105 protein-coding genes and 4 pseudogenes (2 of these 109 running past the window's edge) are annotated in these 113,041 nt (G+C 62.9%); 50 read left to right on the top strand and 59 right to left on the bottom strand.

Annotated elements, in window-relative coordinates; genetic code table 11:
• Positions 1-565, top strand: the 3' portion of a protein-coding gene (locus ACVWZP_RS21900; protein WP_017845144.1) for a DedA family protein. It extends 83 nt beyond the left edge of the window; 565 of the gene's 648 nt are visible here — the last part of the coding sequence; its start codon lies beyond the left edge, outside the window; it ends in the stop codon at positions 563-565.
• Here ACVWZP_RS21900 and ACVWZP_RS21895 read toward each other — a convergent pair.
• Positions 546-1,781 (bottom strand): sterol desaturase family protein, encoded by a 1,236-nt coding sequence (locus ACVWZP_RS21895; RefSeq protein WP_046381679.1) that lies wholly within the window; start codon positions 1,779-1,781, stop codon positions 546-548. The genes ACVWZP_RS21900 and ACVWZP_RS21895 overlap by 20 nt on opposite strands.
• A 115-nt stretch (positions 1,782-1,896) precedes the next feature.
• On the opposite strand from ACVWZP_RS21895, the gene elbB reads away from it, so the two are divergent.
• On the top strand, positions 1,897-2,562 hold the full coding sequence (gene elbB, locus ACVWZP_RS21890) for an isoprenoid biosynthesis glyoxalase ElbB (RefSeq protein WP_079444912.1): 666 nt from the start codon (positions 1,897-1,899) through the stop codon (positions 2,560-2,562).
• Here elbB and ACVWZP_RS21885 read toward each other — a convergent pair.
• The 5 genes from ACVWZP_RS21885 to ACVWZP_RS21865 form a co-directional block, all read right to left on the bottom strand.
• The gene (locus ACVWZP_RS21885; protein WP_017845147.1) at positions 2,559-3,014 is read right to left on the bottom strand and encodes a YaiI/YqxD family protein; all 456 of its coding nucleotides are present in this window, start codon (positions 3,012-3,014) and stop codon (positions 2,559-2,561) included. The genes elbB and ACVWZP_RS21885 overlap by 4 nt on opposite strands.
• Before the next feature lie 2 nt (positions 3,015-3,016).
• Positions 3,017-4,912, bottom strand: coding sequence for an FTR1 family protein (locus ACVWZP_RS21880; RefSeq protein WP_457370154.1), 1,896 nt, complete (start codon positions 4,910-4,912; stop codon positions 3,017-3,019).
• A 294-nt stretch (positions 4,913-5,206) separates the two neighbouring features.
• On the bottom strand, positions 5,207-5,839 hold the full coding sequence (locus ACVWZP_RS21875) for a LysE family transporter (protein WP_026139801.1): 633 nt from the start codon (positions 5,837-5,839) through the stop codon (positions 5,207-5,209).
• 88 nt (positions 5,840-5,927) lie between these two features.
• Positions 5,928-6,500: a mechanosensitive ion channel family protein gene (locus tag ACVWZP_RS21870; RefSeq protein ID WP_046381676.1), complete on the bottom strand. Its 573-nt coding sequence runs from the start codon at positions 6,498-6,500 to the stop codon at positions 5,928-5,930.
• Positions 6,500-8,410: an ATP-binding cassette domain-containing protein gene (locus tag ACVWZP_RS21865; protein WP_017845151.1), complete on the bottom strand. Its 1,911-nt coding sequence runs from the start codon at positions 8,408-8,410 to the stop codon at positions 6,500-6,502. The genes ACVWZP_RS21870 and ACVWZP_RS21865 overlap by 1 nt, the downstream gene beginning before the upstream one ends.
• A gap of 50 nt (positions 8,411-8,460) precedes the next feature.
• On the opposite strand from ACVWZP_RS21865, the gene ACVWZP_RS21860 reads away from it, so the two are divergent.
• Positions 8,461-8,925 (top strand): TIGR02444 family protein, encoded by a 465-nt coding sequence (locus ACVWZP_RS21860; RefSeq protein WP_079444914.1) that lies wholly within the window; start codon positions 8,461-8,463, stop codon positions 8,923-8,925.
• On the opposite strand, the gene ACVWZP_RS21855 is transcribed toward ACVWZP_RS21860, so the two are convergent.
• Complete coding sequence (locus ACVWZP_RS21855) at positions 8,922-9,989, bottom strand: AlgP family protein (protein ID WP_457370153.1); 1,068 nt, start codon at positions 9,987-9,989, stop codon at positions 8,922-8,924. The genes ACVWZP_RS21860 and ACVWZP_RS21855 overlap by 4 nt on opposite strands.
• Positions 9,990-10,181: 192 nt before the next feature.
• Between ACVWZP_RS21855 and ACVWZP_RS21850 the strand changes: the two genes are divergently transcribed.
• Complete coding sequence (locus ACVWZP_RS21850) at positions 10,182-10,859, top strand: FKBP-type peptidyl-prolyl cis-trans isomerase (RefSeq protein WP_046381674.1); 678 nt, start codon at positions 10,182-10,184, stop codon at positions 10,857-10,859.
• A gap of 54 nt (positions 10,860-10,913) precedes the next feature.
• Here ACVWZP_RS21850 and ACVWZP_RS21845 read toward each other — a convergent pair whose 3' ends face one another.
• The 7 genes from ACVWZP_RS21845 to ACVWZP_RS21815 form a co-directional block, all read right to left on the bottom strand.
• The gene (locus tag ACVWZP_RS21845; protein WP_017845155.1) at positions 10,914-11,372 is read right to left on the bottom strand and encodes an Rsd/AlgQ family anti-sigma factor; all 459 of its coding nucleotides are present in this window, start codon (positions 11,370-11,372) and stop codon (positions 10,914-10,916) included.
• 209 nt (positions 11,373-11,581) lie between these two features.
• Positions 11,582-12,103 (bottom strand): disulfide bond formation protein B, encoded by a 522-nt coding sequence (locus ACVWZP_RS21840; RefSeq protein ID WP_457370152.1) that lies wholly within the window; start codon positions 12,101-12,103, stop codon positions 11,582-11,584.
• Between the two features lie 237 nt (positions 12,104-12,340).
• Positions 12,341-13,582 carry a heme biosynthesis protein HemY gene (locus ACVWZP_RS21835; RefSeq protein WP_017845157.1) on the bottom strand — a complete coding sequence of 414 codons (1,242 nt, stop codon included), beginning with the start codon at positions 13,580-13,582 and terminating at the stop codon, positions 12,341-12,343.
• A gap of 5 nt (positions 13,583-13,587) precedes the next feature.
• Entirely contained in the window at positions 13,588-14,703 is a 1,116-nt protein-coding gene (locus ACVWZP_RS21830; RefSeq protein ID WP_046381672.1) for a uroporphyrinogen-III C-methyltransferase, read from the bottom strand.
• Between the two features lie 18 nt (positions 14,704-14,721).
• Entirely contained in the window at positions 14,722-15,480 is a 759-nt protein-coding gene (locus ACVWZP_RS21825; RefSeq protein WP_457370151.1) for a uroporphyrinogen-III synthase, read from the bottom strand.
• A complete protein-coding gene (gene hemC / locus ACVWZP_RS21820) occupies positions 15,477-16,418 on the bottom strand; it encodes a hydroxymethylbilane synthase (RefSeq protein WP_017845160.1) in 942 nt (313 codons plus the stop codon). The genes ACVWZP_RS21825 and hemC overlap by 4 nt, the downstream gene beginning before the upstream one ends.
• Positions 16,419-16,556: 138 nt before the next feature.
• A complete protein-coding gene (locus ACVWZP_RS21815) occupies positions 16,557-17,303 on the bottom strand; it encodes a LytR/AlgR family response regulator transcription factor (protein ID WP_046381670.1) in 747 nt (248 codons plus the stop codon).
• A gap of 502 nt (positions 17,304-17,805) precedes the next feature.
• Here ACVWZP_RS21815 and argH point away from each other — a divergent pair.
• Positions 17,806-19,200 (top strand): argininosuccinate lyase, encoded by a 1,395-nt coding sequence (argH, locus tag ACVWZP_RS21810; RefSeq protein ID WP_046381669.1) that lies wholly within the window; start codon positions 17,806-17,808, stop codon positions 19,198-19,200.
• 40 nt (positions 19,201-19,240) lie between these two features.
• Here the strand turns inward: argH and ACVWZP_RS21805 are convergent, their stop codons facing one another.
• Complete coding sequence (locus ACVWZP_RS21805; protein ID WP_046381668.1) at positions 19,241-19,900, bottom strand: glutathione S-transferase family protein; 660 nt, start codon at positions 19,898-19,900, stop codon at positions 19,241-19,243.
• 125 nt (positions 19,901-20,025) lie between these two features.
• Between ACVWZP_RS21805 and ACVWZP_RS21800 the strand changes: the two genes are divergently transcribed.
• The 3 genes from ACVWZP_RS21800 to ACVWZP_RS21790 all read left to right on the top strand — a co-directional run bounded on the left by ACVWZP_RS21800 (position 20,026) and on the right by ACVWZP_RS21790 (position 23,726).
• A complete protein-coding gene (locus ACVWZP_RS21800) occupies positions 20,026-20,310 on the top strand; it encodes a hypothetical protein (RefSeq protein WP_108524820.1) in 285 nt (94 codons plus the stop codon).
• Positions 20,311-20,462: 152 nt separating this feature from the next.
• On the top strand, positions 20,463-20,717 hold the full coding sequence (locus ACVWZP_RS21795) for a TIGR02647 family protein (protein WP_017845165.1): 255 nt from the start codon (positions 20,463-20,465) through the stop codon (positions 20,715-20,717).
• Positions 20,718-20,885: 168 nt separating this feature from the next.
• Positions 20,886-23,726 carry a class I adenylate cyclase gene (locus ACVWZP_RS21790; protein WP_079445051.1) on the top strand — a complete coding sequence of 947 codons (2,841 nt, stop codon included), beginning with the start codon at positions 20,886-20,888 and terminating at the stop codon, positions 23,724-23,726.
• Here the strand turns inward: ACVWZP_RS21790 and rnk are convergent.
• From rnk to cyaY, 3 genes are all read right to left on the bottom strand, one after another.
• Complete coding sequence (gene rnk / locus ACVWZP_RS21785; RefSeq protein ID WP_017845167.1) at positions 23,723-24,133, bottom strand: nucleoside diphosphate kinase regulator; 411 nt, start codon at positions 24,131-24,133, stop codon at positions 23,723-23,725. The two genes, ACVWZP_RS21790 and rnk, sit on opposite strands and share 4 nt — an antisense overlap.
• 131 nt (positions 24,134-24,264) lie before the next feature.
• The gene (locus ACVWZP_RS21780) at positions 24,265-24,483 is read right to left on the bottom strand and encodes a DUF1289 domain-containing protein (RefSeq protein ID WP_026139803.1); all 219 of its coding nucleotides are present in this window, start codon (positions 24,481-24,483) and stop codon (positions 24,265-24,267) included.
• A gap of 2 nt (positions 24,484-24,485) precedes the next feature.
• Entirely contained in the window at positions 24,486-24,833 is a 348-nt protein-coding gene (cyaY, locus tag ACVWZP_RS21775) for an iron donor protein CyaY (RefSeq protein ID WP_017845168.1), read from the bottom strand.
• Positions 24,834-25,071: 238 nt separating this feature from the next.
• Between cyaY and lptM the strand changes: the two genes are divergently transcribed.
• The 6 genes from lptM to ACVWZP_RS21745 are packed head-to-tail and all read left to right on the top strand — an operon-like array spanning position 25,072 to position 29,654.
• Positions 25,072-25,239 (top strand): LPS translocon maturation chaperone LptM, encoded by a 168-nt coding sequence (gene lptM, locus ACVWZP_RS21770; RefSeq protein WP_017845169.1) that lies wholly within the window; start codon positions 25,072-25,074, stop codon positions 25,237-25,239.
• 9 nt (positions 25,240-25,248) lie between these two features.
• Positions 25,249-26,496, top strand: a complete 1,248-nt coding sequence (lysA, locus tag ACVWZP_RS21765) for a diaminopimelate decarboxylase (RefSeq protein ID WP_017845170.1) — start codon at positions 25,249-25,251, stop codon at positions 26,494-26,496.
• Positions 26,497-26,499: 3 nt separating this feature from the next.
• On the top strand, positions 26,500-27,330 hold the full coding sequence (gene dapF / locus ACVWZP_RS21760) for a diaminopimelate epimerase (RefSeq protein WP_108524818.1): 831 nt from the start codon (positions 26,500-26,502) through the stop codon (positions 27,328-27,330).
• Positions 27,331-27,343: 13 nt separating this feature from the next.
• Positions 27,344-28,060 (top strand): DUF484 family protein, encoded by a 717-nt coding sequence (locus ACVWZP_RS21755; RefSeq protein WP_017845172.1) that lies wholly within the window; start codon positions 27,344-27,346, stop codon positions 28,058-28,060.
• Positions 28,061-28,062: 2 nt separating this feature from the next.
• On the top strand, positions 28,063-28,962 hold the full coding sequence (gene xerC / locus ACVWZP_RS21750; RefSeq protein ID WP_046381665.1) for a tyrosine recombinase XerC: 900 nt from the start codon (positions 28,063-28,065) through the stop codon (positions 28,960-28,962).
• Entirely contained in the window at positions 28,959-29,654 is a 696-nt protein-coding gene (locus tag ACVWZP_RS21745) for an HAD family hydrolase (RefSeq protein WP_017845174.1), read from the top strand. Before xerC ends, ACVWZP_RS21745 begins: the two co-directional genes overlap by 4 nt.
• 114 nt (positions 29,655-29,768) lie before the next feature.
• Here the strand turns inward: ACVWZP_RS21745 and sutA are convergent, their stop codons facing one another.
• The 4 genes and pseudogenes from sutA to glnK form a co-directional block, all read right to left on the bottom strand.
• Positions 29,769-30,095: a transcriptional regulator SutA gene (sutA, locus tag ACVWZP_RS21740; RefSeq protein ID WP_017845175.1), complete on the bottom strand. Its 327-nt coding sequence runs from the start codon at positions 30,093-30,095 to the stop codon at positions 29,769-29,771.
• 103 nt (positions 30,096-30,198) lie between these two features.
• On the bottom strand, positions 30,199-30,624 hold the full coding sequence (locus tag ACVWZP_RS21735) for a secondary thiamine-phosphate synthase enzyme YjbQ (RefSeq protein ID WP_017845176.1): 426 nt from the start codon (positions 30,622-30,624) through the stop codon (positions 30,199-30,201).
• A 212-nt stretch (positions 30,625-30,836) separates the two neighbouring features.
• A pseudogene (locus tag ACVWZP_RS21730) lies at positions 30,837-32,175 on the bottom strand (ammonium transporter).
• A gap of 33 nt (positions 32,176-32,208) precedes the next feature.
• Positions 32,209-32,547 (bottom strand): P-II family nitrogen regulator, encoded by a 339-nt coding sequence (gene glnK, locus ACVWZP_RS21725; RefSeq protein WP_002555808.1) that lies wholly within the window; start codon positions 32,545-32,547, stop codon positions 32,209-32,211.
• 422 nt (positions 32,548-32,969) lie between these two features.
• On the opposite strand from glnK, the gene ACVWZP_RS21720 reads away from it, so the two are divergent.
• Both ACVWZP_RS21720 and ACVWZP_RS21715 read left to right on the top strand, forming a co-directional pair.
• Positions 32,970-33,233 (top strand): accessory factor UbiK family protein, encoded by a 264-nt coding sequence (locus ACVWZP_RS21720; protein ID WP_193039540.1) that lies wholly within the window; start codon positions 32,970-32,972, stop codon positions 33,231-33,233.
• A gap of 214 nt (positions 33,234-33,447) precedes the next feature.
• Positions 33,448-34,965: a YifB family Mg chelatase-like AAA ATPase gene (locus tag ACVWZP_RS21715; protein ID WP_079444919.1), complete on the top strand. Its 1,518-nt coding sequence runs from the start codon at positions 33,448-33,450 to the stop codon at positions 34,963-34,965.
• 10 nt (positions 34,966-34,975) lie between these two features.
• Here ACVWZP_RS21715 and glyA read toward each other — a convergent pair whose 3' ends face one another.
• The 3 genes from glyA to ACVWZP_RS21700 are packed head-to-tail and all read right to left on the bottom strand — an operon-like array spanning position 34,976 to position 38,320.
• Positions 34,976-36,241, bottom strand: a complete 1,266-nt coding sequence (gene glyA, locus ACVWZP_RS21710; protein ID WP_046381661.1) for a serine hydroxymethyltransferase — start codon at positions 36,239-36,241, stop codon at positions 34,976-34,978.
• Positions 36,242-36,266: 25 nt separating this feature from the next.
• A complete protein-coding gene (locus ACVWZP_RS21705) occupies positions 36,267-37,082 on the bottom strand; it encodes a YggS family pyridoxal phosphate-dependent enzyme (protein WP_046381660.1) in 816 nt (271 codons plus the stop codon).
• Positions 37,079-38,320, bottom strand: coding sequence for a benzoate/H(+) symporter BenE family transporter (locus ACVWZP_RS21700; RefSeq protein ID WP_046381659.1), 1,242 nt, complete (start codon positions 38,318-38,320; stop codon positions 37,079-37,081). Before ACVWZP_RS21700 ends, ACVWZP_RS21705 begins: the two co-directional genes overlap by 4 nt.
• 142 nt (positions 38,321-38,462) lie before the next feature.
• Between ACVWZP_RS21700 and pdxR the strand changes: the two genes are divergently transcribed.
• Positions 38,463-39,962: a MocR-like pyridoxine biosynthesis transcription factor PdxR gene (gene pdxR / locus ACVWZP_RS21695; protein ID WP_448126366.1), complete on the top strand. Its 1,500-nt coding sequence runs from the start codon at positions 38,463-38,465 to the stop codon at positions 39,960-39,962.
• Between the two features lie 17 nt (positions 39,963-39,979).
• Here pdxR and ACVWZP_RS21690 read toward each other — a convergent pair whose 3' ends face one another.
• Positions 39,980-41,956: a methyl-accepting chemotaxis protein gene (locus ACVWZP_RS21690; protein ID WP_046381657.1), complete on the bottom strand. Its 1,977-nt coding sequence runs from the start codon at positions 41,954-41,956 to the stop codon at positions 39,980-39,982.
• A 177-nt stretch (positions 41,957-42,133) separates the two neighbouring features.
• Positions 42,134-43,054, bottom strand: a complete 921-nt coding sequence (locus ACVWZP_RS21685; RefSeq protein ID WP_026139908.1) for a LysR substrate-binding domain-containing protein — start codon at positions 43,052-43,054, stop codon at positions 42,134-42,136.
• 152 nt (positions 43,055-43,206) lie between these two features.
• On the opposite strand from ACVWZP_RS21685, the gene ACVWZP_RS21680 reads away from it, so the two are divergent.
• The gene (locus tag ACVWZP_RS21680) at positions 43,207-44,610 is read left to right on the top strand and encodes a NorM family multidrug efflux MATE transporter (RefSeq protein WP_017846029.1); all 1,404 of its coding nucleotides are present in this window, start codon (positions 43,207-43,209) and stop codon (positions 44,608-44,610) included.
• Between the two features lie 50 nt (positions 44,611-44,660).
• Here the strand turns inward: ACVWZP_RS21680 and ACVWZP_RS21675 are convergent, their stop codons facing one another.
• Positions 44,661-46,325, bottom strand: a complete 1,665-nt coding sequence (locus ACVWZP_RS21675; RefSeq protein ID WP_017846030.1) for a putative bifunctional diguanylate cyclase/phosphodiesterase — start codon at positions 46,323-46,325, stop codon at positions 44,661-44,663.
• A gap of 255 nt (positions 46,326-46,580) precedes the next feature.
• Between ACVWZP_RS21675 and rep the strand changes: the two genes are divergently transcribed.
• On the top strand, positions 46,581-48,590 hold the full coding sequence (gene rep, locus ACVWZP_RS21670; RefSeq protein WP_457370150.1) for a DNA helicase Rep: 2,010 nt from the start codon (positions 46,581-46,583) through the stop codon (positions 48,588-48,590).
• A gap of 58 nt (positions 48,591-48,648) precedes the next feature.
• Positions 48,649-49,221 carry a xanthine phosphoribosyltransferase gene (locus tag ACVWZP_RS21665; RefSeq protein ID WP_017846032.1) on the top strand — a complete coding sequence of 191 codons (573 nt, stop codon included), beginning with the start codon at positions 48,649-48,651 and terminating at the stop codon, positions 49,219-49,221.
• 130 nt (positions 49,222-49,351) lie between these two features.
• Here ACVWZP_RS21665 and ACVWZP_RS21660 read toward each other — a convergent pair whose 3' ends face one another.
• The 6 genes from ACVWZP_RS21660 to dadA all read right to left on the bottom strand — a co-directional run bounded on the left by ACVWZP_RS21660 (position 49,352) and on the right by dadA (position 55,450).
• On the bottom strand, positions 49,352-51,274 hold the full coding sequence (locus ACVWZP_RS21660; protein WP_457370149.1) for an acetyl-CoA hydrolase/transferase C-terminal domain-containing protein: 1,923 nt from the start codon (positions 51,272-51,274) through the stop codon (positions 49,352-49,354).
• 136 nt (positions 51,275-51,410) lie between these two features.
• A complete protein-coding gene (locus ACVWZP_RS21655; protein ID WP_026139909.1) occupies positions 51,411-51,824 on the bottom strand; it encodes a c-type cytochrome in 414 nt (137 codons plus the stop codon).
• A 181-nt stretch (positions 51,825-52,005) separates the two neighbouring features.
• Complete coding sequence (locus tag ACVWZP_RS21650; protein ID WP_046381653.1) at positions 52,006-52,554, bottom strand: cupin domain-containing protein; 549 nt, start codon at positions 52,552-52,554, stop codon at positions 52,006-52,008.
• Between the two features lie 116 nt (positions 52,555-52,670).
• On the bottom strand, positions 52,671-53,744 hold the full coding sequence (gene alr, locus ACVWZP_RS21645; protein WP_126589413.1) for an alanine racemase: 1,074 nt from the start codon (positions 53,742-53,744) through the stop codon (positions 52,671-52,673).
• 79 nt (positions 53,745-53,823) lie between these two features.
• Complete coding sequence (locus ACVWZP_RS21640) at positions 53,824-54,177, bottom strand: RidA family protein (RefSeq protein WP_017846037.1); 354 nt, start codon at positions 54,175-54,177, stop codon at positions 53,824-53,826.
• Positions 54,149-55,450 (bottom strand): D-amino acid dehydrogenase, encoded by a 1,302-nt coding sequence (gene dadA, locus ACVWZP_RS21635; protein ID WP_017846038.1) that lies wholly within the window; start codon positions 55,448-55,450, stop codon positions 54,149-54,151. The genes ACVWZP_RS21640 and dadA overlap by 29 nt, the downstream gene beginning before the upstream one ends.
• A gap of 155 nt (positions 55,451-55,605) precedes the next feature.
• Here dadA and ACVWZP_RS21630 point away from each other — a divergent pair, with 155 nt between their 5' ends.
• Entirely contained in the window at positions 55,606-56,094 is a 489-nt protein-coding gene (locus ACVWZP_RS21630; protein ID WP_017846039.1) for an Lrp/AsnC ligand binding domain-containing protein, read from the top strand.
• 47 nt (positions 56,095-56,141) lie between these two features.
• Here ACVWZP_RS21630 and ACVWZP_RS21625 read toward each other — a convergent pair whose 3' ends face one another.
• Positions 56,142-56,495, bottom strand: coding sequence for a YkgJ family cysteine cluster protein (locus ACVWZP_RS21625; protein ID WP_017135860.1), 354 nt, complete (start codon positions 56,493-56,495; stop codon positions 56,142-56,144).
• 114 nt (positions 56,496-56,609) lie between these two features.
• On the opposite strand from ACVWZP_RS21625, the gene ACVWZP_RS21620 reads away from it, so the two are divergent.
• Positions 56,610-57,902: an NAD(P)/FAD-dependent oxidoreductase gene (locus ACVWZP_RS21620; RefSeq protein ID WP_457370148.1), complete on the top strand. Its 1,293-nt coding sequence runs from the start codon at positions 56,610-56,612 to the stop codon at positions 57,900-57,902.
• Between the two features lies 1 nt (position 57,903).
• Here ACVWZP_RS21620 and ACVWZP_RS21615 read toward each other — a convergent pair whose 3' ends face one another.
• Positions 57,904-58,128 (bottom strand): DUF1127 domain-containing protein, encoded by a 225-nt coding sequence (locus ACVWZP_RS21615; RefSeq protein ID WP_017846042.1) that lies wholly within the window; start codon positions 58,126-58,128, stop codon positions 57,904-57,906.
• Positions 58,129-58,293: 165 nt separating this feature from the next.
• Between ACVWZP_RS21615 and ACVWZP_RS21610 the strand changes: the two genes are divergently transcribed.
• Both ACVWZP_RS21610 and ACVWZP_RS21605 read left to right on the top strand, forming a co-directional pair.
• Positions 58,294-59,718, top strand: a complete 1,425-nt coding sequence (locus ACVWZP_RS21610; protein ID WP_046385149.1) for an aminotransferase-like domain-containing protein — start codon at positions 58,294-58,296, stop codon at positions 59,716-59,718.
• Between the two features lie 62 nt (positions 59,719-59,780).
• Complete coding sequence (locus ACVWZP_RS21605) at positions 59,781-61,349, top strand: phospholipase D family protein (RefSeq protein WP_032804275.1); 1,569 nt, start codon at positions 59,781-59,783, stop codon at positions 61,347-61,349.
• Between the two features lie 74 nt (positions 61,350-61,423).
• Here ACVWZP_RS21605 and ACVWZP_RS21600 read toward each other — a convergent pair whose 3' ends face one another.
• Entirely contained in the window at positions 61,424-62,566 is a 1,143-nt protein-coding gene (locus ACVWZP_RS21600; protein ID WP_046381650.1) for an MFS transporter, read from the bottom strand.
• Positions 62,567-62,727: 161 nt separating this feature from the next.
• Positions 62,728-64,221, bottom strand: a complete 1,494-nt coding sequence (locus ACVWZP_RS21595; RefSeq protein WP_046381649.1) for an aldehyde dehydrogenase — start codon at positions 64,219-64,221, stop codon at positions 62,728-62,730.
• Positions 64,222-64,451: 230 nt separating this feature from the next.
• On the opposite strand from ACVWZP_RS21595, the gene ACVWZP_RS21590 reads away from it, so the two are divergent.
• Entirely contained in the window at positions 64,452-64,814 is a 363-nt protein-coding gene (locus ACVWZP_RS21590) for a cupin domain-containing protein (protein WP_046381648.1), read from the top strand.
• A 71-nt stretch (positions 64,815-64,885) separates the two neighbouring features.
• On the opposite strand, the gene rpmG is transcribed toward ACVWZP_RS21590, so the two are convergent.
• Entirely contained in the window at positions 64,886-65,041 is a 156-nt protein-coding gene (gene rpmG / locus ACVWZP_RS21585) for a 50S ribosomal protein L33 (RefSeq protein WP_003176906.1), read from the bottom strand.
• A gap of 11 nt (positions 65,042-65,052) precedes the next feature.
• Entirely contained in the window at positions 65,053-65,286 is a 234-nt protein-coding gene (gene rpmB / locus ACVWZP_RS21580) for a 50S ribosomal protein L28 (protein ID WP_003176907.1), read from the bottom strand.
• Between the two features lie 458 nt (positions 65,287-65,744).
• Between rpmB and ACVWZP_RS21575 the strand changes: the two genes are divergently transcribed.
• Positions 65,745-67,337 (top strand): ABC transporter substrate-binding protein, encoded by a 1,593-nt coding sequence (locus ACVWZP_RS21575; RefSeq protein WP_017846050.1) that lies wholly within the window; start codon positions 65,745-65,747, stop codon positions 67,335-67,337.
• Between the two features lie 59 nt (positions 67,338-67,396).
• Here the strand turns inward: ACVWZP_RS21575 and radC are convergent, their stop codons facing one another.
• The gene (gene radC, locus ACVWZP_RS21570; RefSeq protein ID WP_017846051.1) at positions 67,397-68,071 is read right to left on the bottom strand and encodes a RadC family protein; all 675 of its coding nucleotides are present in this window, start codon (positions 68,069-68,071) and stop codon (positions 67,397-67,399) included.
• A 143-nt stretch (positions 68,072-68,214) separates the two neighbouring features.
• Between radC and coaBC the strand changes: the two genes are divergently transcribed.
• The 4 genes and pseudogenes from coaBC (at position 68,215) to argB (ending at position 72,479) form a co-directional block, all read left to right on the top strand.
• Entirely contained in the window at positions 68,215-69,423 is a 1,209-nt protein-coding gene (coaBC, locus tag ACVWZP_RS21565) for a bifunctional phosphopantothenoylcysteine decarboxylase/phosphopantothenate--cysteine ligase CoaBC (RefSeq protein ID WP_017846052.1), read from the top strand.
• A gap of 5 nt (positions 69,424-69,428) precedes the next feature.
• Positions 69,429-69,884: a dUTP diphosphatase gene (gene dut / locus ACVWZP_RS21560; protein ID WP_017846053.1), complete on the top strand. Its 456-nt coding sequence runs from the start codon at positions 69,429-69,431 to the stop codon at positions 69,882-69,884.
• A 242-nt stretch (positions 69,885-70,126) separates the two neighbouring features.
• A pseudogene (locus tag ACVWZP_RS21555) lies at positions 70,127-71,551 on the top strand (phosphomannomutase/phosphoglucomutase); the annotation flags it as partial.
• A 22-nt stretch (positions 71,552-71,573) separates the two neighbouring features.
• Positions 71,574-72,479 carry an acetylglutamate kinase gene (gene argB, locus ACVWZP_RS21550; RefSeq protein ID WP_017846055.1) on the top strand — a complete coding sequence of 302 codons (906 nt, stop codon included), beginning with the start codon at positions 71,574-71,576 and terminating at the stop codon, positions 72,477-72,479.
• 148 nt (positions 72,480-72,627) lie between these two features.
• On the opposite strand, the gene pyrE is transcribed toward argB, so the two are convergent.
• Positions 72,628-73,275, bottom strand: coding sequence for an orotate phosphoribosyltransferase (pyrE, locus tag ACVWZP_RS21545; protein ID WP_017846056.1), 648 nt, complete (start codon positions 73,273-73,275; stop codon positions 72,628-72,630).
• A gap of 82 nt (positions 73,276-73,357) precedes the next feature.
• On the opposite strand from pyrE, the gene ACVWZP_RS21540 reads away from it, so the two are divergent.
• A complete protein-coding gene (locus ACVWZP_RS21540; protein ID WP_003195493.1) occupies positions 73,358-74,137 on the top strand; it encodes an exodeoxyribonuclease III in 780 nt (259 codons plus the stop codon).
• Positions 74,138-74,197: 60 nt separating this feature from the next.
• Here the strand turns inward: ACVWZP_RS21540 and ACVWZP_RS21535 are convergent, their stop codons facing one another.
• Together ACVWZP_RS21535 and rph are read right to left on the bottom strand one after the other, a co-directional pair.
• A complete protein-coding gene (locus ACVWZP_RS21535; RefSeq protein WP_017846057.1) occupies positions 74,198-74,566 on the bottom strand; it encodes a DUF4870 domain-containing protein in 369 nt (122 codons plus the stop codon).
• A 22-nt stretch (positions 74,567-74,588) separates the two neighbouring features.
• Positions 74,589-75,311 (bottom strand): ribonuclease PH, encoded by a 723-nt coding sequence (gene rph, locus ACVWZP_RS21530; protein ID WP_046381645.1) that lies wholly within the window; start codon positions 75,309-75,311, stop codon positions 74,589-74,591.
• Between the two features lie 229 nt (positions 75,312-75,540).
• On the opposite strand from rph, the gene ACVWZP_RS21525 reads away from it, so the two are divergent.
• The 6 genes from ACVWZP_RS21525 to ACVWZP_RS21500 all read left to right on the top strand — a co-directional run bounded on the left by ACVWZP_RS21525 (position 75,541) and on the right by ACVWZP_RS21500 (position 80,837).
• The gene (locus ACVWZP_RS21525) at positions 75,541-76,404 is read left to right on the top strand and encodes a YicC/YloC family endoribonuclease (protein ID WP_079444930.1); all 864 of its coding nucleotides are present in this window, start codon (positions 75,541-75,543) and stop codon (positions 76,402-76,404) included.
• A 10-nt stretch (positions 76,405-76,414) separates the two neighbouring features.
• Positions 76,415-77,035, top strand: coding sequence for a guanylate kinase (gene gmk, locus ACVWZP_RS21520; RefSeq protein WP_017846059.1), 621 nt, complete (start codon positions 76,415-76,417; stop codon positions 77,033-77,035).
• A 167-nt stretch (positions 77,036-77,202) separates the two neighbouring features.
• The gene (gene rpoZ / locus ACVWZP_RS21515; protein ID WP_003176920.1) at positions 77,203-77,466 is read left to right on the top strand and encodes a DNA-directed RNA polymerase subunit omega; all 264 of its coding nucleotides are present in this window, start codon (positions 77,203-77,205) and stop codon (positions 77,464-77,466) included.
• Between the two features lie 60 nt (positions 77,467-77,526).
• The gene (gene spoT, locus ACVWZP_RS21510; protein ID WP_017846060.1) at positions 77,527-79,632 is read left to right on the top strand and encodes a bifunctional GTP diphosphokinase/guanosine-3',5'-bis pyrophosphate 3'-pyrophosphohydrolase; all 2,106 of its coding nucleotides are present in this window, start codon (positions 77,527-77,529) and stop codon (positions 79,630-79,632) included.
• A gap of 24 nt (positions 79,633-79,656) precedes the next feature.
• Entirely contained in the window at positions 79,657-80,037 is a 381-nt protein-coding gene (locus ACVWZP_RS21505; protein ID WP_003176922.1) for a RidA family protein, read from the top strand.
• Between the two features lie 56 nt (positions 80,038-80,093).
• On the top strand, positions 80,094-80,837 hold the full coding sequence (locus ACVWZP_RS21500; RefSeq protein WP_017846061.1) for a hypothetical protein: 744 nt from the start codon (positions 80,094-80,096) through the stop codon (positions 80,835-80,837).
• Between the two features lie 128 nt (positions 80,838-80,965).
• Here ACVWZP_RS21500 and ACVWZP_RS21495 read toward each other — a convergent pair whose 3' ends face one another.
• The gene (locus ACVWZP_RS21495; RefSeq protein ID WP_046381644.1) at positions 80,966-81,817 is read right to left on the bottom strand and encodes an SDR family oxidoreductase; all 852 of its coding nucleotides are present in this window, start codon (positions 81,815-81,817) and stop codon (positions 80,966-80,968) included.
• Between the two features lie 189 nt (positions 81,818-82,006).
• Here ACVWZP_RS21495 and exbB point away from each other — a divergent pair, with 189 nt between their 5' ends.
• The 6 genes from exbB to ACVWZP_RS21465 all read left to right on the top strand — a co-directional run bounded on the left by exbB (position 82,007) and on the right by ACVWZP_RS21465 (position 88,868).
• A complete protein-coding gene (exbB, locus tag ACVWZP_RS21490; protein WP_046381643.1) occupies positions 82,007-82,978 on the top strand; it encodes a tonB-system energizer ExbB in 972 nt (323 codons plus the stop codon).
• Positions 82,979-82,984: 6 nt separating this feature from the next.
• Positions 82,985-83,410 carry a TonB system transport protein ExbD gene (gene exbD, locus ACVWZP_RS21485; RefSeq protein ID WP_017846064.1) on the top strand — a complete coding sequence of 142 codons (426 nt, stop codon included), beginning with the start codon at positions 82,985-82,987 and terminating at the stop codon, positions 83,408-83,410.
• The gene (locus ACVWZP_RS21480) at positions 83,407-84,156 is read left to right on the top strand and encodes a TonB family protein (RefSeq protein WP_017846065.1); all 750 of its coding nucleotides are present in this window, start codon (positions 83,407-83,409) and stop codon (positions 84,154-84,156) included. Before exbD ends, ACVWZP_RS21480 begins: the two co-directional genes overlap by 4 nt.
• A 229-nt stretch (positions 84,157-84,385) precedes the next feature.
• The gene (locus ACVWZP_RS21475; protein WP_046381642.1) at positions 84,386-85,306 is read left to right on the top strand and encodes a hydrogen peroxide-inducible genes activator; all 921 of its coding nucleotides are present in this window, start codon (positions 84,386-84,388) and stop codon (positions 85,304-85,306) included.
• A gap of 8 nt (positions 85,307-85,314) precedes the next feature.
• Entirely contained in the window at positions 85,315-87,390 is a 2,076-nt protein-coding gene (recG, locus tag ACVWZP_RS21470; RefSeq protein ID WP_256822414.1) for an ATP-dependent DNA helicase RecG, read from the top strand.
• A gap of 77 nt (positions 87,391-87,467) precedes the next feature.
• Complete coding sequence (locus ACVWZP_RS21465) at positions 87,468-88,868, top strand: aminoacyl-tRNA deacylase and HDOD domain-containing protein (RefSeq protein WP_017846068.1); 1,401 nt, start codon at positions 87,468-87,470, stop codon at positions 88,866-88,868.
• A gap of 108 nt (positions 88,869-88,976) precedes the next feature.
• On the opposite strand, the pseudogene ACVWZP_RS21460 reads toward ACVWZP_RS21465, so the two are convergent.
• Positions 88,977-89,090 (bottom strand): annotated as a pseudogene (locus ACVWZP_RS21460) (helicase); the annotation flags it as partial.
• Between the two features lie 11 nt (positions 89,091-89,101).
• Here ACVWZP_RS21460 and ACVWZP_RS21455 point away from each other — a divergent pair.
• Positions 89,102-89,323, top strand: a pseudogene (locus tag ACVWZP_RS21455) (histidine kinase); the annotation flags it as partial.
• Positions 89,324-89,431: 108 nt separating this feature from the next.
• Here ACVWZP_RS21455 and ACVWZP_RS21450 read toward each other — a convergent pair.
• From ACVWZP_RS21450 to tagH, 13 genes are all read right to left on the bottom strand, one after another.
• On the bottom strand, positions 89,432-89,806 hold the full coding sequence (locus ACVWZP_RS21450; RefSeq protein WP_046385148.1) for a hypothetical protein: 375 nt from the start codon (positions 89,804-89,806) through the stop codon (positions 89,432-89,434).
• Positions 89,807-89,930: 124 nt separating this feature from the next.
• Positions 89,931-90,860, bottom strand: coding sequence for a type VI secretion system-associated lipoprotein TagQ (gene tagQ / locus ACVWZP_RS21445; RefSeq protein WP_046381641.1), 930 nt, complete (start codon positions 90,858-90,860; stop codon positions 89,931-89,933).
• Positions 90,861-90,944: 84 nt separating this feature from the next.
• Positions 90,945-92,657, bottom strand: a complete 1,713-nt coding sequence (locus ACVWZP_RS21440; RefSeq protein WP_046381640.1) for a formylglycine-generating enzyme family protein — start codon at positions 92,655-92,657, stop codon at positions 90,945-90,947.
• Positions 92,650-93,834, bottom strand: a complete 1,185-nt coding sequence (locus ACVWZP_RS21435) for an ABC transporter permease family protein (RefSeq protein ID WP_126585193.1) — start codon at positions 93,832-93,834, stop codon at positions 92,650-92,652. Before ACVWZP_RS21435 ends, ACVWZP_RS21440 begins: the two co-directional genes overlap by 8 nt.
• Entirely contained in the window at positions 93,834-94,538 is a 705-nt protein-coding gene (locus tag ACVWZP_RS21430; protein ID WP_046381638.1) for an ABC transporter ATP-binding protein, read from the bottom strand. The genes ACVWZP_RS21435 and ACVWZP_RS21430 overlap by 1 nt, the downstream gene beginning before the upstream one ends.
• Positions 94,538-97,519 (bottom strand): protein kinase domain-containing protein, encoded by a 2,982-nt coding sequence (locus ACVWZP_RS21425; RefSeq protein WP_457370147.1) that lies wholly within the window; start codon positions 97,517-97,519, stop codon positions 94,538-94,540. The genes ACVWZP_RS21430 and ACVWZP_RS21425 overlap by 1 nt, the downstream gene beginning before the upstream one ends.
• A complete protein-coding gene (locus tag ACVWZP_RS21420; RefSeq protein WP_046381636.1) occupies positions 97,516-98,235 on the bottom strand; it encodes a PP2C family protein-serine/threonine phosphatase in 720 nt (239 codons plus the stop codon). Before ACVWZP_RS21420 ends, ACVWZP_RS21425 begins: the two co-directional genes overlap by 4 nt.
• Positions 98,236-98,889 (bottom strand): type VI secretion system-associated protein TagF, encoded by a 654-nt coding sequence (gene tagF / locus ACVWZP_RS21415; RefSeq protein WP_017849971.1) that lies wholly within the window; start codon positions 98,887-98,889, stop codon positions 98,236-98,238.
• Positions 98,886-102,386, bottom strand: a complete 3,501-nt coding sequence (gene tssM, locus ACVWZP_RS21410) for a type VI secretion system membrane subunit TssM (protein WP_046381635.1) — start codon at positions 102,384-102,386, stop codon at positions 98,886-98,888. Before tssM ends, tagF begins: the two co-directional genes overlap by 4 nt.
• A complete protein-coding gene (locus ACVWZP_RS21405) occupies positions 102,383-103,672 on the bottom strand; it encodes a DotU family type VI secretion system protein (RefSeq protein WP_169881720.1) in 1,290 nt (429 codons plus the stop codon). The genes tssM and ACVWZP_RS21405 overlap by 4 nt, the downstream gene beginning before the upstream one ends.
• Before the next feature lie 6 nt (positions 103,673-103,678).
• The gene (tssK, locus tag ACVWZP_RS21400) at positions 103,679-105,013 is read right to left on the bottom strand and encodes a type VI secretion system baseplate subunit TssK (RefSeq protein WP_046381634.1); all 1,335 of its coding nucleotides are present in this window, start codon (positions 105,011-105,013) and stop codon (positions 103,679-103,681) included.
• Between the two features lie 18 nt (positions 105,014-105,031).
• On the bottom strand, positions 105,032-105,544 hold the full coding sequence (gene tssJ / locus ACVWZP_RS21395; RefSeq protein ID WP_079444938.1) for a type VI secretion system lipoprotein TssJ: 513 nt from the start codon (positions 105,542-105,544) through the stop codon (positions 105,032-105,034).
• Positions 105,545-105,596: 52 nt separating this feature from the next.
• A complete protein-coding gene (gene tagH, locus ACVWZP_RS21390; RefSeq protein ID WP_177032069.1) occupies positions 105,597-106,937 on the bottom strand; it encodes a type VI secretion system-associated FHA domain protein TagH in 1,341 nt (446 codons plus the stop codon).
• A gap of 394 nt (positions 106,938-107,331) precedes the next feature.
• On the opposite strand from tagH, the gene tssA reads away from it, so the two are divergent.
• The 6 genes from tssA to tssF form a co-directional block, all read left to right on the top strand.
• Complete coding sequence (gene tssA, locus ACVWZP_RS21385) at positions 107,332-108,354, top strand: type VI secretion system protein TssA (RefSeq protein ID WP_046381631.1); 1,023 nt, start codon at positions 107,332-107,334, stop codon at positions 108,352-108,354.
• Positions 108,355-108,408: 54 nt separating this feature from the next.
• Positions 108,409-108,915 (top strand): type VI secretion system contractile sheath small subunit, encoded by a 507-nt coding sequence (tssB, locus tag ACVWZP_RS21380; RefSeq protein WP_017849978.1) that lies wholly within the window; start codon positions 108,409-108,411, stop codon positions 108,913-108,915.
• A gap of 2 nt (positions 108,916-108,917) precedes the next feature.
• Positions 108,918-110,414, top strand: coding sequence for a type VI secretion system contractile sheath large subunit (gene tssC, locus ACVWZP_RS21375; RefSeq protein WP_017849979.1), 1,497 nt, complete (start codon positions 108,918-108,920; stop codon positions 110,412-110,414).
• 175 nt (positions 110,415-110,589) lie between these two features.
• A complete protein-coding gene (locus ACVWZP_RS21370; protein ID WP_003195562.1) occupies positions 110,590-111,078 on the top strand; it encodes an Hcp family type VI secretion system effector in 489 nt (162 codons plus the stop codon).
• Between the two features lie 78 nt (positions 111,079-111,156).
• The gene (gene tssE / locus ACVWZP_RS21365; protein WP_005792513.1) at positions 111,157-111,672 is read left to right on the top strand and encodes a type VI secretion system baseplate subunit TssE; all 516 of its coding nucleotides are present in this window, start codon (positions 111,157-111,159) and stop codon (positions 111,670-111,672) included.
• Positions 111,669-113,041: the 5' portion of a type VI secretion system baseplate subunit TssF gene (gene tssF, locus ACVWZP_RS21360; RefSeq protein WP_046381630.1), read on the top strand. Its footprint extends 487 nt past the window's final position; the window shows 1,373 of its 1,860 coding nt (coding positions 1-1,373); it begins with the start codon at positions 111,669-111,671; its stop codon lies off the right edge, out of view. Before tssE ends, tssF begins: the two co-directional genes overlap by 4 nt.

Raw genomic sequence — 113,041 nt, 5'->3', positions numbered from 1 at the left:
CGCAGGCTTCCTGGCGTTCCGTGGGTACATGGATATCAACCTGGTGGTGGTCGTTGCTTTTTTTGGCAGCTACGCCGGCGACCAGCTTTGGTATTACATGGGGCGCAAGCACGGCCGCAAACTGTTGGCACGTAAACCGCGCTGGCAATTGATGGGCGACAAAGCCCTGGAACATATCCGCAAGCACCCGGATATCTGGGTGTTGAGCTTCCGCTTTGTCTACGGATTGCGCACGGTGATGCCCGTGGCGATTGGCCTGTCCGGCTATCCGCCCTTGCGCTACCTGTTACTCAACGGCATTGGCGCGGCGGTCTGGGCGGCGGCACTCGGCGCGGCGGCGTACCATTTCGGCGCGGTGCTGGAAGGCATGCTGGGTAGCATCAAGAAGTACGAGCTGTGGGTGCTGGGTGCGTTGTTACTGCTGGGCCTGGTTCTCTGGCTGCGGCGGCGGTTCAAGAACGCGCGCATCGCCCGTCAAGCCTGTGCCGACGCCAAGGCCCGACTGGCGGCCGCACAATTGAGTGAGACCAGCCCGGCCGAGCCGCCTAAGACGCCAGTCGAGTAAGCCGGCCTCGGCAGCAGTAGAGGCCAATCAGGCTCAGCAAGCTGTAGCTCAACAGACCCGGCCAGCCCAGGTGGCTGGCCGGCCAAAGCCCGACCAGCGGCGCCAGCCATACCAACGGCACATTCAGGCCCAGGCGCACCAGTTCCGCCTTCAACGCCCACGGGCGGTTCTCCAGGGCGACGCCCAGGCTGAACAGGCCCAACGCCATTGCACTCCAGCCCAGCACCAACGCCGCCGTGGGCAGCCCTTCGCCGACGTTCATCAGATAACTGCCAAACCCCACATACACCGCGAATTGCAGGGCGACGTACACCTGTTGCCGCGTATCCAGCGGCACCTCGAATTTGCGGAACTGGCTCAAGTCCGGCTTGGTCAACGGGTAGTTGGCCTTCACGTCGGCCGGCCGCCAGCCGGTACGCATGAACCAGATGCGCAGCTTGTCCCAACGGCTTTGCGTGCGCCGCGCGTCACTCCACAACTGCGCATAGAACTGCAGGTTGGCCCACAGCGGGTTCCAACTGGCCAAGGGGGTGGTGACGCCAAAGATCACCGGCTCGTTTTCGTCTTCTTCCTGAAACGAGCCAAACAGCCGGTCCCAAATAATGAACACCCCGCCGTAGTTGCGATCCATGTAGAGAGCGTTCTGTGCATGGTGGGCCCGATGATTGGACGGGGTGACGAAGAACCACTCGAACCAGCCGAGCTTGGGCACATGGCGGGTGTGGACCCAGAATTGATACAGCAGGTTGAGCGAAGCTACGCTGATGAACACCACCAGCGGCACGCCGAGCACGGCCAGAGGCAGATAGAAGATCCAGCTCAGCAGAAAGCCGGTGCTGGTCTGGCGCAAGGCGGTGGTGAGGTTGTAGTCCTCGCTCTGGTGATGCACCGAATGCGCGGCCCACAGGATATTGCGCTCGTGACCGCAGCGATGCAGCCAGTAATAGCAGAAGTCGTAGAACACAAAGGCGAACACCCAGGTCCAGACGCTCTCGGCCGACAGCTCGATCAGCGCCAGGTGCTTGAGGGCGAATGCGTAGGTCAGCAATCCCACGCCCTTGGTCAGCAGCCCGGTGGTGGTGGACAGCACGCCAGTGCTGAGGCTGTTGATGGCATCCGCCACCCGATAATTGCGCGCGCCGCGCCAACGGTCTACGAGCAGTTCAACCACGATCAAGGCGATGAAAAACGGTACCGCGTAAGGCACGAAGTCCATGGGCTAGTCCGGTCTGTTTTTATTGCATCAAGATTAGGGGCTGCGGCGAGAGTTCCCATTGGCAACAGATGACAAATTAGTAGACATTTAACGCCATGAATCAGGAGAAATGCCCATGAGCAAAAAGATTGCAGTGATCCTTTCCGGCTGTGGCGTGTACGACGGTGCAGAAATCCACGAAAGCGTGATCACCCTGCTGCGCCTGGATCAGCGCGGCGCTCAGGTCCAATGCTTTGCACCCGACATCGCACAGTTGCACGTGATCAACCACCTCACGGGCGAAGAAATGCCCGAGTCGCGCAATGTGCTGGTGGAGTCCGCCCGCATTGCCCGGGGCGACGTGAAAGACATTCGTGAAGCCAACGCCGAGGATTTCGACGCGCTGATCGTGCCTGGCGGGTTTGGCGCGGCGAAGAACCTGTCGAACTTTGCCAGCGCAGGCGCCGGTTGCAGCCTCAACCCGCAGGTATTGGCGCTGGCCGAAGCCTTTGTCGAAGCGGGCAAGCCGCTGGGACTGATCTGCATCTCGCCGGCCCTGGCCGCGAAGATCTATGGCCCGGGAGTGACCTGCACCATCGGCAACGATGCCGACACCGCCGCCGCGCTGGACAAGATGGGCGCCCACCACCAGGCATGCGCGGTGGACGATATCGTGGAAGACACCGCGCGCAAGCTGGTCAGCACTCCCGCCTATATGCTCGGCAAGAACATCAGCGAAGTCGCGTCAGGCATCAACAAGCTGGTGGATCGGGTGCTGGAGCTGACCCACGAAAACGACTAACCGGCCCGCATCAAGCGTGTGAGCAGGCGGTCGAGTGCGTTGGCGAACGCTTGCTTGTCCTTTTCCCCATGGGGCGGTGGACCACCGCCCATCTGGCCTTGCTCGCGCAGATCGGTGAACAGGTTACGCACCGCCAGCCGCTCACTCATGTTCTGCGGGCTGAATTCCTTGCCGCGCGGGTCGAGAGCCGTCACGCCGTTCTTCACCAGGCGGTCAGCCAGGGGCACGTCGCTGCAGATCACCAGCTCACCGGGCACCGCGTGCTCCACCAGGTAGTCATCCGCCGCGTCCGGGCCGCTGGGCACCACGATCAGCTTAACGCAGGCAAAGGCCGGCTTGATCTGGCTCTGCCCGGCCACCAGCACCACCTCGAACTGACGCTTGAGGGCGAACTTCACCACCTGGTCCTTGGCCGCGCGCGGGCAAGCATCGGCGTCGATCCACACGCGCATGCTTATGCCGCCAGCCGGCGCTTGTCGGCGATCCGACTGCGGCCATACATCACCATAATCGCCAGGATCGCCACCACCTGCGCACTCAGCGAGTAGGCATCGGCGTGGATACCCAGCCAGTCGAAGTCAAAGAACGCCACCGGCCGCGTGCCGAAGATGCCGGCTTCCTGCAACGCCTTCACGCCGTGCCCGGCGAACACCACCGACAACGCACACAGCAGCGCCGCGTTGATCCCGAAGAACAGCGCCAATGGCAGCTTCGCCGAACCGCGCAGGATCACCCACGCCAGGCCCACCAACAGCACCAGCGCCGTGGCGCCACCCCCCAGCACGGCGTTGTGCCCGGCCGGGCCGGCTTGCAACCACAGGGTTTCATAGAACAGGATCACTTCGAACAGCTCGCGGTACACCGAGAAGAACGCCAGCAGCGCGAAGCCGAAACGGCCACCGCCGCCCACCAGGCTGCTCTTGATGTAGTCCTGCCAGGCCGCTGCGTGGCGCCGGTCATGCATCCACACGCCGAGCCACAGCACCATCACACTGGCAAACAACGCCGTGCAACCTTCGAGCAATTCGCGCTGGGCGCCGCTCACATCGATCACATAGGCGGCCAACGCCCAGGTGGCCAAGCCGGCCAACAAGGCCAGGCCCCAGCCGACATGGACGCCGCGCACCGCCGATTCCTGGCCGGTGTTACGCAGGAAGGCGAGGACCGCCGCCAGCACCAGGATCGCTTCCAGACCTTCGCGCAGCAGGATCAGCAAGCCTGAGATAAAGCTCAACGACCAGCTCAGGCCATCGCCACCCAACAAGCCGGCAGATTCGGTGAGCTTGCCCTTGGCGGCGTCCAGGCGCTGCTGCACCTGTTCGAGCGGCAAGCCGTCCTGCAACGACTGCCGATAGGCCATCAGGGCCTTCTCGGTGTCTTTGCGCACGTTGGCGTTGACGTTGTCCAGGGAGCTTTCCACCAGCTCGAACCCTTCCAGATACGCCGCTACCGACAGGTCGTAGGCTTGCTCATGGTCACCGCTGCGGAACGCCGCAAGGCTCTTGTCGAGGGTCGCGGCGGTGTAGTCGAGCAACTGCGCCGGGCCGCGCTTGACCTGCGGCGGCTGGGCACGCTGGGCGCGGAACGTCGCAGCAGCGGCCGGGCCGTTGGCGGCCAACACTTCATTGGGGGTCTGGCGGGCCAGGTCGGCGAGGTTGAACGGTTGCGCGCTCTTCGCGGCAGCCGGGTCGGCCGTGAAGCCGGCGATGTAGGTGGCCAGGTCCCAGCGCTGGCGGTCGTCCAGTTGGTCGGCGAAGGACGGCATGTCCGTGCCTTCGACACCCAGGCCCAGCGTGTTGTAGATCGCATAGAGGCTCAGGCGGTCCAGGCGCTCCGCGTTCTGCAGGTTCGCTGGCGGCGGCGTCATGTCGACGCCCGCCGGGCCATCACCGGCGCCGGCCGTGCCGTGGCAGACCGAGCAGTGCTGGGCATACAGTGGTGCGCCGCGAGTCGGGTCGGGCGTAATCGCCGGGGCCTGGCTGACTTCATACGCCGCCGCCAGCTTGGCGCCCAACTGTCGGGACTGGCGGGCCACGCTGGCACCATCCTGACGAGCGGTCACGGCCGCGACCAATTCATCGACCCCTTTGACCAATTCCGCGCGCTCGGGCTTGGACGGCAGCTCAGCCACCAGGCCCTGCAATACCCCCAGAAATTCCACCTGCTCACGGTATTCCGATTCATCGACGACCTTGCCCGCCGCTACCGTCGGCGGATAGTCCGCGCCGATGTAGTCCAGCAAATGCAGGGCTTTCGTGGCGCCCTCGGCAGGCGCGGCCAACAGATTGAAGCTGCACGACATCAACGCCGGCAATAGCAGCCAGGCGAGAAAACGGAAGGGGGCAGTCATGAACGAATCTCAAAGGGAAATACGAAGTAACACATTGTTGAGCTTTATGAGATTTGACTCAAGGTGTAAGTGATTTGTATTTTGAGTAACAGAGCAGATTGAGCTGTAGCAATGACGCCACGCCCGACGATTCTGCGCTGCCCCCAACGCGCACAGGCAACGCAAAAACAATGTGGGAGCGGGCTTGCTCGCGATAGCAGTGGGTCAGCCGACTGACTCGGTGACTGACACTCCACTATCGCGAGCAAGCCCGCTCCCACATTGTCGATCCGGTTTATTCAGCCCGGTCCGGGTTCAAGCCGTCGCACGATGCAAGCTGGCGAGGAAGCCCGCAGCCCCCACGAACAACCCGGCAAACGTGCGGTTCATGCGTTTTTGCTGCTTGGGCGTGCGCAACAGGCGCAAGACTTTCGACGCCAGGCCGGTATAGCCCGCCATCACGATCATATCGACGCTGATCATCGTCGCGCCGAGGATCAGGTATTGGATCAGCAGCGGCGCCTGCGGGTTCACGAACTGCGGCAGCACCGCGAGCATGAACACCAACGCTTTGGGGTTGCTGGCGTTGACCAGAAAGCCACGGAACATCATCGCCATCGGCTTGCCGATCGGCCGTACTGCAGCGTCATCGGTCATGTCCATGGGCAACGCGCGCCATTGCTTGACGGCCAGGTACACCAGGTACGCCACGCCAAACCATTTGATCGCATAGAACGCGGTGGACGACGCCGCCAGAATGGCTCCCAACCCGCCGGCGACCACGGCGATCTGCATCGCCAGGCCGATTTGCAGGCCGATGGCGTTCCAGTAACCGCGCAGGAAACCGTATTGCAAGCCACTGGACATCGAGGCGATGGCGCCTGCGCCAGGAGAAAGGGAAATGATCCAACTAGCGAGGAAAAAAGCCAGCCATGTGTCGAGTGCCATTGCACACCTCAGCAGCGAGTTTGCGGTTGTGCCTTAAGCTAACGCTGCCGACCGAAGGCTGGCTATAGTTTTTTGCAAGATGTGAACGCTAGCGCTGGCCCGGGAGGACAGCACTGTCGCGCCAGCGGCGCACCGAGCGTTGGAAGAACAGGCTATTGGGCACCTGCACCGTCACGCCGCCGGTCCCCGCCTCTTCCACTTCGATCAGCGTGGTGTAAAGCAGGTTGATCGCCACTACCCGGCCTTTGACGCCGGGCTTGTCGACGGTGTCCACCAGCTCGACCACATCACCGAGGCGGAACGGCCCGACGGTGAAGATCAGGATCGCGCACAACAGGTTGGACAACACCGACCACATGGCGAAAAACGCCACCGCCGCCACCGCGACAAACCCCGACAACGCGGTCCACAACACCGTGGCGGACACGCCCAGGCGCTCCAGCACGAAGATCAGCGCACTGCCCATGATCAGCCAGCGCAAGCCGCCACGCAGCGGCATCAACAGCTGCGGCGGGAAGGGGTAGTGCTCGCCGAGGCGGGTCAGGCCTTTGGCGACAAACCGCTGTGTCAGGTAGCCGGCCAGCAGGATCAGCAGGATTTGCACGCCGATCCACACGGGGGCGACCCATTGCGCCGGCAGCGGCAGTTGCAGCGCGTCCATCAGGACAGCGCCTCCAGCTCCGCTTGCAGGCTTTCGAGCAGTTCGAGGGCTTCCATCCAGCTTTCCTCCAACTGCCCTTCACGGACCTTGAGCTTGGCCTGCTCGGCCAGCAGATCGCGCAGTTCATCCTTGCGCGCGGCTTCGTACACGGCACTGTCGCCCAGGCTGGTTTCGATCTTGGCCAGGCGCTCGTGGACCTTGCCCAACTCCGCTTCCAACTTGTCGGCTTCGCGCTTGTGCGGCGCCAACTGCTGGCGCAGGGCGGCGGCGGCCTGGCGCTGGGCCTTCTTGTCGGTTTTGTCCGGGTTGACCGGGGTGTTGCTGGTCGGCGCGTTGCGCAGGCGGTATTCCGTCAGCCAGCGCGCGTAGTCGTCGAGGTCGCCGTCGAACTCTTCGACTTTGCCGTCGGCCACCAGCAGGAAGTTGTCGGTGGTGCTCTTGAGCAAGTGGCGATCGTGAGAAACCACCAGTACCGCACCGCTGAACTCCTGCAAGGCCATGGTCAGCGCCAGGCGCATTTCCAGGTCGAGGTGGTTGGTCGGTTCGTCGAGCAGCAACAGGTTCGGCCGGTCCCAGGCGATCAACGCCAGGGCCAGGCGGGCTTTTTCGCCGCCGGAGAAATTCAGCACCGGCTCATCGATGCGCGCACCACGGAAGTCGAAGCCGCCGAGGAAGTCGCGCAGGGGCTGCTCGCGTTCGGTCGGCGCCAGGCGCTGCAGGTGCAGCAACGGGCTGGCCTTGGCGTCCAGGGAGTCCAACTGATGCTGGGCGAAGTAGCCGACCACCAGGTTCTCGCCACGGGTCAGGCGCCCGGCCAGGGGTTGCAGCTCGCCCGACAGGTTCTTGATCAGCGTCGACTTGCCCGCGCCGTTCGGCCCGAGCAGGCCAATGCGCGCACCCGGCGTGAGTTGCAGCTTGACCTTCTCGAGGATGGTTTTCTCGCCATAGCCCAGGCGGGCATCGGACAGGTCGAGCAACGGGCTGGAGATCTTCACCGACTCGCGGAACACGAAATCGAAAGGCGAATCGACGTGGGCCGCCGACAGTTCTTCCATGCGCTCCAGCGCCTTGATCCGGCTCTGGGCCTGCCGGGCCTTGGTGGCCTGGGCCTTGAACCGGGCGATGTAGCTTTCCATGTGCGCGCGCTGCGCCTGCTGCTTCTCGAACGCCTGCTGTTGCTGGGCCAGGCGTTCGGCGCGGGCGCGTTCGAACGCGGTGTAGCCGCCACGGTAGAGGGTGATTTTCTTCTGTTCGACGTGAGCGATGTTGTCGACCACGGCGTCGAGGAAATCCCGGTCGTGGGAAATCAGCAGCAAGGTGCCCTGGTAGCTCTTGAGGAAATCCTCCAGCCACAGGATCGCATCGAGGTCCAAGTGGTTGGTCGGTTCGTCGAGCAGTAACAGGTCCGAGGGGCACATCAGTGCCTGGGCCAGGTTCAGGCGCATGCGCCAGCCGCCAGAGAAGTCGGCGACCGGGCGGTCCATCTGTTCGTTGGTAAAGCCAAGGCCGGCGAGCATCTTGCGCGCACGGGCGTCGGCGGTGTAGCCGTCGGCGCTGTCCAGTTCCGCGTGCAGGCGGGCTTGAGCGGCGCCGTCCTGGGCTTTCTCGGCCGCGGCCAGGTCGTGTTGCACCTGGCGCAGACGCAGGTCGCCATCGAGCACGTAGTCGATCGCGATGCGGTCCAGGGTGTCGATCTCCTGGCGCATATGGGCGATGCGCCAGTCGGCCGGCAGCAAGCAGTCCCCGGAGTCCGGGGTCAACTCACCCAGCAACAGGGCGAACAACGTGGATTTGCCGGCGCCATTGGCACCGATCAGGCCGGCTTTGTGACCGGCGTGCAGGGTCAGCTCGGCGTCTTCGAGAAGACGTTGCGGGCCACGCTGTAATGTTAGGCTTTGAAGTCGGATCATAATGGCGGCGGAGTCTACCAGCTTCGTTGGCCGCTGGCTTGGGTGTGAATATGTGCGCTGACCTATGGAGCTTTGCCCTCTCGACTTACGCCCGCCCGGGCGTCGAGGCTGCGTGCCTGCGCGTGCAGGAACAAGGCGCGGATGTGTGCCTGTTGCTCTGCGGGGCGTGGCTGGAACAGCGGGGCGTGGCGCTGACGCGTGAACGCGCGCTGGCGCTGAGGCAAATCGCCGAGCCCTGGCAATCGCAGGTGGTTGAACCGTTGCGACAGGTACGCCGGCAATGGCGGGCCGTGGCGCAGCAGGATGCGCCCTTGGCGGCGTTACGGGAGCGGGTCAAAGCCCTGGAGCTGGACGCGGAACGCGAGTTGCTGGCGCGCCTGGAAGCGCTGGCAACGACATGGCTGACAGGCGAGGCGATGGGTCAACGATGGTTGGAAGGCCTGGCGGCTGAGGGAGCCGCCAACCTTGACCACGACGCGCTGCAGCAGCTGCGCGTCGCAGTCACCGGCACTTAGGAAGCGCTGGTTGGAGTGCTGTTGCTTGGCGCGACCGACGCAGGGGTGCTGGTCGATGCGCTTGGCGCTGCTGGGGTAGCAACCGATGCTGCCGGGGTGGCTGGCTTGGCCGGTGCTGGTTTTGCAGCAGCAGCTTTAGCCACTGGCTTGGCGGCTGGTTTTGCAGCAGCGGCTTTAACCACTGGCTTGGCAGCTGGTTTGGCAGCAGCGGCTTTAACCACTGGCTTGGCAGCTGGTTTGGCAGCAGCGGCTTTAACCACTGGCTTGGCAGCTGGTTTGGCAGCAGCGGCTTTAGCCACTGGCTTGGCAGCTGGTTTTGCAGCAGCAGTTTTGGCAACTGGCTTGGCGGCCGGTTTTGCAGCAGCGGCTTTAGCCACTGGCTTGGCGGCTGGTTTGGCAGCGGCCGTTTTGGCAGCTGGCTTGGCAGCCGGTTTTACAGCAGCGGCTTTAGCGGCTGGCTTGGCGGCTGGTTTGGCAACAACGGCTTTAGCCACTGGCTTGGCGGCTGGTTTTGCAGCAGCCGTTTTGGCAGCTGGCTTGGCGGCCGGTTTTGCAGCAGCGGTCTTGGCAACTGGCTTGGCAGCTGGTTTTGCAGCAACAGTCTTGGCAGCTGGCTTGGCGGCGGCCTTAGCCGGCGCTTTGGCGGCAACGGCTTTTGCCGGTGTACGAGCGCCCAGCACTTTCGATACAGCTTCCTTCACACGACCAACGCCCTGGGCCAGTTTCAGGCTTTCTTGAGCATCTTTTTTGAGTTGGGAAATGTAGGTGCGGGTTTCGGCTTGGCGATCCTTGAGGGCGTCCAGCAGGTCCTCAAGTTCTTTGACTGCGTCTTTGGCTTTGGCTTGAGCCTTGGCTTTGCCGGCAGTGGCGGCGTCTTGCAATTTGGTGCGGGACTTATGCAGTTTTTCTTGCGCTTTACCGCGTTGCTTTTCCAACTTGGCGAGCAGTTTTTCTGCATCAGCCAAGGCTTGGGAACACGCGCTTTCCAAATGTTCGAGCAGACTGCCCGAGAGTTGTTGGAGTAAGTGCAACGGGGTATTTACAGGCTTCTGTTTGGCCGACATGGTTTACCTCCTGGCTGACGTGGGTGCGGCTCATACTAGCCCTCTGCTCTTACCGCCGCTAGGGCATGTTGACAGTATCGTTTGCCTTGCGTTGCACCGTGCGAAAAATCTTATCGATATAACGAAAAACCACGCCACTTTTTACCCTCTCACACTGGCATAATCCGTCGCACTTTCGGCTGGAGAAGACCCATGTCGCGTTACCTTTTTCTTGCGCTTGGTTTGGCGATTTCCGTGGCCAATGCAAGCGAGCCAGCGTCATCCAAAACCACTGCCCCGGACGCGCACGACCTCGCGTACAGCCTGGGCGCCAGCCTCGGTGAGCGGCTGCGCCAGGAAGTCCCCGACCTGCAGATCCAGGCGTTGATCGAGGGTCTCAAGCAAGCCTATCAAGGTAAACCGCTGGCACTGGATAACGCGCGCATCGAACAACTCCTGGCGCAGCATGAAGCGCAGGACGAAGCCGATGCTCAGGTACCGCAAAGTGAAAAAGCACTGACGGCCGAACAGCAGTTTTTGACCCAGGAAAAAGCCGCGAGCGGCGTGCGCGAATTGGCCGATGGCGTTCTGCTCACGGAACTCACGCCCGGCAGCGGCAACAAGCCGTTGGCCAGTGATGAGGTTCAGGTGAAATACGTGGGGCGATTGCCCGATGGGACGGTGTTCGATCAAAGCACCCAGGCGCAATGGTTTCGTCTGGACAGTGTGATCAGCGGCTGGAGCAGTGCGCTGCAACAGATGCCGGTGGGCGCGAAGTGGCGCCTGGTGATTCCATCGGCGCAGGCCTATGGCGCCGACGGTGCTGGCACGTTGATCCCGCCTTACACGCCTCTGGTATTCGAGATCGAATTGCTCGGCACCCGGCATTGATCCAATAAAAAACGGCGCGTCATACGCACCGTTTTTTTATCTCATCAGCAACGGTCAGGCCGGGGCGACAGCCACATCCCGGTGAGCATTGTGCAGCACTTCGATCAGGCAATCCTCCAACTCGAAACGCTCATGGAGCAGGCCGCCCAGCTCTTTGAATTTCTCGGCAACACACTTGCCGGCATCACACAGGTCATTGAACGCCAGCAGCTTCTCGGTGATCACATCGATGCGTGGGTAGAGGGTCTCGGCCAATTCAAGACCACGCTGATCGTCGAAGGCTTCCGCCTCCTTGGTCAACTGTTCGTAGACGCCGAAATGACCGGCAGACACGTAGTCCACCAAGACACCGCAAAACGCCTGCAGCGGCTTGCGATTCATCGCTAATGCTTCGGGCTTCTCGCCGAGAGCATCAAACGCCCGAACCAGTTCGTGGCGTGCCTTCAACCAGCTGTCGATCAGCTTGTGCACCCCACCCCAGCGTTCCTGAGCATTCTGACAACTTTCCAGCATGATGATCTCTCTTCCCTATAGGGGGCGCTGCCGCTGTGTGCCCGCGCAATACTTCAAAGATAAAGCGGCAGCCGGACAAAGCCGCATCTGACAACGGTTTCAATAACGCATGCGGGCCAGATTATGCCCGCATGACTATGGCTTCAAGGTACGCAGGAGAGAAAGTTCATACAAGTGTTTAATCCCGTCCTACAACTTGCGACCACTTTTCAGCGTGTCGACAGGCGCAAGCGTTGGCTGAATATCAGCCGTGAAAACTGCATGAAACCCAGGATCAACATCGCCACGAAAAACAACAGACTCCACTCCGGGAGGCTCAAATCGAACAGGGTCCAGGTGATTTCCACGCAGTCGACGGTACCGTTGAAGATCGAGCGCAGCGCCTGCGAGAACGACAGGTTTTCGAGCATGTACTGCAAACTGGGCCAACAATCGCCAGCCTGATCAGACGCAGTGTTCTGCAGCAACACCTGGCGCACCGCGGTAATTGCGCCTAGCGTGGCACAGCCCATGCTCACCAACCCGTACCCATAGATGCCGTAGCGCTTGGGGTTATGAACAGCCGCGACCAGGTTGATCAACGTAAAGGTGGCGAGGAATAGCCGCTGAACCTGGCACAGAAAGCAGGGCCGCAGCAGCGCGCCATATTCCAGGTAGAAAGACGCACCCAACGTCAGCGCACCGGCCATGAACGCCAGGAAAAACAAGGAGCGTGAGGGGGCCAAAGACATTGTTTATCCGTACCGCGAGAGATAGGCCGTTACGGTAGAGGAAAGGCCTGACCCCTTTCAATACGCGTTAGAGCAGACGATTCCGTTAAAACGTAGGGACATCCCGCCAGAGCTTGGAGGACATAACCTGACGCAACGTAGGAATGTATTACGAACCCAGTTAAATCGAGTCTTTACACAGAACCCAAGGGTTGGCTGTCGGATGCATCCGAGCCAACCCTCGTACCTGTTCCTGCTTCAACCCCGCACCGGCGCGGGCAACGGTGAGGCGAGCAGACGGTTGTCCAGCAGGCCCAGGCCTTCCTGGAACAGCTGGTTGCTGCGCTCGGTGTCACCCAACTGGGCCAGCAGGCGTGCCAGTTCGGCACACGCCTCGGGGTTACGCTGCACCTGCAGGCTGCTTTCCAGATAGTCCCGCGCCTTGCCCCACAGACTGTTTTGCAGGCACAGGCGCCCGAGGGTCAACAGCAAGCTGGCATCACCGGGATGATCCTTGAGCCAGCCTTCGGCAAACTTCAACTGACGGGCCGGGTCACTGCCGCGCAACAGGCCATACAGGCGGATCAGGTGGCTGTCATACGCACGCTTGAGCGCGCCGCGCAGCACCTCTTCGGCCTTGGCATCGGCGCCCAGCTGGCGCAGTTGCTCGGCGTAGGCCAGCACCAACGGCGGCTCCTGGCGCTGGGCGGACGTCAGTTGCTGCCAGGCGCGCTCAAGCGCCTGCAACCCCGCTTCGCCCTGCTCTTCACGCTGGGCGGCCAGGCTCAGGTTTTCACCCCAGGCGCGGCGCTCCAGTTCGGCCAATTCGCCGGCCGGCAATACTTTGTCCTTGCGCAGCTCAGGCAACAGACGAATCACCGACGACCAATCGCCCCGCTGCTGATGCAAGCGTTGCAACTGGCGCAGCACCTGGGCGTTATGCGGATGACGCTCGTGCATGGCCTGCAAGGTGGTCAGCGCGCCGTCGGTGTCGCCACGGTCCGTCTGCAATTGCGCATGGCTCAAGGCAATCGCCAGTTCGGCCTGGGGCTGTCGCTCGAGGGCGCGCTCCAGCAGGCCGTCGCACTCTTCATATCGCCCTTGCTCGTTTGCCGCCCGGGCCGCGCCAAGGTAATACAGCAGCGGCTGGCGTTCGGCTTCGGCGGCACGATGCAGGTGACGTTCGGCACTGGCCCAGCGGCCTTCGGCGAGGTCCATCTGGCCGTGCTCGATCGCGATCTGCACGCGACGGCTGCGGTTACGCCGCGACCATGGGTTGACCACGCCGCCCGAGGTGCTCAACAGGCTCAACAGCACACGAATCAGGTAGATCGCCAGGCCGATGACAAATACCGCCACCAGGGTAGCCCACAGGCTCGACTCGTAATGCAGCAGATGGGGATAGGTAATCAACACGTAGCCGGTGTGTTTCGAAATGCCCACGGCCAGCGCCAGGGCGACCGCGATCGCCAGCACCAGGATCACATAGAAACGCTTCATCGGCTCTACTCCTGGCTCGCCGGCGTGCCGGCCGAAGCTTTGGCTTCTTCGGCAGGCAAGTGACGACGTTCAAGGTATGCCTGCACGGCGGCCAGGCTGGCGGCCAGGTCCGGAGTCACGACCGAGACGGCCTTGGGCTCAAGCTCGGCGATACGCGCGAGCATCGCTTTGCTCTGCGGGTTGTCCTGGTTGAAGTTGTCCTGCAACACGCTGCGCGCTTCACCCAGCGAACGGCTGTACACCGCCGCCTCGCCATTGAGCGCAGCCCATTGCGCCTGCTCGAGGGCCAGGCTCAGGGCCAGGCGAACCTGGTTCAGGCCTTGGCCGGCGAGCAGTGGGCGAATGTTGTCATCGGGGTTGAAGTCGATGCGGAAGTAACGCGAGAGCTGCTCCCACCATTGGCTCAAGCGGTTTTCCGTATCGGTGGTCGGACGCCCATGGGATGTCGGCTCCTGAAGCTGGTACTCCGGCGCAATCGCCGCCAGTTGCACGACTTGATCGCGCAAGGCCGCCAATTGCAGGTAGAGCCCGGTACGGTCCGGTTGTTCGGTACTGCGCAACGCGGCAAGGCTCTTGGCCAATTGCTCGCGCGCGGCGTAGGAACCCGGATCGCTCTGCTCGCGAAGAATCTCGTCGGCGCCCTGGACCAGCGACTGCGCACTGTTGATGTCCTGCAGGGCAGACAAGCGCAGGCTCGCCAGACGAATCAAGTGTTCGGCTTCTGCCAGGCGCCAGTCCTTGCGGCTGGCCCCGAGCACGGTTTCCAGGCGCTGGCCCAAACGCTGCTGGTCGCCCTGCAACTGGGCCAGCAAGCGGCGGCGCTCCTCCAGCTCGTCCGCGCCCGGCAATTGCGCCAGGCGTGCAGCCAACTGTTGCTGGCTTTGCTTGAGGGTCTGGGACTGGTCGTCGAGGCTCTTTACCTGGCTCAGCTGTTGCTGGTTGCTGGCTTGCAGGGTGCGGACCTGCCAGATCCCCCACCCGCCGGCGGCAACGCCCGCAGCACCCAGCAGCAAGGCGACGATTGCCAGGCCATTGCCACGGCGCGGCGCAGTGACCGGTGTCTGGCCCGGCGCATCGAGCGCGGGCTGAGCTTCATCTTTAGGCAAGGCTGTTTCGCTCACGTATCCATCCTTTGCGTATCAGAGAGTGGGAACGGAATGGCTCCGTAACGCCACTAACAAAGCCGCGGCACTCGCGCCGCGACAATCCACAACTTTTTCTGCGCCAGCCGCCCGCGCCATCTCATAGACTCGCGGGCTGGGCACGAACAACGGCAGCCGGGCCACCTGTGGCCAATCCGAACCGGCCAGGGCCTGCAGGTGCAAAAAACCCTGCCCACTGCTGACCACCAGGCCGTTCAAGCGTTCCAACTGGATGCGCTGCATCAGTACACCCGGGTCGTAGGCCGGAAGGAAACGGCGATACAACTCCAGATAGTCGACACTAGCACCTTGCTCGCGCAAACGCTCCGCCAGCAGCTCTCGCCCGCCCTCGCCGCGCAGGATCAGCACCCGCGCATCGGTGCGCGCAATGGCCTCGCGCAAGGCGGGCAAGGCCAGCAAGGCCTCGCTGTCGTCGCCGCTGGGCGGATAATGAACGTCCAGGCCCTGATCGGCCAGTACCTGGGCGGTGGCGGCACCCACGCTGAACCACGGCAACCGCGGCCAGTGTCGCTCCAGGCGTTGCACGCCAAGGCGCGCCGCCGGTTTGCTGACCACAATTACCGCGCAATAGCGGCCCAGGTCAGCCCAGACCGCCTGCTGCTCAGGCGTGACCGGCAAGGCTTCGATCTGCAGCAACGGCAGGCTGCTGCTGAAAATCCCGACATCGGACAACGACGCCGCCAACAGCGCAGACTCCTCGGCAGGCCGCGTCAGCAGCACACGCCAATCGGTCACTGCGGGCCGGCCTCGCCGTAGACTTTTTGCAGGATGGCACCGGCGCCCTGGTCCAGCAGCTCTTCGGCGACCTGGATCCCCAGCGCCGTCGCATCACGCTGCGGCCCGCGCACTTGCGCGGTGATCAAGTTGCCGCCTTCCGGGTCGCCCACCAGGCCACGCAACCACAGGTTTTCGCCTTCGAGCACGGCGTAGCAGGCGATCGGCACCTGGCAGCCACCATTGAGGTGTTTGTTCAGGGCGCGTTCGGCGGTGACACGGACGTCGGTGTCGTGGTGGTCGAGCGGTTTGAGCAAGGCGTGGATTTCACTGTCGGCGGTGCGACATTCGATGCCCACTGCGCCCTGCCCGCCGGCAGGCAAGCTGTCTTCGACGCTGATGACCGAGGTGATGCGGTCCTCGAAGCCGAGCCGGATCAAACCGGCCGCCGCGAGGATGATCGCGTCATATTCACCGGCATCGAGCTTGGCCAGACGCGTGTTGACGTTGCCGCGCAGGAAGCGGATCTGCAGATCCGGGCGACGCGTCAGCAACTGGGCCTGACGACGCAGGCTGGAAGTGCCGACGATGCTGCCCAACGGCAGCTCATCCAGGGACGCGTAGGTATTGGACACAAAGGCATCGCGCGGGTCTTCGCGCTCGCAGATGCAAAACAGGCCCAGGCCTTCGGGGAAGTCCATGGGCACGTCTTTCATCGAATGCACGGCGATGTCGGCTTCGTTTTCCAGCAGCGCGGTTTCCAGTTCCTTGACGAACAAACCCTTGCCGCCGATCTTCGACAGCGGCGAGTCGAGCAGCTTGTCGCCGCGACTGACCATGGGCACCAGGGATACCTGGAGCCCAGGGTGGGCCTGCTCGAGACGTGCTTTGACGTATTCGGCCTGCCACAAGGCCAGGGCGCTTTTACGGGTGGCGATGCGGATTTCGCGAGAGGACATGGATCAATCCGTACTGAATAGATACGGCAGATAATAACAGCTCAGGCAAATTCGCTTTGATTTGAATCAGCAAGTGCGGGGCCTCCCTGGCCACAGCGCACCGGGATCACGACGATAAAGCGCGCTGCAGCCCTTGGACTAAAGCTGCTGCATCATCTTGCGCACGCCGGCGACATGGCGGCGGCTGACGATCAAAGCATCGCCGTTAAGCCCTTTCAGGAACAACTGAAAGTGCCCCAGGGGCGTGCGTTGCAGGCGCTCGATGCGCTCGCGGGCCACCAGCGCGTTGCGGTGGATACGCACGAAACGGTCGCCGAATTCATCCTCAAGGGCCTTGAGCGGCTCATCGAGCAGCACTTCGCCAGACTCGTGACGCAGGGTCACGTACTTGTGATCGGCGATGAAGTAGATCACCTGGCTCAGCGGGATCAGTTCGATACCCTTACGGGTGCGCGCGCTGATATGGCTGCGCGGCCCGTTACCGCTCTGGGCGGCGGGCTGGGTCAGGGCGGCGAGCTGGACGCGATTGGGGCGCTCGGCTTTTTTCAACGCCTTGAGCAACACCTCGGCAGTCACCGGCTTGGCCAGGAAGCTGACACCGCTGGCTTCCAGGGTTTCGGCAGGGAATTCTTCCTCGGCGGCACACAACACCACGGCCGGCGGCGATTCGCGCTCGCTCAGGCGGGCGGCGACTTGCAGGCCATCCAGGCCCGGCATGCGGATGTCGAGCAGCACCACATCCGGCTTGAGGCTGTCGATCAACGTCAACGCCTCCTCACCCGTGCTGGCGCTCGGTTCAAGGACTGTATAACCCTCGAGTTCGCTGAGCAGACGGCTCAGTCGCTCGCGGGCTTGGGGTTCGTCATCAACGATCAGGACATTCATATTGCGCTGGATTCCTGCGTGAGTCTCGCACAAGGATAGCGTAGACAGGTGCGGTGACTTGCGTCACAGCGATCCACGCTAAGACTAGCGCGAGCGGCAAAAAGTGCCCTGAGAGTGGCACTCATATTTATCCGGACCTGTTCAATAGCGCCCAAAACCTGCCGCCCTTGGGCATCGTCGTAGGGTTTGCTGATACACAATCCGAATACCCCCCTTGTTTAATGGTAGTCAGGGTTATGACCGCATCACCTGACTTTGGTGCATTCACACACTACTCAGTCCAACTGTAGACGCTCGCCGAGACGACATTGCTCATTCGTCAAATATCGTTTCAATAAGCACCTCTGCCCAGTCTCTTCCCGGACGCGGTCGGCGGCAAGGCACTTAGCCATGCTTGGCACAAATAAAATGCCGACCACCCGCAGCACCGCCTCCACGGGCAACCCTGTTATTATCGTCGGCACACCTCCACGCCTCTTTTAAGCAGATCACGAGCGAATCCATGAGCACCGACAAGACCAACCAGTCCTGGGGCGGCCGCTTCAGTGAACCCGTCGACGCCTTCGTCGCCCGCTTCACCGCCTCCGTCACCTTCGACCAGCGCCTGTACCGCCACGACATCATGGGCTCGATCGCCCACGCCACGATGCTGGCCAAGGTCGGCGTGCTGACCGACGCCGAGCGCGACAGCATCATCGACGGCCTGACCACCATCCGTGGCGAGATCGAAGCCGGCACGTTCGACTGGCGCGTCGACCTGGAAGACGTGCACATGAACATCGAAGCCCGCCTCACCGATCGCATCGGCGTGACCGGCAAGAAACTGCACACCGGGCGCAGCCGTAACGACCAGGTGGCCACCGATATCCGCCTGTGGCTGCGTGACGAAATCGACCTGATCCTGGCCGAAATCACCCGCCTGCAAAAAGGGTTGCTGGAACAGGCCGAGCGTGAATCGGACACCATCATGCCCGGCTTCACCCATCTGCAGACCGCACAACCGGTAACCTTCGGCCACCACCTGCTGGCCTGGTTCGAAATGCTCAGCCGCGACTACGAGCGCCTGGTGGACTGCCGCAAGCGCGCCAACCGCATGCCGTTGGGCAGCGCCGCGCTGGCGGGCACCACCTACCCGATCGACCGCGAGTACACCGCACAACTGCTGGGTTTTGACGCCGTGGGCGGCAACTCCCTGGACGGCGTGTCGGACCGCGACTTCGCCATCGAATTCTGCGCCGCCGCCAGTATCGCGATGATGCACCTGTCGCGCTTCTCCGAAGAACTGGTGCTATGGACCAGCGCGCAATTCCAGTTCATCGACCTGCCCGACCGCTTCTGCACCGGCAGCTCGATCATGCCGCAAAAGAAAAACCCCGACGTGCCGGAGCTGGTACGTGGCAAGAGCGGCCGCGTATTCGGCGCGCTGATGGGCCTGCTGACCCTGATGAAAGGCCAACCCCTGGCCTACAACAAGGACAACCAGGAAGACAAGGAACCGCTGTTCGACGCCGCCGACACCCTGCGCGATTCGCTGCGTGCCTTTGCCGACATGATCCCGGCGATCAAGCCCAAGCACGCGATCATGCGTGAAGCGGCGCTACGTGGGTTCTCCACCGCAACCGACCTGGCGGACTACCTTGTGCGCCGTGGCCTGCCGTTCCGCGACTGCCACGAAATCGTCGGCCATGCCGTGAAGTACGGCGTGGAAAGCGGCAAGGACCTGGCGGAAATGAGCCTGGAAGAACTGCGCCAGTTCAGCGACCAGATCGAGCAGGACGTGTTTGCCGTGCTGACCCTGGAAGGTTCGGTGAATGCGCGCAACCACGTGGGCGGTACCGCGCCGGCCCAGGTCAAGGCCGCCGTCGTGCGCGGTCAGGTCCTGCTCGCCAGCCGCTAGGTCGAAAATGTGGGAGGGGGCTTGCTCCCTCCCACATTGATCACTTCTTCGCCGCCACCATCGCCATGAACGCCGGCATCGCCGCTTCCCTGTCCGCCGCCACCTTCAGGGCGTTAGGCATGGCGTGCAAACGCTCCAGCAATGCCTTGGCCGTCGGCAATTCAGCCAACAGGTCCAGGCCGAACAGCTTCTCGGCCACGCCGCAGGCGAGGTTCAGGCTGTACATGAAATACAGATCGGCAATCGTAAAGCTCTCCCCCGCTACGTAAGGCGCGAACTTGCCGTGCCGACCTAACGTCCCCACCCCCAGCAGCAACTCGGCCCGGGCTTTGTCCTTGATCGCCTCCGGCACCGGCATGCCGAAATACGCTTCGGCGAAACACGCACGGGCGGGCAGCTCGATGTACAGCTCGATTTCCCGGCACAATGTCAGCACCTGAGCGCGCTGAAACGGTTCGGCCGGCAGCAGCGAGGGGCCCTCCTGGGTTTGCTCGATGTATTCGAGGATCACGCTGGTTTCGTTGATAAAGCCCTGTTTGACACCCAGCACCGGCACCTTGCCCCGCGGACTGATCGCCAGGGCGGCGGGTGTTTGCCCGGCAAAAAAAGGCACCTCTTCGAATGCCAGGCCTTTCTCCAAGAGCGCCAGCTTGACCATGTTGTAGTAATTGCTGACCGAAAATCCGTAGAGCTTGAGCATCGCAAAGCCTCCAGGCCATGTGCGGGGTTGGCTGCATGAGTTATAGATCCGCCCGACCAACCTGGCTAGCAGCATCACCTGCCTGAATGGGGGTAGACTGGCGCCCTTTTCTTGAGGAGCCTGCCATGAGCGAGCCGACCGATATCGACAACGACGAAGAAGCGTTCACCGAAAGCACGCTGACCCAGGCCATCGAAAACCAGATCGAAAGCGACAATCCGCCCGCCGCCAAGGCCACGTTCAACAAGCTGACGCTGGTGGGTTACGAGCGCGAAGTGATTTTGAACATGATGGCCCATGTGCTGGCGGTGGAAATCGACAAGATGCTCGACGAAGACCGCGCCTTCGATACCCAATGGTATGAATCCGCCTTGCGCGCACTGCCCGAGTTGCCGCCTGAAAACGCCTGAAGCGAGCGCCCGTGTGGCCGGGAAGCCTGCTTCCTCGCCACAACACTGCGCCATATCAACAGCCGCGAGTTTCCCACTGGACAGCCCGCCAAAGTACGTTCACCTTAGGGCCTGCTAGCCTCTAACAAATTCTTAGAAAGTCTGGAGTCCCTATGTCGTATACCCCTGAGTTGGTTGCCGAACTGGAAATCCTTGCACTCTTCAACCTGGACAGCTCCCAGGAAGGTCTGAAAGTCCATCAGACTGCCGCACCGACTGCTATCGCCGCCGCCAAACGCCTGTTCGAGAAAAAACTGATCGACCAACCGGACGGCGGTTACCTGACCAGCCTTGGCCGGGACGCTGCAGAACAAGCCCAAACCCTGCTGACCATCCTGACCACCGCCGCAACCAAAGAAGCTGCCTGATTCCGGATACTGCCCATGGAGTCCGCCGCGGCGGATTCCGAGGGCATTGCCGCGAACCGGATAAAATTCTGACGCCAAAAACCGTTTCCCCTCTAAACCTCCTACGCTTCTGAATGTAAACTCCTACACGGCCGCCCATGTCGGGCCTTGCGCGCCGCCGAGTTCGACATGACCCGCACCCATGAGATCCGCCCCGACCTGGACGAAGGCATCGACCGCAAGGTGCTGGCCCAACTGCGCGCGCGGTTCATGGCGCTTAACGCAGGGCGCATGGCCCGGGCCCTCGAAGGGCTGACGCCACGCCAGCAAAGCGTATTGACCCTGCTGCCGCTGTTTTTCCACGTCAATCACCCGCTGTTGCCCGGTTACGTGTCGGGCAGCACCCCGGCCGGGCTGTCGAATTTCGAACCCGACGCGCAGGCCCTGAACGAAGCCCAACGCCTGACCCGTTCGTTCTCCTACAAACCACGCCACGGCAACCCGCCGCAGCCGATCCATGGCCTGTTCCTGATGGGCAGCCTCGGCACACTGGCCCAAGCCGACCAGAGCGACATGGACGTGTGGGTATGCCACGCCCCCGACCTGAGCGACAACGAACTGGTCGAGCTGCGCAAGAAATGCCAGTTACTGGAAGCCTGGGCCCAGAGCATGGGCGCCGAGGCGCACTTCTTCCTGATCGAGCCGAGCCGGTTTGTCTTGGGCGAACGCGACACGCAACTGAGCTCCGACGACTGCGGCACCACCCAGCATTATCTGTTGCTGGATGAGTTCTATCGCACCGCTATCTGGCTCGCCGGCCGCACACCGATCTGGTGGCTGGTGCCGGTGTATGAAGAAGTGCGCTACGCCGAGTTCACCCACACGCTGATTTCCAAACGCTTTATCCGTGCCGATGAAACCCTCGACCTCGGCCACCTGGCGCGCATCCCGCCCGGCGAGTTCATTGGCGCCGGGCTGTGGCAATTGTTCAAGGGCATCGAATCGCCCTACAAGTCGCTGCTCAAGCTGCTGTTGACCGAGGTCTACGCCAGCGAGCACCCGAACGTGCAGTGCCTGAGCCTGCGCTTCAAACGGGCGGTGTTCGCCAACCGGATGGACCTGGACGAGCTGGACCCTTACGTCGTGGTCTACCGGCGCATCGAGGAATACCTCAACGCGCGCAACGAGCCGGAACGCCTGGAACTGGTACGGCGCGCGCTGTACTTGAAGGTCAACCGCAAGCTCAGCGCCGGCCAGCGCACCGTCGGCTGGCAGCGCCTGTTGCTGGAACGCCTGGCCCATGAATGGGGTTGGGACCAGCGTCAACTGGCGCTGCTCGACAGCCGCAGCCAATGGAAAGTACGCCAGGTCGCCTCCGAGCGCCGCGCCCTGGTCAATGAGCTGAACTACAGCTATCGCTTCCTGACCCAGTTCGCCCGCACCGAACAGACCGTCAGCCTGATCAACAAGCGCGACCTCAATGTGCTTGGCCGTCGCTTGTACGCGGCGTTTGAACGCAAGGCCGGCAAGGTCGAATTCATCAACCCCGGCATCGCCCCGGACCTGGCCGAAGACACCCTGACCCTGGTGCAATCGGCCAACCGCAAGGAACCGGGCCAGCATCATTGGGGCCTGTACAACGGCAACCTCACCGCCCTGGAATCGGAGCACTTCGCGCCGATCAAGCGCAGCCGCGACCTGCTGGAAATGCTCACCTGGTGCCACCGCAACGGCGTGATCGACAGCAGCACGCGCCTGGCGCTGCACCCAGGCGTCAGCGACATGACCGAATTCGAACTGTTCAACCTGCTGGGCAGCCTGCAACAGACCATCGCCCTGCCCCTGGCCAGCGTCGATGAAGAGCGCCTGCTGCGCTCGGCGGTGCCGGAAGAAGTGCTGTTGCTGATCAACGTCGGCGTCGACCCGCTCAAGCACCATCGCGACCTGAACATCCTGATGACCACCGAGCGCACCGACTCCCTGAGTTACGCTGGCGTGCGCGAAAACCTGGTGCTGACCCTCGACCAGGTCACGCTCAACAGCTGGAACGAGGTGATGGTCAGCCGCTACGACGGCCCCCATGCCCTGCTCGACTGCCTGCGCGACTACCTCAACCAGTTGCCGTCGGACCACCTGCCACGCCTGCGGGTGCGCTGCTTCTGCCACAACCGCGCACAGTTCATTGCCCAGCGCGTGGAAGAAATCTTCGACACCGCGCAGAACCTGCTGCTGGGCCAGGGCAACCATCGCTACTTGCTGCAGGTGCAGCAGCACTATCACGTGATGGAGCTGATGCCCGGCCAGGCCACCCACGTCTCACTGGCGACCCAGGACGCGCTGATCGCCTACCTCAGCGAAGAACTGGCCAGCTACAGCCCGTTGCACCTGGACGCCATGGCCCTGGAAGACCACGACCTGGCGCTGCTGCTGCCGATGGGCATGGCCGAATGCGTGCAGGTGTTTTACCGGGTCAACGAAGGCTTCGCCGAGCTGTATGTGCTGGATGAGTTCAACGCGCTCTGGCAGCAACGCTTGCCGTTCCATGATGAACAGAGCCTGCTGGCGCCGTTGCAGCGTTTTCTGCAGTCGATCATCTATCGCCGGGACGCGCTGTCGCCCCTGGACCCGCAAGAACCGCTGGGCGCGGTGCAAACCTTGTATTACCAACTGTTGCCGTCGGGCAGCAATCGCGCACGCGGTATCGAGCCTCGGCCGGCCCCGCAAAACCCGGCCAACAAGCCGTTTTATGACGTGCAGGCGATTATCGGCAAGGCGGCGCCGGGCCAGGTGGGGATCACCCTGTACTGCAATCAGCGGGAGTTTTCCGAACTGGAGTTTGGCGACCAGCTGTTTGCAGTGGTCGCCCGGGAGATCGTCGGGCAGCGCCGCGAAACCGAGCGCTACCGCTGCTATATCACTGATCTGGATCTCTCGGGCCTGCTCGGCGACGTACAAAGCCCGAGCAATCTGTACCTGCGTTACAAGGCCGAGCTGGAACAGGCGCTCAATGACGCGCTGAAACAGATTTAAAGCGAGAAGGCGCCGCCGTCTTTGGGCTGGCCTTCAACACTGAGCAGTTCGAGCTTGAGGGTCTTGCCGCCGGGTGCCGGCCAGTCGATGTGCTGGCCCACTTTCAGGCCGAGCAACGCGCTGCCCACCGGCGCCAGGATCGAAATCTTGCCCGCGTCGGCATTCGCATCCTTGGGGTAAACCAGGGTCAGGTGATAGTCCTTGCCGCTGCCTTGCTCGCGGCAATGCACGCTGGAGTTCATGGTCACGACGCTTGCAGGCACTTCATCGTGGCCAACCACTTCTTCGGCGCGGTCGAGTTCGTGCTGCAGGGCTTCTACACCTGGCGAATTCTCGCCGACACGGTCGATCAGTTGCTCAAGACGCTGCACGTCGAGACGGGTAAGAATGATGGAAGGTGCGGTCATGATTCAGGCAGACTCCTTTTTTCTGCACAAAAAAGCAAAACCCCGCCAGGAAAAGGCGGGGTTCTCACGGACCTCGATGAGTTGAGGTGTACCCGGACACTACCACAGCACCGCAAATAAACAAGACGGGCTCAAGGCCCGACTTTGCGCCGCTCGGCCTGGGCCACGATCACGCGTCGCCGCTGATCATCGGCGGAGCGCCATTCACGGATGTCTTCCACATGGCGAAAGCAGCCAAGGCAGACTTTTGCCTCGTCCAGCCGACACAAACTGATACAAGGTGATGGCACCGCCGGGCTGACATTACTGAACAACGGCTTGGGCGGACGCACGATTGCAGGCTGGCTCACCATCAATTCTCGTCGGGGTTCAGCTCATCGAAGCCGAGCTCGACGCCGGCTTGTTCCTGAACCAGCCGCGCGAGCATTTCGCTGAGCAGCTCATCGCTGGTATCGCACTGCCAATTGCGGTCTTCTTCGTTGTAATCGAAGTGAAAACCACCGGAACGTGCCGCCAGCCACAGTTGGCGCAGCGGTTCCTGGCGACTGAAGATCAGTTGAGTGCCGTTCTCGAACTTGACGGTCAGCACCCCGGCCGAGCTTTCCAGGTCCACATCCAGGCCGCTGTCGTCGAAAATATCTTCCAGCGCGTTCTGGGTCGAATCCACCAGGTCGTGAAAACGGGCTTCGGTCAAACTCATTGCGGCAACCTCAAAAGTGTCTGGTTTTGCTCAAGCGCCGCACGATACGGACGCGCTCCGCCGATTGCAAAGGATACCGAGTTCATTACCGATGGCGGTAAGAAATATCCCTGACTAGCGTAGCCAGCTTCGCAGTTATGTCGGCAAACCCCCGCCGGACGGGTATTCCGGCGCATAGGCAAGCTGGCGGGTGGTCGGTATACTCGGGCGCAATTAATGCATATTCAAGGATTTCGCCATGAAGCGCCTGATCTCTTCCCTTGCTGCGCTCGTCGCGGTCGCTTGCCTCGTTAGTGCCTGTGGTCAAAAAGGCCCGCTGTATCTGCCCGATGACAGCAAAGACCCGAATGAACAGGCGCAATCGTCGCAAAAGCCTGCCAAAGCGCATAAGCACGACACTTACTAAGGGAACTCCATGGACGCTTTTAACTACCGGAACGGCGAGCTGTTCGCGGAAGGCGTGGCGCTGTCCGCAATTGCCGAGCGCTTTGGCACCCCGACCTATGTGTACTCGCGCGCGCATATCGAAGCCCAATATCGCTCTTTCACCGACCCGTTGAACGGCGTGCCGCACCTGGTGTGCTACGCGGTCAAGGCCAACTCCAACCTGGGCGTGCTCAATGTCCTGGCGCGTCTGGGCGCCGGTTTCGACATCGTCTCCCGCGGCGAGCTGGAACGTGTCCTGGCGGCTGGCGGCCAGGCTGACAAGATCGTCTTCTCTGGCGTCGGCAAGAGCCGCGAAGACATGCGCCGTGCCCTGGAAGTCGGCGTGCATTGCTTCAACGTCGAATCCACCGACGAGCTGGAGCGCCTGCAAGTGGTCGCCGCCGAGATGGGCGTTCGCGCGCCGATTTCCCTGCGCGTCAACCCGGACGTCGACGCTGGCACCCACCCGTACATTTCCACCGGCCTGAAAGAGAACAAGTTCGGCATCGCCATTGCCGACGCCGAGGACGTGTACATCCGCGCTGCCCAATTGCCGAACCTGGAAGTGCTGGGTGTCGACTGCCATATCGGCTCGCAACTGACCACCCTGCCGCCGTTCCTGGATGCCCTCGACCGTCTGCTGGCGCTGACCGACCGCCTCGGCGAGTGCGGCATCTACCTGCAGCACATCGACCTCGGTGGCGGCGTGGGCGTGCAGTATCGCGATGAAGAGCCGCCGCTGATCGGCGACTACATCAAGGCCGTGCGCGAACGCCTGGAAGGCCGCGACCTGACGCTGATGTTCGAGCCGGGCCGCTACATCGTCGCCAATGCCGGCGTGCTGCTGACCCAGGTCGAGTACCTCAAGCACACCGAATACAAGGATTTCGCCATCGTCGATGCGGCGATGAACGACCTGATCCGCCCGGCGCTGTACCAGGCCTGGATGAATGTCACCGCCGTAACGCCTCGCGACAGCGCAGCGCGCGCCTATGACGTCGTCGGCCCGATCTGCGAAACCGGCGACTTCCTGGCCAAGGATCGTCAGTTGGCCCTGGAAGAAGGCGACCTGCTGGCCATTCATTCGGCCGGTGCCTACGGGTTTGTCATGAGTTCCAACTACAACACCCGCGGGCGTGCCGCCGAGGTGCTGGTGGACGGTGATCAAGCGTTTGAAGTGCGTCGCCGCGAGACGGTAGCCGAGTTGTATGCTGGCGAAAGCCTGCTGCCGGAGTAAGCCATGCTGCTGCGTTTTACCAAGATGCACGGGCTGGGCAATGACTTCATGGTCCTTGACCTGGTCAGCCAGCACGCGCACATCCTGCCCAAGCACGCCAAACAGTGGGGCGACCGTCATACCGGCATCGGCTTCGACCAGTTGCTGATCGTTGAGGCGCCGAGCAACCCGGAGGTGGATTTCCGTTACCGGATCTTCAACTCCGACGGTTCCGAAGTGGAACAGTGCGGCAACGGTGCGCGCTGCTTCGCCCGCTTTGTGCTGGACAAGCGCCTGACCGCCAAGCGGCAGATTCGCGTCGAGACCAAGAGCGGCGTGATCGAGCTGGATGTCCGCAGCGACGGCCAGATCAGCGTCAACATGGGCGCGCCACGCCTGGTGCCGGCGGATATTCCGTTCCAGGCTGCCGAGCAGGCCCCCAGTTATACCGTCGATGTGGACGGCCAGGCTGTCGAACTGGCGGCGGTGTCCATGGGCAACCCCCATGCGGTGCTGCGGGTCGACGACATCAATAATGCGCCGGTGCACGAGCTGGGGCCGAAGATCGAACATCACCCGCGCTTTCCGGCACGGGTCAATGTGGGCTTCCTGCAGGTGATCGACCGCTCCCGCGCGCAATTGCGCGTATGGGAACGCGGCGCCGGCGAAACCCAGGCCTGCGGCACCGGTGCTTGCGCCGCTGCCGTGGCCGCGATCAGCCAGGGGTGGATGGATTCGCCGCTGCTGATCGACCTGCCCGGCGGACGTTTGTCCATCGAATGGGCAGGCCCCGGCCACCCGGTGATGATGACCGGGCCGGCCACGCGCGTATACGAAGGACAGGTCCGTCTATGAGTGAGCCAAGCAAATGACCGATAAGCCTCAAGTACCCGCACAAGCATCCCCGAGCGAAAGTCTGGAGGCCGCTGCCGTCGCGGCGTACCTTGAGGCTAACCCGGACTTCTTCGTCGAACACGAAGAACTGCTGCCGGCCCTGCGCATTCCCCACCAGCGTGGCGACACCGTGTCGCTGGTGGAGCGGCAGATGAAGATCCTGCGCGAGCGCAACATCGAAATGCGCCATCGACTCTCGCACTTGATGGACGTCGCCCGCGATAACGACCGCCTGTTCGACAAGACCCGTCGCCTGATTCTGACGCTGATGGACGCCACCAGCCTGGAAGAAACGGTGATCGCCGTGGAAGACAGCCTGCGCCAGGACTTCCAGGTGCCCTTCGTCAGCCTGATCCTGTTCAGCGACAACCCGATGCCGGTCGGGCGCTGGGTCAGCGGCGGCGAAGCGCAAACGGCGATCGGCGGCCTGCTTTCCGAAGGCAAGACCATCAGCGGCACCTTGCGCGAGCATGAACTGGACTTTTTGTTTGGCGCCGAGCAGCGCAAGCAGATCGGTTCGACCGCCGTGGTCGCCCTCAGCCATCAAGGCCTGCATGGGGTACTGGCCATCGCCAGCCGTGATCCTGCGCACTACAAAAGTTCGGTGGGCACGTTGTTCCTGACCTACATCGCCGAAGTGCTGGGCCGCGTATTACCGCGCTTCACCACCGCCCTGCGCGCGGTGCGCTGACCATGGAACGGCAACTGGACGCTTACTGCGCACACCTGCGCAGCGAGCGCCAGGTGTCGCCCCACACCCTGGAAGCCTACCGACGGGACTTGAACAAGGTCCTGGCCTACTGCGAAAAGCAGCAGATCCCCAGTTGGAAGGCCTTGGACATCCAGGGCCTGCGCAGCCTGATCGCGCGCCTGCACCAGCAGGGCCAATCCTCGCGCAGCCTGGCGCGCCTGCTGTCGGCGGTGCGCGGCCTGTATCACTACCTCAACCGCGAAGGCCTGTGCGACCACGACCCGGCCAATGGGCTGGCCCCGCCCAAGGGCGAGCGGCGGCTGCCCAAGACCCTCGACACCGACCGCGCCCTGCAATTGCTCGATGGCGCCGTCGAGGACGACTTCCTGGCCCATCGCGACCAGGCGATCCTGGAGCTGTTCTATTCTTCGGGCCTGCGCCTGTCGGAACTGACCGGACTGAACCTCGATCAGCTCGACCTCGCCGACGGCCTGGTGCAAGTGCTCGGCAAAGGCAGCAAGACCCGCGTGCTGCCGGTGGGCAGGAAGGCCCGGGAAGCGCTGCAACTGTGGCTGCCCCTGCGCGCACTGACCAACCCGGCGGACGACGCCGTATTCGTCAGCCAGCAGGGCCGGCGCCTGGGGCCGCGGGCGATTCAACTGCGGGTCAAGGCGGCCGGCGAGCGCGAGCTGGGGCAGAACCTGCATCCGCACATGCTGCGGCACTCGTTTGCCAGCCATTTGCTGGAGTCGTCCCAAGACCTGCGCGCGGTGCAGGAACTGCTCGGCCACTCTGATATCAAGACGACACAGATCTACACCCACCTGGACTTCCAACACCTGGCAACGGTGTACGACAGCGCCCATCCACGGGCCAAACGCATCAAGGGCGGCGACTCATGAGTATCAAGCTGATCACCTTCGACCTCGACGACACCCTCTGGGACAACGTCCCCGTCATCATCAGCGCCGAAGCGTCGATGCGCGAATGGCTGGCCACCCATGCCGCCAAGGTCGGCGAACTGCCCCTGGAACATTTCGCCAGCCTTCGCCAGCAGGTGCTGGAACGCCATCCCGAACTCAAGCACCGCATCAGCATGCTGCGCCACCGCGTACTGATGCACGCGTTTGAAGAGGCCGGTTATCCACAACCTGAAGCGACGGAAATGGCCGATGTGTGCTTTGAAGCGTTCATTCATGCGCGCCACCAGCTCACCGTATTCCCCGAAGCCGAGCCGATGCTGCAAGCGCTGCGCAAACACTTCCTGCTGGGCGTGATCACCAACGGTAACGCTGACGTACAGCGCGTCGGGTTGGCGGACTACTTCCACTTCGCGTTGCGCGCCGAAGACATCGGCATCGCCAAGCCGGATGCACGGTTGTTTCAGGAAGCGCTGCAACGGGGCGGGGTGGACGCCAGCGCGGCGGTGCATATCGGCGATCATCCCGGTGACGACATCGCCGGAGCGCAACAGGCGGGGCTGCGTGCCGTGTGGTTCAACCCGACAGGCAAGGTCTGGGAAGGGGATAAACTCCCGGATGCGCAGATTCGCAGCCTGACGGAACTGCCTCCGCTGCTCAAAAGCTGGCAGTAAGTGGGAGGGGGCTTGCCTCCCCTATATTGGCAGGCGGTGAGCCGTAGGAATTTGTTTCAGGCATGAAAAAGCCCGCAGCGACGGCGGGCTTTTCCAGCAAGCCAGAAGCAGACCTCAGATAGGTCGGCTGCCGTACTTGTTATCCGGCTTCTTGGGTGGATCTGCCACCACGTTGGCCTCGACTTCCTGCACTTTGCCGCCTTTAGCGAGGAATTCCTCCATCGCACGGGCCAGCGCGTCGCGCTCTTTGTTCTTGGCTTCAACACTTGGCAGCTCATCGACCGAAACAGCGGCCTTGGCTTTGCCTTTGGCAGCCGGAACAGGAACGTCATCGCCACCGTCGTCGTCAGCAACGTCTTCCGCTGCCGCCTCAAGACCTTCTTCGGTGTCGTCTTCGTCGCCTACTTCCAGTTCGTCGTTTTCCAGATCATCGTCGCTCATGTTCTACCTCATGACTTGCGAAAAGCAGATTAGTTATAGCCCAGCTTCACCATCTGTCGAAGGTCGCCGGAAAAAAATCAACATCCACCGGATAACCAGTGGCTTATGCCCCATCACCGTGCAAAGTGGCGAGGACTTTACGAGCACCGCCATGATCACGGTGCTCGCCCAGATAAACACCTTGCCAGGTCCCCATCGCCAAGCGGCCGGCCTTGACCGGCAAACTCAGCTGGCAACCCAGGAGACTGGCCTTGAAGTGCGCCGGCAGATCGTCCGGGCCTTCGTCGTTGTGTTCGAACCCGGCTCGGCCTTGCGGCACCAGCGAGTTGAAAAAACGCTCGAAGTCACGACGAACCGCCGGATCGGCATTCTCGTTGATGGTCAACGAGGCCGAGGTATGCTGCAACCACAGATGCAACAGGCCCACGCGACACGCCTTCAATTCAGGCAAGCCGGCAAGCAACTCGTCGGTTACCAGGTGAAAGCCCCGGGGCTTGGCCCGCAGGGTAATCAGGGTCTGTTGCCACATACAGTTCTCCGCCCATCGGCGCGCATTCTAGCGCGCTCAGGGAAAAAACAAAGTGCCGAATACGCCTACATGCCTGTAAGACATTCGCACCCGGAAAAGCGCGGTGTGCGCGCCATCACACATGCGACGCAAAAAACCGGCACCCCGTGTCCTGACGGACAAATGCCAGACAAAAAAATGCCCGGCAAGCCGGGCATGTTTTTTTCGCCTACTTACAAGTTGTAGCCGCGTTCGTTGTGTTGTGCCAGGTCGAGGCCGACAGCCTCTTCTTCGTCGGTAACCCGCAGGCCCATGACCATATCCAGCACCTTGAGGATGATGAAGGTCACGATGGCGGTGTAGATCACAGTGAAGCCGACGCCTTTGCACTGAATCCATACTTGGGCCGCCACGTCAGTCACGGTGCCGAAGCCGCCCAGGGCTGGGGCTGCGAAAACGCCCGTGAGGATCGCACCGACGATGCCACCGATACCGTGTACGCCGAACGCGTCCAGGGAGTCGTCGTAGCCCAGCTTGCGCTTGAGGCTGGTGGCGCAGAAGAAGCAAATCACACCGGCAACCAGGCCGATCACCAGAGCGCCCATCGGGCCCACGGTGCCTGCCGCAGGCGTGACGGCGACCAGGCCAGCCACCACACCCGAGGCGATGCCCAGGGCACTTGGCTTACCGTGGGTGATCCACTCGGCGAACATCCAGCCCAGCGCCGCAGCAGCTGTAGCGATCTGGGTCACCAGCATCGCCATACCGGCAGTGCCGTTGGCCGCAGCAGCGGAGCCGGCGTTGAAGCCGAACCAACCGACCCACAGCATGGCCGCACCGATCAAGGTGTAACCCAGGTTGTGAGGGGCCATCGGGGTAGTCGGGTAGCCTTTACGCTTGCCAAGCACGATGCACGCCACCAGACCAGCCACACCCGCGTTGATATGCACCACGGTGCCACCAGCGAAGTCCAGCACGCCCCAGTCCCACAGCAGGCCACCATTGCCGCTCCAGACCATGTGTGCGATCGGCGCGTAAACCAGGGTGAACCAGATAGCCATGAAGATCAGCATCGCGGAGAACTTCATGCGCTCGGCGAACGCACCGACGATCAGCGCCGGGGTGATGATGGCGAAGGTCATCTGGAAGGTGACGAACACCGCTTCCGGAAACAGCGCCGCAGGCCCGGTGATGCTGGCCGGGGTTACGCCCGCCAGGAACGCCTTGCCCATGCCGCCAAAGAAGGAGTTGAAGTTTACAACGCCCTGCTCCATGCCGGTCGTGTCAAACGCGATGCTGTAACCGTAGATGACCCACAGAATGCGTGATCAGGCCAGTGATGGCAAAACACTGCATCATCACCGACAGAATGTTTTTCGAGCGAACCATACCGCCGTAGAACAGCGCCAGGCCGGGAATGGTCATGAATAGCACCAGCGCGGTGGATGTAAGCATCCACGCGGTGTCGCCGGAATTGAGGACTGGAGCAGCCACTTCGTCTGCCGCCATGGCCAGGCTTGGCATTACGATGGACAACAGGGCTCCGAGCCCTGCGAATTTACGCAGAGTCATATTGTTTTCTCCTGGGGCGTTGGGTTTGGCGGCTTAGATTGCGTCGGTATCGGTTTCGCCGGTACGGATGCGAATAGCCTGTTCCAGATTGACCACAAAGATCTTGCCGTCACCGATCTTGCCGGTGTTGGCGGCCTTGGTTATCGCCTCGATAACCCGATCAAGATCCTTGTCGTCAATGGCGACATCAATCTTCACCTTCGGCAGGAAATCAACCACGTATTCCGCGCCGCGATACAGCTCGGTGTGACCCTTCTGCCGCCCGAAGCCTTTGACCTCAGTAACGGTAATGCCCTGCACGCCGATTTCGGACAACGACTCGCGTACATCGTCCAACTTGAACGGCTTGATGATGGCAGTGACTAGCTTCATGAAAACTCTCTCCCGAATTGGTGGACTTGCCCCAGGAAAACAAACCCGTCTCAAGTCTAAGCGCAGCGCCTGGCTTTGTAACGCGTCGTCGCAAGAGCAGTTGCCATTGCGACGCCAGCGAACCACTGGTGACGAAACCTGTACCCCTGATCCGTCGGCGCACTGCATTCGTCACAGCGACTGCATCAGTGCATGGGTCATGTTCGTCTAAGCAGAAACCTTGCCAGCTCCGTAAAAACCACTGAAATCAGTCCCTTGCCCACTTATGCCCACCTGCGGGGCTTTTTGGCGGGGTGATTGCGCACGAAAACGGTGCGCTACCGCCCGACACCCTGCGCGAAAAGCGTGCGCTCGAGGTCGTGGAAATGACTATAGACGCTGCGTGATACACTGCCGGCCAACAGTTTTCCGGAATATTTCCCATGCTCGCGCCCAAAGACCTCCTCGACGCCCTGAGCGGCCATGCCTCCCGCCTGTTCAGCGGCGAGACCCCGCTGTCCCGCAATGAAATCGAAAGCCAGTTCAAGGCCTTGCTGCAAAGCGGCTTCAGCAAGCTCGACCTGGTCAGCCGGGAAGAGTTCGACAGCCAAATGGTGGTGCTGGCCCGCACCCGAGCACGCCTGGAAAGCCTGGAGGCGAAAGTGGCGGAGCTGGAAGCACGGTTGACCCCGGCAGCCTCCGAATAACCCCCGGCCAATGTAGGAGCTGGCTTGCCTGCGATGGAATCACCTCGGTCCCTCTGATACGCCTGACCGCCCCTATCGCACGCAAACCAGCGCCCCCACTTGTTCTGCGTCACTCTGCGGATACGTTCTGTAAAACCTCCCGCGTCCCGCTCCACCCCACCTCGTCTACCCTTGAAAAACCGCAGGAAGCGGCCCGCCCTTTCAAGGAATGAGCATGTCCCTCGCCATCGTCCACAGTCGCGCCCAGATCGGCGTCGAAGCCCCTGCCGTCAGCGTCGAAGTACACATGGCCAATGGTCTGCCATCGCTCACCCTGGTGGGTTTGCCGGAAACCGCCGTCAAGGAAAGCAAGGACCGCGTGCGCAGTGCCATCCTCAACTCCGCGCTGCAATACCCGTCCCGCCGCATCACCCTCAACCTCGCGCCCGCCGACCTGCCCAAGGACGGCGGGCGTTTTGACCTGGCGATAGCCCTCGGGATTCTCGCGGCGAGCGTGCAGGTGCCGACGCAGATGCTCGACGACGTGGAATGCCTGGGGGAATTGGCGCTATCGGGCGAGGTACGCGCAGTGAAAGGTGTGTTGCCGGCAGCGCTCGCGGCGCGCAAGGCCGGGCGCAGCGTGATCGTGCCCCGGGCGAATGCCGAAGAGGCCTGCCTGGCATCGGGGTTGAAGGTGATTGCGGTGGACCACCTGCTACAGGTGGTGGCGCACCTGAATGGGCATGTGCCGATCGAGCCCTTCAAGTCTGACGGTCTGCTGTACTTGAACAAACCTTACCCGGACCTCAGCGAAGTCCAGGGCCAACTCGCCGCCAAACGCGCACTGCTGATCGCTGCGGCAGGCGCGCATAACCTGTTGTTCAGCGGCCCGCCCGGCACCGGCAAGACCTTGCTCGCCAGCCGCCTGCCGGGTTTGCTGCCGCCGCTGAGTGAGCACGAAGCGCTGGAAGTGGCAGCGATTCAATCAGTGGTCAGCCTGGCGCCCCTGAGTCATTGGCCCCATCGGCCGTTTCGCCAGCCGCACCATTCGGCCTCCGGCCCGGCGCTGGTGGGTGGAGGGTCAAAGCCGCAACCGGGGGAAATCACCTTGGCCCACCATGGCGTGCTGTTCCTGGATGAGCTGCCGGAGTTTGATCGCAAGGTGCTTGAGGTTTTGCGCGAGCCACTGGAGTCGGGGCATATCGTGATCTCCCGCGCCCGCGACCGCGTGAGTTTCCCGGCGCGCTTTCAACTGGTCGCCGCAATGAACCCCTGCCCTTGCGGTTACATGGGCGACCCCAGCGCGCGCTGTCGCTGTACGCCGGAGCAGGTCCAGCGCTATCGCAACAAACTCTCCGGGCCGTTGCTGGACCGGATCGACCTGCACCTGACCGTCGCTCGCGAAATCACCGCGCTGAACCCGGCCCCGCAGCCCGGCGACAACACGTCCACCGCCTCGGCACTGGTAGCCCAGGCCCGGGACCGCCAGCAACAGCGCCAGGGCTGCGCCAATGCGTTCCTCGACCTACCGGGGTTGCGCCAGCATTGCGCGCTGTCGAGGCCGGATGAAGCCTGGCTGGAAAGCGCCTGCGAGCGCCTGACCCTGTCCCTTCGCGCAGCCCACCGCCTGCTCAAGGTCGCCCGCACGCTGGCGGATCTGGAACACACAGACAGCATCCGCCGCAGCCACATTGCCGAAGCCCTGCAATACCGCCCCTCAGCCTCCAGTCAGGTCGACAGCGCCAACGTTTAGAAGGGAAAAGTCAGCGATAAACCGGGTGTCGGCGGCACAGCGCAATCACCTGTTCACGCACCTGCAGCGCAACGCTATCGCTCTCCCCGCGTTGCAGGGCGTCCAGGACATCGCACAGCCAAGCGGCCAGTTGCTCGCACTCGAACACGCCGAAACCGCGGGTGGTGACGGCCGGCGTGCCGATGCGCAGCCCCGAGGTGACAAAGGGGGAGCGCGGATCGTTGGGCACCGAATTCTTGTTGGCGGTGATGCCGGCGTTGCTCAAGGCCGCATCGGCGTCTTTGCCGGTGTAAGGCCGGTCGGACAGGTCGATCAACATCATGTGGTTATCGGTGCCACCCGAGACAATCCTGTAACCGCGCCGCTGCAACACGGCCGCCATGGCCCGGGCATTGACCACGACCTGAGCCTGATAGGTTTTGAACTCGGGCCTCAAGGCTTCCTTGAAGGCCACCGCCTTGGCGGCAATCTGATGCATCAACGGCCCACCCTGAACACCCGGGAACACCGCCGAATCGAGTTTTTTGTAAAACGCTGCGTCCTGGCCCTTGGACAAAATCAACCCGCCTCGCGGGCCACGCAAGGTCTTGTGCGTGGTGCTGGTGACCACGTGAGCGTGCGGCAACGGGTCCGGGTACTCGCCAGCGGCGACCAAGCCGGCGACGTGAGCCATGTCGACCCAGAAAATCGCACCGACCTTGTCGGCAATCGCCCGCATGCGCGCCCAGTCTTTGTACCGCGAGTAGGCCGAAAACCCGCCGATCAGCATCTTCGGCCGCGTTTCCACAGCGATGCGCTCCATCTCGTCGTAGTCGAGCAAGCCCGTCTGCGGGTCGAGCCCGTAAGGCACGATGTGGTAATGCCGGCCCGAGAAGTTGGAGGGGTTGCCGTGGGTCAGGTGCCCACCCTGGGCCAGGTTCATGCCCATCACCGTATCGCCGGGGTTGATCAAGGCCAGGAACACCGCGGCGTTTGCCTGGGCGCCCGCATGGGGCTGCACGTTGGCGTAATCGCAGTCGAACAGGGCCTTGACCCGTTCGATGGCCAGGCGCTCGGCCACATCGACGTATTCGCAGCCGCTGTAGTAGCGCTTGCCGGGGTAGCCCTCGGCGTATTTGTTGGTCAGTACCGTGCTCTGGAGGCTCATGACCAGCGGGCTGGCGTAGTTTTCGGAAGCGATCAGCTCGACATGGTCTTCCTGACGGCGCTCCTCGTTATGAATCGCCTCACACAGCTGCGGGTCGAAGCTTTCAAGTGTCAATGTTGAGTCGTACATGATGAACAGGTCCTTGCTGAAAAAGTCAGGTCGTTGACGGTTGATCGGCGCTCGGCCAGTAGTAGTCATCCGGCATGGCGCGGGCGCCGAAGATGGCCTGGCCGACGCGGACAACGGTCGCGCCTTCCTCGATGGCAATCTCGAAATCCCCGGACATGCCCATCGACAATTCCTCCAGGCTGACGCCCGCCGGGGCGTGATCGCGCAGGCGCTCGCGCAGTTCGCGCAGCCGCACAAAGCACGGGCGCACGCGGGCCACATCGGCCGAAAACAGCGCCAGCGTCATCAGCCCGCGAACACGCAAGGCCGGGAACGCTGGCAGGGCCTGCAGAAAACCCGCGACGGCGTGCGGCTCCAGGCCGTATTTGCTGGCTTCCCCGGAGGTATTCACCTGCACGAACACATCCAGTTGGCGCCCTTCGATCTGCAGGCGACGATCCAGCGCCTCGGCCACTCGCAGGCTGTCCAGCGCCTGGAACTCACTGGCAAAGCGCGCGACCTGCTTGGCTTTGTTGGTTTGCAGGTGGCCAATCACCGACCACTGCAGATCGGCCAGATCGCTCATGGCCTGCCATTTGCGCTGGGCTTCCTGCACCTTGTTCTCACCCAGCAGCCGACAGCCCGCCGCATACGCCAGGCGCAGGTGCGCCTCGTCAAAGGTTTTGCTGACCGGCAACAAGCGCACGCTCGCCGGGTCGCGCCCGACCCGCCCACAGGCACTGGCGATACGTTGCTGTACGGCCGCCAGATTGCGCCGGAAATCCTCCACGCTGGTGGCCTGCGGGTAACGCCCATGACGCGCATGCAGGGTGGCGCTGGCTGGCGGTTCGGCGCGCATCATTGGGCCGCTCCCTTGGCCGCAGCCACTGCCTCGGAAGCCGGCGCACGGCGACGTGGCAAGCGGCCGTTGAGCAACGCATACGCAGCCAACCCGATCAACAACCCCCAAAACGCGCCGCCGATCCCGAGCAGGTTGATGTTGGCGGCGCACGCCAGAAAGGTGATCAGCGCGGCTTCACGCGACCTGACGTCCGCCATCGCGTTGGCCAGGCTGGCGCCGATGGTGCCCAGCAGGGCCAAGCCGGCCAGCGTGGTGATGAATGCCGGCGGGAACGCCATGAATACGGCGGCCAGCGTTACCCCGAACACCCCGACGAGGATGTAGAACACCCCAGCGGCAACCCCGGCGACCCAGCGCTTGGATGCGTCCTCCGAGGCTTCCTTGCCCGTGCAGATGGCCGCCGTGATGGCCGCGACGTTGAACGCGTGCGAGCCGAACGGCGCCATCAACAGCGACCCCAACCCGGTCACCGTCAGGATCGGGTTGGCGCTGGTCTTGAAACCATCGTTGCGCAACACCAGCATGCCCGGCATGTACTGGCCCGTGAGGGTGATCAGAAACAGCGGCAGCGCCACACTGAGCAACGCATTGAGCGAAAACTCGGGCCGGGTGAATACCGGCGCCGCCAGTTGCAGGGACAGGCCCGACAGGTCCACCCGCCCCTGCACCAGCAGGAATCCCAAGCCCAGCAGCAGAATGCCGACGACCGCGTAGCGCGCAGTAAAGCGCTTGAGCCCGACGTAAGCGGCGATCAACACGCCGACCAGCACCGGGTCGAGGCTCATGCCACCAAACGCGCCGATACCGAACTGCAGCAGAATCCCCGCCAGCATGGCCGCCGCGATGCCCGGCGGAATCAGCCGGATGACTTTTTCGAAACAGCCGGACAGCCCCAGCAGCACAAACGCCACGGCTGAAACCATGTACGCGCCGACTGCCTCGGCGTAAGGCGTGGCAGACAGCGCGACCACCAGAAACGCCGCAGCGGGGGTCGACCAGGCGGTGATGATCGGCTCACGGCTCACCCAACTGAGAAACAGCCCGGTCACCCCCACGCCGATCGATACCGACCAGACCCACGAAGCCGTCAGCTCGGGGCTGAGCCCGGCCACCTTGGCCGCCTGGAACACCAGAATGAACGTACCGCCATAATTGACGATGACTGAAATCAGCCCGGCCACGATGGGGTGCAACAGGTCGCGCGGGCGCAGCGGCGACGGCGATATTGACGAAGACATAGGGACTTTGCTCCTTGCCAGACGAGGGATTGAGCCTCGTGTGATGGGTCATTGGCCGGCGTGAAGGCAGTGGCACAGGTGAAAGTCTACGGATAGACTGGCCTGCTATTACCGGCCAATTCTTCAGGACGAGGCAGACCGCATGGCGAAATCCTTCGCGCTGGAAACCCTGCAGATGCGCCTCAACGACGCGCAATTCCAGCAGTTGGGCCTGCACCAGCGCATTCAACGCGCGCTGCGCGCCTTGATCCTCGACGGCGCACTCTCGCCGGGCCTGAAGCTGCCGGCGACGCGGGTGTTGGCCACGTCGTTGGGGGTCGCGCGCGACACGGTGGAGAACGCCTACGTGCAGTTGCACCGCGATGGTTTTATCGTGCGGCGCGAGGGCTCCGGCAGTTACGTGTGCGAGGCCATCGGCACCGAATTGCGCGGTGCCTCGCGTCGCCGCATCAAGGCGCAGGCCGTCAAAACCAGCCAGGCCGCACCGGGCGCCGGCTTGAGCCTGCGCGGGCGGATGATCCTCGACAGCGGCGGCGTGAACGATCAACAGGTGATCAAGGCATTCGCCACGGGCCTGCCCGAAACCCGCTCGTTCCCGACCGATGTGTGGGAGCGCCTGCAGCGCCAGGTGATGAAGGACTATCGCAGCAGCGTGCTGTTGCACGGTGACCCACAAGGAGCCGAGTCGTTACGCAAAGCCATCGCGACGTACTTGAACCTTGAGCGTGGGGCGAAGTGCTCGCCCGACCAGGTCCTGGTGCTGAGCAGTACGCGCCAAGCGCTGTTTCTGTGTGCGCAACTGCTGGTGGACGTCGGCAAACCGATCCTGCTGGAAAACCCAGGCTACTACGGCGCCAGGAAGGCCTTCGAAACCGCCGAGGCCAAGGTCGTGCCCATCGATGTCGATGCGGCGGGCATCCGCACCGACCTGCTGCACGCCGACCGCAGCGGCGCCCATTGCGTGTATGTCACGCCGTCTCATCAATACCCGACCGGCGCCACGCTGACCCTGGAGCGACGTCTGGAGTTGATCAACTGGGCCGCGGAAAAAGGCAAATGGGTCATCGAAGATGACTACGACAGCGAGTTCCACTACGAAGGCAAACCCACGGCCTGCGTGCAGGGCCTGGACAAGTACCAGCGCACGCTGTACCTCGGCACCTTCAGCAAGACCCTGTTCCCCGGCCTGCGCATGGGCTACATGGTGCTGCCCCCTGAACTGGTCAAGGCCTTCACCTATGCGCGCAGCATGATGGACGGCCACACTCCGCAAATCCTGCAACTGACGCTGGCGCGCTTCATGGAGGACGGGCATTACAACGCCCATGTCCGGGCGATGCGCAAACTCTACGCCGGGCGCCAAGCCATCATGCTCGACGCCATTGGCAAGTACCTCGGCGATGTGGTCACGGCATGCCGGCCCCAGGGCGGGCTGCAAATCCCTTGCGTGCTGCATGAGGGGTGGTCGGAAGAAAAAACCATCCGCCAGGCCGCCAGCGCGGGTGTGCAACTGTCCGGCCTCAGCCGGTTGTATGCCGGTGCGGCCACGCAACAGGGATGGTTATTGGGCTACTCGTCCTTGACCGCCCATGAAATCGAAACCGCCATGCAGCGCCTGGCTAACGCGCTCAAGACGCGCTAGCCGCTCCAGGCGCGCCTTCAACGAAACCGATCGACCTCTTGGCGCAAGCCTGCCGCCAGCGTCTCCAGCTCCTTGGCGGTAATCGCCAGGTTCGACACCACTTCGCGTTGCTCGCTGTTGGCCAGCGCAATGCTCTGCAGGTTGCTGCTCAGCAACGTCGCCGTGCTGCTCTGCTCCTGGGTGGCGGTGGTGATCGCGGCGAATTGCTGCCCGGCCGAGCGGCTCTGCTCATCGATGCGTGCCAGGGCCGACGCCACGTCGGCGTTGCGTGACAGGCCTTCCTGCATCAACGCATTGCCCTGTTCCATGGTGCTGATGGCGTTACCGGTTTCCTGCTGGATGCTTTGGATCATCCCGGAAATCTCATCGGTGGCCTGGCGGGTGCGCGAGGCCAGGTTGCGCACTTCGTCGGCGACCACCGCAAACCCACGGCCCTGCTCGCCGGCGCGGGCGGCTTCGATGGCGGCATTGAGCGCCAGCAGGTTGGTCTGTTCGGCGATCGACGTGATCACGCCAACGATGCCACCGATTTCCTGGGAACGCTGGCCCAAGGTGTTGATTACCGTGGCCGTGCTGTTCAGGGCGGTGGCGATGTGTTCCAGGGACGACGACGCCTCCTGCATCGAGTTGCGGCCGATGCGGGTCTGCTGCGCGTTTTCCTGGGCCAGGCGTTCGGTGTTGCCCATGTTGTCGGCGATGTTCAGCGAAGTGGCGCTGAATTCCTCCACCGCGCCGGCCATGCTGGTGATTTCGCCGGACTGCTGCTCCATGCCTTCATAGGCACCGCCGGACAAACCGGACAACGCCTGCGCCCGGCCGTTGACCTCTTCGGCGGCCCTGCGGATGTGCGACACCATGGTCGACAGCGCTTCCCCCATCTGGTTGAAGCTGCGCGCCAGTTGGCCGATCTCGTCATGGCTCGACACGTTCAGGCGCGCGCTCAAATCACCGCCGCCCAAGGCTTCGGCCTGGCGTACCAAGTCGCTCAACGGCGCCAGTTTGCTGCGCAACAACCACACCGTTGCGCCCACCGCCAGCAGCATCGCCAGCATGCTGCCGATCACCAGGCGAATGCCCACCGACCACGTGACCGCGCGGATCTCGGCTTTCGGCATGCTCGCCACCACCGACCAGGGGCCGCCGGCAAACGGCACCGAGACGCTGTAGAAATCTTCCTGCTTGTCGCTCCAGAAGCGGCCCTTGCCGGGCGCCTTGGCCAGGTCCAGCATCACCGGCACAGCCTGGTCCGGCGCCTGCACCCCGGCCGGCGGTACCAGCCAGTGTTTCTGCTCATCCAGCAGCGCCAGCGAACCGGTCTGGCCGATGCGGAAGCGCTTGAGGTTGTCGAACTGGGCATTCTGCTCATCGGTGTAGTCGAAGCCGATGAACAGCACCGCGATGACTTTGCCGCTGGCGTCGCGCACCGGGCTGTACTGGGTCATGTAGGAGCGATCGAACAGCACGGCGCGGCCGATGTACGTCTGCCCACCGACCACCCGCGAGTAGGCCGGCCCCTGGCGATCCAGCACTGTGCCGATGGCACGGCTGCCGTCCTGCTTGGTCAAGGACGTGCTGATGCGGATAAAGTCGTCGCCGCTGCGCACGAACACCGTGGCCACGCCGCCGGATATCTGCTTGAACTCGTCGACGTCACCGAAGTTGTTGTTCAGCAGCGCCTTGCCCAGGTACAAGCTCGGGGTCTGCACGCCGGCCACGGCGACCGGCTGATCCGCCTGCACGCTCAAGCCGGCGCCGAAGCGTTTTTCAAACAGCCCGCTCAAGCGCTGGGTGCTCTCGCGCAAGGTGCCGTGGAAGGTACTGAGTTGATCGGCCAGCAGCCGCGCCTCGCTGGCCAGATGTTCTTCCCGGGTATCGAGGTTGGCGGAGTCGAGGGAACGCAAGGCAAAAACCGTACTGCCGCTGATGACGACAGCCAGAATCACGGCTAACGCGAGGCCTAGCTGGGAGGCGATCCGAGCACGAGGTTGAGACATGACAGCTCCTGGCCGAGGCCTGGATCATCCTGATCTCATAGCGTTGCTCGGCAAATTATCTAGTGAGATTCGTTGGTGCACGATAGTTCCAACACCCCTACTTCGGCGGCGCCGGGCAATACTTGAGCGAAGTGCAGGGGTATCACGCAAACGATTGCTCTCTCACGCTGAAGCGATTCAATCGAGACGCTCGACGACAGGCAACACCATGGCCTGCACTTCGCCCTGCAGAAACTCCGCCAGCCGGCGCAGACGCTCGCCGCCCGGGCGGGTTTTCGGCCACACCAGGTAATAATTTTCCCCACTGGCGACGGCGGTCGGCCACGGCAGGCTCAAGCGCCCCTGGGCCACGTCTTCGGCGACCATCAGCAGATCGCCCATGGACACGCCGTAACCCCGGGCGGCGGCGATCATGCCCAGCTCCAGGGTATCGAACACCTGCCCGCCCTTGAGCGACACCTGGGCGGACAGCCCCATACGCTCCAACCAGTTACGCCAGTCGCGGCGGTCGGGGGTGGGGTGCAGCAACTCGGCGCTGGCCAGGCGATTGACGTCCCATGGGCCGTCGCTCAACAAATTGGGCGCGCCGACTGGAATCAACAGTTCCGGGAACAGGTAACTGGCTTCCCAATCCGCCGGAAAGTGCCCGTCGCTCAACAACACCGCGCAGTCAAAAGGCTCCTGGTTGAAGTCGACTTCATCCACGCTCATCCACGCGCTGGTGAGTTGCACTTCGTTGCCCGGCTGCAAATGCCGGAAACGACTGAGCCGCGCCAACAGCCAGCGCATGGTCAGGGTCGAGGGTGCCTTCATGCGCAAGATGTCATCTTCGGCGTTCAAGGTATGACAGGCCCGTTCCAGCGCGGCAAAGCCCTCGCGCACCCCGGGCAGCAACAGGCGTGCGGCCTCGGTGAGCTGCAGGTTGCGCCCGCTGCGCAGGAACAGGCGGCAGGCGAAATGCTCTTCGAGGGTGCGGATATGCCGGCTCACCGCACTTTGGGTGATGGACAGCTCCTGCGCCGCGCGGGTGAAGGAATTGTGTCGGGAAGCGGCCTCAAAAGCCCGTAGCGCATAAAGCGGAGGAAGACGACGAGACATAAGGAAAGCTCCGACAGCACGATGCTGAAACCCTACCAGAATCAATCAGGCATGAGTTTTAATCATGCGACCAATCGCTTTTATCCCTTTGTGCAATGAGCTGAGAGCGCCGAGAATCGACGTTCTCCCCCTCCTCCGAAAATTTGAGCGTGATGATCATGCAACATCCGGCACGTACCGAACTCTGGGCCATTCTGCGGCTGTCAGGGCCGTTGATTGCCTCACAGTTGGCGCACATGCTGATGGTGCTGACCGACACCCTGATGATGGCCCGCCTGAGCCCCGAGGCCCTGGCCGGCGGTGGCCTGGGCGCGGCGAGCTACTCGTTCGTGGCGATTTTCTGCATCGGCGTGATTGCTGCCGTGGGCACCCTGGTCGCCATCCGCCACGGCGCGGGCGATATCGACGGCGCCACCCGCCTGACCCAGGCCGGGCTGTGGCTCGCCTGGCTGATGGCCTTGGCGGCGGCGCTGCTGCTGTGGAACCTCAAGCCGGTGCTGCTGATGTTTGGCCAGACCGAGACCAACGTGGACGCGGCGGGGCAATTCCTTACGATCCTGCCGTTCGCCCTGCCCGGCTACCTGAGTTTCATGGCCCTGCGCGGCTTCACCAGCGCGATCGGCAAGGCCACACCGGTGATGGTGATCAGTCTCGGCGGCACAGTGGTCAACTACCTGCTCAACCACGCGTTGATCGAGGGCATGTTCGGCCTGCCGAAACTCGGCTTGATGGGCATCGGCCTGGTCACGGCCATCGTCGCCAATGGCATGGCGCTGGCACTGATGGCGTACATCCGCAGTAACCGCGCGTACTCGGCCTACCCGCTGAGCGCAGGCCTGTTGCGTCTGAACACCCACTACTTGCGCGAGCTGTGGCGGCTGGGCCTGCCGATTGGCGGCACCTACGCGGTGGAAGTCGGGTTGTTTGCCTTCGCCGCGCTGTGCATGGGCACCATGGGCAGTACGCAATTGGCGGCGCATCAGATCGCGCTGCAAATCGTCTCGGTGGCGTTCATGGTGCCGGCGGGAATGTCCTACGCGGTGACCATGCGTATCGGCCAACACTATGGCGCCGGGCAACTGCTGCAGGCGCGCATGGCGGGGCGTGTCGGCATCGGCTTTGGCGCGGCGGTGATGTTGGGATTTGCCGCGGTGCTGTGGCTGTATTCCGATCCGCTGGTCGGGCTGTTCCTCGACCATAACGACCCGGCATTCCACGAGGTGATCGTGCTCGCCGTCAGCCTGCTGGCCGTGGCGGCCTGGTTCGAGCTGTTCGACGGCGTGCAGACCATCGCCATGGGCTGCATCCGTGGGCTCAAGGACGCCAAGACCACCTTCCTGGTGGGCCTGGGTTGCTATTGGCTGATCGGTGCGCCAGCGGCTTGGTGGATGGCCTTCACCCTGGGCTGGGGGCCGACCGGCGTGTGGTGGGGCCTGGCGCTGGGCCTGGCCTGTGCGGCGATCAGTCTGACCTGTGCGTTCGAGGCGAAGATGAAGCGCATGATTCGGCAGGAGCCAGACGCTCAACGCTCATTCCATGCCGCGCAGACCGACTAGAAGTCTTGCGCGGTTGAAATGTGGGGGCGGGTTGGCAAGAAAAGGATGAGCTAGCCCAACAAAGCCTGCTGGTCCTTGCCGAACGTCAGGTAGTCCACCAACTCCGGCAATGGCAGCGGTTTGCTGATCAGGTAACCCTGGGCCTGGTCGCAACCGAACAAACGTAACAGCGCCAGTTGTTCCGCGGTTTCCACGCCTTCGGCCACCACTTCCAGGTTGAGGTTGTGGGCCAGGTTGATCATGGCGTGGACCAGCTTGCGGTTTTCTTCACGCTCTTCCATGCCGCCGACGAAACTCTTGTCGATCTTCAACAAGGCAATCGGCAGGCTGTTGAGGTGGACGAACGATGAGAAGCCGGTGCCGAAGTCGTCGAGGGAAAAGCGCACACCGAGGCGACCGAGGGCGTCCATGGTCTGCTTGACCAGGTCACTGCGGCGCATCACGGCGGTTTCGGTCAGCTCGAATTCCAGCCATTGCGCATCCACCCCGCGCTCGACAATCAGCCGGCTGAGGGTCGAGAGCAGTTGGCTGTCCTGGAACTGGCGAAACGACAGGTTGACCGCCATATGCAGCGGCGGCAGGCCGCGTTCGCGCAGGTCCTGCATGTCGCGCAGGGCCCGGGAGATAACCCAGTAACCCAGCGGTACGATCAACCCACTCTGTTCGGCCAGCGGCACGAATTCGCTGGGCGGCAACAGGCCGCGCTCGCCATGGCGCCAGCGCACCAGGGCTTCGAGGCCGACGATATGGCCGTCGTCCAGGTCGAGGCGCGGCTGGTAGTGCAGTTCCAGTTCGTCGCGACGCAGCGCGCGGCGCAATTCGCTTTCCAGGTCGGCCAGGCTGCGGGCGTTGCGGTTGATGCGTTCGTTGAAGATATGAAAGGTGCAGCCCTGGGTGCTTTTGGCTTGCTGCATGGCGATATGGGCATGCCACATCAACGGGTCGGCGCCGGCACGCGCGCGGGCATGCGCGACGCCCAGGCTGCAACCGATCAGCAGGCTCTCGCCATCCACCCAATACGGTTCGGCCATCGCTTCGGTGATGCGCTCGGCCATCCATTCGGCACGCTGGGGCGCGCGGCGGGTGTCGATCAGCAAGGCAAACTCATCGCTGCCCAGGCGCGCCAGTTGGTCGCCGGCTTCGAGCTGGCTCTTGAGCCGCGAGACCACTTGCAGGATCAGCCGGTCGCCGGCCTGGTGGCCGAGGGCATCGTTGGCGTGGCGGAAGTTGTCGAGGTCCAGGTGGCCCAGGGCCAGGCCGCGCCCTTCGTTGTCTGCCAGGCGTGCGGCCAACAGGGTCTGGAAGCCCTGGCGGTTGGCGATACCGGTCAGCGGGTCTTGTTCGGCCAGGCGCTGCAAGGTGTTTTCCAGCACGCCACGTTCGCGCACATGGCGCAGGCAGCGGCGCAGGGTGTCGGCGTCCATGGCAAGACGGATCAGCCAGTCACTGACTCCCAGGGGCGCCACCAACGGCTCCTGTTCCAGCAACAACACGCACGGCAAGCTGCAACGGCCCGGGCCGGGTTGCAGGTTGGGCGTGGTCAACAGCACGGCGCTGTGGTCGTCATCGAACAGACGACTCACCGAGTCCCAGTTGGGCGCGCTGATCAGCACAGCCCCGTCGCCCATCGGCACCAGGCACTCGCGCAACAATGCTGCCCACTCAGGCGTATCGGCCAGTAGCAGCAAACGCAAGGGTTCGACAGGCGTGGACAAGCTAGCTCCCTAGACTCTGCAAGATTTCGTTGGCGGCAAGTATTATGACGTCAGGTCGAGCATTCACAAATGATAAAAGTTATCAAATACGAGCAGTACGCACAAAAGTCGCAAATACCCCCACATCCTGCGGCAAAGTAGCAAAAGCGGCAAATTTAGATCGAGTGGTACGTCACACCGTCGATCCAAGGCAGCAGAATCTCACCAGCCTGTTAAAATGCCCGCCCTTTTGAACAACGACTCCCTGAACTCTGTATGTCCCGACTCAATCCCCGGCAGCAAGAAGCCGTGAACTACGTCGGCGGCCCTCTATTGGTGCTCGCCGGTGCTGGCTCCGGCAAGACCAGCGTGATCACCCGCAAGATCGCGCACCTGATCCAGAACTGCGGCATCCGCGCCCAGTACATCGTCGCCATGACCTTTACCAACAAGGCGGCGCGGGAAATGAAAGAGCGGGTCGGCACCCTGCTCAAGGGTGGCGAAGGCCGCGGCCTCACTGTGTGTACGTTCCACAACCTGGGGCTGAACATCATCCGCAAGGAGCATGTGCGGCTGGGCTACAAGCCGGGTTTCTCGATCTTCGACGAGACCGACGTCAAAGCCCTGATGACCGACATCATGCAGAAGGAATACGCGGGCGACGACGGCGTCGACGAGATCAAGAACATGATCGGCGCCTGGAAAAACGACCTGGTCCTGCCGCCCGAAGCCCTGGAAAACGCGCGCAACCCCAAGGAACAGACCGCCGCCATCGTCTACACCCACTACCAGCGCACGCTCAAGGCGTTCAACGCGGTGGACTTCGACGACCTGATCCTGCTGCCGGTGAAGCTGTTCCAGGAACACGCCGACATCCTCGATAAGTGGCAGAACAAGGTACGTTACCTGCTGGTGGACGAATACCAGGACACCAACGCCAGCCAATACCTGCTGGTGAAGTTGCTGATCGGCAAGCGCAACCAGTTCACCGTGGTGGGCGACGATGACCAGTCGATCTACGCCTGGCGCGGCGCCCGCCCGGAAAACCTGATGCTGCTCAAGGACGACTATCCGTCCCTGAAAGTGGTGATGCTGGAACAGAACTACCGCTCCACCAGCCGCATCCTGCGCTGCGCCAACGTGCTGATCTCGAACAACCCCCACGAGTTTGAAAAACAACTGTGGAGCGAGATGGGCCATGGCGACGAGATCCGCGTGATCCGCTGCCGCAACGAAGACGCCGAAGCCGAGCGCGTGGCCGTGGAAATCCTCAGCCTGCACTTGCGCACCGACCGGCCCTACAGCGACTTCGCGATCCTCTATCGCGGCAACTACCAGGCCAAGCTGATCGAGCTGAAACTGCAGCACCATCAGGTGCCGTATCGTCTGTCCGGCGGCAACAGCTTTTTCGGACGTCAGGAAGTCAAAGACCTGATGGCCTACTTCCGCCTGATCGTCAACCCGGACGACGACAACGCCTTCTTGCGTGTGATCAACGTACCGCGTCGGGAAATCGGCTCGACCACCCTGGAAAAACTCGGCAACTACGCCACCGAACGCAAGATCTCGATGTACGCCGCCACCGACGAAATCGGCCTGGGCGAACACCTGGACACGCGCTTCACCGATCGCCTGTCGCGCTTCAAGCGCTTCATGGACAAAGTGCGCGAGCAATGCGCCGGCGAAGACCCGATCAGCGCCCTGCGCAGCATGGTCATGGACATCGACTATGAAAACTGGCTGCGCACCAACAGTTCCAGCGACAAGGCCGCGGACTACCGCATGGGCAACGTCTGGTTCCTGATCGAAGCGTTGAAGAACACCCTGGAAAAAGACGAAGACGGCGAAATGACCGTCGAAGACGCCATCGGCAAGCTGGTGCTGCGCGACATGCTCGAGCGCCAGCAAGAAGAGGAAGACGGCGCCGAAGGTGTACAGATGATGACCTTGCATGCGTCCAAGGGCCTGGAATTTCCCTACGTGTTCATCATGGGCATGGAAGAGGAAATCCTCCCGCACCGCTCCAGCATCGAAGCCGACACCATCGAGGAAGAACGGCGCCTGGCCTACGTGGGCATTACCCGCGCACGCCAGACATTGGCCTTCACCTTTGCCGCCAAGCGCAAGCAATACGGCGAAATCATCGATTGCGCCCCCAGCCGGTTCCTCGACGAACTGCCGCCGGACGACCTGGCCTGGGAAGGCAACGATGACACCCCGACCGAGGTCAAGGCCGTTCGCGGCAACACCGCCCTGGCGGATATTCGCGCGATGTTAAAGCGCTAGAATCGACTATTTTTTAATCTACTTTCGGCGCACCGTGCGCCATTAGAGGAAGCGTTCCGTGGAAGCACTGCACAAGAAAATTCGCGAAGAAGGCGTCGTGCTTTCCGATCAGGTACTCAAAGTCGACGCCTTTCTGAACCATCAGATCGACCCGGCACTGATGAAACTGATCGGCGACGAATTCGCCGCGCTGTTCAAGGATTCGGGGATCACCAAGATCGTCACCATCGAAGCCTCGGGGATCGCCCCGGCGATCATGACCGGCCTGAACCTCGGCGTGCCGGTGATCTTCGCCCGTAAGCAACAGTCCCTGACCCTGACCGAAAACCTGCTGTCGGCAACGGTGTATTCCTTCACCAAGAAAGTCGAAAGCACCGTAGCGATCTCGCCGCGCCACCTGACCAGCAGCGACCGCGTGCTGATCATCGATGACTTCCTGGCCAACGGGAAGGCGTCCCAGGCGCTGATCTCGATCATCAAGCAGGCCGGCGCCACCGTTGCCGGCCTGGGGATCGTGATCGAGAAGTCGTTCCAGGGCGGGCGTGCCGAGCTGGATGCGCAGGGTTATCGGGTTGAATCGCTGGCGCGCGTGAAGTCGCTGAGCGGTGGTGTCGTCACCTTCATCGAGTAATCGCTGACGGAACCCGGTTAAAACTGTGGGAGGGGCGGTGCGACGATTCGACTTGCCCCCGATAGCGGTGTATCAGTCACCAAATGTGTTGGCTGATCCACTGCTATCGGGGGCAAGCCCCCTCCTACATTTAGTGCGCGGTGGCCTGGAGGCCGGCGAGCAACAGCCGCTGATACACGTCCTCTTTTAGCCCTTCCGGCTGGTCCAACCCCATCCGCTTCAGATGCTCGGGAAACGCCTCCGGCTCCGGTGCATCCAGCGCCGCCTTGCCCAAGTCGAAAATCTCGCTCAGCTTGAATTTGCTCTTGAGCCAGTTCAACCCCCGCAACAGGTCCCGTTCGACATCCGTGAAATCGGTGCCCAGCGGATACTCCGGAAACAACCGGCGATGCCGGGCCTGAAGGCTCTGGAGCCGCTGCGGAGTGTTGTCGGTAAAGCGCGGGTCCAGCTGGAAATCCCGGGGTAGCTTGCCGGCCTCTTGCGCCTGCTCGATCAAGTCGCCCTGGAACCTGGAGTCGGTGATGTTGAGCAACGCCTCAATTACCTTGGCATCGGTCTGACCGCGCAAGTCGGCAATTCCGTATTCGGTGATGACAATGTCCCGCAGGTGCCGTGGGATCGTGCAATGGCCGTATTCCCACACGATATTGGAACTGACCTCCCCCGCCGCCTCGCGCCAGCTGCGCAACATCAGGATCGCGCGCGCGCCTTCCAGCGCGTGGGCCTGGGCAACAAAATTGTACTGCCCGCCCACGCCACTGAGCACGCGGCCACCTTCCAGTTGGTCGGCAACCCCGGCGCCGAGCAAGGTCACCACGATCGCGCTGTTGATGAACCGCGCATCCAGACGCTGCAAACGCTTGAGTTCTTCCTGCCCGTACAGCTCGTTGATGTAGCTGATGCGCGTCATGTTGAACGCCTGACGCTTGGCGAGGGTCATGTCCTGCAAGCGTTGGTAAAAACTACGCGGGCCAACGAAAAAACCGCCATGGATCGAAATGCCGTCGGGCTGGGCCGCATCATCGAGCAGGCCGGCGTTTGCCTGTTCCTGGGTCGCCACATCCGGGTAGACCTTGCGCCGCACAATCCCCGCATCCGCCAGCACCAGCAGGCCGTTGACGAACATTTCGCTGCAACCATAAAGGCCTTTGGCAAACGGCTCGACGCCCCCTTCACGGCTGATCAGCGCCGCCCAGCGGTACACATCGAGGTCGGTCAGCAGCAGCCGATAGGCTTCGTTATCGGCCTGGCGCGCAAGCAAGGCGGCGGTCAGCGCATCGCCCATCGAACCGATACCGATCTGCAAGGTGCCGCCATCGCGCACCAGGGTGCTGGCATGCAGGCCGATAAAATGGTCCTGGAAACCCACCGGCATATTCGGTGTGGAGAACAGCGTGCTGCTGTCCTTTTCATCGAGCAGGTAGTCGAACGCATCCATGCTCAACTCCGAATCCCCAGGCATGTAGGGCAAATCGGTGTGGACCTGGCCGACCATCAGCACGGTTTCCCCAGCGGCGCGACGCTTGGCGATCATCGGCAGCAGGTCGAGGGTGACATCGGGGTTGCAGCTCAGGCTCAGCCGGTCGGGGTGCTCGGCGCTGCTGGCCACCAACTGCGCCACCAGGTTCAGGCCGGCGGCGTAGATATCGCGAGCGGCATGGCTGTAGTTGCTGCTGACGTAGTCCTGTTGCGCGGATTGGCTGTGAAGCAGGCTACCGGGCTGCATGAAAAATTGCTGGACGTGGATATTCGCCGTCAGGCTGTCCTTGTGCAGATCGGCGAGATAATCCAGCTCGGGATAATCGCCAAATACCCGCTCGGTAAACGGTTCCAGGAAGCGCTTCTGCAAGCCATCGCCCAACGCCGGGCGACCCAGGCTCAAGGCGGTGTAAATCGTCAGCGCCCGCTCCGGCAGCTTGGCGATACGTCGGTACAGCGCGTTGACGAACAGATTGGGCTTGCCCAGGCCCAGGGGCAGGCCCATGTGGATATGCGCCGGCAAGCGCGCGAGTACGTCGTCAACGGCTTGCTCGATTGAACATAACTGCACCATCCGACCCTCCTGAACATTTGATGATTAGGGGTTGGATAGAGAGTGGCCCGTCTTGGTTGCAAAGAACAGCCTCAACCCTCGATCGCAGGCACAAAAAAGCCGCTCGTAAGCGGCATTTTTGACGAAGATCGCTGGATTACAACCCGGACATCTTCTTGATCGCGCCTTTCAGATCAGCATCCGTGCAATCAGCACAGGTGCCTTTTGGCGGCATGGCATTGATACCCGTGATCGCCTTGGCCAGGATGCCGTCGAGGCCGCCCTGGTGGTCGGCGCGGTCTTTCCAGGCGGCGGTGTCGCCGATTTTCGGAGCACCCAACAGGCCGGTTCCGTGGCATGCATTGCAGTGCTTGGCAATGATCTCATCCGGTGTTTTCGCACCGCCGCCGCCGCCCGCTGTTGCGGCGACTTCCATCCCCTTGCACTCCTGCCCCTGCACACACACTTGGCCAACAGGCTCCAAGCGCTTGGCAATGTCATCATTGGTCGCAGCTTGAGCGCTGACAGCCCATAGGGCCAGTACGGTTGCTGGTGCAGCCAGCATTTTCATAATTAGGTTCACGCGTTCACCCTCAATGGTGGCTATTCACGCCTGCGGCCACGGTTTCGCAGGCGGCGAAAGTATAACGGTTAGCCCGTCTGGCTGAAACAACCCTATTAAGCAAAGGGAGATTCAGTCTCACGGAATACGCTGCGGGAGTCTCTGCAATGCTGGCAGGACGCCTCTTCTGTCAAAAGTTCGCGGGCGTGGCTGCGCTGATTAGTCGCGCCGGCACATCGAACGGATTACGAAAACGATGGGGCTTGGTGCTTTCAAAGTAGTAGCTATCGCCAGCTTCGAGCACAAAAGTTTCAAGACCGACGACCAATTCCAGGCGACCTTCCACCAGAATCCCGGTTTCTTCGCCTTCGTGGGTGAGCATTTCTTCGCCAGTATCGGCGCCAGGCGGGTAAATTTCGTTGAGAAACGTGATCGCCCGGCTCGGATGTGCGCGACCCACCAGTTTCATGGTGACGGCGCCGTCGGAGATATCAATCAGCTCGTTGGCTTTATAGACGACCTGGGTCGGTATTTCCTGGAGGATTTCCTCGGAAAAGAACTCGACCATCGACATGGGAATGCCGCCCAGCACCTTGCGCAAGGAACTGATGGAAGGGCTGACACTGTTTTTTTCGATCATCGAAATGGTGCTGTTGGTGACACCCGCACGCTTGGCGAGCTCGCGCTGGGAAAGACCCTTCAGTTTACGGATGGATTGCAGTCGTTCGCCGACGTCCAATGCGGGAGCCTCCTAGGATTCAGGCTTTGTTGTAATTGAGCGTTATCATGGCGACAGCGTTCAGTATTTACAACACTTGGGCCTAAATCCTCCCCCGCACCGTTCGTAGAGGCCGATCAAGCCCCGGAATAGAGCCTTGGCACGCGGCGCAGGTTGCAGAAGATCTGGTAGGGGATGGTCTCGGCGGCGGCCGCGACGTCACTGGCGAGGATGTTCTTGCCCCACAGCTCCACGGTGGAACCGAGGCCGGCCTGGGGCACGTCGGTGAGGTCGACGCACAGCATGTCCATGGACACGCGGCCGAGCAATTGGCTGCGCTGCCCCGCCACCAGCACCGGCGTGCCGGTGGGGGCGTGACGTGGATAACCGTCGGCATAGCCCATGGCAACCACGCCGACCCGCATCGGTTTCGGCGTGATGAATTTGGCACCGTAGCCCACCGGCTCGCCGGCCGGCAGTTCGCGCACGCAGATGACTTTCGATTCCAGGGTCATTACCGGCTGCAAGCGCGCGGCGATGGCCTGGTCTTCACCAAACGGCGTCGTGCCGTACAACATGATGCCGGGGCGTACCCAGTCGCTGGGCACCTTCGGCCAGCCCATCACCGCCGGCGAATTGCGCAGGCTGACCTCGGCCGACAGCCCCTGGCGCGCCGCTTCGAACACCGCCACTTGTTCATTGCTGCGCACGCAATCGAGCTCATCGGCGCGAGCGAAGTGGCTCATCAATACGATCTTCGCCACCTTACCGCTGGCGAGCAGGCGCTGGTACGCCTCGTGGTAGTCCTTGGGATGCAGGCCGACACGGTGCATGCCCGAGTCCAGTTTGAGCCACACGGTGAGGGGCTTGCGCAAGGCCGCCTGCTCGATGGCCTCCAGTTGCCACAGCGAATGCACCACGCACCAGAAATCATGCTCGACGATCAGCGGCAACTCGTCGGCTTCGAAAAACCCTTCCAGCAGCAATACCGGCGCGCGGATACCGGCAGCCCGCAGCTCCAGTGCTTCCTCGATACAGGCCACGGCAAAACCATCGGCCTCGGCTTCCAGCGCCTGGGCCACACGCACCGCGCCATGGCCGTAGGCATCGGCCTTGATCACAGCGAGGGCCTTGGCCCCCGTGACTTCACGGGCCAATTGGTAATTGTGGCGCAGGGCTTGGAGGTCGATCAGGGCACGGGCAGGACGCATGGCGGCAGGCTTCTAGGCGGCAGAGTGAAAAAAAACCGGCACCGACCAACCGCATCGGTACCGGGAGAGGGATCGTTGCTTAAGGCAGGGCGGCCACGACGGACAGCTCCACCAGGATTTGCGGCTCGCACAGTTTCGCTTCAACCGTGGCGCGGGCCGGGGCGACGCCTTTGGGCAGCCATGCGTCCCACACCGCGTTCATGCCGGCGAAGTCGGCGTCGATGTCTTTGAGGTAGATCGTCACCGACAGCAGCTTGCTTTTGTCAGTGCCGGCCAAGTCCAGCAAGCGCTCGATATTGGCCAGGGTTTCACGGGTCTGTTGTTCAATCCCGGCACTCAGGTCGTCGCCGACTTGCCCTGCCAGGTACACGGTGCCGCCGTGGGCAACGATCTGGCTCATGCGCTCATTGGTGAGCTGGCGCTGGATTGACATGTTTTGCAGACTCCTGGTGGTTGCCATAACGGGAAATATCGAGGCCTTCGGCACTGATCTGCGGCGTTTTCTTGGCCATCAGGTCAGCCAGCAAACGACCGGAGCCGCACGCCATGGTCCAACCGAGGGTGCCGTGGCCGGTGTTCAGGAACAGGTTCTTGAACGGGGTGGCGCCGACAATCGGCGTACCGTCCGGTGTGGTCGGACGCAGGCCGGTCCAAAAGATTGCTTCGGTCAGATTGCCGCCCTGAGGATAAAGGTCGTTGACGATCATCTCCAGGGTTTCGCGCCGACGTGGGTTCAGCGACAGGTCAAAACCGGCGATTTCAGCCATGCCGCCGACACGGATGCGGTTGTCGAAACGGGTGATCGCGACCTTGTAGGTCTCGTCGAGAATGGTCGACGTCGGCGCCATCGCCGGGTTGGTGATCGGCACGGTCAGCGAGTAGCCCTTGAGCGGGTACACCGGCGCCTTGATCCCCAGCGGCTTGAGCAACTGTGGCGAATAACTGCCGAGGGCCAGGACGTAGCGGTCGGCGGTTTCCAGCTTGCCGTCGATCCACACACCGTTGATGCGATCACCGGCGTGGTCGAGGCGCTGGATGTCCTGTTCGAAACGGAACTCCACGCCCAACTGCTTGCACATGTCGGCCAGGCGCGTGGTGAACATCTGGCAGTCGCCGGTCTGGTCGTTCGGCAGGCGCAGGGCACCGGCGAGGATGTCGGTGACACTGGCCAGGGCCGGTTCGACGCGGGCGATGCCGGCACGGTCAAGCAATTCGAACGGCACGCCGGACTCTTTCAACACGGCGATATCTTTGGCAGCGCCATCGAGCTGCGCCTGGGTGCGGAACAGTTGGGTCGTACCGAGGCTGCGGCCTTCGTAGGCAATGCCGGTTTCAGCGCGCAGTTCGTCGAGGCAATCGCGGCTGTACTCGGACAGGCGGACCATGCGCTCCTTGTTCACCGCATACCGGCTGGCGGTGCAGTTGCGCAGCATCTGCGCCATCCACAGGTATTGATTGATATCGGCGGTGGCCTTGATCGCCAGCGGCGCGTGGCGTTGCAGCAGCCACTTGATGGCCTTGAGCGGCACACCCGGCGCGGCCCATGGCGAGGCGTAGCCTGGAGAGACCTGGCCGGCGTTGGCGAAACTGGTTTCCATGGCCGCGGCTGGCTGGCGGTCGACCACGACCACCTCAAAACCGGCTCGCGCCAAATAGTAGGCACTGGTCACACCAATGACGCCGCTACCCAAGACCAGAACGCGCATTTTTATATCCTCATCGCGGCTTGACCGCCGACGTGTGTTGTTCGAGCAATGATGTGAGCAGTATAAAAAGCAATCACCAGTGCATTTCACTATATAAATGCCTATATTTGGCGACAATTCTTGGCAACAACCCTTTTCACAGAGGCGTATCCCCTATGCGTACCAACACCCAGACCAAACGGGAGCTGGACAAGATCGACCGGAACATCTTGCGCATCCTACAAGCCGACGGGCGCATTTCGTTCACGGAGCTGGGGGAAAAGGTCGGACTGTCGACCACCCCCTGCACCGAGCGCGTGCGCCGCCTTGAGCGTGAAGGGATCATCATGGGCTACAACGCACGCCTCAACCCCCAGCATTTGAAGGCAAGTTTGCTGGTATTTGTCGAGATCAGCCTCGACTACAAATCCGGCGACACCTTTGAAGAATTCCGCCGCGCCGTGCTGAAATTGCCCCATGTGCTGGAGTGCCACTTGGTCTCGGGGGACTTCGACTACCTGGTGAAAGCGCGGATTTCCGAGATGGCCTCGTACCGCAAACTGCTCGGCGACATCCTGCTCAAACTGCCCCATGTGCGGGAGTCCAAGAGCTATATCGTGATGGAAGAGGTGAAAGAGAGCCTCAATCTGCCCATCCCCGACTGACTGACACAACCGGGTCAATGTGGGCGGGGGCTTGCTTACTCCCCCATTTAGACCAGCACCTGCCGGGTACTCGCCATGTATTCGTGGATCTGCTTCTCCACCCGCGGGTGAATCAGCTCCACCGGCCGCCGTCCATTGGGGCACGGCAAGGTCTTTGTGGTGCCGAAAAGCCTACAGATCAGCGGGCGCTCGTCATACACCGTGCAGCCATTGGGCCCCAGGTGTACGCAGTTCAACTCGTCCATGGCAGCTTCCTGTTCGGCAGCGGTCTTACGCGGCAGGCGCGACATTTCCTCGGGTGAAGTCGTCACCGGCCCACAGCAATCGTGGCAACCGGGGACGCACTCAAACGAGGGAATCTGTCGGCGCAATGCGCTGATTTTCTGACTGTTGCAACTCATCGAAACACGTACCGAACGGCGAATAGGCGTGGATTCTGCCGCAAAACCCCGCGGTGAGACAGCTTCGTCCGACCGCTGTATCCTGCGTCAAATTTTCCAAACGGGGATGTTCCCATGACTGCCAGCGCCCGGCACACCGCTTCCTACTACGCCGCCAGCAGCCTGCCGCAACCCGACTATCCGGCGTTGGCCGGCGAAACAGTGGCCGACGTGTGCGTGATCGGCGGCGGTTTTTCCGGGCTCAACACCGCGCTGGAACTGGCCGAACGCGGGTTCAGCGTGGTGCTGCTGGAAGCGCGCAAGATCGCCTGGGGCGCCAGCGGGCGCAATGGCGGCCAGTTGATCCGCGGCGTTGGCCATGGCCTGGAGCAATTCACCAACGTGATCGGCACCGACGGCGTGCGCCAGATGAAACTGATGGGCCTGGAGGCGGTAGAAATCGTGCGCGAGCGCGTCGAGCGTTTCCAGATCGCCTGCGACCTGACCTGGGGCTACTGCGACCTGGCCAACAAACCCCGCGACCTGCTCGGCCTCGCCGAAGACGCCGAAGAATTGCGCAGCCTGGGCTATCGCCACGAAGTACGCCTGCTGCAAGCCAGCGAAATGGGCAGCGTGATCGGTTCCGAGCGCTACGTGGGCGGCATGATCGACATGGGCTCGGGCCATCTGCACCCGCTGAACCTGGCCCTCGGCGAGGCAGCTGCCGCCCAAAAACTCGGCGTGCAACTGTTCGAACACTCCGAAGTGACGCGCATCGACTACGGCCCCGAGGTCAACGTACACACCGCCCGCGGCAATGTGCGCGCCAAGACCCTGGTGCTGGCCTGCAACGCCTATCTGAAGGGGCTCAACCCACTGCTGAGCGGCAAAGTGCTGCCGGCCGGCAGCTATATCGTCGCCACCGAGCCGTTAAGCGCCGCCCAGGCGACCCAATTGCTGCCGCAAAACATGGCGGTGTGTGATCAGCGGGTGACGGTGGACTACTTCCGACTGTCTGCCGACCGTCGTCTGCTGTTCGGCGGCGCCTGCCACTATTCCGGGCGCGACCCCAAGGACATCGGCGCCTACATGCGGCCGAAGATGGTGCAGGTGTTCCCCCAACTGGCCGACGTGAAGATCGACTATCAATGGGGTGGCATGATCGGCATCGGTGCCAACCGCTTGCCGCAGATCGGCCGATTGGCAGATCAACCCAACGTGTATTACGCCCAGGCCTACGCCGGTCATGGCCTCAACGCGACACACCTGGCGGGCAAGCTGCTGGGCGAAGCCATCAGCGGCCAGCAGCAGGGACGTTTCGATCTGTTCGCCCAGGTGCCGCACATCACCTTCCCCGGCGGCAAGCACTTGCGCTCGCCGCTGTTGGCGCTGGGGATGCTCTGGCACCGGTTGAAAGAACTGGTGTGACTCAACTGCGCCAGAACGGCTTCAAGCCTTCCTGGCGCGCCTGCTCGGCGGTCAACCCGATATCCCGCAGTTGCTCGGCAGTCAGCTCCAGCAGCACCTTGCGCGTGTGGCGACGGTGCCAGAACAGGCTCCAGCGGTTGCGGGTCGGGGCCGACATCGCCCGCGCCTGCCCCGCTTCCAGTTCCTGGCCGTGTAACGTCAGCCGCACATCGCTCATGCCGTTCATTTTGTCGTCCTCATTTGCTGGTTGCCATGAGTGACTAGAATGAGCGAGTGGACAAAACCATTACAGATTCAACCAATTTTTATTAAATCCATACAGATACTGCTCACGAGTGGCTGAATCCTGTATTTTCCCAGAATCTGTACTGGTCCCCTGGGAGTGATCACCGTGACCCTTTACGTCAACCTCGCCGAATTGTTGGGCACCCGCATCGAACAGGGCTTCTACCGCCCCGGTGACCGGCTGCCTTCCGTAAGGGCCTTGAGTGTCGAGCACGGGGTCAGTTTGAGCACCGTGCAGCAAGCGTATCGCATGCTGGAAGACAACGGCCTGGCGATGCCGAAGCCCAAGTCCGGTTACTTCGTGCCCGTCGGCCGTGAGCTGCCGGCCTTGCCCGAAGTCGGCCGCCCGGCCCAGCGCCCGGTGGAAATTTCCCAGTGGGACCAAGTGCTCGAGTTGATCCGCGCGGTACCGCGTAAAGATGTCGTACAGCTGGGCCGCGGCATGCCGGATGTGTTGTCGCCCACCCTCAAGCCGCTGCTGCGCAGCCTGGCCCGCGTCAGCCGGCGCCAGGACCTGCCGGGGCTGTATTACGACAATATCCTCGGCTGTATGGAGTTGCGCGAACAAATCGCCCGACTGTCATTGGATTCCGGCTGCCAGTTGACCGCCGAAGACATCGTGATCACCACCGGCTGCCATGAAGCGCTGTCTGCCAGCATCCGCTCCATCTGCGAGCCGGGGGATATCGTTGCGGTGGACTCGCCGAGCTTCCACGGCGCCATGCAGACCCTCAAGGGCCTGGGCATGAAAGCCCTGGAAATCCCCACGGACCCGCTCACCGGCATCAGCCTCGAAGCCCTGGAACTGGCGCTGGAACAGTGGCCGATCAAAGTCATTCAACTGACCCCCAACTGCAACAATCCTTTGGGCTACATCATGCCGGAGGCACGCAAGCGGGCGCTGTTGACCCTGGCCCAGCGCTTTGACGTGGCGATCATCGAAGACGATGTGTATGGCGAACTGGCCTACAGCTACCCGCGCCCGCGCACCATCAAATCCTTCGACGAAGATGGCCGCGTATTGCTCTGCAGCTCGTTCTCGAAAACCCTGGCGCCAGGCCTGCGGATTGGCTGGGTCGCGCCGGGCCGCTACCTGGAGCGGGTGTTGCACATGAAATACATCAGCACCGGCTCCACTGCGACCCAGCCGCAGATCGCCATCGCCGAATTTCTCAAGGGCGGCCATTTCGAACCGCATTTGCGGCGGATGCGTACTCAATACCAACGTAATCGCGACATGATGCTCGACTGGGTCAGCCGTTATTTCCCCGCCGGCACCCGCGCCAGCCGACCTCAAGGCAGCTTCATGCTGTGGATCGAGCTGCCGGAAGGTTTCGACACCCTCAAGCTCAACCGGGTGTTGGTGGAACAAGGCGTACAAATCGCCGTGGGCAGTATCTTTTCCGCGTCCGGCAAGTACAGGAATTGCCTGCGCATGAACTACGCTGCCAAACCTACGCCGCAGATTGAAGAGGCGGTGCGCAAAGTCGGCGCCGTCGCGAGCAAGATGCTGGCCGAGGCCGCCGACTGACCTTTCCGGGAAAATAGCCGTCCTATGTCGACAACCGCCCTGATCTGGAAACGGTGCCCTTGATGACTCGACGGCTTTTAGCGTTTTTCCTGTTGGGCGCCCTGGCCCTGGGCGGCTGCGCCACGGTGAATGTGCCGCGCATCCCCAGCGATGCCCTGCCGGCGACGCAGTCGTCGTTCGGCCGTTCGATCCAGGCCCAGGCCGCGCCGCATCAGGGCCGCTCCGGCTTTCGCCTGCTGCCCAACAGCAGCGAGGCGTTCATGGCCCGCGCCGAACTGATCCGCAACGCCCAGACCAGCCTCGACCTGCAGTACTACATCGTCCACGACGGCATCAGCACCCGCCTGCTCGTGGATGAACTGCTCAAGGCCGCCGACCGTGGCGTGCGTGTGCGTATCCTGCTGGACGACACCACCAGCGACGGCCTCGATCAGGTCATCGCCACCCTCGCCGCCCACCCCAACATCCAGATTCGCCTGTTCAACCCGCTGCACCTGGGGCGCAGCACCGGCGTGACGCGCGCCATGGGGCGCCTGCTCAACCTGTCGCTGCAACATCGACGCATGCACAACAAACTGTGGCTGGCGGACAACAGCGCGGCCATCGTCGGCGGGCGCAACCTGGGCGACGAGTATTTCGACGCCGAACCCAACCTTAATTTCACCGACATCGACATGCTCAGCGTGGGCCCGGTGGCCGAGCAACTCGGCCACAGTTTCGACCAGTATTGGAACAGCGCCCTGAGCAAGCCCATCAATGAATTCATCTCCAACCTGCCGTCCAAAGGCGACCTGGCCAGCGCACGCCTGCGCCTGGAAGAATCCCTGGCCCAGTCGCGCCAACAGAACCACGCCTTGTACAACCGCCTGCGCACCTACAAGACCGAACCGCGCCTGGACATCTGGCGGCGCGAGCTGATCTGGGCCTGGAACCAGGCGTTGTGGGACGCCCCGAGCAAGGTACTCGCCAAGAATGATCCGGACCCGCGCCTGCTGCTGACCACCCAACTGGAACCGGAACTCGAAGGCGTCAACCATGAGTTGATGATGATTTCGGCGTATTTCGTGCCGGGGCAGCCGGGCCTGGTGTACCTGACCGGTCGCGCGGATGCGGGCGTCTCGGTGAGCCTGCTGACCAACTCCCTCGAAGCCACCGACGTGCCGGCCGTACACGGCGGCTACGCGCCCTATCGCAAGGCGCTGCTGGAGCACGGCGTGAAACTCTATGAGTTGCGCCGCCAACCCGGCGCGCCCCGCACAGGCAGCGGCCCCCACCTGTTTCGTCGCGGCCTGTTCCTCGGCTCGGATTCCAGCCTGCACAGCAAGGCGATGATTTTTGATCGACAGAAATCGTTTATCGGCTCGTTCAACTTCGACCCGCGTTCGGTGCTGTGGAATACCGAAGTCGGCGTGCTGGTGGACAGCCCTGAGCTGGCCGAGCACCTGCGCAATCTGGCGCTGCAAGGCATGGCGCCGGCATTGAGCTACGAGGCGAAATTACAGGATGGCCAGGTGGTGTGGACCACCGAGGATAACGGGCAACCGCACACCCTGACCCGCGAGCCGGGCAGTTGGTGGCGCCACTTCAATGCCTGGTTCGCCACCTCCGTCGGCCTGGAGCGCATGCTGTAGGAGCGAGCTTGCTCGCGAAGAACGCAAGAACACCACACTTAACCAGGCCCGCTAACGCCTTCATCCCCTCGCGCCTAAACAGGCTGCGCGGCGCCAAACGCCCCCTGGCGCAACAACAGCACCACCAACCCCAGCGCCCCGGCCGCCATCAGCCACGGCAATGCATGCCCGCTGATCCACTGGCTGCCCGCACCGGCCACCAGCGGCCCGATCAGGCAACCGATGCCCCAGAGCTGCGCCACGTGGGCATTGGCGCGCACCAGCGCATCGTCGCGGTAACGCTCGCCGATCAGGATCAACGACAAGGTGAACAAACCGCCCGCACTCGCGCCGAACAGCACCCACACCGGCCAGATCAGCAGCGTGTGCATCAACAACGGGACCGCCAGGCTCGCCCCCAGCAACAGCAGCGCGCAGCTCAAGAACAGCGTGCGCCGCGGCAGGTAGTCGGCCAGCGCACCGATGGGCAGCTGCAACAACGCATCGCCCACCACCACCGTGCTGACCATCGCCAGGGCGATCTCGGCCGTGAAGCCTTGCTGCAGGCAATACACCGGCAGCAGCGTCAGGATCATCGCCTCGAACGCCGCGAATAACGCCACCGCCCAGGCAATCGCCGGCAGGCTCCGACAGAAGCGCCACAGCTCGGCAAACGTCACGCTGAAGGACTCGGCGGTCGGCGCCCCGGAACGCCCCAGCAACAGCAACGGCGCCAGCGTCAACAGGCCCACGCCCACCCAGAACCCATAGTCATGATCGGTGCCCAGCACGCCCAACAGCAGCGGCCCCGACAGCTGGCTCAGCGCATAGGTGCAGCCATACAGCGCCACCAGCCGGCCGCGCCATTGCTCTACCACCAACTGGTTGATCCAGCTTTCGCCAAGAATGAACACGATGGTCAGGATCACCCCGATCATCAGCCGCAGCACCAGCCACACCGGGTAGCTCGGCAGGATCGCCAACAGACCGATGGACACCGCCCCCGCCCACAGGCACAGGCGCATCAGACGCGCAGTGCCCAGCCAGGACGCCAGCCGACTGGAAACCTTCGCCCCCAACAGCACGCCGAAGGCCGGCATCGCAGCCATCACTCCAATGGCGAAGCTGCCGTAGCCCCAGCCTTCCAGGCGCAGGGACACCAGCGGCATGCTGACGCCCAACGCCAGACCAACGCTGAGCACCGAGGCCAGCACGGCGAAATAAGTCGCCCAACGCATTTCCACGCTCCTGTGGATAGTTTTTTCAGGGCTGTAAACGAACAGTAGGAGCGAGCTTGCTCGCGAAGAACGCCAACGATAACGCGTGCTGTCTGGTTGAACGCGGTGTCTTTGAGTTCTTCGCGAGCAAGCTCGCTCCTACAGGGGACCTGCGGTGTTGCTTAGAGCTTGATCCAGGTCGCCTTCAGCTCGGTGTACTTGTCGAACGCATGCAGCGACTTGTCGCGACCGTTGCCCGACTGCTTGAAGCCACCAAACGGCGCGGTCATGTCACCGCCGTCGTACTGGTTGACCCACACACTACCGGCGCGCAGCGCTTTGGCGGTGAGGTGCGCCTTGGAGATATCCGCCGTCCACACCGCCGCGGCCAGGCCGTATTGGGTGTCGTTGGCGATGGCGACGGCTTCTTCGGCGCTGTCGAAAGTGAGCACCGAGAGGACCGGGCCGAAGATTTCTTCGCGGGCGATCTTCATGGCGTTGGTCACTCCGTCGAAAATCGTCGGCTCGACGTAAGTGCCACCGGTCTCTTCCAGCGTGCGCTTGCCGCCCGCCACCAGCTTGGCACCGTCGGCATGACCGGCTTCGATGTAGGACAGCACGGTGTTCATCTGTTGAGTGTCTACCAGCGCGCCGACGTTCGTGGCCGGGTCCAGCGGGTTGCCTGGCTTCCAGCCCTTCAGCGCGGCGATCACCAGCGGTAGGAATTTATCCTTGATGGAACGCTCCACCAGCAGGCGCGAACCGGCGGTGCAGACCTCGCCCTGGTTGAAGGCAATCGCGCCGGCGGCGGATTCGGCGGCGGCTTGCAGATCCGGAGCATCGGCGAACACGATGTTCGGGCTCTTGCCGCCCGCTTCCAGCCATACACGTTTCATGTTCGATTCGCCGGAGCGGATCAACAGCTGTTTGGCGATTTTGGTGGAGCCAGTGAACACCAGGGTGTCGACATCCATGTGCAGCGCGAGCGCGTTACCCACGGTGTGGCCGTAGCCCGGCAGCACGTTGAACACGCCTTTTGGAATACCGGCCTCAACGGCCAGGGCCGCGATGCGGATGGCGGTCAGCGGGGATTTTTCAGACGGTTTGAGGATCACGGAGTTACCGGTCGACAGCGCCGGCCCGAGTTTCCAGCAAGCCATCATCAGCGGGAAATTCCACGGCACGATGGCGGCAACCACTCCGACCGGCTCACGGGTCACCAGACCCAGCTGATCGTGAGGGGTGGAAGCGACTTCATCGTAAATCTTGTCGATGGCCTCGCCGCTCCAGCTCAGGGCATTCGCCGCGCCGGGTACGTCGATATTCAGGGCGTCGCTGATCGGCTTGCCCATGTCCAGGGTTTCCAGCAGCGCCAGCTCTTCGGCATTGGCCTTGAGCAACGCGGCGAAACGGATCATGGTGGCCTTGCGCTTGGCCGGCGCCAGGCGCGACCAGACACCGGAATTGAACGTGGCGCGGGCATTTTCCACGGCGCGCTGGGCGTCGGCGACGTCACAGCTGGCAACGCTGGTCAGCAGGCGGCCATCGACGGGACTGATGCATTCGAACGTGTCGCCGGAAACGGCGGCGGTGTACTCGCCATTGATATAGGCGCGGCCTTCGATCTTCAGATCCTTGGCGCGTTGCTCCCAGTCGGCACGGGTCAGGGTGGTCATGCGAGTGTCCTCCTCTTATTGAATACAAGGGCCAGGCGATGTACCCCGGCAGCCTCAAAGAATGCTTGCCCCGCCAGCCAGTTGTTCGGCTCAAGGCAACTGCCACCCTAAACCAGCGGCTGGGGATGTATCAATATATTTGACATAACGCCGGTAAACGCCCTTGCGATGTTCATTTTAATAAACATAGACTTTGGGCTCTCCAACCGCAGGCCAGACGGGACACGCACATGAGCATCCAGGACATCGTCGACTTCAGCCAAGCCAACACCGCCCCCGATCGCTACCTCCCTGCCCCGGAAAAAATCCTCAAGGGCAATCCCGAGCAAACGATCTACAACCACTACAACAGCCCGTGCGGCCAGATGAGCGCCGGCGTCTGGGAAGGCGACGTCGGGCAGTGGAAGGTCAACTACACCGAACATGAGTACTGCGAGATTGTGCAGGGGGTTTCCGTACTGCGCGATGCCGAGGGCAACGCCAAGACCTTGCGCGCCGGCGACCGCTTCGTGATCCCGGCCGGCTTCAGCGGCACCTGGGAAGTGCTCGAGCCCTGCCGCAAGATCTATGTGGTGTTCGAACAGAAGGCCTGATCAGTAAATCCTGCGCAAAAAAAAGCCCGAATCGTGAGAAACGGGCTTTTTTTCACAAGGAAGAAAATCAATTACTTGATTTTGCCTTCTTTGTAGATCACGTGCTTGCGAACGCGCGGGTCGAACATTTTCTTTTCGAGCTTGTCCGGGGTAGTACGCTTGTTCTTGTCGGTAGTGTAGAAGTGACCAGTACCGGCGCTAGAGATCATTCGAATCAATTCACGCATGATAGAGCTCCTTAGATCTTGCCAGCGGCGCGGATTTCGGCCAGCACGACAGTGATGCCACGCTTGTCGATAATGCGCATGCCTTTGGCAGATACGCGCAGACGCACAAAACGTTTCTCTTCTTCAACCCAGAAGCGGTGATGCTGCAGGTTCGGCAGGAAACGACGACGGGTTTTGTTATTTGCGTGGGAAATGTTATTCCCAGTCACCGGACCCTTACCGGTAACTTGACAGACTCTCGACATGCCTCAGCCCTCTAAAACCACATGCCCAACCCGGCATGGGTTGGCCGCTTAATCTCTCAGTCATTTGGCGCCAGGCGCCGCGTTTCTTTAGGGTCTTACCGGCTACACCTACAAGCGAAGGAACCGGGCCCCTAGAAAAGAGCGCTGCTTTATACCAGAAAGACCCAAGTGCAACAACAGCCCGTGTGTTTTTACCGGCGTAAATCTCGGCGACAGATGGCCGAACCGTTGCCAGGAGGGGCCGCTGCAATAGCCGACCGCTCGTCGCACAGAATGATTTACAACGCCCGCAAGTACCAAAAAGTACAAGGCGAAACGCGCTGAGGCGCCATCAAAACAGCATTTGAGCCAAAAGCACAGGCAAAAATGGACTAGTCATTTATCAATCAGACCACTACGGTAGGACTTTTCCAGACTGCACTCGCAGATGGGCCTTCGATCTGCACAGGAAACCGAACATGCGCCTCGCTGCCCTACCGCTTTTGCTAGCCCCTCTGTTTATCGCGTCGCAGGCCCTGGCGGCCACCAATCTGAGCGTGTGTACCGAAGCCAGCCCCGAAGGGTTCGACGTAGTGCAGTACAACTCGCTGACCACCACCAACGCCTCGGCCGACGTGCTGATGAACAGCCTGGTGAACTATGACGCAGCCAGCGGCAAGCTGGTGCCAAGCCTGGCGGACAGCTGGGAAGTGTCGCCGGACGGCCTGACCTACACCTTCCAGTTGCACCCCAACGTAAAATTCCACCGCACCGACTATTTCACCCCGAGCCGCACCCTGACCGCCGAGGATGTCCGCTTCAGCTTCGAGCGCATGCTCGATCCGGCCAACCCATGGCACAAGATCGCCCAGAGCGGCTTCCCCCATGCCCAGTCGCTGCAATTGCCCGCACTGATCAAGAAGATCGACGCCCTTGACCCGCTGACCGTGCGCTTCACCCTCGACCACCCCGACTCGACCTTCCTCGCCGCGTTGAGCATGGGTTTTGCCTCGATCTACCCGGCCGAGTACGCCGACAAGCTGCTCAAGGCCGGCACCCCGGAGAAGCTCAACAGCCAGCCCATCGGCACCGGCCCGTTCATTTTCACGCGATTCCAGAAAGACGCCGTGGTGCGCTACAAAGCCAACCCGGATTATTTCGCCGGCAAACCGGCTGTGGATAACTTGATCTTCGCCATCACCCCGGATGCGAACGTGCGCCTGCAGAAACTGCACCGCGACGAATGCCAGATCGCACTGTCGCCCAAACCCCTGGATGTGGGCGAAGCCGAGAAAGATCCCGCACTCAAAATAGAAAAAACCGCAGCATTCATGACTGCATTCGTCGCGATCAACAGCCAGCACCCACCGCTGGACAAGCCCGAAGTGCGCCAGGCGATCAACCTGGCCTTCGACAAGGACAGCTACCTCAAAGCCGTGTTCGAAGGCACCGCCGAAGCCGCCAACGGCCCCTACCCGCCCAACACCTGGAGCTATGCCAAGGAGTTGCCGGGTTATCCACAGGACATCGCCAAGGCCAAGCTGCTGCTGGAGCGCGCCGGGCTCAAGGACGGCTTCAAGACCACGATCTGGACACGCCCCACCGGCAGCCTGCTGAACCCCAACCCCAACCTCGGCGCGCAACTGCTGCAGGCGGACCTGGCCGAGGTCGGCATCCAGGCCGAGATCCGCGTGATCGAATGGGGCGAGCTGATCCGCCGCGCCAAGGCCGGCGAACACGACCTGCTGTTCATGGGTTGGGCCGGCGACAACGGCGACCCGGATAACTTCCTGACTCCGCAGTTCTCCTGCGCGGCAGTGAAATCCGGCACCAACTTCGCCCGCTATTGCGACCCGGCCCTGGACAAGCTCATCAGCGCCGGCAAGACCACCAGCGAGCAAGGGGTGCGCAGCAAGCTGTATCAACAGGCCCAGGCGCAGATCCAACAGCAGGCACTGTGGCTGCCGCTGGCGCACCCGATGGCGTTCGCCCTGATCCGCAAGAATGTCGAGGGGTACCAGGTGAGCCCGTTTGGGCGGCAGGATTTTTCGAAAGTCAGCGTCAAGCCCTGAGCTGCAAGCTGCAAGCCCCCTTGAGGCTTGCAGCTGCAACCTTGCAACTGCTGCCCCTCCTACATCCACCCGTATTCCGCCATCGACAATGGATCACCATCGCCCACGATGATGTGATCCAGCACCCGCACATCCACCACTTCCAAGGCTTTTTGCAGAATCTTGGTCAATTTTCGATCAGCCGCACTCGGCTCCACGCTCCCCGAGGGATGGTTGTGGCACAGGATCAACGCCGCCGCGTTATACGCCAGGGCGCGCTTGACCACTTGCCGCGGGTAAACCACGGTGGCGTCGATGGTGCCCTGGAACAACGCCTCGAACCCCAGCACCCGATGCTTTGAATCGAGAAACAGGCAGCCGAAAATCTCGTGAGGCTCATGGCGCAACAGCGCCTTGAGGTAGTCACGCACAGCGACCGGGCTTTCCAGCACCGAGTCACTGCGCAGTTGTTCGGCCAAGTGGCGCCGGGACATTTCCAGTACCGCCTGCAGTTGGGCAAACTTCGCCGGCCCCAGCCCCAACTGCTGGCTGAACAGCACCTGGCTGGCCTCCAGCAGCGGGCGCAAGCCACCGAACTGCGCCAACAGATGCCGCGCCAGGTCCACCGCACTCCGCCCGGCCACGCCGGTGCGCAGGAAGATAGCCAACAGTTCGGCGTCGGACAGCGTTGCGGCCCCCCATTCCAAAAGCTTCTCCCGCGGCCGCTCGGCCACCGGCCAATCACGAATACTCATCCCGCCTCCCTGTGCATGTGCGCCGCTGTTGCCTGGCGGACGCTGTGTTATCGTAGGCCCTCTTTTTTGCATGCGATTTCACCTGGGGAGGGGGCATCGCAGGCGTCACTGAACTGGCTTCACTGAACTGGAAAGGCAAACCAATGCAGCGTCTGTATCGGAAACGCATCGTTCTCGGCGTCGGCGGCGGCATTGCCGCCTACAAGAGCGCAGAGCTGGTTCGCAGGCTTCTCGACCAGGGCGCCGAAGTGCGCGTGGTCATGACCCGCGGCGGCAGTGAGTTCATCACCCCGCTGACCATGCAGGCCTTGTCCGGCCACCCGGTTCACCTGGACCTGCTGGACCCGGCCGCCGAAGCCGCCATGGGCCATATCGAACTGGCCAAATGGGCCGACCTGGTGCTGATCGCCCCGGCCACCGCCGACCTGATCGCCCGCCTGGCGCAAGGCATCGCCGATGACTTGCTGACCACGCTGGTCCTGGCCACCGACGCCACTGTCGCCATCGCCCCGGCCATGAACCAGGCCATGTGGCGCGACCCGGCCACCCAAGCCAATACGCAGCTCCTGCAAAGCCGTGGCCTCAAGGTGTTCGGCCCGGCCTCCGGCAGCCAGGCCTGCGGCGACGTCGGCATGGGCCGCATGCTCGAAGCCACCGACCTGGCACTGTGCGCCGCCGAGTGCTTCCAGCACCTGGCCCTGACTGGCAAGCACGTGTTGATCACCGCCGGCCCGACCCAGGAAAACATCGACCCGGTGCGCTACATCACCAACCATAGCTCAGGAAAAATGGGCTTTGCCCTGGCTGAAGCGGCGGTCGAGGCAGGCGCGCGCGTGACCCTCATCACCGGCCCGGTGCATTTGCCGACGCCCGATCGTGTCACCCGGATCGACGTGGTCAGCGCCCGGGACATGTTGGCGGCCTGTGAGGCGGCCATTCCCTGCGACCTGTTTATCGCCTCGGCAGCGGTTGCGGATTACCGTCCGGAAGTCGTCGCCCCGCAAAAGCTCAAGAAAGACCCTACCAGCGGCGACGGCCTGCTCCTGCAAATGGTGCGTAACCCGGACATCCTGGCCACCATCGCCAGCCGCCCGGACCGTCCGTTCAGCGTCGGTTTCGCCGCCGAGACCGAGCACCTGCTGGACTACGCCGCACGCAAATTGAAAGACAAAAACCTCGACCTGATCGTTGCCAATGATGTCGCCAACCCAAGCATCGGCTTCAACAGTGAGGAAAACGCCTGCAGCGTGATCGATCGCGACCTGCACGCCACCCTTTTCGCCCAGACCAGCAAGGGCAAGATTGCCCGCCAACTGATCTCTTTTATCGCCCAACGGCTGAACCAGGTTTAATTTACATGCACGCTTTGCAAGCCAAGATCCTCGACCCCCGCATCGGCACCGACTTCCCCCTGCCGGCCTATGCCACACCGGGCTCCGCCGGCCTGGACCTGCGCGCCATGCTCAAGGAAGACACCGTCCTCGAGCCGGGCCAGACCCTGCTGATTCCGACCGGCCTGTCGATCTATGTCGGCGACCCGGGCCTGGCGGCGCTGATTCTGCCGCGCTCGGGCCTCGGCCATAAGCACGGCATCGTGCTGGGCAACCTGGTCGGCCTGATCGACTCGGACTACCAGGGCGAGCTGATGGTGTCGTGCTGGAACCGCGGCCAGACCGCCTTCAACATCGTCGTCGGCGAGCGCATCGCGCAGCTGGTGCTGGTGCCGGTGGTGCAGGCGCACTTCGAACTGGTACAGGAATTCGACGCAACCCAACGCGGCGCAGGCGGTTTTGGGCATTCCGGCAGTCACTGACCACACCAAACCGGGGCGGACGCTACCGTCCGGCCCGGTTAGATGCCACCGCATGGCCTTTCAGGATGAAGAATGCGCGGACCTGACGAGCGACATTTTCCAAGTAAAATCAATGCATTACGCAAACATAAGCGCGGAGCGGATGCTCCGATGGCCTTTTTGCACCACGAACTCTGCACCGAAAACGCCGTCATACCCTTCAGTTTAAGCCTGCCGGTCAGCCACATTAAGGCCAGCCTTGTCTCTTTCAGATGGAGTTTCCCCCCGCGATGAGTACCGCCGCCCGAGTAGCCCCGACCTTCCCCGACAGCATCTTCCGCGCCTATGACATCCGTGGCGTGGTGCCCAAGACCCTGACCGCCGAAACCGCCTACTGGATTGGCCGCGCCATCGGCGCCCAAAGCCTGGCCCAGGACGAACCGAACGTTTCGGTCGGCCGTGACGGTCGCCTGTCCGGTCCCGAGCTGGTGGAGCAATTGATCCAGGGCCTGGCCGACAGCGGTTGCCATGTCAGCGACGTCGGCCTGGTGCCGACCCCGGCGCTGTACTACGCCGCCAACGTGCTGGCCGGCAAATCCGGGGTGATGCTCACCGGCAGCCACAACCCGTCGGACTACAACGGCTTCAAGATCGTCATCGCCGGCGACACCCTGGCCAACGAACAGATCCAGGCCCTGCACACACGCCTGAAAACCAACGACCTGACCAGCGGCAAAGGCAGCATCACCAAGGTCGACATTCTTCAGCGCTACTCCGACGAAATCACCGGCGACGTCAAACTCGCGCGCCGCCTGAAAGTGGTGGTGGACTGCGGCAACGGTGCGGCCGGCGTGATCGCCCCGCAACTGCTCGAAGCCCTGAACTGCGAAGTGGTGCCGTTGTTCTGCGACGTCGACGGCAACTTCCCCAACCACCATCCAGACCCGGGCAAGCCTGAAAACCTGGTGGACCTGATCGCCAAGGTCAAGGAAACCGGGGCCGACGTCGGTCTGGCTTTTGACGGCGACGGTGACCGCGTGGGCGTGGTGACCAACACCGGCGAAAACGTGTTCGCCGACCGCCTGCTGATGCTGTTCGCCCGTGATGTGGTGGCGCGCAACCCGAATGCCGAAATCATCTTCGACGTAAAATGCACCCGTCGCCTGACGCCGCTGATCAAGGAATATGGCGGTCGCCCGCTGATGTGGAAGACCGGTCACTCGTTGATCAAAAAGAAAATGAAGGAAACCGGTGCGCTGCTGGCCGGCGAAATGAGCGGCCACGTGTTCTTCAAGGAGCGTTGGTTCGGGTTTGACGACGGCATTTACAGCGCCGCTCGTCTGCTGGAGATCCTCAGCAAGGAAAAATCCACGGCGCAGGAGCTGTTTCAGACCTTCCCGAATGATATTTCTACGCCAGAGATCAATATCCATGTGACCGAAGAGAGCAAATTCAGCATCATTGACGCATTGCACGATGCGCAATGGGGCGAAGGCGCCAACCTGACCTCCATTGATGGTGTGCGAGTCGATTACGCCAAAGGCTGGGGCCTGGTTCGCGCGTCCAACACCACACCGGTGCTGGTGCTGCGTTTCGAGGCGGATACCGAGGCTGAGTTGCAGCGCATCAAGGACGTGTTCCACGTCCAGTTGAAACGTGTTGCCCCTGATCTCCAATTACCGTTCTGATTTTTTTGCACCGGAGCCCTGAATGACCCTCGAACGCGAAGCCGCTGCCAACACCGCCAAGGTCCTGTCCGAAGCGTTGCCCTACATTCGACGCTACGTCGGCAAGACGCTGGTGATCAAATACGGCGGCAATGCCATGGAAAGCGACGAGCTGAAAACCGGCTTTGCCCGCGATATCGTGTTGATGAAAGCCGTGGGGATCAACCCGGTGGTGGTCCACGGCGGCGGCCCGCAGATCGGCGACCTGCTCAAGCGCCTGTCGATCGAAAGCCACTTCATCGATGGCATGCGAGTCACTGACGCGCAGACCATGGACGTGGTGGAGATGGTCCTCGGCGGCCAGGTGAACAAAGACATCGTCAACCTGATCAACCGCCACGGCGGCAGCGCGATTGGCCTGACCGGCAAGGACGCGGAGCTGATCCGCGCGAAAAAACTGACCGTAACCCGTCAGACGCCGGAAATGACCCAACCGGAAATCATCGACATCGGCCAGGTGGGCGAAGTGATCGGTATCAACACCGACTTGCTGAACCTGCTGGTCAAAGGTGATTTCATCCCGGTCATTGCGCCGATCGGCGTGGGCGCCAACGGCGAGTCCTACAACATCAACGCCGACCTGGTTGCCGGCAAAGTGGCCGAAGCGCTGAAGGCTGAAAAGCTGATGCTGCTGACCAACATCGCCGGCCTGATGGACAAGCAAGGCAAGGTGCTGACCGGCCTGACCACCCAACAAGTGGACGAGTTGATCGCCGACGGCACCATCTACGGCGGCATGCTGCCGAAGATCCGTTGTGCGCTGGAAGCGGTACAGGGCGGTGTCGGCAGCTCGCTGATCCTTGATGGCCGCGTGCCGAATGCGATCCTGCTGGAAATCTTCACCGACACCGGTGTGGGTACGCTGATCAGCAACCGCAAGCGTCCTTAAACACAAAAAGCCCCACCCTCTGTAGGAGCGAGCTTGCTCGCGAAAAACGTAAAGGCGCCGCGTTCATCCAGAATAAACGCGTCATCGTTGGCGTTCTTCGCGAGCAAGCTCGCTCCTACAGAGGGTGGGGCTTTTTGTTGTGCGGCGTTTACTGGACGCCGAACTGCTCGCGGTACGCCCGTACTGCCGGCAAGTGCTGCTTGAGCTGCGGATCATCTTCCAGGAACTGCAACACCTGGTTCAACGACACGATGCTCACCACCGGGATGCCGAAATCGCGTTCCACTTCCTGGATCGCCGACAACTCACCATTGCCACGCTCCTGGCGGTTCAAGGCGATCAGCACGCCTGCGGCCTTGGCACCCTCCTGGGAGGCGATGATCTGCATCACTTCACGGATGGCGGTGCCGGCGGTGATCACGTCGTCGATGATCAGCACGTTGCCTGTGAGCGGTGCGCCCACCAGGCTACCGCCTTCGCCATGGGCCTTGGCTTCCTTGCGGTTGAAGCACCACGGCAGATCGCGCCCATGGTGTTCGGCCAACGCCACGGCCGTCGCGGCGGCCAGGGGGATGCCCTTGTAGGCCGGACCGAACAGAACGTCGAAGGAAATACCGCTTTCAACGATGGCAGCCGCGTAGAAACGCCCCAGCTGAGCCAGGGCCGAACCCGAGTTGAACAAGCCAGCATTGAAGAAATACGGGCTGGTGCGCCCGGACTTGAGGGTGAACTCACCGAAGCGCAAAACCCCGCGATCGATGGCAAAACGAATGAAATCGCGTTGATACGCCTGCATGAAAAAAGCCTCAGATACCACGGATTTAGCTAATTAGGTAGACGGCGTGTATCATACACGCACGCGATTTTTGGGGCCATTTATGCGGATCATCAGTGTGAACGTTAATGGTATTCAGGCTGCAGTCGAGCGTGGTTTGCTCAGTTGGCTGCAAGCCCAGAATGCCGACGTCATCTGCCTGCAGGACACCCGCGCCTCCGCCTTTGAACTGGACGATCCAGCCTTCCAACTGGATGGCTACTTCCTTTATGCCTGCGATGCCGAAGTGCCCACCCAAGGTGGCGTGGCTTTGTACTCGCGGTTGCAACCCAAGGCGGTCATCAGCGGCCTCGGCTTCGAGACAGCCGACCGCTACGGGCGCTACCTGCAAGCCGATTTCGACAAGGTCAGCATCGCGACCTTGCTGCTTCCTTCGGGGCAGAACGGCGATGAAGACTTGAACCAGAAGTTCAAGCTAATGGACGACTTCGCCCGTTATCTGGATAAACAGCGACGCAAACGTCGCGAGTACATTTATTGTGGCTCGCTGTACGTGGCGCAACAGAAGCTGGATATCAAGAACTGGCGCGACAGCCAGCAATCCCCGGGTTTCCTGGCGCCGGAACGGGCCTGGATGGACGAGATTGTCGGCAACATGGGCTATGTCGATGCCCTGCGCGAAGTCAGCCGCGAAGGCGACCAGTACAGCTGGTGGCCAGACAACGAACAGGCTGAGATGCTCAACCTGGGCTGGCGTTTCGACTACCAGCTGCTGACCCCGGGCCTGCGTCGCTTTGTGCGCAGCGCACGCCTGCCACGCCAGCCGCGCTTCTCACAGCACGCGCCGCTGATCGTGGACTATGACTGGACACTGACCATCTGAGGTCTTTGCCCAGGCACAAAAAAAACCGACATCGCTGTCGGTTTTTTTGTGCGCGCCTGGTTACTTGATCAGCCGCCAGGTCCATGGGTAGCGGTAGGCCGTGCCGTTGTTGGCCTTGATCCCGCCAATGATCGTCAGCACCAGCGCCGCGACCACCAGGATCAACATCAACAGGAAGCCGATCACCACGAACCCCAGCACCATGCAGACCAGCCAGGCAATGGCCACGGTGATCTGGAAATTCAGGGCTTCCTTGCCCTGATCATCGATCAGCGGGTCCATGTCCTTCTTGATCTGCCACAGGATCAGCGGCCCCAACAGGCTGCCGAAAGGGAACACCAGGCCCAGAAACGCCGCGAAGTGACACAACATCGCCCATTGGCGGACTTCCTTGGACGGTGCCGGAACCGGCAGTTGACTGTCACTCATGGTGTTTCTCCTTGAAGCCGGTTCAGTCGGCCAGCGCGGCGTTCTGCAGCTCGAAAATCTCGGTCATGCCTTTCTGCGCCAGCGCCAGCATGGCATTCAGCTCAGACGGCTGGAATGGCGCACCTTCGGCGGTGCCCTGCACTTCGATGAAACCACCGGTGCTGGTCATCACCACGTTCAGGTCGGTCTCGGCGGCCGAGTCTTCCAGGTAATCCAGGTCCAGCACTGGCTCGCCCTGGTACATACCCACCGACACAGCGGCGATCATCTGCTTGAGCGGGTCGCCGGCTTTCAGGCCGCCACGCTTCTTGATCACTTTCAACGCGTCGACCAGCGCAACCATGGCACCGGTGATGGAGGCAGTGCGCGTGCCGCCGTCGGCCTGGATCACGTCGCAGTCGACGTACAGGGTCACGTCGCCCAGCTTGGACATGTCCAGGGCAGCACGCAGCGAACGGCCGATCAGGCGCTGGATTTCCAGGGTGCGGCCGCCTTGCTTGCCACGGCTGGCTTCACGCTGGTTACGCTCGCCAGTGGCGCGCGGCAGCATGCCGTATTCGGCGGTCAACCAACCCTGGCCCTGGCCCTTGAGGAAACGCGGCACGCCGTTTTCGACGCTGACGGTGCAGATCACCTTGGTATCGCCAAACTCGACCAGTACAGATCCCTCGGCGTGTTTGGTGTAGTTGCGGGTGATGCGGATCGAGCGGAGCTGATCGGCAGCGCGACCACTTGGACGTTTCATAGGGGATACCTGTACGGAGGACGAAAAACTGCCGAGCATTATAGAGCCGCGAGCCGATTCGGGGCACGTCTAAAAAATTCGGTTACGAATCGTCGACTGGCGGTGCTTTGTCAGTGCCAGGGTTTGGGGCCAATCGCCCCACTGCGCTACACTCCTGCGCCTTCGCAGCCTGTCGGCTTCAATTTACCCATCAGCCCGCCATCGCGGGACTGCAACGCGAGGTACCTCCATGGTGCACAGCATGACCGCCTTCGCCCGCGTCGAAAAAGCCGGCGCGCAAGGCACCCTGAGCTGGGAACTGCGCTCGGTCAACAGCCGCTACCTGGAGCCGCACCTGCGCCTGCCGGAATCGTTCCGCGACCTCGAAGGCGCGGTACGTGAAGCGCTGCGCCAGGGCATTTCCCGCGGCAAGCTGGAATGCACCCTGCGCTTTACCGAGGAAACCACCGGCAAACCGCTGCAGGTCGACCGCGAGCGCGCCGCGCAACTGGTCGCCGCCGCCGAAACCATCGCCGGCCTGATCAAGCAGCCGGCCGCGCTGAACCCACTGGAAGTGCTGGCCTGGCCCGGCGTGCTGGTGGCCGACGCCAGCGACCCGCAAGCCCTCAACGCCGAAGCCCTCGCCTTGTTCACCCAGGGTTTGAAGGAGCTCAAGGCCGGCCGCGAGCGCGAAGGCGCCGAGCTGGCCCGCCTGATCAGCGAGCGCCTGAGCGCGATCGAAGCCGACGTGGTCACCTTGCGCGAGCTGGTGCCGCAGATGCTCGCGACCCAGCGCCAGAAGGTCCTCGACCGCTTCACCGACATGAAGGCCGACCTCGATCCGGTACGCCTGGAGCAGGAAATGGTCCTGTTGGCGCAGAAGAGCGACGTCGCCGAAGAGCTCGATCGCCTGAGCACCCACATCCTTGAAGTACGCCGCGTGCTCAAGTCCGGCGGCGCCGCCGGTCGGCGCCTGGATTTCCTGATGCAGGAACTCAACCGCGAAGCCAATACACTGGGCTCCAAGGCGTTCGATCCGCGCAGCACCACGGCGGCGGTCAACCTCAAAGTGTTGATCGAGCAAATGCGCGAACAAGTACAGAATATTGAGTAAGGCAACTTCCATGACCCACAGCACCGGCACCCTTTACATCATTTCCGCCCCCTCGGGCGCGGGCAAGAGCAGCCTGGTCAAGGCCCTGACCGACGCTGACGAACAGATCCGCATCTCGGTGTCCCACACCACCCGCGCCATGCGCCCGGGCGAGGTGAACGGCGTTCACTATCACTTCGTCGAGCGCACCGAGTTCGTCAAGATGATCGAGCACGGCGCCTTCCTTGAGCGCGCCGAAGTGTTCGGCAACCTCTACGGCACCTCGCAAAGCCACCTGCAACAGACCCTGGACGAAGGCCACGACCTGATCCTGGAAATCGACTGGCAGGGCGCCGAGCAAGTGCGCCAGCTGATGCCCAAGGCGCGGTCGATCTTCATCCTGCCGCCGTCCCTGGAAGCCTTGCACCAGCGCCTGACCAACCGCGGCCAGGACAGCGACGCGATCATCGAAGGCCGCATGCGTGAAGCCGTCAGCGAAATGAGCCACTACGTCGACTACGATTACCTGATCATCAATGACGATTTTGCCCACGCCCTGGACGATTTGAAGGCGATTTTCCGCGCCAATCAGCTCCAGCAAAAACGCCAACAACAGCGTTTCGGCAAGTTATTGGCCGAACTGCTCGGTTGATCAGCTCTTCCCAAAACCGCTGCGAGGGCCTTACATTGGCACTTGCAGCGGTTTTGCGAGAGCCTGGGAAAAATCAGCGCTTCCCTAAACGCTGGTGATTTTTTAAACTGTTTAGTCCGCTCGCCCAACCGGGCAGCGCGCATCTTGCATTCGCTCCGAGGAATACCATGGCCCGCGTAACCGTTGAAGACTGCCTAGAACACGTGGATAACCGCTTTGAGCTGGTCATGCTCTCTACCAAGCGTGCCCGTCAACTGGCCACTGGCGGCAAAGAGCCCCTGGTCCAGTGGGAAAACGACAAGCCTACCGTTGTCGCTCTGCGCGAAATCGCTGAAGGCCTGATGAGCTACGAGTTCATCGCCAACGCCGAGATCGTTGAAGACGAACCGCTGTTTGCAGCGTTCGAGGACGAGTCCAACGAGGCCGTCTAAGCCTATGCCTGGTCGACGTAGCACGGCGCGGTGTCAACGCACGCGGCAGGAGTCCATCCTTTGCCGAGCATAGACGCCCTCGCCGATCGCTTATCGACCTACCTCGGCCCAGACCAGGTCAACCTGGTCCGCCGAGCGTATTTCTACGCCGAACAAGCCCACGACGGCCAACGCCGCCGCAGCGGCGAGGCGTATGTCACCCATCCTCTTGCGGTGGCCAATATTCTCGCCGACATGCACATGGACCATCAGAGCCTGATGGCCGCGATGCTGCATGACGTGATCGAAGACACCGGCATCGCCAAGGAAGCGCTCAGCGCGCAATTTGGCGAAACCGTGGCCGAACTGGTCGATGGGGTCAGCAAACTGACCCAGATGAACTTCGAGACCAAGGCCGAAGCCCAGGCGGAAAACTTCCAGAAGATGGCGATGGCCATGGCCCGGGATATCCGTGTGATCCTGGTCAAGCTGGCCGACCGGCTGCACAACATGCGGACACTGGAAGTGCTGTCCGGCGAAAAACGCCGGCGCATCGCCAAGGAAACCCTGGAAATCTACGCGCCCATCGCCAACCGGCTGGGCATGCACGCCATTCGTATCGAATTCGAAGACCTCGGCTTCAAGGCCATGCACCCGATGCGTTCGGCGCGCATCTACCAGGCAGTCAAGCGCGCCCGGGGCAACCGCAAGGAAATCGTCAACAAGATCGAAGAGTCGCTGAGCCATTGCCTGGCGATCGACGAGATCGAGGGCGAGGTCAGCGGGCGGCAGAAGCACATCTACGGCATCTACAAGAAGATGCGCGGCAAGCGCCGGGCCTTCAACGAGATCATGGACGTGTATGCGTTCCGGATCATCGTCGACAAGGTCGACACCTGCTACCGCGTATTGGGCGCTGTACATAATTTGTACAAACCCCTGCCGGGCCGCTTCAAGGACTACATCGCCATTCCCAAGGCCAACGGCTATCAGTCGCTGCATACCACGCTGTTCGGTATGCATGGGGTGCCGATCGAGATCCAGATCCGCACCCGGGAAATGGAAGAGATGGCCAACAACGGCATCGCCGCCCATTGGCTGTACAAATCCAGCGGCGACGAGCAGCCCAAAGGCACCCACGCCCGCGCGCGCCAGTGGGTCAAAGGCGTGCTGGAAATGCAGCAACGTGCGGGCAACTCCCTGGAATTCATCGAGAGCGTGAAGATCGACCTGTTCCCGGACGAGGTCTACGTGTTCACGCCCAAGGGCCGGATCATGGAGCTGCCCAAAGGCTCCACGGCCGTCGACTTTGCCTACGCCGTACACACCGATGTCGGCAACAGCTGCATCGCTTGCCGCATCAACCGGCGCCTGGCCCCGCTGTCGGAACCGCTGCAAAGCGGCTCCACCGTGGAGATCGTCAGCGCACCGGGCGCCCGGCCGAACCCGGCGTGGCTCAACTTCGTGGTCACCGGCAAGGCGCGCACCCATATTCGCCACGCCCTGAAACTGCAGCGCCGCTCCGAGTCCATCAGCCTGGGCGAACGCTTGCTGAACAAGGTGCTCAACGGCTTCGACAGCGCCCTCGAGAAAATCCCCGGCGAGCGCGTGCAAGCGATGCTCAGCGAGTATCGCCAGGAAACCATCGAAGACCTGCTGGAAGACATCGGCCTGGGCAACCGCATGGCCTATGTGGTCGCCCGTCGCCTGCTCGGCGAAGGCGAGCAATTGCCAAGCCCGGAAGGTCCGCTGGCGATTCGCGGCACCGAGGGCTTGGTGCTCAGCTACGCCAAGTGCTGCACGCCGATCCCGGGCGACCCGATTGTCGGGCACCTGTCGGCGGGCAAAGGCATGGTGGTCCACCTGGACAACTGCCGCAATATCAGCGAAATCCGCCACAACCCGGAAAAATGCATCCAGCTCTCGTGGGCCAAGGATGTCACCGGCGAATTCAACGTCGAGCTGCGGGTCGAGCTGGAGCACCAGCGCGGCCTGATCGCCCTGCTGGCCAGCAGCGTCAACGCGGCCGACGGCAATATCGAGAAAATCAGCATGGACGAGCGCGATGGTCGCATCAGCGTGGTCCAACTGGTGGTCAGCGTACACGACCGCGTACACCTGGCCCGCGTGATCAAGAAACTGCGCGCCTTGACCGGTGTGATCCGCATCACCCGCATGCGTGCATAGCCCACCTCTTACAAGGAGTCATTCATGACCAAGACTGTTATCACCAGCGACAAAGCCCCAGCCGCCATCGGCACCTACTCCCAGGCGATCAAGGCGGGCAACACCGTCTACATGTCCGGCCAGATCCCACTGGACCCAAAGACCATGGAACTGGTTGAAGGCTTCGAAGCACAAACCGTACAGGTCTTCGAAAACCTCAAGTCGGTCGCCGAAGCCGCCGGTGGTTCGTTCAAGGACATCGTCAAGCTGAACATCTTCCTCACCGACCTGAGCCACTTCGCCAAGGTCAACGAGATCATGGGCAAGTACTTCGAACAGCCTTACCCAGCCCGCGCCGCTATCGGCGTTGCTGCCCTGCCAAAGGGCGCACAGGTTGAGATGGACGCGATTCTGGTCATCGAGTAAAACACCCGGCGCAGCCTCCATAGGCTGCGCCGACTTCGTTTTAAAAGGATTTCATGATGCGCAAAGCGCTTGTAGCCTCTTCGTTGCTCGCCCTGTTGCTCGGCGGCTGTGCCAGCAACCCCGCCGACCTGGATGTGAGCGGCACCTGGATCAACCAGGTTGCCATCGACGCGGCAGCCAAGGGCGGCCCTTTGCGTGAAGCACTGCAGAGCTTTGGCCCGAACCTCGAGTGGGACGTCAACACCAAGGCCCTGCAGGCCCGCTACTACAACGGTTTTGAAGTAGCGGAAGGCAAGTTGCTCGGTGAGAAGCCCGGTGCCTGGAGCGTCGACTTCTACGGCAGCGCCGCCACCGATCTCAAGCGCAAAGGTCGGCAACTGCTGCAAGTGGCCAACGACAACGAACCCGAACAGCTGTTTGCCCGCGCCAAGGAACCTGCACCGGAAGGCGCGCCATTGGGCGCCAACTTCGAGCGCGCGCTGTACGCCGCTTATATGGGCGGCGACTGGAAAATCGCCAACGGCAATGGCGAAGGCGCCACCGTGCAGTTCCAGGCCAACGGCCAAGTGGCCGGCCTGCCGGGTGCCGATCGATATTCGTTATGCCTGGCGGGTGATTGCGCCTCCATGAGCGGCGGCTACGACAGCATGTGGTTGCAGCGCAACGGCGTGGGCAATGCGTGGATCTTTGCACGCAAGGGCAAGCAGCTGGAAATCTTCCAGGCGATCAATACCTCGCAGGCCGACGAAGTGCCCTCGTTTACACCGGGGCCACGCCAGTGGCTGCTTGAAAAACAATAACCGTCATCCCACAGACCTGAATGTGGGAGGGGCGCTGCGACGATTCGACTTGCTCCCGATCGCGGTGCATCAGCCACTACAACCGTGGCTGACAAAGCAAACCCCCTCCCACCTTTTCTAACCGCGGCTCAGCCCTTCAGGATGGCCGCGTAGCCTTCGCGATAACTCGGATACGTCGGCACCCAGCCCAACGCCTTGGCCCGGGCGTTGCTGCATTGCTTGCTCCCGGCGCGGCGCACACTGGCGTCATCGGACCATTGCGTCACACCCAGGTACTCACGCAACCAGGCCACCACCTCGGCCAACGGCGCCGGTGCGTCATCGACACCGATATAGATCCGATCCAGCGAACCGCCCTGCTCCACATGCCGCAACAAAAACGCCAGCAGGCCAGCCGCATCATCGACGTGGATCCGGTTGCCATATAAAGGCGGATCAATCGCCACGCGATAACCCTGGCGCACCTGCGTCAGCAGCCACTCGCGACCCGGCCCGTAAATCCCGGTCAAGCGCACGATGCTCGCCGCAATGCCGCTGTTCAGCGCGATTTGCTCGGCTTCCAGCATCACCTGCCCGGAATAGCCCTTTGCCTGGGTCTCGGACGTTTCGTCGACCCATTCGCCCTGCTGCTGCCCATACACACTGCTGCTGGACACAAACAGCAGATGCTTGGGCTCCTGGCCGTAATCCTTCAACCACTCCAACACATGCTGCAACCCTTGCACGTAAGCGGCGCGATAACCGGCTTCGTCGTGATCCGTCGCCGCCGCGCAATACACCAGGTAATCCACCCCGCCGATCGGCCAGGTGTCAGGGCAATCCTTATTGAACAGGTCACCGGCAATGCCGATCACGCCATCGGGCAGGCGCGAAATATCACGCCGCAGGCCATGAACCTCCCATTCCGAGGCGAGCAATTGGCTGGCCAGCCGACTCCCCACATCGCCACAACCGGCAATCACAACAGAAGGCGCAGACATCACAAAACTCCGTACTGAAAGGTCTAGATTAGCCGTCGCAGGAGACCAGCGGCCAGAAAAAGGACAAATAAAGTTACTGTATTACTTCTGTTAACAAGAATTACTTGCAATAATAACGACCCATTTGTCCTCGACCTCGCAGGGTCTGGAAGGACGATCACTCATTTTTTTCTCTCAGGTCCGGCCAGCATGACACGTAATACACACCCCGCTTCGCCAACCAAGCTTCACAGTCCATCCCGCGCCTGGCGTGCGATTGCGGCGTTGCTGTTCAGCGTACTGCTGGCACCGACCGCCGCATTCGCTGATGCCACCGCGCCGGCGGCTCCTGCTGCCGCCGAACAGAATGCCACCGCCGCCCCTGCGGTGCCGGCCGCCACAGACCCAGCCCAGGCTGCAGCGCCGGCCACCGCCGACGAGCCCGGCGTGGTGCTGGAAGAAAACAACACCCTTGGCATGGCCCACGACCTGTCGCCATGGGGCATGTACCAAAACGCTGACGTGGTGGTAAAAGCCGTGATGATCGGCCTGGCCATCGCCTCGATCATCACCTGGACCATCTGGATCGCCAAAGGCTTCGAACTGCTGGGCGCCAAGCGCCGCCTGCGCAGCGAGATCGTCCACCTGAAAAAGGCCACCACCCTCAAGGAAGCCAGCGAAACGGCGACCAAGAAGGGCACCCTGGCCAATACGCTGGTACACGACGCGCTGGAAGAAATGCGCCTGTCGGCCAATACCCGCGAAAAAGAGGGCATCAAGGAGCGCGTGGCATTCCGTCTCGAGCGCCTGGTGGCAGCCTGCGGTCGTAACATGAGCAACGGCACCGGCGTGCTGGCGACCATCGGCTCCACCGCGCCGTTCGTCGGTCTGTTCGGCACCGTGTGGGGCATCATGAACAGCTTCATCGGCATCGCCAAAACCCAGACCACCAACCTTGCCGTCGTCGCTCCCGGCATCGCCGAAGCCTTGCTGGCAACCGCCCTGGGCCTGGTTGCCGCGATTCCCGCAGTGGTGATCTACAACGTCTTCGCTCGTTCGATTGCCGGCTACAAGGCCCAGGTATCGGACGCGTCGGCAGAAGTCCTGCTGCTGGTCAGCCGCGACCTCGATCACCTGCCTTCCGAGCGCAGCTCGCAACCGCACATGGTGAAAGTGGGGTAATCGGCCATGGGCCTGCATTTGAATCAAGGCGACGACGAACTCGTCGAGAACCACGAAATCAACGTCACGCCGTTTATCGACGTGATGCTGGTGCTGCTGATCATCTTCATGGTGGCGGCCCCCTTGGCCACCGTGGATATCAAGGTCGACCTGCCCGCGTCCAGCGCCAAACCCGCGCCGCGGCCGGAGAAGCCGATTTTCCTCAGCGTCAAGGCGGACCAGCGCCTGTTCCTGGGCGAAGAAGAAGTCAAAGCTGAAACCCTGGGGCCGGCGCTCGACGCCAAGACCCAAGGCAAGAAAGACACGACGATCTTCTTCCAGGCCGACAAAGGCGTGGACTACGGCGACCTGATGAGCGTGATGGATGCCCTGCGGGCAGCCGGCTACCTCAAGGTCGGCCTGGTCGGACTTGAGACGGCAGCCAAAAAATGATCACGACGCGCCACAAACTGACGCGTTATGGCACCAGCCTCGCCGTCGTGCTGGGCGTGCATGCCATCGCGATTGCCATCGCGCTCCACTGGTCGGCGCCGCGCACGGTCCAGCTGCCACCGGCGGCCATGGTCATCGACCTGGCGCCGATGCCCGCACCGCCGCCGCCGGCACCGCCCAAGGTGGTCACGCCGCCGCAGCCGCCCGCCCCGGTGGAAGAGCTGCCGCTGCCGAAACTGGCCGAAGCGCCCAAGCCGACGATCCAGGTGCCCAAGCCGGTCAAGCCCAAGCCGAAACCCCAGCCGCCCAAACCGGAGGAGAAAAAGCCCGAGCCGCCCAAGGAGAAACCTTCCGAGACGCCGCCAAGCGACACGCCGCCGACCAATACACCGGCGGAGAAATCGGCCCAGCCCGCACCGGGCCCGTCGCCGCAACAGGTCGCCGCCAAAGCCTCCTGGGAAGGCGCCCTGCTGGCGCACTTGCAGAAGTACAAAAAGTACCCGCAAAGCGCGCAGAACAGTGGCAAGGAAGGCATGAATCGCTTGCGCTTCGTGGTCGATGCCGAAGGCAATGTGCTGTCCTACGAGTTGGTGGGCCGCTCCGGCAACGCCGACCTGGACCGCGCCACCCTGGACATGATCCGTCGCGCCCAGCCATTGCCCAAACCACCGGCCGACATGGTGAAAAGCGGCAGCATCGAGATCGTCGCGCCGTTCGTTTACAACATCGAGAAGCGTCGCCGCTAAAGGCACACGCCGGGCTATGTGAGAGGGGGCTTGCTCCCGATGACGGTACATCAGTCGACACGTCCTCGACTGACCCATCGCCATCGGGAGCAAGCCCCTTCCCACATCGGGTTTTATCGCTTCAGCAAAATCTCGCACATTCCCCGCTCAATCCTTATCAAAGTTCTGATAACGTGTGTCTATCGATTGCAGCCGGTATGCTTGGCTCGCAACCTCATGGACGCCCGCTATGACTCTTACAGAATTACGCTACATCGTGACCCTCGCCCAAGAACAACACTTCGGCCACGCGGCCGAGCGTTGCCACGTCAGCCAGCCGACGCTGTCGGTGGGCGTGAAAAAGCTTGAAGACGAACTCGGTGTGCTGATTTTCGAGCGCAGCAAAAGCGCCGTGCGCCTGACCCCGGTCGGTGAAGGCATCGTTGCCCAGGCCCAAAAGGTCCTGGAGCAAGCCCAAAGCATTCGCGAACTGGCCCAGGCTGGCAAAAACCAGCTGACCGCGCCGCTGAAAGTCGGCGCCATCTACACCGTCGGCCCGTACCTGTTCCCGCACCTGATTCCGCAACTGCACCGCGTCGCGCCGCAGATGCCGCTGTATATCGAAGAAAACTTCACCCACGTGCTGCGCGACAAACTGCGCAACGGCGAGTTGGACGCGATCATCATCGCCCTGCCGTTCAACGAGGCTGACGTCCTGACCCTGCCGCTCTACGACGAGCCGTTCTACGTGCTGATGCCGGCCTCGCACCCGTGGACGCAGAAAGACAGCATCGACGCCGGCCTGCTCAACGACAAGAGCCTGCTGCTGCTCGGTGAAGGCCACTGCTTCCGCGACCAGGTGCTGGAAGCCTGCCCGACCCTGACCAAGGGCCACGACGGCGCCAAACACACCACCGTGGAATCCAGCTCCCTGGAAACCATTCGCCACATGGTCGCCTCCGGCCTGGGCATTTCGATCCTGCCGCTGTCGGCGGTGGACAGCCATCACTACGCCCCGGGCGTGATCGCCGTGCGCCCGCTCACGCCGCCGGTGCCGTTCCGCACCGTGGCGATCGCCTGGCGCGCCAGCTTCCCGCGGCCCAAAGCCATTGAGATCCTGGCCGACTCGATCCGCCTGTGTTCGGTGGCCAAACCGCCTGCTGCGAGCTGAGCCACTGTATGACTGAGCTGTCGCAGGTGTCGGTGACGGCACTCAAGGGTGTCGGCGAAGCCATGGCTGAGAAGTTGGCCAAGGTCGGCCTGGAGAACCTTCAGGACGTGCTGTTCCACCTGCCTCTGCGCTATCAGGACCGCACCCGCGTGGTGCCCATCGGTCATTTGCGCCCTGGGCAGGACGCGGTGATCGAAGGCACCGTCAGCGGCGCCGACGTGGTGATGGGCAAGCGCCGCAGCCTGGTGGTGCGCCTGCAGGATGGCACCGGCGGCCTGAGCCTGCGCTTCTACCATTTCAGCAACGCGCAGAAGGAAGGCCTCAAGCGCGGCACCCGCGTGCGCTGTTACGGCGAAGCACGCCCCGGCGCCTCGGGCCTGGAGATCTACCATCCGGAATACCGCGCCATTACGGGCGACGAGCCGCCGCCGGTCGACACCACCCTGACGCCGATCTACCCGCTGACCGAAGGCCTCACCCAACAACGCCTGCGCCAACTGTGCCAGCAGACCCTGACGATGCTCGGCCCGAAAAGCCTGCCCGATTGGCTGCCCGTGGAGCTGGCCCGCGACTATCAACTGGCGCCGCTGGACGATGCGATCCGCTACCTGCATCACCCACCGGCCGACGCGGACGTGGACGAACTGGCCCTCGGTCATCACTGGGCGCAGCACCGCCTGGCCTTCGAAGAACTGCTGACCCACCAACTGTCCCAGCAACGCCTGCGCGAGAGCATGCGCTCCCTGCGCGCCCCGGCGATGCCCAAGGCCACGCGCCTGCCCGCGCAGTACCTGGCGAACCTCGGCTTTGCGCCGACCGGTGCCCAACAGCGCGTGGGCAATGAAATCGCCTACGACCTCAGCCAGCCCGAACCCATGCTGCGCCTGATCCAGGGCGACGTCGGCGCGGGCAAGACCGTGGTCGCCGCCCTCGCCGCCCTGCAGGCACTCGAAGCCGGTTACCAGGTGGCGCTGATGGCGCCCACTGAGATTCTCGCCGAGCAGCACTTCATCACCTTCAAGCGCTGGCTCGAACCGCTGGGCCTGGAAGTGGCGTGGCTGGCGGGCAAACTCAAAGGCAAAAACCGCACAATCGCGCTGGAGCAGATCGCCAGCGGCGCACCGATGGTGGTGGGCACCCATGCGCTGTTCCAGGACGAAGTGCAGTTCAAGAACCTCGCGCTGGTGATCATCGACGAACAGCATCGCTTCGGCGTGCAACAGCGCCTGGCCCTACGCCAGAAAGGCGCGGGCGGGCGCATGAGCCCGCACCAATTGATCATGACCGCCACGCCGATCCCACGCACCCTGGCCATGAGCGCCTACGCCGACCTCGACACCTCGATCCTCGACGAACTGCCGCCCGGCCGCACCCCGGTCAATACCGTGCTGGTCACCGACTCCCGGCGCGTGGAAGTCATCGAGCGCGTGCGCGGCGCCTGCGCCGAAGGCCGCCAGGCGTATTGGGTATGCACGCTGATCGAAGAGTCCGAAGAGCTGACCTGCCAGGCCGCCGAAACCACTTACGAAGACCTCACCAGCGCCTTGGGCGAACTCAAGGTCGGGCTGATCCACGGGCGCATGAAACCGGCGGAAAAAGCCGCGGTGATGGCGCAATTCAAGGCCGGCGACCTGCAACTGCTGGTGGCCACCACGGTGATCGAGGTCGGGGTGGACGTGCCCAACGCCAGCCTGATGATCATCGAAAACCCCGAGCGCCTGGGCCTAGCGCAACTGCACCAGCTACGTGGCCGCGTCGGCCGGGGCAGCGCGGCCAGCCACTGCGTGCTGCTGTATCATCCGCCGCTGTCGCAGATCGGCCGTCAACGCCTGGGCATCATGCGTGAAACCAACGACGGTTTTGTCATCGCCGAAAAAGACCTCGAACTGCGCGGCCCCGGCGAGATGCTCGGCACCCGCCAGACCGGCCTGCTGCAATTCAAGGTCGCCGACCTGATGCGCGACGCCGACCTGCTGCCGGCAGTGCGCGATGCGGCCCAGGCCCTGCTCGAGCGTTGGCCGGATCACGTCAGCCCGCTGCTGGATCGCTGGCTCAGGCATGGGCAGCAATACGGCCAAGTGTGACGCCTGTTTCACTTATCCGACCAACATTTGTATCAAGCTGGTTATACTCCAAAGACTGTACGAATTTGGATCAGGCCATGTCAGAAGTTGCCCACGCCGCCGCACCACTGACCGCCCCGCCGGTTATTCGGGCGCTGCTCGCGAAACTCTCCATCAGCTACACGGAAGTCGCCGAACATCCGGGCCTGAACCCTGCGCGAAAGATCCAGGCGGTGCTGCTGGAAGATGCGGTGGGCGCGCTCATGGTGCTGTTCCCGCAGAACCAGTTGCTCGACCTCAACCGCCTGACCGAACTCACCGGCCGCCGCCTGACATCGGTGTCGCCGGAACGTATCGAACGCATGCTGGGCAAGCATGACCTCAGCCTGCTGCCCGGCCTGCCGGCGCTGACCAGCTCACCTTGCCTGTATGAAGGCAGCCTGCTCGATGAGTCGAGCCTGCTGGTTCACTCGGGCGAAGCCGGTTTGCTGCTGGAGATCGCCAGCGCCGACTTCAAGACCATGCTGACCAAGGCCAGCGCCGCTCAATTCGGCGAGCCGCTGAGCAACATCCGGCCCAACCTCGACCGGCCCCATGATGACCGCGAGGAAATCACCCAGGCCATGCAGGCGTTCACGGCCCGGCGCATCCAGCAACGCCTGGAAGCGACCATCGAGATTCCGCCGCTGGCCGACACTGCGCAGAAAATCATCAAACTGCGCGTCGACCCCAACGCCACCATCGACGACATCACCGGCGTGGTCGAAACCGACCCGGCGCTGGCCGCCCAGGTGGTCAGCTGGGCCGCGTCGCCCTATTACGCCTCGCCGGGCAAGATCCGCTCGGTGGAAGACGCCATCGTGCGGGTGCTGGGCTTCGACCTGGTGATCAACCTGGCGCTGGGCCTGGCCCTGGGCAAAACCCTGAGCCTGCCCAAGGACCACCCGCACCAGGCCACGCCGTACTGGCACCAGTCGATCTACACCGCCGCCGTCATCGAAGGCCTGACCCGCGCCATGCCGCGCGCGCAACGCCCGGAAGCCGGCCTGACCTACCTGGCCGGTCTGCTGCACAACTTCGGTTATCTGCTGCTGGCCCACGTGTTTCCGCCGCACTTCTCGCTGATCTGCCGACACCTGGAGGTCAACCCGCACCTGTGCCACAGCTATGTGGAGCAGCATTTGCTGGGTATCAGCCGCGAACAGATCGGCGCCTGGCTGATGCGCTACTGGGACATGCCGGACGAACTGTCCACCGCCCTGCGCTTCCAGCACGACCCGTCCTACGACGGCCAATACGCCGAGTACCCCAACCTGGTGTGCCTGGCCGTGCGCCTGCTGCGCAGCCGGGGCATCGGCTCCGGGCCGCACGAAACCATCCCCGACGAGCTGCTTGAACGTTTGGGCTTGAGCCGTGACAAGGCTGAAGAAGTCGTGGCCAAGGTGCTGGATGCCGAGGTGCTGTTGCGCGAATTGGCCTCGCAGTTCAGCCAGGGCTGAATCGGTAGCTTGTTAGATCGCTATCGGGGGCAAGCCCCCTCCCACATTTTGATCTGCGAACACGGTCAAGTGTGGGAGGGGGCTTGCCCCCGATGAATCCACCTCGGTCTACTGCTTTTTCTTCGGCTTCAAATACTTGGTCAAGCCCTGGAACCAGATCACCAGCGCCGGGTTGCCCTTGATCTGGATCGACTTGTCCTGAATCCCCGTCATGAACGCCAGGTCTTTGTCACCCAACCTACGACGGCCAATACGCCGAGTACCCCAACCTGGTGTGCCTGGCCGTGCGCCTGCTGCGCAGCCGGGGCATCGGCTCCGGGCCGCACGAAACCATCCCCGACGAGCTGCTTGAACGCCTGGGCTTGAGCCGTGACAAGGCTGAAGAAGTCGTGGCCAAGGTGCTGGATGCCGAGGTGCTGTTGCGCGAATTGGCCTCGCAGTTCAGCCAGGGCTGAATCGGTAGCTTGTTAGATCGCTATCGGGGGCAAGCCCCCTCCCACATTTTGATCTGCGAACACGGTCAAGTGTGGGAGGGGGCTTGCCCCCGATGAATCCACCTCGGTCTACTGCTTTTTCTTCGGCTTCAAATACTTGGTCAAGCCCTGGAACCAGATCACCAGCGCCGGGTTGCCCTTGATCTGGATCGACTTGTCCTGAATCCCCGTCATGAACGCCAGTTGCTTGTTCTTCGCCTGCATCGTGGCGAAGCCATAGGCGGCGTCTTTAAAGGCAATGGCGAAGGCCGGCGCAGGGTGGACACCCGAGCGGCTGGTGATGCGCTGGTCTTTGACGATGAAGTGACGGGCAACCTTGCCGTCGAGGGTCTGCAACTGGAACGCCAGGTCTTTGTCACCCAACTGCTGCTGGAACGCAGGGTTGGTGCGGCTGGCTTTGCCCATCATCAGGCCCAGTACCCAGAGGAGAAGACGAAATTTCATGCACACGGCCTCGGTGTAATTATTGAGTGGCCGCAGCAGTGTAACGAATTGCCGAAAGAACGCCACCGATCTCGCGCTTTAGCCGGAGATCGGTTGGCGTTTACCGCTTATAGCAACAACTTGCTTATACGTTAGGGCACGGCACCGGCGCCCAGTCGGCCAGGTTCGGATCGCGGCAAGTGCCTTCGATCTGTGCTTTACCGGCGCTGGCGACCTTCTTGCTTTCATCTTGCTTGGTCTGGGCAGTCTGGAAGGTTCTTTCGGTGGCGACCGCTTCTTTCGGCACCACAGGCAGCGGCGGACGCTTGGTCACGACTTTGCTGGTCAACTTACCTTTCTTGGCCGGTACGACCGCCGGAGTGGCATCCGCTGTCGCCACGGTGACCACGTCGTTGCGCTGCACGCCCACCTGTTGCAGGTCTTTCTCGTAAGCCTGGGTGTAGTTGTTCAGGTCTTCGCTGGCCTTGCCGTTGACCGCGACGATCAGGTCATTGGATTCCTTCAGGCCGGAGACGATTTCCGCCAGGCGCTTGCGGCCTTCGGTGTCGTTGACGGTCTTGGCTTTACGGTCGGCCACCAGCTTGGTGAACGCGCTCTGGTAGCACTGCTGGGAGGCCTTGGCGTAGGCGGTGCTGCGGTCGATGTCGGAGGCGCTTTTATTGACGTCGGCTGCGTAGGAGCCAATACGCTGGTTGTCATCGGCGATCTGCTTCTGACGCTCGGTGTAGTAACCCGCCGCGCCGCCAGCCAGGGCGCCGCCCGCGGCACCGATTGCGGCGTTACGGCCGCGCTTCTCGGAGTCGCCGGTCAGGGCGCCGAGCAATGCACCGCCGGCAGCGCCGATGGCCGCGCCGGTGACGACCGACTTGGTCATGTCCGAATCGGTCGCGCGCAGGTGCTGCACCGGCTCGTAGCAGTTCGGGTAATACTCGACCTTGGTGCTCGACGCGACTTTGGACGTCGGCGACGTGGCACAACCAGTCAACACGGTGCTGAAACCGGCTGCGATCAGCAGCAAGTGACGCTTGGAAACCGCCTTACGGGAAAAAAGCATAGGTGTGTTCTCTTTTAAGTTTGACTTGCCCAGCACGGCCCACCGCCGCCTGAGTCCCTTCCAAGCTCGCTCTATAGCCAGCGATCAAGACCGCTGACCACTGGCTGCGAGCAATTCCTTCAAGATCGTTGCCGGGTCGGCCCGCTGTTGCTTGCGGTAGTTGCCGACATGGCGAACGAACAGTGTCGCGCGCGTCACCAGGCTTTTGCCGAGCACTGGCTTGCGATCCAACTCTTCCTTGATCCGTTGAAACTGCGCCTGGATCACCGCATCGGTGTAACGCGTGCCGGTGGCCAGGTTGTCGATATAGATCGCCACTGCACCGTCGAGGGCGCTGCGCCCGTTGGCAATGGCTGCGGCAAACAGCTGCGCGCTGGCCTCGTCCTTGGCGTCCACGGCCTGCTGGCGGCTCTTCTGCAAATTGGTCAGGCGGATGTTGTAGTTATTGATGGTCTCGGCCACCAACGCCGCCGACTGAATCAGGTTGCCCGCCGCTTCTTCGCGTTGCTGGGCGATCAGCGAGACGTTGCGCTTGAGCTCTTCGTTGACCAGCCCCAGCTCGGCTTGCAGGCGTGGGTCGACGCTGGCGGCGATGATGCTGTCCAGGCGCTTGGTCGGGTCCTGGGCGTCATCGATGGCATCGGTCAGCGAGGCCAGGCGGCCTTCTTTCTGCCACTGCGCGAACAGCTCCTTGTAGCGCGAACGCGGTGCCGACAGCGCGCCGATCGCCACGCGAAAGCCGGTGGTCTCGTTGCTTTGCTCGGTGCCGTCGGCGGCGAACAACGGGTACTCGCGGCGCATGCCGGTGAACAGCGTGCCTTCGCCCTCCAGGTAATTGCCGCCCTTGACCACAAAGCCGCCATAGGCGCCCTGGCGACGCCCGGCGTGTACCAGCTGGAAGGATTCCTGGACCATTTCCGCCGCGTTGCCGATCACATCGAACAGGCCGATCGGGTTGGGCAATTTGGTGCCGATGGGCATCAGCCGCGCGGCCTGGCCGGTGCCGCCGGCGACTTGGTTGAACACCGCCCAATCGGCCAGCGGGCCGTCGCTTTCGCTGCCTTCGATGCGCCGCGGGAACAGGCGCCCTTCCAAGTCCTGGCGGCTCACGGCCTGGGCCCCGCGTGCGGCGAACTCCCATTCCACTTCGGTGGGCAGGCGCACAAAACCCAGGCCGCCGTCGTCCGCCGAAGCGCCACGCCCGCTCACCGGCAGCAACTCGCGGTGGTATTTCATCAGCCAGGCGCTGTACACCGCCGAGAAGCGTTCGGCTTCAAAGCGCGACAGCTTGACCTTGGGCAAACGCCCGGCCATGCCACTGGGCGCATCGCACGCGGGCGCCGGTTCGCCACTGGCCAGCGATTGCGCCTGGGACATCACCAGGGCGTATTGGCGCGCGGTCACTTCGTACTTGCCGATGAAGTAGAGCATCGGCTTGAGCGGGGTCTTGGCGTCGGTCTTCGGCATCAAGGGCGTGATGACGTTGTTCCAGTCTTTCGGCAGGTCCTTGAGGCTGAACTGGCCGTTGATGAAGTCGCGGCGATAGCCGGAAATGAACGACTGCTGATAGCCCGCCTCGCCTTCGGCAAAGGGGTAGCCGAGGCTGATCTCGCGGTCGTCCAACGTGCCTTGGGCCAGCACATAGACGTAACGGAACACCATGTTGCCTTCGCACGGCAGCGGCAGGCTGACGTCGTCCGGCAACGGCTTGGGGTTGTCGAGCTTATCGCTTGCCTCATCGGCCCACGCCAGCGAGGCGAGGCTCAGCGCCAAGGCGGCGCCCAGTAACTTATACATCTCGGATTCCTTCAGAAGCCTGGATACGCGCCACGCGCCAACCACCACACGCTGCCGCCACGGCGCTGACGCCGAGCACAGCCACCAGGGCCAGGCCGTAATGACGCGCCAGCAGGTGGCTGGCGTGTTCGCCCGGCACCTGCACGAATAATTGATTCAAGCCCGCCTCGGCCAGGCCATACAGACCCGCACTGAACACAGCGGCCAAGCCGGCGCTGTAGAGCGCCTGCAGCACCACAAACAGCAACAGCGCGGCGGTGGAAAAGCCCAACAGGCGCAACACCGACAACTCCCTGCGCTTGCGCGCCACGGCGGCCAGCGCCCCGGCGAAGATCGCCGCGAACGCCCCCGCCAAGGCCAACCCGGCGATGATCCAGAACACGATCGACAGGTTGCGGCTCAACGACTGCACCTGGGCGATGCTCAATGCCTGGGTCGCCACCAACAGATTCTGCCCGGCGAAAAACACCCGCAGCGGCTCCACATCGGTGAGGTTGCGCGCATACAGGCGAAACGCCGGGTACACCCGCTGCTCGCCCGCGCCGACCGCGTCGCCGTCCCAGCCCAGCGCTGGCACGGCACGGCCGTCGCGGTAGTCTTCCACCGCTTCCAGCAGGCTCAATTCAGCAAACAGGCCGTCGCGGGCGAAGGCTTCCAGCGGCAGTACCGCGAGTACCTGCAAACGTGTGCGCCGGGTTTCGACGCGCCCCGCGACCTGGCGCGCAAAGCCGGTTTCCAGCCAATCCCCGGGCCGCGCCGCGAGCTTCTCGGCGGCGGTGTGGCTCAGCACGATCTGCGCCAGGCCCTGGGGCATCGGCAAACCGTTGAGCAGTGGATCGCCCGGCGCAGTCGGCAGCATTTCCAGGGTCAATGTGCCCACCTGCGCGGTCGCCGCGATCTGCCGCGTGCGCGGGATGGCGAACGCCACGTCGCCGCGCTGGCCCAACTGCTCGACAAAGGCGCGGCTGAATCGACCACCGCCCAACGGAATAATTTCACGGGTGGCCGGGTCGTTCTCCAGGCGCTCGGTCAGACTGCTGACCAGCCCGAACTTCAGGCCGAACAACACCAGCAACGGCGCGACGACGGCAACCAGCGCAAGCACCGCGCAGGCCGACAGCCACGCATCGTTGCGGTAATCCTGCCAAGCCAGGGAAGCCACCAGACCGAGGCGCATCAGCACACCTCCCCGAGGGTGGCGGTGATGCCGCCATCAGTGTCGCGACGGCAAGCGATACGGCGCACCTGCAAGCCGCTGGCGCGAGCCAGGGGTTCGTCATGGGTGGCGATCACACAAGCGGCGCGGTGTTCGCGAGCGCGGGCCAACAGCGCTTGCATCACCCGTTCGGCGTTAAGCGGGTCGAGGGACGCGGTCGGCTCATCGGCCAAGACCAATTGCGGCGCATGGGCCAGGGCGCGGGCGCAGCTCACGCGCTGGCGTTGGCCGACCGACAGCGCCGCCGGCTTCTTGGCCAGTTGATCGCTGATTTCCAATTGCTCGGCCAGGCGCGCCACGCTGCCATCGTCCTTCAACCCCAGCAGTTGCCGGGATAAGGCGATATTGCTGCGCACATCGAGAAAGCCCAGCAAGCCGCCGGTTTGCAGGACGTAACCGAGGTGCCGGCTGCGCAGCTCGGCCAGGGCGGTCTGCCGATCAGCGCGCCACAACCCGCCGATATCGGTCTGATTGAATTCGAAGCGGTCCACCTGATCCGGCGCAAGCACCAGGGCCAGCAGGTCGAGCAAGGTGCTTTTGCCGCACCCGCTCGGCCCGACAATCGCCACTTGCTCCCCCGCGCGCAGGTGCAACGCCGGAATCACCAGGCTATAGCGCTGGGCACCGACGCCCCGGCTCTTGTGTACCGCGTTCAGGTTCAGCATTACGGCAGCGTCGACAAAGGGACGCGGTACAACGCATCGCCCGGCTCGGCAGCGCCGAAACGGACCCAGTTGGCCAGGTCATTGTGGAAGGTTTCATAGAGGCGGATCTTCGAATCCAGCTCGTCGATAAAGTCCTCCTGCTCGGCCACGCTCAACGACAGCCACAGGTCCTGGGTCATGTTCAGCGACTTGCTGCGGTACGGCAGGCCTTCCAGGTATTCGCCGAGAATGCCGCCATCGGCCAGGTTGCCACCCTTGCGCAGGGCCTGCGGGTCGCGGCTCATATAGGCCGAGGCGCTGGCGATTTCCTGGAAGAAGTCTTTGGGCGAGGTCTGGGTTTTGCGGGCGGCGTCGACGATCAGTTTCAGCGACTGCTGCAGGTCGTTGAGCTGCAATTTGGTCAACATCACGCACACCTGGAACGCCGGCAGCGCCGGGTTGGTCAGGTCGCGGTCGGCGGTCCAGGCGCTAACCAGTTGCGGCGCCTGGCTCGCGGCTTTGCGCCCGAGGAAGTCCATGTGCATGGCGTAGCCGATGGCGGCGGATTTATCCGCCAGGCTTGGCGCGGCGCTCAGCAAGGGCAGCGGCTGCGGCGTGTCATTGCGTACCTGATGCACCAGGTTGGCGAACACCGTGCCGATCTCATCGACGCGCTCGCCCAGCTTGCGTACATCGCCACCCGGCACCTTCGTATACAGGTCGCCGATCTGCGGGTTGGCGTCGGCGGTGAGGATGCGGTACTGGCTTTCGGCGCCGGCGTGGGTTTTCTTGCCGGCGTCGGTGCGCAGGTGCAGGGCGTAGATCTTGATCTGCTTGCCCAGCGCCGCCTGGCGCACTTCGGCTTCGTTCATCTGGGTGGCGGCGAACGGGTCGTTCTTGCGCAGCGCGCCAGCGTCGGTGACCAGCAGGATGATACGGCCGCCGTAGCCGGACCAGTCCATGCCTTCGACAGCCTGCATCACTCCGGCAAACGCGTCCTCGTTGAAAGAGTGACTGGACACAGTCGATGCCTTGACCCCGCGCGCCAGGTCGAGGAAGCGCTGCGGGTCGCGGCCCTGGTCGAGGGTGATCAGGGTCTTGGCCACGTATTCCAGGCCCGGGGTTTTCTTGATGCTGTTGCGAAAACCCACCAGGCCGAAGCTGACGCTGTCCAACTCGCCGCGTTCGGCGATGCGGGTTTGCAGCTCGTGGACCACATCGCGGATCTGGTCGATATACGGCTGCATCGACACGGTGGTGTCGACCACCAGCACCACCGCCGTGCGGAAGGCATCGGCATTGGCGTTGATCAGCGCGGTCGCGGGCTTGGCGACCGCGCTGCTGCCAGGGTCGATGGACGCGACGTTGAGCAACTGCACCGGCTGGCCGTTGTCGTCGAAGCTCTCTTTGGAGTCGAAGATCGGCAGCAGGTAGAACTGGTTCTGCGGCACCGCGCTGGCGGCCGGCTCCAGGGCCAGCACCTGGCCGTTGTCGTCGCGGTTGTTCTGCGCCTTGGCCAGCACGCCTTTGGCAGCGGCGGGGTCGGCCAGCAGCTTTTCCACTTCGCCGGATTGGCGCAGGAACATCACCGGCGCCCGGCCGGAGCGTTCGGTGAACTTGAGCACCAGGCTTTGCTTCCAGTCGCTGACCTGGGCGGCCGGCAACCAACCGTCGCTGCGCCCATCGGTGGCGGCGCCGACGCGTAGCCATGGGCTGCCGTCGACGTCCTTGCGCTGATACACATAGAGCACGGAAAACGCCGGCAGGGCTTTGCCTGGCGCGCTGCCGGCAGCGCTGGCGAGTTTCGCGCCGGGTTTGCTGAGCACGCGCTGGAACAGGGTTTTCTTGCCCGCCATCAGCAAGGGCCGTTGACCGCCGTCCACTTCGGCGACCGCCACCGGTGGCGTCACTGATGGTGTCACCTTGGGCACTGTCGCAGCCGGTGGCTTGGCGGGCTGATCACTGCCGCTCAACCACCAGTAACCCGCGCCACCTATGGCCAAGGCAACCGCCACCGCCACGGCGGCCAACGCCAACACCGGCCCGCGGCGCTGCTCGGACACCGTGTGCCGTGGGGTTGGCGGCACCACCGGCTGGCGCGCCGGTTGCGGCTTGTCGGTCGGGATCTCGATGGATTGCGGAGTGATGCCGGCCAGATCGAAACTCAGCGGAATCGGCAACGGCCGCACCTGCGTGGCGTCCGGCGACTCGGTCGGCAGTTGATCCAGCGCCAGCAGCAACGCCGCCGCATCCGGGAAGCGCTCATTCGGGTCCTTGGCCAACAGTTTGCGCAGCACGTCCTGATAACGCCCGTGATGCAGCGGCAGTTCCGGCAGCGGCTCGGTCAGGTGGGCCAAGACCGTGGAGAGCGCGTCGGTGCCGTTATAAGGCAGCTTACCGACGAGGATTTCATAGAGCACCACGCCCAGCGCATACAGGTCTGCGCGGCCATCGATTTCCTGGCCACGCGCCTGTTCCGGGCTCATGTAGCTCGGCGTGCCCACGGCGAAACCGGCCTGGGTGAACTGGGTGCGGTCGTCCAGGGATTTGGCGATGCCGAAGTCCGACAGCACGGCGGTGCCGTCGGCGCGGAACAGAATGTTCGCCGGCTTGACGTCGCGGTGGACCAACCCCTGCGCATGGGCATAACCCAGCGCCGAAGCGATCTGGCGGATCAGCGTGAGGCCCTGCTCCGGAGTGAGGCCGGCGGCGATGCGCTCCTTGAGCGTGCCGTTGGGCAGGTACTCCATGGCCATGTAATACAGCTCGCCGACATTGCCGATGTCATGGATGGTCACCGTGTGCGGGTGCGACAGCCGCGCCAGGGTCTTGCCTTCGCGCAGGAAGCGCTCGCAGAAACTCGGGTCCGCCGCCAGCGCCGCCGCCATCACCTTGAGCGCGACCTTGCGCTCCAGCGAGCGCTGGGTCGCCAGGTACACGCTGGCCATGGCGCCTTCGCCGATCTCGCCTTCGATGTCGTAGCCCGGGATCACGATGTTCATGCCGATACCTTCACGACGATGGCGGTGATGTTGTCCGGTGCGCCGCGGTTCAGCCCCAGGTGGACCAGGCTGCGCACGATTTCATCCGGGGCGTCATGGCTGAGCACCTCGCGAATCTCGTGGTCCTCGACGGTCTTGTTCAGGCCATCGCTGCACAGCAGGTAACTGTCGCCGGGGGCGATCAGCAGGTCGACCACCGCCAGTTCCAGTTGGGCTTCCACACCGATGGCGCGGGTGACGATGTTGGCGCGCGGATGCACACGGGCATCGGCCTCGCTGAGCAGGCCGCTGTCTTGCAGGTCTTGCACGTAACTGTGGTCGCGCGAAATGCCGTCGAGCACGCCGTCGCGCAGGCGATACAGGCGACTGTCGCCGGCCCACAGGCACACGCCGCGCAAGCCGCGTGCGGCGAACACCACCACGGTGCTGCCCATCATGGTCACGCCACGGTTGGCGGTTTCTTCACGCACGGCCGCGTTGATGCGGATCAGGTCGTTGCGCAAGGCCGCCGAGTATTCCTCGAGGGAACGCCCCAGCGGCACACTGCGCAGGCTGTCGACGATCAGGCTGCTGACGTAATCCCCCGCGGCGTGCCCGCCCATGCCGTCGGCCACCACCCACAGGCGATTCTCGGGCAGGTCCAGGCACGCGTCTTCATTGACCTGGCGAACCATGCCCACATGGCTTTTGCTCGCGGATTTGTACGTCGACCCCATCTACATCACACCTTCTTGTCCGAGCAAAAACTGCGCAAAATCGCTGGTGGCGGGCAGGCCCTGACACCGCAATAAACCAGGGGAAATCGTCTGCGAACCACGCCCCCACCACAGGCTGGCGCCTTCGCAGGCCTGTTCGGCGAGTGCGGTCATGCGCGCATGAGGTTCCGTGGCGGCTACCCGCTGCAGCCCGGCGAAACGGCTGTCCACCGCGCGCGGTTCCGTCGCCGGCAAGCCCAGGCAGTCGAGGCCGGCGTTGAAATTCTCGAAGGTGGCACCGGCATCCAGGGTGCCGAGCAACAGCTCTTCGGCCTCTTCAAACCAGCGGTCCGGGCCGCCCACCAGGGACGCCGGATTGGTGTCGTGATCGAGCAACGCGACCACGGCCAGCGGAAAATACCGCCCGACCCGGTCGATGCTCGGCATCACCACGCCCGCCGCCGCGTTCGGCCCGCACACGCCGGGCGCCAGCACAAAGCGCCACAGCGGGCTGACCAGATACACGTTGAGCCAACCGGCGCCGAGGCTGTGTTGACTGGCGAGCAGGCCCGCCGCCAGCCAGCTGTCCCACGGGCCGATAAAGCTCTGCGGCAAGGCGCGGCTGACAAAATCGCCGCGACTGGCCAACTTGCCGTAGAAGCCCAACGTCGTCATAACCGCTCCGGCAGGCTGAAGCCACTGAGCACGCGGCTCTTGAACGGGTTGAAGGCGCTGTTGGCACGCAATTCGTAGGCGATGCTCGCACCGTCGACCCGCAGGCGCAGGTTGAAGCGGTCCGGCGCATTGCCGGGCGTGAGGTCCGATTGTTCCAGCAGGCGGAACCAGGCCCACGGGCCGTCCAGGGTCACGCCGGAACGACCGCTGGCCGACGGCGGCATGATCGAAATACGCACCACGCCAATGCTGCCGGGGTTCGGCCATTGCATCGCCACCGGGCGGCTCGGGCCGTGGTCGTAGCTCAATTGCTGGCCGTCGAGGTCGAGCAGGAACTGGGTGATGCTGGCGTCCATCGCCACCGGCTTGAGCTCGAAACGCACGATCGGCTGAGTACCGCCTGAGCGAAAGAACGCATCGCGGATCGTCGCCGCGCGCTGGAAGGTTTGCAGCACACCCGGCGCAATCCCGAGTTTCTGCGCCGCGCCCGGCTGCCAGCGCCAGGTCTGTGCGGAGGTATCGACGTAGGGCTGCAGGTATTTGCGGAAGTAGTTATCCATCACCCCGCCCACGCCGAAGAACTGGCCGAAATCATCCAGAGTGGCGTCACGCGCGCTGCCCGGCGACATCGGATAACGCCCGGCCAGGGACTGGCGATACACGTTCACCACTTCGCTGACCCAGGCCGCGTTCAGCTGGTTGCGCACACCGCCCATCATGCTGTTGGTGGTCGAGTTGACCACCGACTTGACCATGCCCTGCACCAGCGGCGGCTGGCGCTCGGCGTTCAGGCTGACCCGCGTGGCCGCCGCTGCGGCCTGGTTCTTGGCCTCACCGAGCAAGGCATCGCCGCTGGCGCCGACCATGGCGCTGACTTGCACGTACAGCGCGTTCATATCCGCCAGCAGACCGTCGATGGCCGCCGGTTCGCCTTCGTTCTTGCTGACGATGCTGTTGAGCTCGGCGAAGTGCGCGGTCACCGGGTCGTCCGCAGCAGCCGGCGCATCCGCGTTCGGTTGCGCCTGGCCGAGCAGGTTGCCCAGGCGTTCCTTGAGCTTGTCCACGCCGCCTTCGACCGGCACGCCCTTGGCCGCCAACTGGCGTTCCTCTGCCTGCAAGTCGGTTTCCCTGGCCACCGCCACCAGCAGTTTTTTCAGCGGCGAGGTCGGCCCGGAAATCACCCGCAGCACGTCCGCCGCCTGGGCCACGCTGGTGATCGGCACAAAGTCGATGTCGGCAAGCAACGCATCCCACTGGCGCTGGTAGTCCTGGAAGTACAGGCGGCGCACGTCGGCGGCCAGGCTGACCACGTTCTGCTGGTCGGCCTGCTCATGGCCGAGCACCCATTGCTCTTCGGCCAGGGTGCCGGTCTGGTTCAGGCTGCTCAGCAGGAACGCCTGGCGATAGCCCTTGGCGGTGAAGAAACCACTCAGCGGCTCGCCCAACGGCTTGCCGCTTTTGCGGCTGAACACCAATGCGGCGTCGCGGCCGGCGGCTTCGTTGAGGCGGAAGTCCGGAATGCCGTCGGGCAGTTTCTGGCGTTTGACCCGGTCATACACGCGCTGGGCCACCGGCAGTTGTTGCAACTGCCGACGCAGGTCGTCGATCAAGCGCGCATCGAGGCGTGCGCTCGGCGGGTGACGTTCGAACAACGCCTGCAAGTGTTCGGCCAGCGCCTGGCGCTGATCGGCGGGCAGGTCGCGCGGCAGGTTGCGGTCCCAGTCGAGGGCGATCCAGGCCTTGATGAAGTCCGCGTCGTAATGCTCGGTGTCGGCGAGCATCAGGTAAGCCTTGAGGCCCTCGTAAAGGAAGTCGGAGTTACCGCCGCCGTGCAGTTGCTCCTCGATGCGCGTCACCAGGCGCGGCGCGAAGACGGCGATCAACAGCTTGCGATAGACGCTGGCGGATTCGGCTTCGAGCATATCGCCCTGATACAGGCCCAGGCCCTCGGACCAACTTGGCGAATCCCCGGCGAGGTGTTTCACCGCGTTGAGCAACGGCAACACGGCGAGCACTTCGCGCTGTGCCGGGCTGAGGTTCTGTACGGCCTGGCCCAGGGGCGCGACCTTCTGGTCGACCTGGGCGATATACGCCTGGTTGGCGCGATAACTGACCCACCACAGGCTGCTGACCACGATCACCAGCGCCACGGTGGCCGCGAGCACGCCGCGTGCGATCCATTTGCGCCGCCGCTCGACCTGCGGGTTGACGCCCACCAGCCCGCGCTCGGCAAAGGCGACCGCGCTGAACAGTTTCTCGATGAAATAACTGCGCCCGCTGCCGCTCTGGCGTGCCAGGTGCTGGCGGTCCAGGTTCATGCTCTGGGCCATGGTGCCGATCAAGCGATCGATCGGGCTGCCTTCCTGGGTGCCGCTGGTGAAATACACGCCGCGCAGCAAGACGCGCTCTTCAAAGGCGTTGGGTTTGAACACGCCTTCGAGGAAGCTTTGCAGGCAATCTTTCAATGCACCGAACTGCTGCGGGAAGCCGTAGATCAGGTCGCGCCGCGCCGGGTCGCGTTCCTGTTGCAGGCGTTCGACCAGGCGTTCGTTGAGGCGCTGTTCGAGGCCGGCGAATTCGCTTTGCAGGTGCGCCAGGGGGCTGTCGCTGTGCTTGCCGTCGTCCAGGGCAAAGGTCATGCCCCACACCTGGGCGCGTTCTTCCTTGCTCAGGTTGTCGAAGAACTCCATGAAGCCCGGCACCAGGTCGAGCTTGGTCAGCATCAGGTAGATCGGGAAACGCACGCCCAGCTGGGTGTACAGCTCCTGGATACGCAGGCGAATCGCCGCCGCGTGGGCAGCGCGTTCGGCTTCGCTGCCCAGCAGCAGGTCCGACAGGCTGATGGCGATAAAGGCGCCATCGATCGGGCGGCGCGAGCGCTGCTTTTTCAACAGGTCGAGGAAGCCCAGCCAGGCGGCTTTGTCCACCGGGGAGTTGCTGTCCTGGGTGGTGTAGCGGCCGGCGGTATCGAGCAATACGGCCTGGTCGGTAAACCACCAGTCGCAGTTGCGCGTGCCGCCGACACCCCGCACCGCCCCGGCGCCCAATTGGGCAGCCAGCGGGAAATGCAGCCCGGAATTGACCAGCGCGGTGGTCTTGCCCGAACCCGGTGGGCCGATGATCACGTACCACGGCAGCTCGTAGAGGTTGCGCCGCTCATCCCCGCCGAGCTTGGCTTTTTTCAGCAGGGCCAGGGCTTCGTCCATGCGCTGGCGCAGGCTGGTGAGTTCTTCGGCGGTGGCGACGCTGTTGGGGTCGGCCGGGGTTTGCGCGGCCAGGCTGCGCATCACTTCGGCGGCCTGGCGACGGGCCTGGAGGATGCGGAACACACGGTAGGCGAGCCAGGCCGCAAACAGCAGGACGATCAGCGCCCAGCGCCGCCCTTCGGGCACCAGCACGTCGAGCAGGGGCCCGACAAACCAGATGATCAGGCTCAGGGCGATCAGGCCCAGCAACGGGATCACCCAGCGAATCATGAAACTGAAAAACGCCTTCACTCGACGCCCTCCGCGAGTACGGTGATTTCAACCCGACGATTGCGGGCACGGCCTTCGGCGGTGGCGTTGGTCGCCACCGGCTCGGTGTCGCTTCTGCCCTCGGCACTGAAGCGATCGCCCTGGCCGGTCTTGGCCGCGAGGATCTCCAGCACCGACTTGGCCCGCGCTTCGGACAAGGCCCAGTTGGACGGGAAGCGCAGCGTGGCAATCGGGCGGTTGTCGCTGTGCCCGGTGACGCGCACCTGGCCCTTGACCTTGCGGATCGCGTCGGCGATGCGCAGCATCAGCGGCTGGTAGTCGTCGACGATGCTGGAGCTGGCCGACGCAAAGAGCTCATCACCGCGGATCGTCACGACGGAACGGTCGACCTTGTCTTCCACCGCGACGCGACCGGCCTTGATGTCTTCCACCAGAAAACCGGCCAGGCGCGGGCGCTCGATCACTTTCGGCTGCGCCACGGGGCGGTCGATGGCCTGCACCGGGATCTCGCCCAGGGCATGGATATTCTTGAACACCGGCTCGGCGTCTGCGGCCAGCTTCAGGCGCAGGCCGAACAGCAACGCCAGCAGCAGCGCCAGGCCGATGGCCACGGCGATCCACGGCGGCATGAACTGCGCCAGGCGATCGCGCGCCACGGTCACGCCGCGCCAGTGCGGCGACAGCTCGCGTTCGTGGTCGCCCCGGGCGCTGCGAATCGCCGCGGCGGTACGTTCACGCAGGGCTTCCAACTGGCTGCGACCATCGTTCATCACGCGGTAGCGGCCTTCGAAACCCAGGCACATGCACAGGTACAACAGTTCCAGCAGGTACAAGCGCTCGCGTGGGCTTTGCAGGCAATGGTCGAGTAGCTGGAAGACCTTTTCGCCGCCCCAGGCTTCGTTGTGAACGGTGATCAGCAGGCTCTGCTTGCCCCAATCGCTGGTGCTGCCCCACGGCGTGCTCAACACCGCCTCATCCAGTGCGGTACACAGGGCGTAACGCGCCAGCAGCACTTCGTTGCGCGCCACGCCAGCAGCTTCGGCGCGCTCTTCGAACTGGCGCAGATAGGCCAGCAACTGCGCACGCAAACTGGCCGGCGCCGGGTGGGCGATGGTGTTGCGCAGGCGTGTCAGCAAGGCCAGCAGCGGGCCGGCGGCGCTTTCCAGCGGGTTCAGGCCGTGGCTTTTGCCGGTCAGGATCGGCGCGGCCGGCATCGACAGCGGCGCCGGTTCGGCACGCACGGGTTCGGGCGCACGGCCACCCGGGCGCGGCATGAACTGGGTGCGGTCATCATCATTGGGGTGCATCGCGGATTATCCTCGGATCGCCCAGAAGGCCAGGTTCAAGCCCGGGAACTGCCCGGCGATATGGAAGGCGAAGCCGCCGGAATTGCTCAACTGCTGCCAGTGCTCGCTGCCCCGGTCCAGCTCGTAATAGGTCGAGCCTGCGTGGTACGGCAGTTGGCGCGGCGCCACCGGCAACGGCAGCAGGCCAATGCCGGGCAGTTGCAGGTTGACCAGGTCGCGAATGTGCTCCACCGAGCCGACTTTGCTCTGTTGGCCGAAGCGCGCGCGCAGGGTCTCGCCGGGCACATCGGCGCGTACCACGAGGATGAAACTGGCGCTGTCGATCAAGGTTTTGTCGGCGAGCATGGCCACGTGGATGCCGTAGGCTTTCTCGACGATCGGGATCGGCGTGGCCTTGCTGTCGATCAACATCGACAGCGCTTCACGCAGGGCCTGCATCACCGGGGCAAAACTCAAGGCCAGGTCGTCGTGCTGGTACTGCGGGTATTCCTGGGGGCGCCGGCCGGTGGTGGAGAAGGTAGCGAACTCACCGGCCAGGCTGACCAGTTCGCTGAACAACCGCTCCGGGTGCAGCGGGCTCAGTTGGCTGAGGTGCTGGATCAGCGGCTGGGCACGGTTGACCAGTTGCAACAGCATGAAGTCGGCAATCTCCGACGCGCCGCCCGCGCCCGAGGCGACCACACGCCCGGCCAGGGCTTCGCCGCGCTGGTGCAGCAGGCCGAGCAGTTCGCTGCGAAACGCGGTCAGCGGTTTGCTCGCGGCCACATCGAGGACTGGCGGGATGTAGCTGTCGTCGAGGACCAGCGCACGGTCGGCGCGTTTTTCCTTGATACGCACCAGGCCGATCGCGGCGTAATCGCTGATGCCGTCCTGCGCGGTCAACAGGCGCAGCGCACGGGAGCCGACGGCCACCGGGGCGCGGTTCTCGAACGGTGCGTTGTCGTCACGCACTTCGCGCACCTGGCTCACGTAGCGGGCGGCGCCAAGCGCTTCGCCGTCGTCGACGGTGTCGCGGGCCCCTGCGCGCTTGAGCGGCAAGGCCAGGTAGACGAGGCCGTCACGCAGGCTGTCGTCGATATTCAGCGGGCTGGGCGCCAAGTCATCCTGGGGGATATTGAACGGCGTGCCGTCGGGCAGCAGGCCGCGTGCCGACACAATCGCCAGCTTGCCCTGGGCCAGCAGGCCCTGATCGATCAGCAGCTCGGAAAACCCCCAGGCCCCGGCCGACAACGGGCGACTGCGGGCGTCGATCAGGTTTTCCAGGTAACGGTCATGCTGCTGGAAGTGCTGCGTTCCGATGAACATGCCTTCCGACCAGACCACGCGATTGTTCCAGGACATGGGGGCTCCGATTGCTTGTTATTGGGCTGGGCTGGATGGGGAAACCACGACGTCCGCACGCACGGCGCGCACATCGAGGCTGATCTGGTATTCGGTGTATTGGCGCGGCGGCACGTTGAGCACCGTGCGCCATTGCGCGCGGTCCAGCTCGCGGTAGCCCACCAACAGGCCGATCTGGCGGGTGGACGGGTCGAGGTCGCGCTGGATGCTCAACTGCTGGCCGGGCTGCACCATCACTTCGTCCTGGTCCAGCAGGTCGAGACCGAGGGTGGATTGCGCACGGTCAGCCAGGGCGAAGTAATCCGAACGGCCGAAGGTGGCGGCGTTTTTCAGTTCGAAAATCCGCACCCGCACCGGGGCGGCCTGGCCGTTGGCGCCGGGGTTGAGCCCGGCAATCGCGTGAAAGTGCAGCTCGACGGCAGCGGTGTTCGCTTCAACCTCGGCGGCGCTGGCCTGGGGTTCGGCGACATCCTTGGTACACGCCGCCAGCATCAGCAGGCTGGCCACCGCGAGTAAAAACCTGGGAATCATCCTTCGTCCTCAATGACGTACTTAGCTTTCCGTTTTATCCATGCGTTGCGGCTCAGCGACGCTGGCGTGCGCTGTGCTCTTCGTAGGCTCGGCTGAATTCGCGGCCGAACAGGTCCTGGAAATCTTCCTGGGCCTCGCGGGAAATATTGCTGTAGAGCTCGGTGAACTGCTGCCAGTACTGGGCCTGGCGCGAGCCGCTGAACAGGCTCGACAGCCCGCCGGGCTTGCCCATGCGTTCTTCCAGCTGCGCCGGTTCGAAGCGGCTGAGCAGGTGTTTGATCGCCGCTTCCACACCGGCCATCACCGCCAATTGGTGAGCGCGCAGGTCGTCGAAACTGTCGCGCACTGCGATGTCCGGTGCCATAAACGCTTGGTTGCCATGACGCAGCAGCAGCTGTAGCGCTTCGTCGGCATTCGGGGCGAATTTCAACGGATTGTTTTCCGCGGGCTGAATCATCGTCTGCTGCATGCGGAATTCGCCCTTGAGGCTGGCGCGGGCACGCAACACGTCGATCAGGCCTTCGACCATCAGCCGGTAGCTGCGGCCGATGCTTTCCATCTGGGCTTCGGCCTGGGCCTTGTCCAGGCGCAATGGGTCCAGGCCGGCGCCGCGCAGGAAGGCGTGCAAAAGATCGGGTTGCTGGGCGGCGGCCACCGGGAGCACAGGCTCGACCACAGGTGGCGGCGCGATCACCGGCGCAGGCGGTGGCGGTGGCGGTGGCGGTGCGCTGACCACCGGCGCCGGTGTGTCGCCAAACAGGTCCCAATCCTCGGGAATGACCGAGCCCGACGCGGCAGGCGGCTCGACCACCGGCACCGGCACGGCCACCGGGGTCGGCGGGCGGAAGTCGTGTTGCTCGGACGGCACATGATCGGCCACGGTCGGCGGCGGCACGGCGGTCGGGCTGAGAAAATCGAAGAGGTCCGGCAAGGTGTCCATCGACGACGCGCCCTGGAACTGCGGCGCGATCACTGGCGTGGCTACCGGCTTGCTGGCGACGGCGCCCATCAGCGCTTCAAAACTGTTCGGGGAATCCCCGGCAAACGCCTGGCTATCCACGGCCTGTACGTTGAAATCGATGCGCGCCTGGATTTCGTAATCACCGATGCGGATCAGCTCGCCATCCTGCAACGGCTCGCTATTACCCCGGCGCAGACGGATGCCGGCGTTAACCAACTCCACGCCGTTTGTACTGTTATCGGTTAAATAATAACGACCATCTTTGTATTGAATTACGCAATGTTTCGAGGACACCAGACGCTCAGGATCAGGCAATACCCAGTCATTATCCGAGCTGCGGCCGATAGCCATCGAGCCCTGGTTCAAGGACTTTTCGGCACACTGCCCAGGGGTAATCTTGTGATAACTAGTGATAGTCAAACACAGCGACATCTTGCCTCCTTGCTGATACTTCGCGCGCAATCGATTCCCGGCGAGCGCCTTTCCCGAGAGATCGCGCCAGGCGACGCAAACCACGGTCATAATCTGCTTTTTGCCAGCATGATCGCAGATCTTAACTGGCCTCAATGACAAAAACCCTATCGTGGAACACCACTCGACTCACCAGTCGCGCAGGTTGTTAAGTACCGCACATCTGTCACAGAGGGCGAATAGCTTACCTTGACAAGCCATAACTACTACACCAAAAATGCACAACTTCTTGAATACCAGTGATGGCACATTAGTGGCGCCACACGTATATGACCAAGAAAACATGCAAAGTTCATCACGCAACTAATGCATGAATTGCCCGTCATCTAACGGGCCGATAGGGAGATCGATTTCAGTGGATGTGCCGTTGCTGCTCGCCGCCGTTTCCGCGACTTCGCCATGTGGCGAAGACATGGAATATGACGCGCAATTTCTACAACTGGAGCGTGATGCCAAGGGGCAGCCCGAGCGCAGCATGGGCGACGCCATCCTGCCTGCCGAACCGCCGGACTGGCGCAGCATCCAGCAGCAAAGCCTCGACCTATTGCAACGCAGCAAAGACCTGCGCATCACCCATTTCCTGCTGCAAAGCGCCCTCGCCCTCCAGGGCGTGGTCGGGTTGGCCGACGCGCTCACGCTGATCAACGCGCTGCTGCGCGAATACTGGGCCGACCTGCACCCGCGCCTGGATGCCGACGACGATAACGACCCCACCGTGCGTATCAACGCCCTGTCCGGCTTGACCGGCGACGCGACGATCCGCCTGCTGCGCGAAAGCATCCTCACGCGCTCGCGCACCTTCGGCGCCGTGAGCCTGCGCGCCGCGCTGAACGCCAGCGGCCTGATGAGTTTTCCCGATGAACAACTCGGCGCCCAGCAGCTCAACGCCGCGTTCCTCGACAGCGACCCCGAGCAACTGCAAGCCACCCGCGACGCCTTGAGCACCGCGCGTGCCGCCTGCGAAGCCATCGAACAACAGGTCAGCGACCAGGTCGGCTCGGCCCAGGGCGTCGACCTCAGCCTGTTGAAGCAACCGCTCAAGCAGGCGCTGCAGATCCTCAGCCAATTTGTACCGAACGGTGAGACCAGCAGCCGCGAACCCGAGGCCGTCAGTGACGACAATGCCCCCTCGGCCGACTTCGCCGCCGCCCCCACCGCACCGCGCCCCAGCGGCGACATCGCCAACCGCGATGACGTGCTGCGCAGCCTCGACAAGATCCTTGCGTACTACACCCGTCATGAGCCTTCGAGCCCGCTGCCGGTGCTGTTGAACCGCGCAAAGCATCTGGTGCACGCCGACTTCGCGGCCATCGTGCGCAATCTGATTCCCGACGGCATGTCCCAATTTGAAAACCTGCGTGGCCCGGACGGCGAGTAAGCCGCCCGACTGCGCAGTAACAACACCGTCGCTCAAGCGACCAGGAGCAGCAACGTGGCGAAGCAAAGTTCTCAGAAATTCATCGCGCGCAACCGCGCGCCTCGAGTGCAGATCGAGTACGACGTCGAGCTCTACGGCGCCGAGAAAAAGGTCCAGCTGCCCTTCGTGATGGGTGTGATGGCCGACCTCGCCGGCAAACCCGCCGAGCCCCTCGCGCCCGTGGCCGACCGCAAGTTCCTTGAAGTGGACGTCGACAACTTCGACTCGCGCCTCAAGGCCATGCAACCGCGCGTAGCGTTCCACGTACCCAACGAGCTGACCGGCGAAGGCAACCTGAGCCTGGACATCACTTTCGAAAGCATGGACGACTTCAGCCCGGCCGCCGTGGCCCGCAAGGTCGATGCGCTGAACAAGCTGCTCGAAGCCCGTACCCAGTTGGCCAACCTGCTGACCTACATGGACGGCAAGACCGGCGCTGAAGAAATCATCATGAAAGCGATCAAGGACCCGGCATTGCTGCAGGCCCTTGCGAGCGCGCCGAAGCCGGCAGGGGAGCAGTAATCATGACCGAGAATACCGTGCGCGAAAGCGCTCAGAACCTGGGCGCCACCGAAGAAACCAGCGAGTTCGCTTCGCTGTTGCTGCAAGAGTTCAAACCGAAGACCGAGCGTGCCCGCGAAGCCGTGGAAACCGCCGTGCGGACACTCGCCGAGCAGGCGCTGGCACAGACTGACCTGGTGTCCAACGACGCGATCAAGTCGATCGAATCGATCATCGCCGCCATCGACGCCAAGCTCACCGCCCAGGTCAACCAGATCATCCACCACCCGGATTTCCAGCAGCTGGAAAGCGCCTGGCGTGGCCTGCACTACCTGGTCAACAACACCGAGAGCGATGAGCAGCTGAAGATCCGCGTGCTCAACATCTCCAAGCCGGACCTGCACAAGACCCTGAAGAAATTCAAGGGCACCGCCTGGGACCAGAGCCCGATCTTCAAGAAGATGTACGAAGAAGAATACGGCCAGTTCGGCGGCGAACCTTACGGTTGCCTGGTCGGCGACTACTACTTCGACCAGTCGCCACCGGATGTCGAGCTGTTGGGCGAATTGTCCAAAGTCTGCGCCGCCATGCACGCCCCGTTCATCGCGGCCGCTTCGCCGACCGTGATGGGCATGGGCTCGTGGCAGGAACTGTCGAACCCGCGCGACCTGACCAAGATCTTCACCACCCCGGAATACGCCGGCTGGCGCTCGCTGCGTGAATCGGAAGACTCGCGCTACATCGGCCTGACCATGCCGCGCTTCCTCGCGCGCCTGCCGTATGGCGCCAAGACCGACCCGGTGGAAGCCTTCGCCTTCGAAGAAAACACCGACGGCGCCGACAGCTCCAAGTACACCTGGGCCAACGCCGCTTACGCGATGGCGGTGAACATCAACCGTTCGTTCAAACACTACGGCTGGTGCTCGCGCATCCGTGGCGTGGAGTCCGGCGGTGAAGTGGAAAACCTGCCGGCCCACACGTTCCCTACCGATGACGGTGGCGTGGACATGAAGTGCCCGACCGAAATCGCCATCAGCGACCGTCGTGAAGCGGAGCTGGCGAAGAACGGTTTCATGCCGCTGCTGCACAAGAAGAACACCGACTTCGCCGCGTTCATCGGCGCGCAGTCGCTGCAGAAGCCGGCCGAGTACGACGATCCGGACGCCACCGCCAACGCCAACCTGGCCGCACGCCTGCCGTACCTGTTCGCCACCTGCCGTTTCGCGCACTACTTGAAGTGCATCGTGCGCGACAAGATCGGTTCCTTCAAAGAGAAGGACGAAATGCAGCGCTGGTTGCAGGACTGGATCCTCAACTACGTCGACGGCGACCCGGCGCACTCCACCGAAACCACCAAGGCCCAGCACCCACTGGCGGCAGCCGAAGTGATCGTGGAAGACGTTGAGGGCAACCCGGGTTACTACAACTCCAAGTTCTACCTGCGCCCGCACTACCAGCTCGAAGGGCTGACCGTGTCGCTGCGCCTGGTATCGAAACTGCCGTCGGCGAAAAGCGCGTAAAAAATCGGGACTGGCTCGCTCCCTGTAGGAGCGAGCTTGCTCGCGAAAAACTTGAAGGCGCTGCGTTCATCCAGGATGCCCGCGTCACCGTTGACGACCTTCGCGAGCAAGCTCGCTCCTACAGGGGGCGGCGGCGTTAACAAATACAGTGGCTGAGTCCACACAGGGAGAAAACATGGCTGTTGATATTTTCATCAAGATCGGCGACATCAAGGGCGAGTCCATGGACAAAGCCCACAAGGACGAAATCGACGTACTGAACTGGAGCTGGGGCATGTCCCAGTCCGGCAACATGCACGTAGGCGGTGGCGGCGGCGCGGGCAAGGTGAACATCCAGGACCTGTCGCTGACCAAGTATGTCGACAAAGCCTCGCCGAACCTGATGATGCACTGCGCCAGCGGCAAGCACATCGACAAGGTCAAGCTGACCGTGCGCAAGGCCGGTGGTGAAAGCCAGGTCGAATACATGGTGATCAACCTGGAAGAAGTGCTGGTCACGTCCCTGAGCACTGGCGGTTCGGGCTCCGATGATCGCCTGACCGAAAACGTCACCCTGAACTTCGCCCAGGTGATGGTCGACTACCAACCGCAGAAAGCCGACGGCACCAAAGACGGCGGCGCGATCAAGTTTGGCTGGAACATCCGTTCCAACACCAAGCGCTGATAGCCCTGGCGGCCGTGGCCCAGCGCCACGGCCCCAGGCACTTTGTCCCTCTCGCAACCCGTCCGTGGAGCTGCTTTGGTGGTAACTGAAATCGCTTCCCGCGACCGTCTGCAACCGTCCCTGTTGGACCGGTTGACCGACGACGACCCAACCAACCCGAAGGAAAGCGCCGACAAGCGCGTGCTGTCCCTCACCCAATTGAAGGCCTCGGTGCTGCGTGACCTGGCGTGGCTGCTCAACACCACGTCGCTGCTCGATGCCGATGCCACCCTGCACACCCCGGCCGGCACCTCGGTGGTCAATTACGGCCTGCCGGCGCTGGCGGGCAACAGTGTTTCCAGCGTCGACATCAAGGCCCTGGAAGCCCTGATCTACCAGGCGATCGCCACCTTTGAGCCACGTATTCTGCGCCACACCCTGCGCGTCAAAGCCCGTGTCGGCCATGGCGAGATGAACCACAACGCCCTGAGCTTCGAGATCGAAGGCGACCTGTGGGCGCAGCCGGTGCCGTTGCGCCTGCTGCTGCAAACCGACCTGGACCTGGAGTCGGGCCATGTACGCGTGGTCAACGCCGACCAGCGGAGACGCCCATGAACCCGCGCCTGCTGGAGCTGTACAACCAGGAACTGCACCACGTGCGCGAAAGCGCCGCCGAGTTCGCCAAGGAATACCCGAAGATCGCCAGTCGGCTGAGCCTGTCCGGCATGGACTGCGCCGACCCCTACGTCGAACGTCTGCTCGAAGGCTTTGCCTACCTCACGGCCCGCGTGCAGCTCAAGCTCGACGCCGAGTACCCGACCTTCACCCACAACCTGCTGGAGATCGCCTACCCGCACTACCTGGCGCCGACCCCGTCGATGACCGTGGTGCAACTGCAGACCGACCCGGATGAAGGCTCCCTGGCCAGCGGTTTCCCGTTGCCGCGCGACAGCGTATTGCGCGCCGCGTTGGGCCGCGAAACCCAGACCTGCTGCGAGTACCGCACCGCTCACCCGGTGACGCTGTGGCCGTTGCAGGTCAGCCACGCCGAGTACTTCGGCAACCCAGCCGCCGTGCTCGGGCGCCTGGCGGCCAGCGAACCGAAAGCCAAGGCCGGTTTGCGCCTGACCCTGCGCACCGGCGCCGAGTTGCCGTTCAACAGCCTCGCGCTGGACAACCTGCCGCTGTACCTCAGCGGTGCGGATGAGCAACCGTTCCGCCTCTACGAACAATTGCTGGGCAATGCCTGCGCGGTGTTTGCGCGCAAGCCGGGGGGCGATTGGGTCGAGCGCCTGCCACCAGACGCGCTGCGCTCGCGCGGTTTCGACGACGCCGACGCGGCCATGCCCGTGGTGGCGCGGGCGTTCCAGGGCTATCGGTTGCTGCAGGAATACTTCGCCCTGCCCCACCGCTTCCTGTTCGTCGAGTTCGCCGAACTGGGCCGTGCGGTCAAGCGTTGCGACGGCCAGGAACTGGAACTGATCGTGCTGTTCGACCGCCACGAACCGAGCCTGGAAGGCAGCGTCGGTGCCGCGCAGTTCCTGCCGTTCTGCACCCCGGCGATCAACCTGTTCCCGAAACGCGTGGACCGTATCCACTTGTCCGACCGGGTCAACGAACACCATGTGATCGCCGACCGCACGCGGCCGATGGATTTCGAGATTCACTCCCTCGACGGCATCACCGGCCACGGCACCGGGCCGGAGCAGCCGTTCCTGCCGTTCTATGCGGTGCGCGACCCCTCGCGTTATGGCCGCGACCAGGCGTACTACACCGTGCGCCGTGAGCCACGGGTGCTGTCCAGCGACCAGCGGCGCAACGGCCCGCGCTCCACCTACGTGGGCAGCGAAACCTTCGTCAGCCTGGTGGACAGCCAGCAAGCGCCCTATCGCCACGACCTGCGCCAACTCGGCGTGAGCGCGCTGTGTACCAACCGCGATTTGCCGCTGTTCATGAGCGTGGGCAATGGCAAGACCGACTTCAC

It is taken from the genome of Pseudomonas sp. TE36184 (assembly GCF_054060055.1).
The sequence above is the reverse complement of the archived record's forward strand: the minus strand, read 5'-3'. Positions and strand labels throughout refer to the sequence as shown.

Bases quoted from the DNA above. Each gene is read 5' to 3' on its own strand.
- ACVWZP_RS21370 (WP_003195562.1), top strand. From the start codon at position 110,590: ATGGCTGTTGATATTTTCATCAAGATCGGCGACATCAAGGGCGAGTCC.
- rep (WP_457370150.1), top strand. From the start codon at position 46,581: ATGTCCCGACTCAATCCCCGGCAGCAAGAAGCCGTGAACTACGTCGGC.
- ACVWZP_RS21525 (WP_079444930.1), top strand. From the start codon at position 75,541: ATGGTGCACAGCATGACCGCCTTCGCCCGCGTCGAAAAAGCCGGCGCG.
- ACVWZP_RS21590 (WP_046381648.1), top strand. From the start codon at position 64,452: ATGAGCATCCAGGACATCGTCGACTTCAGCCAAGCCAACACCGCCCCC.
- ACVWZP_RS21850 (WP_046381674.1), top strand. From the start codon at position 10,182: ATGTCGCGTTACCTTTTTCTTGCGCTTGGTTTGGCGATTTCCGTGGCC.
- ACVWZP_RS21505 (WP_003176922.1), top strand. From the start codon at position 79,657: ATGACCAAGACTGTTATCACCAGCGACAAAGCCCCAGCCGCCATCGGC.
- ACVWZP_RS21845 (WP_017845155.1), bottom strand. From the start codon at position 11,372: ATGCTGGAAAGTTGTCAGAATGCTCAGGAACGCTGGGGTGGGGTGCAC.
- ACVWZP_RS21855 (WP_457370153.1), bottom strand. From the start codon at position 9,989: ATGTCGGCCAAACAGAAGCCTGTAAATACCCCGTTGCACTTACTCCAA.
- dapF (WP_108524818.1), top strand. From the start codon at position 26,500: ATGCTGCTGCGTTTTACCAAGATGCACGGGCTGGGCAATGACTTCATG.
- ACVWZP_RS21690 (WP_046381657.1), bottom strand. From the start codon at position 41,956: ATGTCTCAACCTCGTGCTCGGATCGCCTCCCAGCTAGGCCTCGCGTTA.
- ACVWZP_RS21495 (WP_046381644.1), bottom strand. From the start codon at position 81,817: ATGTCTGCGCCTTCTGTTGTGATTGCCGGTTGTGGCGATGTGGGGAGT.
- ACVWZP_RS21620 (WP_457370148.1), top strand. From the start codon at position 56,610: ATGACTGCCAGCGCCCGGCACACCGCTTCCTACTACGCCGCCAGCAGC.
- ACVWZP_RS21540 (WP_003195493.1), top strand. From the start codon at position 73,358: ATGCGGATCATCAGTGTGAACGTTAATGGTATTCAGGCTGCAGTCGAG.
- tssK (WP_046381634.1), bottom strand. From the start codon at position 105,013: ATGTCCTGGAACAATCGCGTGGTCTGGTCGGAAGGCATGTTCATCGGA.
- argH (WP_046381669.1), top strand. From the start codon at position 17,806: ATGAGCACCGACAAGACCAACCAGTCCTGGGGCGGCCGCTTCAGTGAA.
- alr (WP_126589413.1), bottom strand. From the start codon at position 53,744: ATGCGTCCTGCCCGTGCCCTGATCGACCTCCAAGCCCTGCGCCACAAT.
- ACVWZP_RS21475 (WP_046381642.1), top strand. From the start codon at position 84,386: ATGACTCTTACAGAATTACGCTACATCGTGACCCTCGCCCAAGAACAA.
- elbB (WP_079444912.1), top strand. From the start codon at position 1,897: ATGAGCAAAAAGATTGCAGTGATCCTTTCCGGCTGTGGCGTGTACGAC.
- rpoZ (WP_003176920.1), top strand. From the start codon at position 77,203: ATGGCCCGCGTAACCGTTGAAGACTGCCTAGAACACGTGGATAACCGC.
- ACVWZP_RS21430 (WP_046381638.1), bottom strand. From the start codon at position 94,538: ATGCTGAACCTGAACGCGGTACACAAGAGCCGGGGCGTCGGTGCCCAG.
- recG (WP_256822414.1), top strand. From the start codon at position 85,315: ATGACTGAGCTGTCGCAGGTGTCGGTGACGGCACTCAAGGGTGTCGGC.
- radC (WP_017846051.1), bottom strand. From the start codon at position 68,071: ATGAGTATTCGTGATTGGCCGGTGGCCGAGCGGCCGCGGGAGAAGCTT.
- ACVWZP_RS21805 (WP_046381668.1), bottom strand. From the start codon at position 19,900: ATGCTCAAGCTCTACGGATTTTCGGTCAGCAATTACTACAACATGGTC.
- ACVWZP_RS21755 (WP_017845172.1), top strand. From the start codon at position 27,344: ATGACCGATAAGCCTCAAGTACCCGCACAAGCATCCCCGAGCGAAAGT.
- tagF (WP_017849971.1), bottom strand. From the start codon at position 98,889: ATGACGACGTTGGGCTTCTACGGCAAGTTGGCCAGTCGCGGCGATTTT.
- rpmG (WP_003176906.1), bottom strand. From the start codon at position 65,041: ATGCGTGAATTGATTCGAATGATCTCTAGCGCCGGTACTGGTCACTTC.
- ACVWZP_RS21870 (WP_046381676.1), bottom strand. From the start codon at position 6,500: ATGGACGCGCTGCAACTGCCGCTGCCGGCGCAATGGGTCGCCCCCGTG.
- argB (WP_017846055.1), top strand. From the start codon at position 71,574: ATGACCCTCGAACGCGAAGCCGCTGCCAACACCGCCAAGGTCCTGTCC.
- rnk (WP_017845167.1), bottom strand. From the start codon at position 24,133: ATGACCGCACCTTCCATCATTCTTACCCGTCTCGACGTGCAGCGTCTT.
- ACVWZP_RS21640 (WP_017846037.1), bottom strand. From the start codon at position 54,177: ATGTCAATCCAGCGCCAGCTCACCAATGAGCGCATGAGCCAGATCGTT.
- ACVWZP_RS21865 (WP_017845151.1), bottom strand. From the start codon at position 8,410: ATGATCCGACTTCAAAGCCTAACATTACAGCGTGGCCCGCAACGTCTT.
- ACVWZP_RS21680 (WP_017846029.1), top strand. From the start codon at position 43,207: ATGATCATGCAACATCCGGCACGTACCGAACTCTGGGCCATTCTGCGG.
- xerC (WP_046381665.1), top strand. From the start codon at position 28,063: ATGGAACGGCAACTGGACGCTTACTGCGCACACCTGCGCAGCGAGCGC.
- hemC (WP_017845160.1), bottom strand. From the start codon at position 16,418: ATGTCCTCTCGCGAAATCCGCATCGCCACCCGTAAAAGCGCCCTGGCC.
- ACVWZP_RS21800 (WP_108524820.1), top strand. From the start codon at position 20,026: ATGAGCGAGCCGACCGATATCGACAACGACGAAGAAGCGTTCACCGAA.
- ACVWZP_RS21895 (WP_046381679.1), bottom strand. From the start codon at position 1,781: ATGGACTTCGTGCCTTACGCGGTACCGTTTTTCATCGCCTTGATCGTG.
- gmk (WP_017846059.1), top strand. From the start codon at position 76,415: ATGACCCACAGCACCGGCACCCTTTACATCATTTCCGCCCCCTCGGGC.
- lptM (WP_017845169.1), top strand. From the start codon at position 25,072: ATGAAGCGCCTGATCTCTTCCCTTGCTGCGCTCGTCGCGGTCGCTTGC.
- ACVWZP_RS21720 (WP_193039540.1), top strand. From the start codon at position 32,970: ATGCTCGCGCCCAAAGACCTCCTCGACGCCCTGAGCGGCCATGCCTCC.
- cyaY (WP_017845168.1), bottom strand. From the start codon at position 24,833: ATGAGTTTGACCGAAGCCCGTTTTCACGACCTGGTGGATTCGACCCAG.
- tagQ (WP_046381641.1), bottom strand. From the start codon at position 90,860: ATGCTTTTTTCCCGTAAGGCGGTTTCCAAGCGTCACTTGCTGCTGATC.
- lysA (WP_017845170.1), top strand. From the start codon at position 25,249: ATGGACGCTTTTAACTACCGGAACGGCGAGCTGTTCGCGGAAGGCGTG.
- ACVWZP_RS21860 (WP_079444914.1), top strand. From the start codon at position 8,461: ATGTGCGCTGACCTATGGAGCTTTGCCCTCTCGACTTACGCCCGCCCG.
- ACVWZP_RS21600 (WP_046381650.1), bottom strand. From the start codon at position 62,566: ATGCGTTGGGCGACTTATTTCGCCGTGCTGGCCTCGGTGCTCAGCGTT.
- ACVWZP_RS21405 (WP_169881720.1), bottom strand. From the start codon at position 103,672: ATGCACCCCAATGATGATGACCGCACCCAGTTCATGCCGCGCCCGGGT.
- coaBC (WP_017846052.1), top strand. From the start codon at position 68,215: ATGCAGCGTCTGTATCGGAAACGCATCGTTCTCGGCGTCGGCGGCGGC.
- dadA (WP_017846038.1), bottom strand. From the start codon at position 55,450: ATGCGCGTTCTGGTCTTGGGTAGCGGCGTCATTGGTGTGACCAGTGCC.
- ACVWZP_RS21700 (WP_046381659.1), bottom strand. From the start codon at position 38,320: ATGTCTTCGTCAATATCGCCGTCGCCGCTGCGCCCGCGCGACCTGTTG.
- ACVWZP_RS21840 (WP_457370152.1), bottom strand. From the start codon at position 12,103: ATGTCTTTGGCCCCCTCACGCTCCTTGTTTTTCCTGGCGTTCATGGCC.
- ACVWZP_RS21535 (WP_017846057.1), bottom strand. From the start codon at position 74,566: ATGAGTGACAGTCAACTGCCGGTTCCGGCACCGTCCAAGGAAGTCCGC.
- ACVWZP_RS21435 (WP_126585193.1), bottom strand. From the start codon at position 93,834: ATGCGCCTCGGTCTGGTGGCTTCCCTGGCTTGGCAGGATTACCGCAAC.
- ACVWZP_RS21660 (WP_457370149.1), bottom strand. From the start codon at position 51,274: ATGGTGCAGTTATGTTCAATCGAGCAAGCCGTTGACGACGTACTCGCG.
- ACVWZP_RS21705 (WP_046381660.1), bottom strand. From the start codon at position 37,082: ATGATGCGCGCCGAACCGCCAGCCAGCGCCACCCTGCATGCGCGTCAT.
- ACVWZP_RS21815 (WP_046381670.1), bottom strand. From the start codon at position 17,303: ATGAATGTCCTGATCGTTGATGACGAACCCCAAGCCCGCGAGCGACTG.
- ACVWZP_RS21605 (WP_032804275.1), top strand. From the start codon at position 59,781: ATGACTCGACGGCTTTTAGCGTTTTTCCTGTTGGGCGCCCTGGCCCTG.
- glyA (WP_046381661.1), bottom strand. From the start codon at position 36,241: ATGTACGACTCAACATTGACACTTGAAAGCTTCGACCCGCAGCTGTGT.
- pyrE (WP_017846056.1), bottom strand. From the start codon at position 73,275: ATGCAGGCGTATCAACGCGATTTCATTCGTTTTGCCATCGATCGCGGG.
- ACVWZP_RS21835 (WP_017845157.1), bottom strand. From the start codon at position 13,582: ATGAAGCGTTTCTATGTGATCCTGGTGCTGGCGATCGCGGTCGCCCTG.
- rpmB (WP_003176907.1), bottom strand. From the start codon at position 65,286: ATGTCGAGAGTCTGTCAAGTTACCGGTAAGGGTCCGGTGACTGGGAAT.
- dut (WP_017846053.1), top strand. From the start codon at position 69,429: ATGCACGCTTTGCAAGCCAAGATCCTCGACCCCCGCATCGGCACCGAC.
- tssJ (WP_079444938.1), bottom strand. From the start codon at position 105,544: ATGATTCCCAGGTTTTTACTCGCGGTGGCCAGCCTGCTGATGCTGGCG.
- ACVWZP_RS21630 (WP_017846039.1), top strand. From the start codon at position 55,606: ATGCGTACCAACACCCAGACCAAACGGGAGCTGGACAAGATCGACCGG.
- ACVWZP_RS21790 (WP_079445051.1), top strand. From the start codon at position 20,886: ATGACCCGCACCCATGAGATCCGCCCCGACCTGGACGAAGGCATCGAC.
- exbD (WP_017846064.1), top strand. From the start codon at position 82,985: ATGGGCCTGCATTTGAATCAAGGCGACGACGAACTCGTCGAGAACCAC.
- ACVWZP_RS21450 (WP_046385148.1), bottom strand. From the start codon at position 89,806: ATGAAATTTCGTCTTCTCCTCTGGGTACTGGGCCTGATGATGGGCAAA.
- ACVWZP_RS21885 (WP_017845147.1), bottom strand. From the start codon at position 3,014: ATGCGCGTGTGGATCGACGCCGATGCTTGCCCGCGCGCGGCCAAGGAC.
- ACVWZP_RS21420 (WP_046381636.1), bottom strand. From the start codon at position 98,235: ATGGGGTCGACGTACAAATCCGCGAGCAAAAGCCATGTGGGCATGGTT.
- tagH (WP_177032069.1), bottom strand. From the start codon at position 106,937: ATGTCGCTGTGTTTGACTATCACTAGTTATCACAAGATTACCCCTGGG.
- ACVWZP_RS21875 (WP_026139801.1), bottom strand. From the start codon at position 5,839: ATGGCACTCGACACATGGCTGGCTTTTTTCCTCGCTAGTTGGATCATT.
- glnK (WP_002555808.1), bottom strand. From the start codon at position 32,547: ATGAAGCTAGTCACTGCCATCATCAAGCCGTTCAAGTTGGACGATGTA.
- ACVWZP_RS21465 (WP_017846068.1), top strand. From the start codon at position 87,468: ATGTCAGAAGTTGCCCACGCCGCCGCACCACTGACCGCCCCGCCGGTT.
- ACVWZP_RS21440 (WP_046381640.1), bottom strand. From the start codon at position 92,657: ATGTATAAGTTACTGGGCGCCGCCTTGGCGCTGAGCCTCGCCTCGCTG.
- ACVWZP_RS21575 (WP_017846050.1), top strand. From the start codon at position 65,745: ATGCGCCTCGCTGCCCTACCGCTTTTGCTAGCCCCTCTGTTTATCGCG.
- rph (WP_046381645.1), bottom strand. From the start codon at position 75,311: ATGAAACGTCCAAGTGGTCGCGCTGCCGATCAGCTCCGCTCGATCCGC.
- exbB (WP_046381643.1), top strand. From the start codon at position 82,007: ATGACACGTAATACACACCCCGCTTCGCCAACCAAGCTTCACAGTCCA.
- ACVWZP_RS21595 (WP_046381649.1), bottom strand. From the start codon at position 64,221: ATGACCACCCTGACCCGTGCCGACTGGGAGCAACGCGCCAAGGATCTG.
- ACVWZP_RS21615 (WP_017846042.1), bottom strand. From the start codon at position 58,128: ATGAACGGCATGAGCGATGTGCGGCTGACGTTACACGGCCAGGAACTG.
- ACVWZP_RS21655 (WP_026139909.1), bottom strand. From the start codon at position 51,824: ATGAAAATGCTGGCTGCACCAGCAACCGTACTGGCCCTATGGGCTGTC.
- ACVWZP_RS21735 (WP_017845176.1), bottom strand. From the start codon at position 30,624: ATGTGGCAACAGACCCTGATTACCCTGCGGGCCAAGCCCCGGGGCTTT.
- ACVWZP_RS21685 (WP_026139908.1), bottom strand. From the start codon at position 43,054: ATGTCTCGTCGTCTTCCTCCGCTTTATGCGCTACGGGCTTTTGAGGCC.
- ACVWZP_RS21500 (WP_017846061.1), top strand. From the start codon at position 80,094: ATGCGCAAAGCGCTTGTAGCCTCTTCGTTGCTCGCCCTGTTGCTCGGC.
- ACVWZP_RS21625 (WP_017135860.1), bottom strand. From the start codon at position 56,495: ATGAGTTGCAACAGTCAGAAAATCAGCGCATTGCGCCGACAGATTCCC.
- pdxR (WP_448126366.1), top strand. From the start codon at position 38,463: ATGGCGAAATCCTTCGCGCTGGAAACCCTGCAGATGCGCCTCAACGAC.
- tssC (WP_017849979.1), top strand. From the start codon at position 108,918: ATGACCGAGAATACCGTGCGCGAAAGCGCTCAGAACCTGGGCGCCACC.
- sutA (WP_017845175.1), bottom strand. From the start codon at position 30,095: ATGAGCGACGATGATCTGGAAAACGACGAACTGGAAGTAGGCGACGAA.
- ACVWZP_RS21795 (WP_017845165.1), top strand. From the start codon at position 20,463: ATGTCGTATACCCCTGAGTTGGTTGCCGAACTGGAAATCCTTGCACTC.
- ACVWZP_RS21425 (WP_457370147.1), bottom strand. From the start codon at position 97,519: ATGAACATCGTGATCCCGGGCTACGACATCGAAGGCGAGATCGGCGAA.
- ACVWZP_RS21715 (WP_079444919.1), top strand. From the start codon at position 33,448: ATGTCCCTCGCCATCGTCCACAGTCGCGCCCAGATCGGCGTCGAAGCC.
- ACVWZP_RS21480 (WP_017846065.1), top strand. From the start codon at position 83,407: ATGATCACGACGCGCCACAAACTGACGCGTTATGGCACCAGCCTCGCC.
- ACVWZP_RS21880 (WP_457370154.1), bottom strand. From the start codon at position 4,912: ATGACTGCCCCCTTCCGTTTTCTCGCCTGGCTGCTATTGCCGGCGTTG.
- ACVWZP_RS21745 (WP_017845174.1), top strand. From the start codon at position 28,959: ATGAGTATCAAGCTGATCACCTTCGACCTCGACGACACCCTCTGGGAC.